This is a genomic window from Isoalcanivorax indicus, from assembly GCF_003259185.1.
In the GTDB taxonomy this organism is placed as follows: domain Bacteria; phylum Pseudomonadota; class Gammaproteobacteria; order Pseudomonadales; family Alcanivoracaceae; genus Isoalcanivorax; species Isoalcanivorax indicus.
The window spans coordinates 1-109,216 of sequence record NZ_QGMP01000004.1 but is presented as its reverse complement, the minus strand read 5'-3'; the positions used below and the strand labels follow the sequence as shown (position 1 = coordinate 109,216).

Genomic DNA, 109,216 nt, shown 5'->3' with positions numbered 1-109,216 from the left:
GCAAGATCGTTCGCCGTAAGGGGCGGGTGATGGTGATTTGCAGCGCCGAGCCGCGGCACAAGCAGCGTCAGGGCTGATTCGGCGGCCCCGAGGGGTCCCGGAATCAAGGTTAAGTTGAAAATATGTCGGTCTGCCGCTACCATGCGGCGCTTTTCCGGGCCTCTGGCCTGCACCGGCATTGAACAGTTGCGTTAAGCGGAGAAATTTGGATGGCCCGTATAGCAGGCGTAAACATCCCGGACAACAAGCATGCGGTAATCTCGCTGACCTACGTCTTCGGGGTTGGCCGTACCACTGCACAGAAGATCTGTGCTGCCAGCGGCATTGCGCCGACCGCCAAGATCCGTGAGCTGTCTGAAGAGCAGCTGGACGTGATCCGTGGCGAAGTGGCCAAACTGTCGGTGGAAGGTGACCTGCGCCGGGAAGTGAGCATGAACATCAAGCGTCTGATGGACATGGGTTGCTACCGGGGCATTCGCCACCGTCGTGGTCTGCCACTGCGTGGCCAGCGTACCAAGACCAACGCCCGGACCCGTAAGGGCCCGCGTAAACCGATCCGCAAGTAAACTGAATTCGGGTAGGCATCATGGCAAAGTCAAAGAAAGACAGCGGCGCTCGTCGCAAGAAGGTTACCCGGACGGTGGCGGACGGGATTGCGCACGTACACGCGTCCTTCAACAACACCATCATCACCATCTCTGATCGTCAGGGCAATGTGCTGTCCTGGGCGACCTCGGGTGGTGCCGGTTTCCGTGGTTCGCGCAAAAGCACCCCGTTCGCAGCCCAGGTGGCCGCAGAGAACGCGGGTAATGCCGCCAAGGACTACGGTCTGAAGAATCTGGAAGTGCGGGTCAAGGGCCCGGGTCCGGGTCGTGAATCCTCGGTGCGTGCGCTGAATGCCTGTGGTTACAAGATCACCAGCATTTCTGACGTCACACCGATTCCGCATAACGGCTGCCGGCCGCCGAAAAAACGCCGCGTGTAACGGGAGTTAGAGCAAGATGGCAAGATACATCGGTCCCAAGTGCAAGCTTTCCCGTCGTGAAGGCACTGATCTGTTTCTGAAGAGCGGTATTCGCCCTCTGGATTCCAAGTGCAAGGCGGAACAGGCGCCCGGCCAGGCTGCTGCCAGCCGCCGCATGGGTCGTCTGTCCGATTACGGCGTGCAGCTGCGCGAAAAACAGAAAGTGCGCCGTATGTACGGTGTGCTGGAGAAACAGTTCCGCGGCTATTACAAGAAAGCCGCTCGTTCACGCGGTGCCACCGGCGAAGTGCTGCTTCAGCTGCTGGAAGGCCGTCTGGACAATGTTGTATACCGTATGGGCTTCGGTGCCACCCGCTCCGAGGCGCGCCAGCTGGTGAGCCACCGTGCGATCCTGGTCAATGGCCAGATCGTTAATGTGGCATCCTACCAGGTGCGTCCGGGTGACGTGGTTTCCGTGCGTGAGAAGGCCAGAAACCAGTTGCGCGTGAAGAACGCCATGGACCTGGCCCAGCAGCGTGGTTTCGCCAGCTGGATTGAAGTGGACGAGAAAAAACTCGAGGGGACTTTCAAGGCCCTGCCCGAGCGCATCGACCTGCCGGCCGAGATCAACGAGAACCTGATCGTCGAGCTGTATTCCAAGTAAGGACAGCCTGAGGGAGCCCTATGACCGCCGTGAACGACTTTCTCACGCCTCGCTCGATCGCGATCAACGCGATCAGCCCAACACATGCCAAGGTCGTGCTCGAGCCTCTGGAGCGTGGTTTCGGCCATACCCTGGGCACGGCGCTGCGCCGCATCCTGCTGTCCAGCATGCATGGGGCTGCGATCACCGAGGTGGAAATCGACGGGGTCCAGCACGAGTACTCCTCCGTCGAGGGCGTTCAGGAAGATGTGATCAACATCCTCCTGAACCTCAAAGGTGTGGCACTGCGCCTGAACGACCGTGGTGAAGCCAACCTGGAACTGGCCAAAAAAGGGCCGGGTGTTGTCACTGCTGCCGATATTCAGCGCGATCACAGCGTCGAGATCGTCAACCCTGACCACGTGATCTGCAACATCACTGGTGACACCGAGCTGAAAATGAAGCTCAAGGTGACCTCCGGTCGTGGCTATGTGCCGGCAGATGCGCGCGTTAGCGAGGACGACGAGACCCGTGGTATTGGCCGTCTGCAGATTGATGCGAGCTACAGCCCTGTCATGCGTGTGGCCTATGTGGTGGAAGCTGCCCGGGTTGAACAGCGCACTGACCTGGACAAGCTGGTCATCGACCTCGAAACCAACGGGACGATTGACCCGGAAGACGCGATTCGCAGTGCTGCCACCATTCTGCAGCAGCAGATCGCGGTATTTGTGGACCTCGAGCAGGACCGCAAACCGGAGCCGAAACAGGAGCGTGAGGAAGTTGATCCGATCCTGCTGCGTCCGGTTGACGATCTCGAGTTGACCGTGCGTTCGGCCAACTGCCTGAAGGCTGAGAACATCTACTACATCGGTGATCTGGTTCAGCGCACTGAAGTAGAGCTGCTGAAGACCCCGAACCTGGGCAAGAAGTCCCTGACCGAGATCAAGGACGTTCTGGCCTCCAAGGGTCTGTCGCTGGGTATGCGTCTGGAAAGCTGGCCGCCGGCCAGCCTGCGTGACGACGACCGCCTGACCAGCAAACTGCGCTGAGAGGCGCTGGCACATTATCGATAGTCAAGCGGGCGTCGTGAGACGCCCCGAATGAAGGAATTGGAACCATGCGTCATCGCAAAAGTGGCAGAAAATTCAACCGGACCAGCGCACATCGCGCCGCGATGTTCCGCAACATGGCGGTGTCGCTGTTCGAACACGGTGCTATCAAGACGACCTTGCCGAGAGCCAAGGAACTGCGTCGTGTAGCCGAGCCCCTGATCACGCTGGCCAAGGAAGACTCCGTGGCCAACCGTCGTCTGGCGTTCTCCCGCACTCGCTCGAAAGAAGCCGTGGGCATCCTGTTCAACGAACTGGGCCCGCGCTACAAGAGCCGTCCGGGTGGTTACATGCGCGTCCTGAAGATGGGCTTCCGTGCCGGCGACAACGCGCCTATGGCGTACGTCGAGCTGGTGGATCGTCCGCAGGCTGGCGCTGCTGCCGAGACTGCTGAGGCCGAATAAGTCTCAGTAAAGGGCGCTGTGCAGGCGCCCATCGGCGTGAAATAGCGTCAAGACTGCGCTTCAAGACAGCACTTCAAGAAAAAGGCCGGGCACTCGCCCGGCCTTTTTCGTTTTTGTGATCTCCCGTCGTGCCTCTCCTGTCTGAGCTCCCTGTCTGACCTCCCCGAATGTTTCCCGGTATGCAACGCCGCTCGCGGCCGATGCGCCCGGCCTCACGGTCTGATGCCTGTGGCATCCCGTCGATCAACGCTGGCCGGAGTATGGCCTTGTTCGTGGCCGCCCTGTTCGCCCTAATCAGGACTAATGAAGGTCAGGACTCAGGAAGACGCGAGCGGACTACTGGAGACATCATCGTGATAACCGCAGCCGTAATGGATAACCGGCACCCCCTGGGCTATTTGCGCCACATGCTTCTGCTAAGCGTCGCTGTCACGATCCTGACGGGCTGCGGTGGCGGTGCTTCCGGTGGTGGGGGTGACGCACCGCCAGACCCCGCGGGCCCCTGTGAAAGCCAATGGGGCGATTTCGACTGGGACGGCAATAGCTGGTGCTGAGCTCAGCCTTGGTACAGGCCACAACACAAGGGAGTCAAGGCTCATGAATGGACAGCCAATTTGGTCAGCAGCGGTGCTTGCCCTGCTGTTGATGCCCGCGCTGAATGCCGGAGCGGCGGGCATGCCGCATATTTTCTCTCCCGGTGATCCGGCGCTGGCCGATGAGGTCAATGAGAATTTCGAGTACGCGGCCCCGCGCAACATCATCAACGTCAATCGGGTACCTGGTGCCAGCGATACGGTCAGTGGGAGCCTTCTGCTGGATGCGCTGGATCCGGCGTCTCTCTCAGCCATCAATGGCGCGCCGAGCGCCAGCAATCAGTATCTGGTCCGTCTGGCGCCCGGCGTTTTCAACATCGGTGGCAGCGCCGCGACGCTGTCGCCGCATGTCTATATTCAGGGGGCTGGCCCCGGTGCGACGCGCATCACTGGTAACGGGTCTAACACCGTGATATTGGCGAACAACTCCGGGGTCAGTGATGTGACGCTGGCCGCCACCGGTAGCGCCACGGGTGCGGCGCCACTGCGTGCCACGAGCATCGCCAATGCGAGCGTGACCAACGTCGAGATACTGGTAGGCGGCACGGGCACCTCGGTGCAGCCCGGAATAGCCGTAAGCGGCGCGTCGCTGCTGGTACGCAACTCGCGTATCCTGCACAACCTCAGTGGCAACACCCAGGCGTCGCTATCCATAGCGGGCAGTAATTCGGTGGTCAATATTGATGGTTTGCGCATCGATATGGCTGGCAGCAGTGCCACCACCGCCTATGCACTGGAAATGATCACGGGCAGCAATAACGCCATCAATGCCAGGAACCTGCGTGTTGTCGCGCACAATAATGGCGGCACACTGATGGGCGTGCGGCTGGGCGGTAGCAACCCGATCGTCAACCTGGATCAGACGCGCATTACCCTGACGGGGTCAGCCACGCGAGACCCCTTGTTTGTGGGGTCGTCCACGGCGCGCATCAATGTTAACCACTCAGTGCTGATCAGCGGCAATGGTGGCGCCAGCGATCATTTCTTGCGCCTGTCCGATGCCGGGGGCATTGTCCGGGTAGGCGCAAGTCAGCTGGGTTCTACCCATTACACGCACAGCGCAGGGGCGAGCGGCGTCAACGTCCAGTGCGTATACGTTTATGGCGCCAACTATACGACAGGCAGCTGCCAGGGCCCGCTTTTCTAGAGCATAACCATCGGTTGTCGCCCCGCCTCTTTCTGCCGATGTCGCTCAACGAGCGGCGCGGCGCTGAGCGAGGGCGGCGTTATTAACCGGGTTGTAGTAGCGGGCGATGATGCTGCGCCATCTGGCTGGATCGTCCGGACCGATCAGGCGCGCAGACCAGAGAATTGCCCCGCTTTCCACATCGATCACTGCGGCGTCGATCACCGCATCGGCGGTAGCATTGAAACCTCTGGCGCCGGTACCAAAAGAATGGGAAATGGCGTCAGCGATCTGGCTGCTGGTGGCACTGCCGCGGGTCAGCCTCCAGCCCCGATGGCGTGTGATCATCAAACAGCAGTGTTGATCAGGCAATATGGCTCGCAGGTCATCGTCAAGGGATACCTGCTCCACTTGGGTAGGTGCCCCGAGGTCCTTGCTGGCAAAGGGGTTCGCGCTTTGCCCCCTGCGTAGCTGTTCTACCTGGACTTCGTCTGCCCAAATGGCGGCGTGCAGTGCCGCAACAGGTGCTGCATGGTCTTCGGAGTAGGGCAGGTAGCTTTGCGTGAAGCCGTAGGCGTTCCCGTGTCGCTCCACAGTTTCCCAAAAATCCAGGCCGGCGTGCTCCATGCGTGTAATACGCTCCAGAACCTCGCCGTTACCCGCACGGACTTCCGTGACAAAATCGGGTTCCAGTACGACCAGAGTATTCAGTTCGGCCAGCACGGCCTGGTCTTCCGGAAATGAGGGATGGTCCTGAACACAGATTTCGTTGCAACTCATGTTCTCGGACAGGTTGCCGAGCCCCTGGCAGCCGCCCAGGAGTACGAGGCCGCCAATTACGGGCAGCACAGTTCGGATATGAAATGACATGATGATCCCCATAGCGTGTATCTGACAGCAGCCCCCGGTTCTCCCCGCCGGGGGCTGTTCAGTGTAGCGTCGAGTGGCGCTGATGGGTATAGAGGCGATAGCGTGTTGCGCCGCTCAGGCCTGCTTCTTGCGTCTGGAAGGAGATGCCGCCGGCAGCATACCTTTCAGAAAGCGCCCTGTATGACTGCCCTTGGCCTTTGCCACGTCCTCCGGCGTACCTTCGGCGATGATCTGCCCGCCACCGTCGCCCCCTTCGGGGCCCAGGTCCACGACCCAGTCCGCTGTCTTGATCACGTCCAGGTTGTGTTCGATCACGACGATGGTGTTGCCGTGGTCGCGCAGACGGAACAGCACGGTCAGTAGCTGCTGGATGTCATGAAAGTGCAGCCCGGTGGTGGGCTCGTCGAGGATGTAAAGCGTCCGTCCGGTGTCCCGCTTGGACAGCTCCCGCGCCAGCTTGACCCGTTGTGCTTCACCGCCGGAAAGCGTGGTAGCGGCCTGTCCCAGAGTGATATAGCTCAGGCCCACATCCATCAGTGTCTGCAACTTGCGCGCCAGCGCCGGGACTGCGTCAAAGAATTCCCGAGCGTCCTCGACCGTCATTGCCAGCACCTCATAGATGCTGCGGCCCTTGTAGAGAATCTCCAGCGTTTCCCGGTTGTAGCGCTTGCCGTGGCAGACCTCGCAGGGCACGTAGATATCTGGCAGGAAATGCATCTCGACCTTGATGACGCCGTCGCCCTGGCAGGCTTCGCAGCGGCCGCCGCGTACGTTGAAGCTGAAGCGGCCCGCCTTGTAACCCCGTGCACGGGCTTCCTGGGTGCCGGCGAACAGGTCCCTGATTGGCGTGAACAGGCCGGTGTAGGTAGCCGGGTTAGAGCGCGGTGTGCGGCCGATGGGGCTCTGGTCGATATCGATGACCTTGTCGAACTGATCCATGCCGTCAATGTGCGAATGGGCCGCCGCTCGCAGGGTGGTGGCGCCATTGAGTTCCGTGGCGGCGACGGGATAGAGCGTGTTATTGATCAGTGTGGATTTGCCAGACCCGGAGACGCCGGTCACACAGGTAAACAGCCCGAGAGGCAGCTTCAGGGTGACATCCTTGAGATTGTTGCCGGTGGCGCCTTCCAGGGTCAGCCAGCGACCGTCCGGTTTGACCCGGTTGGCCGGGATGGCGATCCCCTTGCGGCCGGACAAATAATCGCCGGTGAGTGATTTGCGATTCGCGGCAATCTGTTTGGCCGTACCCTGGGCAATCACTTCGCCACCGTGCACACCGGCCCCGGGGCCGATGTCGATGACATGGTCGGCGCCGCGGATGGCATCTTCGTCGTGTTCCACCACCAGTACGGTGTTGCCGAGGTCGCGCAGGCGCGTCAGGGTTTGCAGCAGGCGCTCATTGTCGCGCTGGTGCAGCCCGATGGAGGGTTCGTCCAGCACATACATGACGCCGACCAGGCCGGCCCCGATCTGTGAGGCCAGGCGGATACGCTGGGCTTCGCCGCCCGACAGAGTGTCGGCATTGCGTGCCAGGGACAGGTAGTCCAGGCCCACGTTGACCAGGAACTGCAGGCGCTCGCGAATTTCCTTGAGAATCTTGTCGGCGATCTCGCCCCGGTGGCCTGGCAGTTTCAGCTTGCCGAAATAGTCGCTGGCCTTGCCCACCGGCAGGCGCACGACATCCGGCAGGTTGCGGCCGTTGATAAACACATGGCGAGCAGATTCCCGCAAACGCGAGCCGCCGCAGTCCGGGCAGTCCGAGGTGCTCAGGAAGCTGGCCAGGTCCTCACGGACGGCGTCGGATTCGGTATCGCGGTAGCGCCGTTCCATGTTCGGGATGATGCCTTCGAACGGATGCTTGCGCTTGACGATATCGCCGCGATCATTGAGATAGCGGAACTCCACGGTCTCGTTGCCAGTGCCATGGAGTATCTTGCGGCGTACGGTTTTCGGCAGCTTGTTGAACGGTGTATCGATGGCAAAGCCCAGGTGGCTGGCCAGCGATGTCAGCATCTGGAAATAGTAGACGTTGCGACGATCCCAGCCACGAATAGCGCCTTCGGCCAGGGAGGCGGAGGGCTGGATGACCACCTTGTCTTCATCAAAGAACTGCTTGACGCCCAGGCCGTCGCAGGTCGGGCAGGCGCCCGCTGGATTGTTGAAGGAAAACAGCCGTGGCTCCAGTTCCGGGATGCTGTAGCCGCAGTGTGGGCAGGCGAAGCGTGCAGAAAAGACGACCTCGGCATCATGGCCTTCCATCGGTGCGATCACGGCGATGCCGTCGGCCAGCTCCAGTGCCGTCTCGAAGGATTCGGCCAGACGATTCTGCAGGTCGGCGCGTACCTTGAAGCGATCTACAACGACTTCGATGGTGTGCTTCTTCTGCTTGTCGAGTTCCGGCACATCGTCCAGATCGGTGACGCGGCCATTAACGCGCGCACGTACGAAACCCTGCGCACGCAGTTGATCGAACAGATGCAGGTGTTCGCCTTTCTTGTCGCGCACGACAGGCGCGAGCAACATCAACTTGCTGCCCTCGGGCATGGCCAGCACCTGGTCCACCATCTGGCTGACGGTCTGGGCGGCCAGCGGTGCGTCGTGTTCGGGGCAGCGTGGCTCACCGACACGGGCGTAGAGCAAGCGCAGATAGTCGTAGATTTCGGTAATGGTACCGACCGTGGAGCGCGGGTTATGGCTGGTCGATTTCTGCTCGATGGAAATCGCGGGCGACAGGCCTTCGATATGATCGACATCGGGCTTTTCCATCATCGACAGGAACTGCCGTGCGTAGGTGGACAGCGACTCCACATAGCGGCGCTGTCCCTCGGCGTACAGTGTGTCGAAGGCCAGTGATGACTTGCCCGAGCCGGACAGCCCGGTGATCACCACCAGCTTGTCGCGAGGGATATCGAGGTCGACGTTCTTCAGATTGTGCGTGCGCGCGCCACGCACCAGGATCTTGTCCATGGGCATCCGGTACTGGTCAAAATGACAGGGTAGTATAAGGAATCGTTCAGCCTAGTGACAGGCATGTGAGGATCAGGAGAGTGCCGGGTTGTGGTGACAGAATATGGCAGCAGTGTCGGACGTTACCCCGGTGCGGGCGAGGGCACCGGGGAGGCAGGAGGTCAGAGGTTTTCCTGGGCCCAGTTCACCGCCTGCAGGCGGTTGGAGGCGTTGATTTTCTTGAAGATGTTGTAAATGTGCGTCTTGATGGTATGCGGGCTCAGGTTGAGTGAGCGGGCAATGTCTGAATTCTTGGCCCCGGTGGCCATGACCTTGAGCACTTCGACCTCGCGGTCCGTCAGGTTGACCTCGCTGCGCGAGAAGGTCTTGTTGAAGGCCCGGCTCTTCATCAGATACTGCTGCAGCACCTTGCGCGGCAGCCACAGTTCGCCCTCGAACATGGCCCGGATGCCCTTGAGCAACAGATCCTGCGGGCAGTCATGCAGGAAGCCGCCGTTGACCATTGGCAGGCCAGCGAGGCGTGACAGGGAGTCTTCCTCGTCCACGTTGAATACCGCAATGAACAGGTCGGTATCGATTTGCGGATCGATCTCCAGCAGATGCGCGATGGTGTCGTTAATGTCGATGGTGCTGAAGTCCACCAGGAACAGGGCCTGGCCCACCTGATCGAGTTCCTCGGCGGTCACATCCTGGATGCGCTTGAGGCTGCGGGCGCTGACGTCCTGTTTGCCCAGGAACTCCGCCAACAGCGAGTTCTGCAGCTGTTGGCCGCCGGCCACGTATACCTGATGTTCACTGACGAAGGGGGGCATCTGTCTTCTTTCCCTGTTTCTCTAATTATCGGGCCCGCTATCCTTGGACAGCGGGTGGGTCGTCCGGGAGGGCTCTACGAATAAACACTTATTCACGGCTAATTTATCACCAGTTGGTGGGTGGTTCAATTTAACCCTGCATCGAAGTACTCCCTTTACTCCTCAGCCGAGCGCTTTCTGCTACACTCGCGACCTTTCTGTATGCCGCCTGGAAGACCATGAACAGTAGTTCTCCGCGATCCGCGCTGGTGCGGGCCGAGGTGCGCGTCACCGGGGCCCTGGCCTCGATCTTTGCCCTGCGCATGTTCGGTTTGTTCATGCTGCTGCCAGTGTTTGCGGTCTATGGCGCGGCATTGCCCGGCGCCACGCCCTTTCTGATCGGTATGGCCGTGGGCGCCTACGGGCTCATGCAGGCGCTGCTGCAATTGCCGTTTGGCATGCTCTCTGATCGGGTGGGGCGGCGCCCGGTGATCCTGGCGGGGCTGCTGCTGTTCGCGCTGGGTGGGGTGGTCGCGGCACTGGCAGAGTCGATTCACGGCGTTATCCTGGGGCGCGCCCTGCAGGGGGCCGGGGCGATTGCTGCCGTGGTGATGGCGCTGGTTGCCGATGTGGTGTCCGAAGATCATCGTACGCGGGCGATGGCCGGTATTGGCATGTCCGTGGGGGCCGCATTCCTGCTGGCCCTGATCCTGGGGCCTGCGCTTGCGGCGTGGCTCGGGCTGTCCGGGCTGTTCTGGCTGTCTACACTGCTGGCTCTGGGGGGAATGCTGGTGGTGCTCATCTGGGTGCCGAACCCGCGTCTGCGGGTGCGTGAGCCGGCGTTGCCCCTGGGGCCGCGTTTGCGGCGTATTCTGCGTGACCCGATGCTGTGGCGCCTGAATACCGGTATCTTCATCCTGCATGCGGTGCTGACAGCCGTGTTTGTGGTGGTGCCCGGGCTGCTGGCCGACCGGGTGGGTCTGCCACTGGTGCGCCACAGCTTGTTGTACCTGGTGGTGCTGGTGGCCAGCGTGGGGGTAATGATACCGCTGATCATTGCTTCGGAACGGCGTGGCGTTCGTCCTGTCAAAATGCTGGCGGTGGGGTTGCTGGGTGTGGCCATGGTCCTGTTGGCGCTGGCGCAACAGCAGCTGTGGCACTTCGCGCTGGCGCTGTTTGTGTTCTTCTCGGCCTTCAATCTGCTGGAGGCCTTGCTGCCGTCCATGGTGGGTCGTGCGGCGCCGGCGGGTACCCGTGGCACGGCACTGGGCATCTATTCGAGCAGCCAGTTTCTCGGCGTGTTTGCCGGCGGCGCACTGGGTGGCCTTCTGTGGCAAAGTGCGGGCGCTGCCGCCGTCTTCTGGGCGGCGGCGGTTATGGTATCGGCGTGGTTATTGCTGATGCGGGGTATGCCCGTGCCGGTGAAATCGGACAGCCGCGTGCTGGTGCTGGGGGATGCCCCGGCGCACCCCGATGTTCTGGCGGAGCATCTGCTGGCGGTCGAGGGGGTTCTGGAAGCGGTGGTGCTGCCGGACGCGGGCCTGGCTGTGCTCAAGGTCGACAAGACGTGCCTGGATCTGGCTGCTCTGGAGCGGATTTGTCCGGGGGCGGCACCCGCCGCAGGATAATGCGCAGCGGCGCGTCACGGGGGTATCCCAACTGGCCCGCAAAGCTGCCAGAATGGAGCACTTTTCAGGGAACGAATGACATAAACGGAGAAGCAAGATGGCTCGTGGTGTAAACAAGGTAATCCTGATCGGCAATCTGGGAGCAGACCCGGAAACCCGTTTCATGCCCAGCGGCGGTGCCGTGACCAATATCAATCTGGCGACGTCCGAGAGCTGGAAAGATCGCAACACCGGGCAGATGCAGGAACGCACGGAATGGCATCGCGTGGTGTTCTTCAACAAGCTGGCCGAGATTGCCGGTGAGTATCTGAAGAAAGGCGGCAAGGTTTATATCGAGGGCAGCCTGCGTACCCGCAAGTGGCAGGGGCAGGATGGTCAGGACCGCTATACCACCGAGGTGGTGGCCAGCGAGATGCAGATGCTCGACAGCCGTGGTGGTAGCGGTGGTGGTGGCGGTTACGCCAATCAGGACAGCGGTTACGGCGGCTATGAGAATCAGGCGCCGCAGGAGCATGCCGGTGCGTCCGGTGACGCCCAGGGCGGCGGCAAGAGCGGTGGCAAAAGCGGCGGATTTTCCTCCCCGGCGGATGATTTCGACGACGATATCCCGTTCTGATCATGCCGCGTCCCCTGACGCTGATTGGCGTTTTCGTCGTCAGCTTGCTGCTGTTCGGGCTCTGGCAACTGCCAGCGCAACCCTTTGTCAGACACCTTGATGGTCTGGTGATCGGTGACGCGCCGCTCCAGGTGAGCGGAATACGCGGCCGTGTCTGGCAAGGTGAGGCCCGTTGGCGCTGGCAGGGATACCGGGGCGATTTGCGCTGGCACACCCGCTGGCGCGGCGTGCTGCCGGGCGTCCAGCTTGATCTGGCGGGTGGCGGTGTGGAGCTGGATGGCTGGGTGGGCGGAACGCCACGCGCGGCCTCGCTGCGCGACCTGAGCCTGCGTGTGCCGCTGGCCGAGATCAGCCGTGACATGCCGGAGGGCAGCGCGGATGGTGTGGTGACCGGTCAGATCGCCCATCTGCGCTGGGCGCGCAGCGGTGAGGTGTCGGTACAGGGCAACCTGCGCTATGGTGGCGGGCAGGTGACCTGGCCGCCGGATGGTAGTGCCAGAGTGCCACCACTGGAAGGACGGCTGTTCACCGAGCAGAATGTGGCCAGGTTTGAAATCACCGACCCGGAGGGCACCCGGCTGGTGGATGGTGATGTGGCGGCTGGCGAAGCGTCGCTGCGTGTGTATCGTGCCTGGCCTCGTCTTCTGGGGGTCAGTCAGGGGGGCAGCGACGACGACGTCGTGTTCCAGGTCAGTCAGGCACTCTAGTCGCCTGATTGCCGATAAAAAAAGAGGCAGTTGGACAGAATAATGGCCGTTTCGTTTGACCAGACCAGGATACAGCGCCTCATCGGCATCGCCCGATGGGTGGCTGCAATAGTGGTCGTGATCTGGTTGGCCAAGGTGATCGCCGACAGTCTGCTGCTGTGGTACGCCGGACCGCAAGAGGTGGCGCCTCCCGATCCCTCGTTGCAGCGTCTGACGGTGGTCGAGCGGCAGAGCAATGGCAGCCTGTCGCGCCAGCAGGTAGAAGGCTGGAACCTGTTTGGTGTGCCGCCGGAAGAGGCGCCCGAAGAACGAGTCGTCGACGCCCCGGATACCCGCCTGAGACTTGAACTGCTAGGCCTGTTCCAGCATCGTGACCAGTCGCAGGCGCGAGCCATCATTGCCGAGCAGGGGCGTGATGCTGCCTTGCTGAAGCCCGGAGACCGGGTCCCCGGGAATGCTGAACTGGTCGAGGTGCTTGCAGATCGTGTGATTCTGCGCCGTCAGGGCCAGCTCGAAGCGCTGCGCCTGCGGGAGCCGGAGTTGTCTGGCGGTGGTGTCTCGGCTACTCCGCCTGTTCGTCAGCAGCCGGCCAATCGCCGGCCCGGCGGGGCGCCATCCGCGCCATCGCCGCAGGCTGATACGGAACTGAATCTGTTTGAAGGCGATGCCGCGCAGCAGCGCCGCATGATTATTGAACAACTGGGTCTGGCGCCGGTCACTGAAGGCAGTGCCGAAGGGTACCGCATTACCGAGGCTGCGCCGGCTGATGTGATCAGCAGCGTGGGGCTGCGCCCCGGGGATCAGATCATGTCAGTCAATGGCCACCCGCTGGGTGACGAAGCCGGTGATGTCCGGGCCATTGAGGAAGCACTGGCGTCGGGGTCCGCGTCCATTGAGGTTCAGCGGGGATCACGCCGTTTTACGGTTAACTATCCGCCATAACGCAATTCGAAAGGCGAAGAAGGATGAAAACAATACTGCGGCTGGTCGCGGTGATGTGGGTCGGGGGGATGCTGAGCATGTCTCCGGCCATGGCCGACGACGACAAGACCTGGACGGTCAATATACGTAATGCGGACATACAGGCCTTTATAGGTCAGGTGGCCGACATGACCGGAAAGAACTTTGTTGTGGACCCACGGGTGCGCGCGCGGGATGTGACCGTGATTTCGCGTCAGCCGCTGACCGAAGGTGAAGTGTACGAGCTGTTCCTGTCTGTGCTGCAGGTGCATGGTTATGCCGCCGTGGAGTCTGGCGAAATCATCAAGATCGTACCCAACACGACCGCCAAGCAGAGTAATTTACCGCTGGTACAGGACAGCGCCACCGGTGAAGCACTGATTACCCGCGTCATTACCGTCGACAACTCGCCCGTCGAAGAGCTTGTGCCGGTGCTGCGTCCGCTGGTGCCGCAGTATGGTCATCTCGCGGCGGTGGGCTCGGCCAACGCGCTCATCATCAGCGACCATGCGGATAATATTCGCCGTATGGAAGCCATCATTGCCCATCTGGATGGCTCGGAAGCCGAAGAGGTGGAAATCATCCCGTTGCAGCACGCCTGGGTCGGAGATGTGATCAAGCTGCTGGAGACCCTCACACCGCAACAGAGTGGCCAGCAGCAAGGCCGTCGGCAGCAGGTCCGGGAGGGGCGTCTCACCCTGGTGGCTGACGAGCGCACCAATCGCCTGATCGTCAAGGGCGACAGTATCGCCCGGCGCCGGGCGGTCGAACTGATCCGTGAGCTCGATGTGCGGCCGTCCCAGAGTGGCAGCGTGCAGGTGGTGCGGTTGAGCCATGCTGACGCAGAAAAGATGGCGGAACTGTTGAAGAACTTCTCTGACGCTGCCACGGACAATGGCAGCGAAGGGGCGCCGGGCACCAAGGTGTCCATTCAGGCAGACCCGTCGATGAATGCGCTGGTGATCCGCGCCGAGCCGGCGCTGATGCAGGAACTGCAGTCCATCGTGCGGCAGCTGGATGTGCGGCGTGCCCAGATCCTGATTGAGGCCGCCATCGTGGAAGTCGGTGGTGATCTGGGGCTGCAGCTGGGTGTCCAGTTTGCCGGTGGCGACGAGCGCAGTGGCGTGGGGGGCACCAACTTCAGCAATGTCGGCCTCAGCGTCAACGATATTGTCGGTAGCATTCTGTCCGGTCAGCCGACCGCAACGCTCAACGATGGCATCACCATCGGTGGCGGCGAGCGCCGCAGTGATGGCAGCTTCCGCTGGGGCGGGTTCCTGCAAGCGCTGGCTTCCAGCTCCAACGTCAACCTGCTGTCCACCCCGAGCGTGCTGACCCTGGACAACCAGGAAGCGTCCATCGTGGTGGGCCAGAACGTGCCGTTCGTGACCGGGCAGAGCACCAGCACCGGCGCTGGCCTGGATAACCCGTTCCAGACCATCCAGCGTCAGGACGTGGGTATCACGCTGACGGTGACGCCGAGCCTGGCGGGCGACAGCACGGTGCGTCTCGTTCTGGAACAGGAAGCCTCAGCGGTCCAGGCGGCATCGGAAGGTATCAACGCCGTGGATCTGATCACCAGCACGCGTTCTATCAAGACCACCGTGCTGGCGGATGACGGCGAGACCATTGTGCTGGGCGGCCTGATCCAGGATGACGTCCGGCGGGTGGTGCGCAAGGTGCCCATTCTGGGGGATATCCCGGGCCTCGGCATCCTGTTCCGGTCTACCGACGACCGGCGCGAGAAACGCAACCTCATCGTGTTTTTGCGCCCGACCATCCTGGCAGACAATCAGCGTCTGCTGGAGCTGACCCAGCAGCGCTATCTCGGGATCACGGCGTTGCAATTCCGGGTGAATCGCCGTGGTGATCTGGAGCGGGTCGTGCCGCAGCCGCTGCCGACCAACGTCGATGACCTGTTTGATGGCCGTCGCCCGCCGCCGGAGGAGTTGCGCCGTTACATGGAGCAGAACCGGCTGCCGGACAATGAGCGCAGCATGGAAGATGCGGCCCTGGACTGACCCTGGCGACACGACCCTGATGCGCCAGAGTCCATGAGGTGTCAGACAGCAGGGTTGTCGCTGCCGGGAAGCCTGTAGCACAATGGTTCCACTTCGGCGGCGCGGATTGGGCGCCCCGGGGCGTGTCCCGGCATACCGACAATAATGGTATTCCAAGAATAAAAGGATGCCCGCTACGCCCTCTTCCGGGCCAGGACGGGCCCGACGAGGGAAGCGCTGCAATGTTACGACTCCGATTCAATGACCGGCATCGGTCCGGTATCTGGTTGTCCGAACCCCGCTATGTCATCGGCCGCCATCCCTCCAACACCATTGTGATTGATGAAGAGGGTATCAGTGACTTCCACGCCGAGCTGATTGTCGAGGCGGACAACCGTGTCTACCTGACCGATCTGTGCAGCGAGGAAGGTACACGCCTGAACGGCGACCGTGTGGAACTGCCCACGCGCATTGTGCCGACGGACATCATTCGTATCGGGGATGTGGAACTGGAGCTTACCGATCCCGCCCATCAGATGATGCGCATGCCCGATGATGCCGTCAGTGTCATGATGCCGGCGTTCCGCGAAGTCTCGGTGACCACCTCGCCCTATGATGCCTGGACCCTGTATGCCACCTCCGGCGATCTGCTCGGTCGGCGTTATCCGGTGCCGCCGTCCGGGAATCTGTTGCTGGGCCGTTCGCATGGCAGTGATATCGTGTTGCCGGGGGTGCATATCTCCCGTCGCCACGCTCAGGTCTGGGCCACGGAAGGGCGACTGTATGTCTGTGATCTCGATTCGGCCAGTGGTACCTGGGTGAACCGTGCCAAGGTGTCTGAAGTGGAGCTGCATGGGGGGGACGATCTGCGTATCGACCATGTGGTCTTCCGCATTGAAGCGCCCTGCAGCACACTCAAGGGCCGTCCCGGACGGGACGCTGCACTGGCGGCGGGTGACGCCCATCAGGCGGGCTCCGCGGCGCGTCTGGCGGATGGTGCCCTGTCACGCTTTGCCGGGCGCCAGCACTGACTCTACTGGTTGCGCAACTGCTCCAGTGAACCCAGCACCCGACGGGTCCGTTCCAGCTTCTTGTCCAGTTCCTGATCGCCCGGCCTCAGCGGGGCGATACGGCTCCACTGTCGGTAGGCCGCCTGATAATCGCCGCTGGCGTAGAGGGCATCGCCCGTTGCCAGATCTTCCCGGAAACGTTGCCCGACCAGGGTCTCCACCTCGGTGGCTTCGCGTTGCAGATTGCCACGATGGCGGTGCTGTTCGATGTAGTCGCGGGCGGCCAGCAGGTCTTCAATGGTGCCGCTGCGCTGATAGCGCTCCAGCCGGTTGCGCGCTTCGCGTTGCAGGGTTGAGGTGCGGCGCGCCTGGGCCGCGCGGTTGGCGTTGGCCACTTCCTGTTCGGCGCGCGCCCGCTGCGGGTGGTCGGCGCGTGCCGGTTCCAGTCGGGCGGCGCTGCGCAGTGCATCCCGGGCCAGACTCCAGTGTTCCTGGCTGGCATGCCATTCGCCCAGGGTGGTGAGTTCCTCGGCCAGGCTGGCGGATTGCTGGCGATAGCGTTGTTGCAGGCTGGTAGCAGAGGGGTCGGCAAAGCGTGTGAGCCCCTCCACAGCAGATTCGGTGCTCTGCAGCCACTCCGCCTCACGGACCAGCAGTTGCGTGCGTTCGCGCAGCAGATCAACCATCTGCCGCTGGTCCAGCTCCGAGCGCGCCTCGGCGATGGCGTAGCCATGGGCCCAGTGACGCCGGGCATCGTCCAGGTGGGTCAACGCCTCAGCCCAGCGCCCCTGGTTGGCAAACTGGCGGGCCTGGGTGATCCGGGTGCGCTCAAAGCGGATGATGTCCTGATTGAGGGTCTCCAGTCGCTGCGTCAGGGCGTCCGATGCCTCTTCCGGATCGACCCGGTTGGCGATGGCCCAGGCGGTGTTGTAGTCCTGGGCCGCCAGGGCGTCATCCAGCGCGGTCACCGGGTCAGTATCGGGCTGCAGCAGGCTGCAACCCGCCAGCAGCAGGGCGCCGGTCAGCAGGGCGGTGCGCAACTCAGGCATGGTTCACCTGTGCGCGGGCGCTTCTGGCGATGGCATATTCGCTGAGAAAGCGGGCGATGCGTTGTTCCATCAGGGTTTCGGACTGGGCGTGCACGCCTTCCACGCGGTAAGTCAGTACCGGTTCCGATTTGCCGCGCACGCGCATGGTGCCGGCAATACGCGTGCGCAGCCGCGGGGCAATATTCGCATCGCGGACAAGATGGTCTGGAATGATGACTTCCCCGGGGGCTGCCATATTGGACAGTCGCGAGGCGAGGTTCACGGCATCGCCCACGACGGTGTACTGCATGCGATCCTGGGAGCCCAGGTTGCCAGCCAGCATCTGCCCGGCATTGATGCCGACGCGGAAATCCACGGTCACCAGCCCGTGTGCCGCGCGGGTCTCATTCAGGCGTGTGACCAGTCGCTGGATCATGACCGCACAGCACAGCCCGTGATACAGGTGCTCGCTGTCTTCTTCCGGCACCCCGAAGACCAGCATGGCGCAGTCGCCCATGAACTTGTCGATGTTGCCACGGTAGAAATCGGCGGCGGTGGAAATGGCATTGAAATAGTCGTTCAGCAACTCCGCGACCGCATCCGGGGCCATGCCTTCTGACAACTGCGTAAAGCCGACGATGTCGGCGAACAGCACCGTGGCGTGTACTTCGCGCCCGCCGAGTTGCACTTCGCCCAGGTCGGCCATCATCCGTTCTGCTACCCGCGGGCTGACGAAGCGGGACAGGACGCGCTCGACCTGTGTCTTCTCCAGCAGGCCATGGGCCATGTTGTTGTAGGCCTCCAGCAACTGGCCGATCTCATCGTTGCTGTGCCCCTCAAGGCGCACATTGAGGTCGCCAGCGCGCAGCGCTGTGGTGGCCGCCACCAGGTCAGTCAGTGGCTGCGCCAGGCGGCGGCTGATGACAAAGGCGGCGATCACGGCAATCAGGCTCATCAGCAGGGTGGCGGTGATCATGGTGGAGCGGGCCGCCGCCTGGGCGCTGGTGATCGCTGTGCCGGACAGGGTAATGGCGGCGTACCCGGCCGTGGCGTCAGCAACGCGGATGACCGCAAAGTAGGTGGTCAGCGGATCTTCCTGGTCGCGCCAGTGGCGCACCGGACCGCTGAGGGTGGGGACCGCATCAACGGGCAGCTTGCCAGCCCGGTGCAGCAGACGCAGGTTGCGGTCGAACAGGGCCGCGCCGTCCAGTTGTTCGCTGCCAGCCAGTTCGTTCACCAGCACGTTGAGGGCGAGCGGATCTTCAGCGAGCAAGGGTTCGCGTGCGGCGTCCGCCAGTTGCGAGGCAATGGTGCTGCCGAAGCGGTCGGCTTGCGTCTGCATGGCGCTGAGCTGGCTGTTGAGGATCAGTGAGCCGAGCACGCTCATGCCCACCAGCACCAGCGCAGAAAAGGTCAGGCCGAGCTTCCAGGCCACGGGCAGATAGTCGGGCAGCAGCGCACGCAAATCGTCCGCCAGGCGGCGGCCGGTGGTCAGGGTGCGGTGTCGCCAGCGTGTCATCACGGCGGTTGGCCTCGGTAGTAGGCTGCCCGGGCGGCGGTGGAGGATAGGAGAGACGTGGCCGCCAAGGGTTCCAACCGGCAACCATAACATTTTGTAGCGTTTGCGTAACAGAGGGCCGGACGGGCGGGGGTGCCCGTCCGGCAAGGGGGTGTTTCAGACGGCCACGGGCACGCCGTGGTCGTCGCGGTCGGTGAGTATCTCGAAGGCGGCCCGGTGGCTGGTATGCAGACGGCGTGGCGCCTGACCGTGGCTGGCCAGTGACAGATCGCAGCGCGCGATCTTGCTGTTCAGGCAGGTCTTGCTCCCGCCTGGCGGGTTGTAATAGGTCAGGGCGGTGAAACAGGTCGCCGGCGCCTGAATGTGCACATCCAGCTGATGCCCCTGGTGGCGACTGCGGAACTGCCAGTCAAAAAAGTGGTAGTGCGCCTTGGCGCGCAGCGCTGTGCCGATGCGATTGAAAGCATAGGTCTCGCCGTCCAGGCGCAGGCAGGCGATGGTCAGCCAGGGCGAGAACACCGGGCCGAGTTTCACCCTTGCGGTGATGCATTCCAGGAAGGCATCGGGGGCGTCGTCGAAGCCGGCCACCTGGCCCCAGGCGTACTGATCCGTGTGCTTGCTGCCCCAGTTGTGGTTTTCGCTGCCTTGCCAGTGGTCGATGGTATAGCGCTCGCCGTCCACCAGCAGATGACCGTGGAAGCGCACCTGTGGCCGGCTGACCAGCGCCTTGGCCTTGGGCAGCGGTGCCGTGTACAACTTTTCCGGCAGAAAGATCAGGCTGTCCTGGCCGTCGTCGTACGTCAGGTCCCAGGCGATGGAATGACCGCCGCTGGTGGCGTCGCCGCTGAGGCGATGGCTGGTCAGCTGGGCGCCGGGGAGACTGACCCCCATCTGTTCCCGGTTGAAGTCGCACACGGACAGTGGCGATTCATTCTTCACGGCCACAACGCGCACATCATCACCGCGTTCGGCATCAAACCACATGGCCCAGATCTCGCCCAGGGGGGCGCGATCGTCCGCCGGGATGAACAGGGTATAGCGGATCCAGAAGGCACGCGCTTCGCTGGGGTGATTGGCGCGCAGGAACCAGGACTCGTAGTGGCCCCCTTTGCCGGGGTACTGACTGCCATGCCAGGGAATCATTGTGCGGCTCCATATTCCGTGTAGGCGTTTTCCTCGCGCACCAGGCGCAAGGCACGAAAGACAAACAGCAGGATCGAATCGCGGTAGGCCACTTCTGCCTCGCCCACCGGTTGATCCGCCTGGAATACGGTCAGCGGGCAGGTAATCAGCGACCGCAACAACCCGTTTCGGCCGTAATGCTTCTGGCCGGACAGATAAAGCGCCCCGTGTACCGGATGAGTGAAGCGCAGCCAGTAATGCGGCCCCCCCGGGCGAAGGGTCAGTTCACCTTCGCAGGGGAACTGCTCGTTGCCCAGCGTGACCCGACCGCGGAAGTAGCGCGGCGTGCCCAGGCTGAAGATGCGGGTGGTGAAGGCGGCGATGGAAAAGGCGAAGGGCAGCCGTTGCACCTCGTCATTGCCGTCCAGCGTCAACCAGCCGCTCATGGTCTCGCGTAACAATAGTCCAATGGCCATGTCGATGCTCCGTCAGGGGGTCAGGTGGTCTGCCAGCCGCGCTGCGGCATGACTGGCGAGGGTCATGATGGTGACTTGCGGGTTGGCGCCCAGGCTGGAGGGCACGCAGCTGCCGTCCATCACATACAGGTCTTGCCAGCCGTGCACGCTGTGATCAGGGGCGCAGACGCCGGCATGCGGGTCGGCGGCGAGTCGCGCCGTGCCCAGGGGGTGGTAGGCGCTCATGAGAAAATCGCCAGGACGATGTCGGCGCGCCATGAAGGCGGCCAACTCGGCCTCGTTGCGTACCGTTACCAGGCGCGTCAGCCCGGGGATCATGACCTCCCGGGCGCCAGCGGCCAGATAGATACGCGCCAGGGTCTCGATACCGCGCAGGAACAGCGCGAAATCCGACTCGTTCATGTGGTAGCTGATCCACGGCAGGTCGCGGTGTGGACCGCGTCGCACGCGGCCTTCGCTGGTATCGCGGATCATGAAGCCGAAATAAGCAGTCTGCTGATAGCGCTCGGTGAAGCGCACCCAGGCATCGCCATAGAGGTTGTTCATCAGGCCGTGCCCGGCGAACGGGATGGTGCCGCCTTCAAACATCAGCCCCTCCTCTGCCAGGTCCGCCATGCCGAACCCCTGGGGAATGCTGCGGGCGTTGCGCAGCATGTCATCGGGGAACAGGGCGTTGACCACACCGCAGGGGTGCAGGGTCAGATGGCGGCCGAGGTGCCGGTTGCGCACACCGTTGTCGCGCAGGAAGCCCGGTGTCAGGAAGGTGCCCATGGCCACCACGGTGCTGCGGGCATGCACCGTCAGCTGAACGGGCTGGCCGGCGGCGTTGCGGCCCTTGGCGATCACGCCCAGAGCCTGTTGGCCGCGACGCAGCAACCGTGTGGCGCGGAACCCGGTGAACAGGAAGGCGCCGCGTTCCAGGGCGCGTGGCATGTAGCTCACATTGGTGGATTGCTTGGCATCTGTGGGGCAGCCGAACTGGCACAGTCCCTGACCATCGCAGCCTTCGGCATTGCGACGCAGCGGGTGCAGCTGGCTGAAGCCCAGCGCCCGCGCGCCGCGCTCGATGATATCGCCTATCGGGCCGACATGGCGGCTCTCGGCAGGCTGCACCTTGAGCATGGCCTCCACCGCGTCGAACCAGGGGGCCAGTTCATCCGGTGCCGCTTGCGCCAGACCCAGTTCATCGCGCCAGCGCCTCAGCACGGCGTCGGGCGTGCGCATGCAGGTGCCGGAATTGATGGTCGTGGTGCCACCGACACAGCGGCCGATGGGCACGGGAATGAAGACGTTACCCAACGCCACGGTGGCGCCGTAACCGCGATACAGCTTGCTGATCACTTCGGGCAGCTTGCCGTTGAAATCACGACGGTCATGCCACTGGCCTTCTTCGATGACCACGACCGCCAGGCCGCGACTGGCCAGTTCGTAAGCCGCAGCGGCCCCGCCCGCTCCTGAGCCGATGACCACGACATCGGCTTCCAGTGTCTGGTCTTCCTCCAGCTGCGAGGCTGTCGTGATCTGCTGTTGCCAGCGGAACTGCTCCAGCTGTGCCGGCACCTGGACGCGGGGCACGGCCATCTGTCCGGCATGCGCTTCATCCAGGACATAGGCCGCCTTGAACGGCGCGCAGACGGCGCGCAACAGGTGGCGGCTCAGGGCGCTTTCTGCCAGCCCGTCGAGCAGCGCCCGGCGTCGAGCCACGGGCGCATGACTGAAGCGTTGGCCATGACGCAGCAGACAGCGCAGTGTCAGCCAGCCCAGCCCGGTATCCAGCGCCCGGCGCAGCCACGGGTGGCCAGCCACATAGCCGGTCACGGTGCGGGTAATGGCCTCCGGATCGGGTGCAGGCAATTGCGCGCCAGCCGGGAACAGGGCCTCGGCGAGGGCGCGGGCGACGTCGGCGCGACGCAGGGCCGGTGCCCCGGCGAGGTGTGAGGTGTCATCCATCTGTCCAGCCTGACACAGGGCCAGGCTGTCGGCTTGTCCCTGCCCGCAGGTCGCCATGCAGGCTGGGACAAACGCCCGGCTGTGGCTAGGCAGCGGCGCCTCGCGCCCCCTATGATGCGGCGCAACCTGATCGTCACATGGAGTTCACTATGCGCAGAGGAATGCTGTTCGGTTTGCCGGTTCTGGTCCTGCTGCTCGCGGGCATAACGGCCTGCAGCGGCAATCTGCTGGACCGTTGGCTGGCGGGTTCGATGGACCCCGTGGAGGGGGAACTCGTGGTGCCCGGGCTGGCGCAGTCGGTGCAGATACGGCGTGACGAACTGGGCATTCCTCATATCAGCGCGGAGAGTCGGGAAGATCTGGCCTTCGCCATTGGCTGGGTCATGGCCAATGACCGGCTGTCGCAGATGGTCGGTTTTACCCTGGCGGCGCAGGGCCGCCTGGCCGAGATGGCCGGAGAGGTTGCCCTGCCCATGGACCTGTATGCCCGCAGCCTGGATCTGCGCGCCATCTCGGTCCGGCAACTGGAGGCCAGCAGCGATGAGCTGCGCGCCCTGCTGGAGCACTTCAGTAACGGGGTCAACGCCTGGATGGCCGCCTATGCCGAGGATATGCCGCTGGACTTCCGCCTGGGTGATTTCAGCCCGGAGCCGTGGACGCCGCTGAATTCTGCCGATGTCTTCACCATGGTCAATCTGGGCCTGGGCATGAACCTGCATGAAGAAATCATGGCGCTGAATCTGGCGGAGCGGGTCGGCACCGAGCGCCTGCCGTGGTTGATGCCCATCTATCCGGATCAGGCGCTGCCGTTTGATGAGGCCGCCAAGCTGGCGGATCTGGACATGGCGGCGCTGCGCGGTGAGGTGGCGGCGGTGGATGCCGCTCGGGCGGGGTTCGAGCGTCTGCTGATGCCCCAGGGGCTGGCGGCCAGCAACAACTGGGCCGTGGCGCCTTCTCATACCCGCGACGGGCGCAGCCTGCTGGCCAATGACACCCATCTGCTGATCAGCCAGCCGCCCATGTGGATGCTGATGCATGTGCGGACCCCGGATATGGAGGCCGCGGGCGTGGCGCTGGCGGGTATCCCGGTACCGGTGCTGGGGTTCAACGGTGATTTTGCCTGGGGGGCCACCATGGTCATGGCGGATGCCCAGGACCTGTTCATCGAGCAGCTCCGTGAGATCGACGGCGTGCTGCATTACCGGGTGCAGGATGACTGGCAGCCAGCGGAGGCGCGCGAGGAAACCTTTCATGTGCTCGGGGGTGAATCGGTGACCCACACGCTGCACCGGACCCGCAACGGCCCCTTGATCGGCGCCGCACTGGATGCCCCGCCAGTGTCGCCGGTGGTGCCGCCACGGCTGGCGCTGGCGGCAGAACAGGACGAGCGACCCACCTATGGCCTGGCCTTCGCCTGGACCGCCTATGAGGCGGACGACACCATGGATGCGATGTTCCGGCTTGGCCAGTCCCGCTCACTGGAGGAAGCACGTACCCATGTGCGCGATGTGCGCTTCATTCACCTGAACATGGTCATGGCGGATGCTGACAACATCGGCTGGCAGGTCACCGGCCGTTATCCCTTGCGGGGGGCGGGTACAGGGCAGCTCCCCTCACCGGGTTGGGTGGATACATGGCGGTGGCAGGGTTTTGCCGACGTGGACGCGCACCCGTCCGATTACAGCCCGTCTGCCGGGCATGTCGGCACGGCCAACCATCGCACGGTGGCCCCGGATTACCCGTTGCACATGAGCCACTCCTGGTTTGCCCCGCAGCGCGGGGAACGGGTCGATGCCCTGCTGGCGGCGCGCGATGACCATGATGCGGCGAGCATGGTGGCCATGCAGGCTGATCGTCATGACGCGCTGGTGCCGGCCATGCAATCCATGTTGCGCCGTCACGCCGGGGTGATTGATGAAGCGATGGCGACGCTGCCCTCACGGCGCGCCGCGCAGGCCCGCGACGCGCTGGACCTGCTGATGAACTTCGATGGGGACATGGCTCCGGAGAGTGCAGCGGCGGCGGTCTACGGCGTGTTTTTCCACACCCTGGCCCGCAACACCTTTCTGGACGAACTGGGCCCGGAGGACTCGCCTGCCTGGGATGCCTTTACCCGCATGACGCTGTTGAGCTACTCCGCGATCCAGGACCATTTGCTGCAACGCGAGGACAGCCCGTTCTGGAACAACGTCAATACCGACCGCAGCGAGAGCAAGTGGGATATCGTCGCCCTGAGCCTGGCAGATGCCTGGCAGTACTGCCGTGAGCGGATGGGCCGTGACCCGGCGAACTGGGCGTGGGGCGATCTGCATACGTATACCTGGCAGACAGCCGCCACGCAGATGAAACCCTGGTTGTCGCGTACGCAACGCTGGGGCCTGTCATGGCTGGACGGCTATCTGAACCGTGGGCCTTATCCGGCGGGCGGCAATCACAATACGCTCAACGTGGCCGGCTATCCGCTGGGCCGGGATTTTGCCGTGCACTCGATTCCGGCGATGCGGATGGTGGTGGATTTTGCGGCCGAGGAGCCGCTGCAACTGGTCAACAGTGGTGGCCAGAGCGGCAATCCGGCCAGCCCGCATTATGACGATGGCATTGAGGTCTGGCTGGGTTGGCAGAACCGCACCCTGCCGTTCGGGCGGGATGCGGTGCAGGCCCATTACAACCGCTTGCTGGTGCTGCGGCCGGCAGACTGACTCAGCGCTGCAGGCGCGAGCGTCGCCGGCGCAGCGGCTGAACATTGTCGCGGTAATCCGGCACGCCGGGCTGATGCGGCGGCATGCCGCGCGCTGCGCGTGATTCCGGCGTCATCTGGAACAGGGTGTTGACGATGCTCTCGCTGAGCTTCGGCAACGCCATGTACAGCCCCGTGGCGATGTAGGCGGGCAGACCGGCTACCCGTTTCTGCCGGGTGATGATGGCCTGGCAGATCCAGTCTACCGCCTGCGCCGGGGTCAGTGCCGGGGTGTAGCGATAGATTTCGGTGGGCGCGATCATCGGCGTGCGCACCAGCGGATAGTTCACCAGCGAGAAATGAATGCCCTCGTGGCTGAGCTCGTTGCCCGCCACCTGGGTCCACATCTCCAGAGCCCCCTTTGAGGCCAGGTAGGCCGAGAAGCGGGCGGGCAGGGTCTGTACGCCGAGGGTGGAAATATTGATCACCTGGGCGCCGCCCTGCTCACGCATGCGGGGCAGCAGCGCCATGGTCAGCCGAATGGCGCCGAAATAGTTGAGCTGCATGGTGCGCTCGAAATCGTGGAAACGGTCCAGTGAATGCGCCACCGGGCGGCGGATCGAGCGCCCGGCATTGTTCACCAGAATGTCCACACGTGGATGTTCCGCCAGCACTTCGGCGGCCATACGGTCGCAGTCTTCCAGGTTGGCAATATCGCAGGGATAGATGTCCACCTGACCACCGTTCTCGCGAATGCGCGTGGCGACCTGCTCCAGGGTTTCGGTGCTGCGTGCCGACAACAGCACATGGGCGCCTGCTTCGGCCAGCCGATAGGCCAGGGTTTCGCCGATGCCCATACTGGCGCCGGTAATCAGTACCGTCTTGCCCGCGACGCGGCGGCGCAGGTTGAAGCCGGGAAACAGTGTGGCGTCCAGCCGCCGTACCAGAGTGCCCGCCAGCTCGCGGGCGTTGGGACGCAGGTTCGGCATGCGCAGCGGGAAGGTTCTCGGCATGGCAGTTTCCTCAGCAATGATGCACTGACGTTACGCCGGTCCCGCCGTCATGCAAATGACCGAACGGGACCGGTGTGGGCATTGCGGCCAATAAACAGCCCATTTACCGTTTACCAGTGGATGCCCTTGAACAGACGCGAGAAGGCCCGCTGTTCGCGACTGATGCGCTTGGGCGTGTCCTCCTTCTGGCCCAGTGCCGCCGCAGAGTCGGAGAACAGCTTGTAGCCCGTGTTCATGATCGTCTCGGTCACCTTGGGCGTCAGGAAGTGCATGACGGAACCGAGGATGCCGAGCTGTGTGGCGATGCGTTTCGGCTGACGGATGATGGCGTCACAGATCATGTCCGCCGCCTGGCTCGGGCTGATGGTCGGCACATGGTTGTAGATCTTGGTGGGCGCGATCATCGGCGTGCGTACCAGGGGCATGTTGATGGTGGTGAAACGTACGCCTTCATGCGCCAGCTCTGAGGCGGCACAGCGACTGAAGGCATCCAGCGCTGCTTTGGAGGCCACATAGGCCGAGAAGCGCGGTGCGTTGGTCAGCACGCCGATGGACGAGATATTGATGATGTGACCGTTGCGCTGCTCGGTCATGCTCGGCAACAGCCGCATGATCAGACGCAGGGCGCCGAAGTAGTTGAGCTGCATGGTGCGCTCGAAATCATGGAAGCGCTCATAGCTGTGGGTCACAGAGCGGCGGATCGAGCGCCCGGCATTGTTGACCAGGATATCCACCCGGCCATGGTCTTTCAGTACCTGCTCCACCAGCCGGTCGCAATCGTCCAGCTCGGAGACGTCGGCGCTGTAGGCTTCCGCGCGTCCGCCGAGTTTCTCGATTTCTTCCAGAGTTTCATCGAGCTTTTCCTTCGTCCGGGCGACCAGCAGCACATGGGCCCCGGCACGGGCCAGCTTCAATGCCGCCGCCTTGCCAATCCCGGAGGTGGCGCCCGTGACCAGCACGACGCGGCCATCCACGCGCTCTTCCAGCGTCGGCAGCGGCATCATGTCGTCCTTGCGGTGATCGCGGTCCGGGTCCAGATGGTTGGCCCAGTAGTCCCACAGCACCTGGGCATAGGATTCCAGCTCGGGCGCTTCGATATCGCTGCCTTCCAGCGCTGCCTTGGTCGTGCTGTTGCCGTAGGTGGTCGGGTAGGTCAGGAACTTCAGGGTGGCCTCGGGAATATCGAGGCTTTCCAGCGCCTGATTCAGCAGGTATTTCGACGGCGTCAGGTTGCCCACGCCTTTGCCGAAGGCGCTCAGGCCGGGAATCGAGCGGAACAGGCTGTTGTCCAGGCGCACCGCCATCTTCGGTGCGTCGGCCACACTGGCGAACAGATTGACCACCTGGCCCAGGCTGTAATGCTTGTCCGCAGTCAGATGGAAGCATTCGCCGTCGCGCTCGGGCAGGTGGGCAAGGTGATCCATGGCATCGGCCACGAAGTCCACCGGCACGATATTGAAACGGCCACCCTCGATGCCGAGCAGCGGAATCCAGGGCGGCAACAGATCGTGCAGACGCTGGATCAGCTTGAACAGGTAATAGGGGCCATCGACCTTGTCGATTTCGCCGGTGCGGGAGTGCCCCACAACCATGGACGGGCGATAGATGCGCCACGGCACCGGGCTGGTTTCGCGTACCAGTCGCTCGGATTCATGTTTGGTGAACAGGTAGGGGTCATCCAGCGGCCCTGCTTCTTCGAACATGTCCTCGGTAAAGGTGCCTTCATACAGGCCACCGGCGGCAACGGAGCTGACATGATGGAAGCAACCGGCGCCGAGCTCGCCTGCCAGCGCCAGGGCCTGGCGCGTGCCTTCGATATTGGTGATCTGCTGGGCTTCGGCATCGCGGCTGAGATCATAGATGGCGGCCAGGTGCATGAACTGCTGCACCTGCCCCTTGAGGTCGTCGCGATCGCGCTTGGCCAGGCCGAGCAGTTTTTTTGTCATGTCGCCCTTGATGGCGACCAGCTGTTCCGGTCTGGCGTTGAGGCGCTTGCGCAGCGCATCCAGCTTGTACTCTGAGCCCGGCCGGACCAGCGCAAAGATGCGGGCATCCTCGCGGCGCAGCAGACGGGCGACAAGATAACGGCCGATAAAGCCGGTGGCTCCGGTTACGAAGTAGTTCATCAACTGACCCCTTTGCTTCCCTGTTATATACCCGCTGTAGCGTCAGCGGCGTGGCGACGGTTCCTGTGTCCGGTTCGGCTGCGCGGCGATAACCTGGATCGCGCCTGCTCCAGCCGGGGCCGGACAGTTATCCAACGATGATGCATTGATAGTGCGGCGAGGGGCCGGGTAGCGTCCAGCCCTCCATGGTTGCTCGTTTATTAACTTACAACTGTGAGTTGAATTGTCAGTTTGAAAGGGTAATATGTCAACTATGCGTACAAAAAAAGAACATTAAAGCGATAAATGGTCTTTTTTCCACCAAAAACAGCTTACAAGTGTTCTTTGATAGTGGCAGTATGACAGCCATCACCCACGGAAAAGTAGCAAGGTCCATGCCTGAAGCGCGCACGGCGCCCCGGTTGTCCAGGGCAGAAAAGAAACAGCATACCCGGGATCGGATTCTGGCGGCGACGCTTGCGCTGCTGGCGGACGGGCGCAGCCTGGATGGGCTGGGTCTGCGGGAGGTAGCGCGCGCGGCGGATCTGGCGCCCACCTCGCTGTACAACCATTTCCCTGACATGAATGCCCTGGGTCTGGCGCTGATCGAGCAGACCTGTGATCAGTTGCGCCATGCCATGCGCGACGGACGGGTTGCGCTGATCGCTGGCAGTGCCACCGATGCCATCCGACACATGATCGAGCGGTTCATCAGCTATCTGGATGCCCATGAGGCCGAGTTCAGGCTGCTGGTGCGCCAGCGACTCGGCGCATCGCAGGCCTACCGGCGACGTATTCACCGGGCCTTGCAACTGCTGGTGGAGGAACTGGCGGAAGATGTCCGCCAGGTGGTCATGCGTCGTGTGGCGGTGCCGGTGGATGTGGTGCGCGAGGCAGAGGCGGCCGTGGCGATCATGTTCGGGTTTGGCATCCTGGCCCAGGACATGACGCCCGATACCCGTCGATTGCAGTTGCCACGGCTGGAGGTGCAACTGCAGATGGTGTTTCTGGGGGGGCGGGCCCTGGCAGCGGGGATGCGTCTGGATGGTGCAGCCTGACCAGGAGTGCGATCTACTTTAACTTTGCCGCGTAACTTTCTGACCTGATTCACAAAACGCCGACGAATGGCCTTGCCTGCACATAAAAGTTACTTTAAAAAGTGATTGTAACTTATTGATGTGTGGAGCCAGGTATGGCCTTTGATCCCCGTGACCCCTACGACGCCGCGGCCCTGTACGACATGTGGTTGAACTGTCAGGGCTGTACCGCCACCTTTGACTTCGAGCCCGAGCGTCCGCTGGGGCTGGACTACTATCACGACATCGGTCAGCGGGCGAAAGCCGAGGGCTGGGTGGTGCATGAGCAGCCGGAAGCCGAGGCGGGCGAGGATGTCAGCTACCTGGTGTGCTGCCCGGAGTGTGCCGCACGCTTCGGTCTTGCTGCACCACAAGGCGGTGACCGCCGGGCCCCCGCTGCGATCATGGATATCTGCGCCGCCGTGCGCGCCGCCGAGAGCGAGCTGGCCGCCTGACCGTGCCGCTCGCCTGATCGTTCCTGCCATGGCGGAGCGCGGGCCCGCCTTCTTATACTCCCCGTCCTGTTGATCCATCATCCTGAATCGAAAGGGGAATGCCATGACCGCTGAGGACATGAGCCTGGCCGAGGCCTTGCGTAACCGCCGCTCCGTGCGCGGCTTTCTGGACAAGCCGGTGCCGCAACCGGTGCTCGAAGAGGTGTTTTCGCTGGCCCAGCTGGCCCCCAGTAACTGCAATATCCAGCCGTGGCGGGTGCTGGTGGCCTCAGCCGAGGCGCGTGACACCCTGCGTGAGCGGATGGTGGCCAACGCCAGCCAGGGCAAGGCGATCAGTCCCGACTTCGAGCATCTGCCGTCGTTCGAGGGGGTTTACCGCCAGCGTCAGGTGGATTGCGCTGTCGAGCTGTACAACAACATGGGCATTGCCCGTGACGACAAGGTGGGCCGGTTGCGTGCCACGCTGCGTAACTTCGAACTGTTCGATGCGCCGCATGTGGCCTTTATCGGCATGGATCGCCGCTTTGGTGTGACGGTGGCGCTGGATGTGGGCATGTATATCCAGAGCCTGATGCTGGTGATGACGGCCTTTGGTATCGGTTCCTGCGCCCAGGGCAGCATGCGCTATTACCCGGATGATGTGCGTGAGGTGTTCGGTGAGCCGGAGGATACCGCCATCCTCTGTGGTATCAGTTTTGGCTATGAGGACGCCGCCGTGGATGCCAATCGCACTCGCGTCGGGCGGGCGCCGCTGGGTGAGTCGGTCACCTTCCTGGGCTGATCAGCGCAGGAAGGGAGGTGTGCGGGCGCTCACATACGTGGCGCGCCCGCACAAGCAATCAATGCCCGTTTGTGCTACACTGGCGCGCTTTCCTGCAACCACTTCAAGGTGTTATGTCCGGCTCGATGATCATCGTCAAAGGCACCATTCCGGTACGCGAAGACTGTCGCGAAGATGCCGTGGCGCTCGTATACGCGCTGGCGGAAGCGTCACGCACGGAAGAAGGTTGTGTGGCCTACGAGGTTTATGTGCAGGCGGACCAGCCCGAGATCATCATGATCTGGCAGCAGTGGCGCTCCCTGGACGCGCTGGAAATCCATTTCGCCTCCGCCCATGTCGATGCCTTTCTGGACGCCATTCCGGACATGATCGACGGTCAGGTCACCTCATCGCGGTTCGAAGTCCAGTCGGAAGACAGCGATATGGGAGACGATGACGCTCTGGAGCTGGAAATGCCCCGCGTCCTGCTGGGCGAAGAGATCGTTCTGCACTGACGCTTGCGGGCGACCTCAGTCGCCGTTGTTCCGGTAAATGCCCACCAGATCGCGATCGATCAGTTGCCCCAGCATCGCCAGCGCCGGTTCGATATCCCCTACCTTGATGGTCTGCATGCCCAGCACTCTGGCGGGCTTCAGATTGATGCCCAGATCATCCAGAAAGACGACGTCCGAAGGCGCTACCTCGGCCATATCGCAGGCCTTCAGATAGAAAGCCGGCTCCGGTTTGCGTACACCGGCGCGGCTTGATTCAAGCACGAAGCGAAACCGCGACATGGCGTGATGCACGCTGGCAGCATGGGTGTCATCGTGGCTCATGCCCGCGCCGTGGCCTACAGGCAGGTTGTTGGTCAGGCAGGCAAGCAGGAAATCATCACGCAGCGCATCCAGCACCCGGATCATGCCCGGTCGCACCGGTGTGGCCAGCAGCGGTACCAGGTCACGCCCGGGCACGGCGTGCCCGCGGGCCCGGGTTTCCGCCAGAAAGGCGTCATCGAACGCGTCCAGATCGATGTCGCCACGCTCGAACCGGGCCCAGGCGTTGCTGTCCGGGTTCACCGCATTGGTTTGCCGCAAGAAATCCTGCGGCAAGCCGCGAGCCGTCTCGTAGCCGCGCAGGGCAACGAAAGGGCTGTCGGCGATCACGCCACCGAAATCGAAAAAAATGGCCTTGGGTATCGTGGTCATGGTGGTGCTCGCCGTCCTGTTCTACTCTTGGGATCCTGACGTACCGGAGGGGCTGAATGAAAACCCGCATCGCGTCCATCGAGGAAGTGCGTGAAAGCTTCCACGGGCAAGGCTATATCTGTAACGATGAAATCGCTACCGCTGTATTTCTGGCAGCCCAGTTGCGCAAGCCGATTCTGGTGGAGGGACCGCCGGGTGTGGGCAAGACCGAGCTGGCCAAGGCGTCGGCGGCTTTTCTTGAGGCGCCGCTGATTCGCCTGCAGTGTTACGAGGGGCTGGACGAAGCCAAGGCGCTGTACGAGTGGAAGTACGGCAAGCAGTTGCTGTACACACAACTGCTCAAGGACAAGCTGGGCGATCTGCTCGGCAATGCCGATACGCTCGAAGCCTGTATGGAACGGCTTGCGGATTTTGGCGATGCCTTCTACTCGGACATGTTTCTGGAGCCACGGCCATTGTTGCAGGCGCTGCGTGCCGACGAGGCCCCGGTGTTGCTGATTGACGAGATTGACAAGGCAGACCAGGAGTTCGAGGCCTTTCTGCTCGAGTTGCTGTCCGATTATCAGATATCCATTCCGGAACTGGGCACAGTGACCGCGCGCAATGAGCCGCTGGTGTTCCTGACCAGCAACAATACCCGCGAATTGTCCGATGCACTCAAGCGGCGCTGTCTGCATTTGTATATTCCGTATCCCGATCTGCGTCTGGAACAACAGATCATTGCCGCCCGGGTACCCGAGGTGAGCGCATCCCTGCGACGTCAGTTGACTACATTTGTATCGCGGTTGCGTGAGATGGACCTGAAGAAGCAGCCCGCAGTGTCCGAGACCATCGATTGGGCCCGTGCGCTGGTGCTGATGCACGCGGATACGCTGACACCGGCTCAGGTGGAGTCGACCCTGCGTCTGCTGCTGAAGTACGAAGAAGACCTGGTGACCGCTCGCGCTGACCTGCACCGGTTGCTGAAAGACTGATGGCCGAGCGGGTGCTGACCGAGTTCATCAAGGCGCTGCGCGGTGCCGGAGTGTCCGTGTCTACCGCCGAGAGTCTGGATGCACTGCGGGTGGCGGACCTGACTGGCTACGACGATCGCGCCCGTTTGCGTCAGGCGCTGGGCATGGCGCTGGCGAAAAGCGAAGCGGACAAGTGGCGTTACTATCAATGTTTCGATGATTTTTTCCGTTTCGTTGCGCCACGGCCGCCAGCATCGAGTGAGCCGCCGGGTGCGCCGCCGGCGAGCGACCCGCCACCCCCTCAGCCGGGCAATGCCGGAGCGTCTGCGGGCGGTGGCGGTGGCGGCGAAGGGCAGTCAGACAGTGAGGTGTCCGACCTGGCGCGGCTGCTTGAACAGGATGATCCGGCTCGGCTCAGCCAACGCATGGCCGCTGCGGTGCGGACGGTCGACCTGACGCGCTTGCGCGTCATCACCCAGAAAGGCCTGTTCGCCCGGCGCGTCATGCTGGCCATGGGGGGCGAGGCGCTGGATCAGGACATCTTCCGTTTGGAAGCGCAGCACGATCCGCGTGGGCTGGCCTTGCGTCGGGCACGCGATGCCCTGCGCCAGACGGTCATCGAAGAGGTCAACAGGCAGTTCCTGCTGCAGGCGCGAGAAACAGGAGCGCAACTGCGCGAGCAGACCATGCGAGAGGTGAACCTGCGGGATCTGGCGGAGTTCCGCGATGTGCAGGCCCTGGTGCAACGCATGGCCCAACGTCTGGTCACCCTGCACGGCCGCCGCCAACGGTCGTCGCGAAAGGGGCTGCTGGATGCACGCCGTACCCTGGTGTCCAGCATTCGCCACGATGCGGTGCCCGCGAGACTGCACTGGAAGAGCCGACGGCTGCGCAAGCCTAAACTGTTCGTGATCTGTGATGTGTCCAGCTCCGTTGCCTCCGCCTCCCGTTTTCTGCTGATGTTCCTGCACGCGGTGAACAGCCTGTTGCCACGGGTGCGGAGTTTTGCGTTTGCATCCCGCTGCGGTGAGGTCTCGGCACTGTTTGCCGCCAGCGGCGATGCCGACACGGCTATTGCCCGGATACTGTCCGAGTATGCGGGCAGCGGCACGGATTATGGTGACATGCTGCGCTTTTTCTGGCGGACCTGTGAGGCGGATCTGGACCGGCAGAGCACAGTGATTGTGCTGGGTGACGCGCGTAATAATGATCTGCCTGCGGAGCAGACAGTGTTGCGCCAGATAGCCGAGCGTAGCCGACAGGTTTTGTGGCTTAACCCCGAAGGGCGCAATCGCTGGGGTAGCGGTGACTCGGTAATGCCTCAGTATCTGCCCTATTGTCGGCGTGCCATGCCCTGCCGGAATCTCAATCAGATGGAACGGTTTGTGGATTCGCTGCTGCGCGACCTGCGCTGACCGTTTCTGATCGCGTCAGCGCAAGACACTGCGCAGGGCCTGGGCCAGTTTCTCCAGTGTGATCGGTTTGGCGATATGGCTGATCATGCCCGCTTCATGGCAGGCACGAATCTTGTCCGGCACGGCATGGGCCGTCAGCGCGACAATCGGCGTATTGGGCAGACGGCCATCCTGCTGCAACTGCAGGATCTGCCGTGCGGTGGTGAAGCCGTCCATGTCCGGCATCTCGCAATCCATCAGGATCAGATCGAACGGCGGTTGCCTGGCAAGCAACACGGCGATGGCTTCCATGCCGCTTTCCGCGATATCCACCTCGTGCCCCAGCTTGCGCAGCAGGCCCTCGGCGACCATCAGATTGATGTGGTTGTCATCGACCACCAGAAGCCGGGCGGGCGAGACAGGCTGGTCTGTTACCGGTGCGGGCGCCATGTCGGTGTGGTGCGTCGCAATGGGCAATGGCAAACGGAACCAGAAGCATGAGCCTTTTTCCGGCGTGCTGCGCACACCGATTTCGCCGCCCATCATTTCCACCAGTTGCCGACTGATGGCCAGGCCCAGGCCCGTGCCCCCATAACGGCGACTGGTGGAGGCGTCCAGTTGGTGAAAATGTTCGAACAGTTGCGGCAACTTGTCTTCTTCGATACCGATGCCGGTATCCTCGATATGAAAGTAGACGTAATCAGTCTGCCCGGGCTCACGGCGTGCGTGAACGGTGACCTGCCCGTTCTCCGTGAACTTCACGGCGTTGCTGATCAGGTTGACCAGTACCTGCCGCAGACGCATGGCATCACCCCGGCATTCGGTGACATCGCCCAGTTCCAGTCGATGGACAAGCTCGTTGCCCGCCATGCTGGCCCGATGACGAAACAGGTCAACGCATTCCTCGATCAGCGAGCGCAACTCAAAGTTGGCTTGCTCCATCGGCATTTTTCCTGCCTCGATGCGCGCGTAATCCAGAATGTCATTGATGAGATCAAGCAGGCTGTTGCCGGATTGCTCTATGACATGCAGATGATGCAGTTGATGTGCATTCAACCCGGAGTCGCGCAGCAGATCCAGGGTGCCGATGATGCCGTTCAGGGGCGTACGGATTTCATGGCTCATGACCGCAAGGAATTCACTGCGAGCGCTCAGGGCTTCGTTCAACTCGCGGGTGCGTTCGCGCACACGCTGTTCCAGAGCCTCATTGGCTTCGCGCTGGATACGTTCGTTCTCATCCTTGAGGCTGGTCATGCGGCTGGCCAGTGCGAATGACAGCAACAAGGCTTCGATGGCGGTGCCGAATTGCATGGCATGTTCGAGGTACCAGTGCCCCGGCAGCACATCAAAGGCCTTGAGGACATACAGCCCGGCGGCTACCGCCAACGTCAGGAAGGCGGCCAGGAAGTAACGGGCGGCGCGAAAGCCTCGCCAGGCCTCGTAGGCGGCCAGCGCGGAGATGATCAGTACCCAGGGAAGCACCAGCGCCGTGGAAGCCTGAATCCAGAAGGTGAAATCGAGCAGCAGCGTCAGCGGGGCCAGCAGCAGCACGAGAAGGCCGCAGGGCATCAGGATACGGCAGACCATCGGCCGACGGGTCGAGAGTTGCAGGAAGCTGCAGGCGAACAGTATCGAAAAACCCACCGAGAGCAGGTTGAACACCGGCAGGCTGTGATGGTTCCACCAGGGCGCGTCCGGCCATAACCACTGATAGGCCAGCCCCTCACGGGTAAACAGGTTCAGTCCCAGCGTGCCCAGATACAACACATACAGCAGGAAGCTGTTGTCCCGCAGTGACAGGAAGATCAGCAGATTGAACAGGCACATGATGGTGATGGCGCCGTAATAGAGCCCGTGGCCAAACAGGCGCTGACTGTCCTGCTGCTGGAAGGCTTCGCGGGTAGCCAGGGATATCGGCATTTCGATGGCGTTGTCGCCCTCGGCGCGCAACAGCAACCAGGAGGGGCCGGGCGGCAGCGTCAAGGGGATGACCAGGTGCGGGTGGGGCAGCGGGCGGCTATGGAAAGGAACCCGGTCACCGACCTGTGTGTGAGCCAGGGGGGCCTGCCGGGCGTCCAGCAGGAAGACATCAAGATAGTCGAGATGCGGGCGTCCGGCTTGCAGTATCCAGGTCTGCTCTCCGGAGAGGTTGTCCAGTGGCAGCAGAAACCACTGAGGGCCACTGCGGAAGCCCAGTGAGGGATAAGCCCCCTGCAGCGGTGTGCCGCGGCCCTCGGAGAAGGCGCGCAGAGCGGTCTCCGGCGTCAGCCGTGAGGTCGAGTCGTCGATCCAGAGCAGCCCGGTGGGTGTGTCGTGGCGTGCGATGCCTGCCTCGAGCGCGAAAGCGTCCGGACTCGCCACGGCCGGGTAGCCGACCAGCAGGCTCGTTATCAGCAGAACGCCGCGCCAAAGGTAGTGGCTGATCTGGTGCATTCCCTGTCCCCGATGTTTCCCGGCGCCCCGATGCTTCTTGTCGATAGTAGCGCGTCCTGCGAGGGGGACCAACCTTCGCGGGAGTGTCTACCTCTCATTACCATGTTTTACAGCCGTTTTATAAAGGAAGGTTAAAGTCCGCAGCGAGTCACAACCGGGCACATCCGTGCCGACCGGCAGTGAACAAAGCGGTGTCAGTGGCCTCGAATCTGGTGTCACTACATGAGCAGGAGTACACAGCATGAAAGGATATTCTCTGAAAGTACTGGTCGCGGCCGTGGCATTGGGTGGTAGCAGCACCGCACTGGCTGCCGGGCCGTATATTGGTCTCAACTACACCCAGTTCCAGCTGGAAAGTGATGACACCGATAACAAGCTCAAGCCGGAAGGGATCACGCTGCGTGGTGGCATAGAGTTCAACGACTTCATCGGCCTGGAAGCACGTGGTGCAATGGGTGTGCGCTCGGATGAGCGTAGCAACATCAAGTATGACCTGGATCACTTGTACGGTGGTTACCTGAAGCTGTCCGTGCCGCTGGCCGAGCATGTTCGTCCGTATGTGGTCGGCGGTTACACCGAGGCCCGTGGCAAGGTCACGCTGGATACCAGCATCGGCAGTGCCTCGCGCGAGACCGATACGGTCAGTGATGAGTCCTACGGTGCCGGCATCGATTTCCAGTTGACCGATACCTTCGGCATGAACGTGGAGTACATGCGCTATCTGGACAAGAGCGATTATGAACTCAACGGTATCAGTGTCGGCTTTCGTTCCGCATTCTGATGGCGGACCGCGCAGTACCCGAACGCCCCGGCCACCAGGTCGGGGCGTTTTTCATGGAGGGCGGTCTATTGCTCCTATTGCTCTGAACGCGCCATGATGGCTTCCAGGTGCGGGCGAAAACTGGCGACAACGCCAAGGTTGACCAGTGTCCAGTAGTGGCCGCCCAGCACGCGATCCACCAGCAATGTGCGTGCAGACGGCTGGAAGGATTCCAGATGCTTCCATGACGTTTCGCGCGTCTTGCGCGCCAGTTTGAGATGGAGGCGCGAGGCGGCAAAGTCGAACGGCTCATGATTGAACGGCGGTAACAGCAGGTCGGCCCAGCCAACGTAAAAGTCTTCGCTGACCTCAGGACCGCTGGCCTTGCGTATGCCCAGATCGCGCAACACCTGTTCCAGCGCGCGATAGTCCTCTTCGTAAGCGGCCCGGGTCAGGCGCCGCAGGGCATCAAGATCTTCTTCCGGAATGCGTTTGATGGCGCCGAAATCGTACATCACGATGGTGCCGTCCGGCCGATAGGCGAAATTGCCGGGGTGTGGATCACAATGCACCGTGCGCAGCATGAAGATCTGCCGTGCCAGGGCGTCGAACAGTCGCTCGCCCAGCCGGTTGCGCAAGGGCTGATCGTAAATCGGATTGTCGCGCACGGCGTTCAGATCATCGCCCGGTTCATAGGTCAGGGTCAGCACCTTGTCGCTACTGAGGGTGTCGATGACATCCGGGATGACGAGCCAGGGGTCGTCGGCATGGAAGGCGCGGAACTGGCGCAGGTGCTCGGCTTCCTGGCGGTAGTCCAGTTCCTCCTCGAGTTGCGTGCGTATCTCCCGGAAGATGGCATCCAGAGTGGCTTCTTCCACTTTCAGCAGGCCACCCAGGCGCAGGATGCGGCGCAGGTGGCGCATGTCCGAATCGATCGACTCCTTGACCGCCGGGTACTGGACCTTGACCACCACATCCTGGCCTTCCAGCGTGGTTGCCCGATGCACCTGCCCGATGGAGGCGGCGGCGAACGGTTTTTCTTCGAAGTGGGCAAACAGCACATCGGGCTCGTCGCCCAGCTCGCGGCGCACCTGTCGGCGGATGACAGAAAAAGGCATGGGTGCGGATGCTTTCTGAAGAACAGACAGGGCGTCGGCGATTTCCGGGGGCAGCAAATCCTGCATCTGCGAGGCGATCTGGCCGACCTTCATCACGGCGCCTTTCATTTCGCCCAGAGTCGAGGCGACTTCCTTGCCGATATGCCGCAGCAGTTTTTCCCGGTCGCGATCGCGGGCTTCTTCGGACTGGAATAATCGCTTCACTGAGTGCGACGCCACGCGCGAGGCGATGGACGTGGTCATGCCGGTGAGACGCAGCAGGCGCCCGGTTTGTGTCGTCGTGCGGAAAGAGGATTTGTCGCGGGCCACAGTAGATGCCGGTTGCTGGCTTAAGGAACCACCAATCTGTGCGCTGGCCTGGCGGGTGTCAATGCCCTGGCGGGTCAAAAGGAGGGCAGATGAAAAAGGGGCCGCAAAGCGGCCCCTTTTTCAGTGCGGTTTCAGTGCGGTGCGTGCGGCAATCAGGCGCGCTCTTCACCGGCAGCGACCAGCTCATTGAAGAACTTCTCGCTCTCCTCGCGGGCGGTCAGGACAGCACCCAGACCCGCCAGCACGAACTCGTTGGTGCCTTCGGCCTTCTCGCCACGCTCTTTCTTGCCAGCGTCAACGAAGCGCTCGTACAGCGCCTTGCGCTTCTCCGGCGCGGCGTCGACCAGCTCACGGGCTGCCTGCAGCAGGCCACGGCCAGCCAGCAGGGCCTTCGGCTTGCCTTCGGCGCTCTCGCCCAGGGTCTCGGCGCCCGTGGCGGCATACTTTTCATACAGCTCGCCAGAGGTGCTTTCGGCCTTGGTGTAGGCGCCCAGGCTAGCCAGGTAGATCTTGCGGTTCAGATCCTTGGCACGTGCGACCAGGGATTCCTGTTGTTCACGGAGTTGTTTCAGCTCGCCCATCACATGATTCCTTCTCAGTGGCTGCGGTTAAAAGGTTGTCGCCGGCGGGCTGGCAGAAGTGAGGAGCCCGGGCGATGGGTGCAGGATAGCGATGGCGGGCCGGGTCTGTGTCTGTGTTGTCCGACAATCGCACAGGTGTCAGCGGGAACTGATCGGTCTTCTGCCGGTCAAGCCTGTGACGTAGGTCAATAGCAGTAAGTTAATGGGTACACGCATACTTCACAGGGTAGTGATAGACTGCGAATAAAGACTGACCGTCCTGATTACGCTGGAGCTTGCATGATCGAAAAATTCGTCGCCAAAGTCCCCGCCCGTATCTGGGAAGAGGGACGGCCACCGCGTCTGCGTGTCTGGGAGGGGGATTACAATGTGGCCGCCTGGGTGCGTGTCACAGGTGCCACCGGCCCCATCGAACTGCGCATCACCTACACCGATGAGGCGGGTGATCACCATGCTCGCGTTGACGCGGCCGAGATCACCAGTGATGGCAGTGCCTTGCTGTCGGGCATGGTCAAGTTGCGCTTTACCGGGCAGGTGGAGCAGGTGCAGGCCGTTTTGCGTCTGGGTGATGCCGGTATGCATTTCGTGGTCGAGGAACTCTACGTGCAGCGCCGTGGCAGCGCCCTGAGCCGCACAGACAAGCTCATCTCCAATTTCTGAGGCCTGACCGAGGCCCTGACCTGATCCGTGTCAGCGGTTGCCCCGCGGCAGGGTGCCGGTTGCGGGCAGCGGTGCCTGCGTCTCTGGTTGCGCCTCTGGCTGTACCGGGGCGCCTCCCTCCACCGGTCCATGCTCCAGTATCGAGGCGGGCCAGCTGTGAAAATCAAGGCCGGTCAGCCGCTGCAGCCTTTCGAGCGCGGCGTCCGGTGCTTTTTCGTGCAGCGTGATCACCTTACCCATGTGACAGATCCCCCCAAGGCGTTTGTATAAGGCAATGCCAGAAGCGTGCCAGATGCTGTTTGGTGGTTTTCTGTTTTTAAATCAGTTGGTTATGATGATTCTGCTCGATCGGGAGGCCGGGGGGCTGTGGCCGATCAGCCTCGCACGGGCAGGATGTGACGTTTTCTGTCCGTGCGGGCCTGTGCGGCGTATCAGTCGAGGAAAAAGTCCGGCAGCAGTTGCTCCGGTTTCAGTGACGGGTCTACCTGATACTGGCTCAGATCGGTGATCCCGGCCTGCTGCACCACTTCATCATCGATAAAGAAGTTGCCGCTGCACTGGCGCGCGTCCTGGCACAGGATGTGGTAGGCCGCGTCAGCCATGATGTCCGGGGTGCGGGCGGCCTGGATGCTCTGCGCGCCACCGAGGTGGTTCTGCACCGCTGCGGTATCAATGGCTGTGCGCGGCCACAGGGCGTTGAACGCTACCTTGCCGCGATACTCCTCGGCCATGCCATACACGCACAGGCTCATACCGTACTTGGCCATGGTGTAGGCGCAATGCCGGGCAAACCAGTGCGCGCCGAAATGCAGCGGCGGCGCCAGATTCAGCACATGCGGGTTGGCCGCTTTCTTCAGGTGCGGCAGGCAGCGCTGGCTGGCGAGGAAGGTGCCGCGGGTGTTGATCTGATGCATCAGATCAAAGCGCTTCATGTCGGTGGTCTCGGTGGACGTCAGGCTGATGGCGCTGGCGTTGTTGACCAGAATGTCGATGCCGCCAAAGGTGTCCACGGCCTTGTCCACGGCCGCCTGGACCTGGTCTTCTTCACGAATATCGCCGACACAGATCAGTGTCTTGCCGCCCGCCGCCTGCATGGCTTCGGCGGCGGTATAAAGAGTGCCCGGCAGCTTGGGGTGCGGGGTGGTCGTTTTGGCAAACAGAACGATATTGGCGCCATCCCGGGCAGCGCGGACGCCGATGGCCTTGCCGATACCGCGGCTGGCGCCGGTGATGAACAGGGTCTTGCCGGACAACGTACTCATGGGAACCTCCTGTAGGGCATGAATGGCTAACCTAGCAAGCGCTTGGTTTTGGGTCTATGACGAAAAAGATGGCCGCGCAGAACGATCAGGAGACTCCTCTTGCGAACAGATGTCTACCGGGGTTATCGTGTCCCCTCGGTCATTTTGGGCCAAGGGTCGAATAATCATGACAATCCTCAAGATGAATCCGGAGGAATACTCCGCATCTGCCGAATACGTGCCGGTTCTGGTGTCGCTGCTTGAGCGCCGTGGTATTGCCCAGGACACCCTGCTCCAGGGTACGGATATCGCGCCGCAGTGCTGGCGTGAGCCCGGGGCTCGTGTGCCGGTACAGCACTTCGAGACACTGATTCGCCGGGCGGTGGAACTGACGGGTGATCCCTGGCTGGGTTGGGAGTTCGGGGCGGCGCTGACCATGTCGACGCACGGCTTTCTGGGCTATGCCGCCCTGTCCAGTGAAACGCTCGGGGATGCCATTGAGCTGGCCACCAAGTTCTTCCGCACCCGTATCACCTTCATGGATCTGCAACTGGTGATCGAAGGGGATGTGGCGGCATTGCAGCTGGAAGAGTTGATTGCGCTCAATGATCTGGCGCCCTTCTTCGTCGAGACGCTGTTCAGCAGCTTCCACTTCATGGCCCTGAAAGTGGTGCCGGATCTGGAGATGGATGGCGAACTGCGCTTCGGCTACCCGGAGCCGGCCTATTTCCGTACGCTGAAACCGATGATCCCGGTGCCATGCCTGTTTGACTGCGCCTATCACCAGATGCGCTTTCCGGCGCAGCGGCTGGAGAAGCGCCTGCGGTTTGCCGATCCGCGCCTGGCGGATATGGCGGCGGCCCAGTGTGAGCAGGAGCTGGCCAGCATCAAGGCGCCACCGCGACTGCTCGGGCAGGTGCGGCGTATCGTGCTCAGCCACGCCGGGCGCTTTCCCGGTGTGGACGAAGTCGCCACCGAGTTGCACATGTCCTCGCGTACCCTGAAACGCAAGCTGCAGCAACTGGGCACCAGTTACCAGAAGGTGCTGGATGACCTGCGCAAGGGGCTGGCGGTGGAGCATCTGACCCAGACGGATACCACGGTGGACGACATTGCCCTGCTGCTGGGCTATTCGGACGCTTCCAATTTTGCCCGCGCCTTCCGTCGCTGGACCGGGCGCAGCCCGACCGATTACCGGGAATGAAGTGAGGGGAGAATCTGATGCTGCACCCGCGTCTTGAGGCCGACACCCGCGCGCTGGGAGAAACGCCGCAGTTCTGGCTGCGCTGGATGAACGATCAGCGCTTCCCGTGGGTGATCATCGTGCCGCGTCAGCCGGGCGTGCGCGAATGGCATGAGTTGGACGAGAGTGCGCAGCAGGAGCTGCTCAGCATGGTTAACCGCTGCAGCCTGCATCTGCAGCGCCTGACATCAGCGGACAAGATGAATATCGGTGCCCTGGGTAATGTGGTGCCGCAGCTGCATGTGCATGTGATCGCCCGTCACGAGGGCGATCCCTGCTGGCCTGGCCCCGTATGGGGGCAGGGGGCGCCGGAGCCGTGGCAGGGGGCGGCGCAGCCCGCCTGGTTGCCGGCGCTGCGTGATGCGTTGGCCTGGCGGTGCGCGTGATGTTCCAGCAGACGCCGGTCGACGTGACCTGTCCCTACTGCTGGGAAACCATCGAGATTCTGGTGGACCCTTCAGAGCCGATGCAGGAATACGTTGAGGATTGTGCCGTGTGTTGTCACCCGATCCACTTCAGCGTGCAGGTGGATGAGGCGGGAGAAATCAGCGTCGACGCGCGCAGCGACGACGACTGACCTGTATCGTGGCGGGCGCTTCAGGGGGTGGTGCGGTCGATATGACCCAGTTCGCGCTCCGGAGCGATCTGGTCGCGCACGCGCCGCTTGAGCTCTGCGATTTCCGGAAAGCCGCCATCGCGCTTGCGCTCCCAGATCAACACCTCGTTCGCCTTGATCTCGAAAATGCCCCCGGTCCCGGGGCGCAGCGCGACTTCCTCCAGTTCATCGGCGAAGGTGTTCAGCAGCTCCTGGGCCATCCAGGCGGCACGCAGCAGCCAGTTGCACTGGCTGCAATAATGGATCGCAACGCGTCCGGCCATGGGGCGCCCTTCAGGGGTTATCTTCGCCAGCCAGGAAGGCCAGCATTTTCGGGTCGGTCAGCAGCCGCGTCAGGGTACGTTCCAGCACATCATTGAGCATGGCTTCGTTGCGGCGCGCACTGGGTGTGATCGGCATGTCATGGGTCACGCTGCTCTGATAGCGGCCGGTGTGCTCCACGTTCGGACGACTGGCAATGGCTTCGATACGCGCGCTGACTTCGATGCGGTTGACCACCGAGGTGTCGGCAGGGACGTAGGTCAATTCGACCAGGCGCACGTCCAGTTGCGTGGCATTGCCATCCGGGTTGTAGGCGTTGAAGCCCTGAACATGCAGGCCCTTGGTGACGGCCTCATACAAGGCCTTGGGCACATCATTGCCCGGGCGAATCAGGCTGGTTTCCGGGTAGACGCCGCCGCGTGATCCGAAGGCGTCCTGCTCGCGCGCGTCGCGGGCGGTCACATTGACGGAATGGTTGCGGCCGATATTGGCGCTGGCGATCTCCGGTTCGGGCTGCAGGTTCACCACCTGGGGGCTCAGGCCGCAGGCGCTGAGCAGGGCGGCGCAGAGCACCAGAGCGGAACGGGACAGCATCACAGGGGCGGGCATGGCCGGTAGTCCTCCATCAGAGAATGAGTGCGTTACATCCGGCCATGGGACAACAGGATCAGAAGCGACGTTCCGCTGCCTCACTGGCCAGACGTTCCAGCGCTTCCTTGTACCGGGAGTCCGGCACCGCCGCAAGCGACGCCAGCGCAGATTGTGTATGTTGCCGTGCCAGATCGCGCGTGTATTCCAGCCCGCCTGCCACCTGCACGGTCTCGATGATCTCGTCGAGCTGCCCCAGACCGCCGGTGCGGATGGCCTGGCGGATCAGAGCCGCCTGCTCGGGCGTGCCCTCGCGCATGGTGTAGATCAGGGGCAGCGTGGGTTTGCCCTCGGCCAGGTCATCGCCGACATTCTTGCCCAGTTCGGCGGCATTGCCGGTGTAATCGAGCACGTCGTCGATCAACTGGAAGGCGATACCCATGTGGCGGCCATAGGCGCCGAAAATCTCCTGGGCGCGCTGCGCATCGGCGGCATTGTCGGTGGCCAGCACCGCGCCGGTTTGCGCCGCTGACTCGAACATCTTCGCGGTCTTGTGGTGAATCACGCGCATATAGCGCTCTTCGGTGGTGTCCGGGTCGCGGCAGTTGATCAGTTGCAGCACCTCGCCCTCGGAAATGACGTTGGTGCTGGCCGACAGGATCTCCAGCAGGGTCTGGTTGCCGATCTGGACCAGCAGCTCGAAGGCCCGGGAGATCAGGAAGTCGCCCACCAGCACGCTGGCTGCATTGCCCCAGACGGCATTCACGGTGGGCCGTCCGCGACGCATGTTCGACTCGTCCACGACATCGTCGTGGAGCAGGGTGGCGGTGTGCAGGAACTCGATCACGGCGGCAATGTCGATATGCCGCTCGCCGGTATAGCCACTGGCGCGGGCGCTGAGGATGGCCACCAGCGGACGCAGCCGCTTGCCGCCATTGCCGACGATGTACTCACCCACTTCCCGGATCATCGGCACGTTGGAGTCGAGATGGTGGGTGATGAAGCGGTTGACCGCATCGAAATCGTCCGCCACAACGGCAGAAATGGCCTTGAAGTCCATCTGGACCCTCATCGGTTCAGGGGCTTGTCGCCCGGAGCTGGTCTGCATGGAGTATGCAGCCGCCGGTGCGAGGATGGCGGCAATGCTAACAGCAGGGGGCGTCGAGTCAAGGAAACCCGCGCCCTGCGGCCCTGGCGGGCCTTGCCGTGCCGCCCGCCATGGCGTAGAATCCGCGTCCCTTGGCCGGACGTCCCGGCATGATTTGACAATCCGTCGCAGTGGCTTATCAAGCGGTGCTTGCACCCGCCACCCGTGACCCGCTCGGAGTAACAGCAGCATGTACGCAGTCATCAAGACCGGTGGCAAGCAGTATCGCGTGGAAGAAGGCGATCTCCTGCGCATCGAGAAACTGGAAGTCGGCACCGGTGAAGCCGTGGAGTTCGATCAGGTCCTCCTGGTTGCCGACGGCGACAAGATCACCGTAGGCCAGCCTCTGGTTGACGGCGCCAAAGTGACCGCAGAAGTGGTTGAACAGGGCCGCCACAAGAAGATTCGTATCGTCAAGTTCCGTCGCCGCAAGCACTATCGCAAGCAGCAGGGCCACCGTCAGTGGTTTACGGAAGTGAAGATCACCGGCATCAGCGGCTGATCCGGGCATAGCGAGAGGTATTCAGACATGGCACACAAAAAAGCAGGCGGTAGTACACGTAACGGCCGCGATTCAGAAAGCAAACGCCTTGGCGTCAAGCGCTTCGGCGGCCAGGTGGTGCAAGCCGGTGAAATCATCGTGCGTCAGCGTGGCACCCGTTTCCACTCCGGTGCCAACACCGGCCTGGGCCGTGACCACACGATCTTCGCCACGTCCGCCGGGCGCGTGAAGTTCGAGACCAAGGGTTCGGAAAGCCGCAAGTTCGTTACCATCGAACCGGTAGCCTGATCCTGCTGACCGGCTTTTGCCGTGACAGCAAAGAAGCCCCGCCGGGTAACGCCGGTGGGGCTTTTTGATTTATTATTTCCGTCGTTACCGACGACAGTCATTGCCGAGGCGCGCGGGTCTGCGCGAACACCATGAAGTTTGTTGATGAAGCCGTGATCGATGTGCATGCCGGAAAGGGGGGTGATGGTTGCCTCAGCTTCCGGCGTGAGAAATACATCGAGTACGGTGGCCCGGATGGCGGCGACGGCGGTGCGGGCGGTAATGTCTGGATCGAGGCGGACAGCAACCTCAATACCCTGGTGGATTACCGCTATGAGCGCCTGTTCCGGGCGAAGAATGGCGCCCAGGGTCAGGGCCGCCAGTGCACCGGCAAATCCGCCGACGATATCGTGCTGAAGGTGCCGGTGGGCACCACGGTGGTGGATACCGCCATTGATGCCGTGCTGGCGGACCTGACCCACGACGGCGAACGCATTCTGGTGGCCAGGGGGGGGCGCGGTGGTCTCGGCAACACGCATTTCAAGAGCAGCACCAACCGCGCGCCACGGCGCACGATCCCCGGCTCCGAAGGGGAATCGCGGCAACTGCGTCTGGAGCTGAAAGTGCTGGCCGACGTAGGCCTGCTTGGCTTGCCCAATGCGGGCAAGAGCACCCTGATTCGTGCGGTCTCGGCGGCCAAGCCGAAAGTCGCGGATTATCCGTTTACCACGCTGGTGCCCAACCTGGGCGTGGTCAAGGCCGACCGCTATCGCAGCTTCGTCATGGCCGATATTCCCGGTCTGATCGAGGGGGCGGCGGAAGGTGCGGGTCTCGGTATTCGCTTCCTCAAGCATCTGGCGCGCACGCGCCTGTTGCTGCACGTGCTGGATGTCGCCCCGCCGGACGGCGCTGACCCGGTGCTGCATGCGCAGGCCATTGCCGAAGAGCTGGACAAGTTTTCCCCGGCGCTGGCAGCCCAGGAGCGCTGGCTGGTGCTGAACAAGGTGGATCTGGTGCCGGCGGACATGCAGGACGAGTACTGCAATGATCTGGTGAGTCGGCTGGGCTGGGAGGGCGAAGTGCATCGCATTTCTGCCGCCACCGGTGAGGGCACCGAGGCGCTGGTGTTTGCCCTGATGAACGCCATCGAGGAGCGCCGCCTGCGCGAGCAGGAGGACCCGGATTATGCCGAGCAGCAACAGGCCTTGCGCGAGCAGCTGGAAGAAGAGGCCCGCGAGCGCGTGCAGCTGCTCAAGGCCCAGGCCCGCCTGGCGCGTCTGGCGGCAGGGGATGACAGCGATGATGACGACGACGATGATGACCATGACGTGGAAATCATCTATTCCCCCTAACCGGGCCAGGTGCGCATGAGTCAGCAGCAGGATCAGGCACAGTCAATGGAGCAGCAGGACAGTCGCCGCCGGGCGCGCTGGGTCATCAAGATAGGCAGCGCGCTGCTGACCAATAACGGCGCCGGGCTGGATACCCACCTGATGCAGCGCTGGGTCGACCAGATGGTGGCTCTGCGTGCACAGGGCATCGAAGTGGTCGTGGTGTCCTCTGGCGCGGTGGCCGAAGGGATGCGCCGCCTCGGCTGGTCGCAGCGCCCTGACTCCATACATGCCCTGCAGGCTGCTGCGGCCGTGGGCCAGATGGGGCTGGTGCAGGCCTGGGAATCCCGTTTCCAGGTGCACGGGTTGCACACCGCCCAGGTGTTGCTGACCCACGATGACCTGTCTGACCGCACCCGTTATCTGAATGGCCGTGCCACCCTGCTGACGCTGCTGCGCCTGCAGGTGGTTCCCGTGGTCAACGAGAACGACACCGTGGTCACCGATGAAATCCGGTTCGGTGATAACGATACCCTGGCGGCGCTGGTGGCCAATCTGGTCGAGGCCGATCGCCTGGTGATCCTCACGGACCAGAATGGTCTGTATGAACGCGACCCGCGCAAGGACCCGGAGGCCCCGCTGATCCGTGAGGCCCAGGCTTCCGATCCGCGCCTGATGGAGGTGGCGGGCGGTTCCGGTGGCCCGCTGGGGCGTGGCGGCATGATTACCAAGGTGCGTGCGGCCACGCTGGCCGCCCGCAGCGGCGCCCGCACCACCATCGCCAGCGGCCGCAGCCCTGAAGTGCTGGCAGCGCTCGCTGCGGGCGAAGCGCCGGGCACTACCCTGTTGCCCGATACCAGCCCCTACAATGCCCGCAAACAATGGCTGGCCGGGCACCTGCAGATGCGCGGCCGCCTGACTCTGGATGCGGGCGCCGTCAAGCGCCTGCGCGAAGCCGGTTCGAGCCTGTTGCCTGTGGGCGTCACCGCCGTGCAGGGCCAGTTCTCACGCGGTGAGATGGTGGCCTGTGAGGATGAGCAGGGCCAGCGTGTGGCCTGTGGTCTGGTGAACTACGATGCTGATGAGGCCGCAAGGCTGGTTCGCCGCAAGAGCAGCGAGATCCAGGCTATTCTGGGCTACAGGAACGAAGAAGAGCTGATCCACCGCGACAACATGGTGGTGTTCTGACAGGCAATAAAAAAACCGGCCATTGGCCGGTTTTTTTATTGCTGCGAGAGGTTAACCTCAGGCAGCGGCACCCAGCGCCTTGACTTTGGCGTTCAGGCGGCTCTTGTGGCGAGCTGCCTTGTTGGGGTGAAACTTGCCCTTGCGGGTGGCCTTGTCCAGGACCGAAACAGCTTTCGTATACGCTGCCTGAGCAGACTGCTGGTCACCGGACGCAATGGCCGCGTTTACCTTCTTGAGGTAGGTCCGCACCATGGAGCGCATTGCTGCATTGTGCTGACGACGCTTCTCCGCCTGACGAGCACGCTTTCGCGCTTGCGGTGAGTTAGCCAAGGTCCTGCTCCTGTCGAAATTAGGTTGTCATCGCGGGCAGAATACGGGCACACGTGCCCCACCTGCCTGAAAGACGCGCAACTATGCCGATGGCGGGGTGGATTGTCAAGGGAGGCAGGGCAGGGGAAACGGGTTTTTTCGGGGGCTGGCCGGGCGCGGCGGGGTAGCGTGACATGCCGGTTCCGGCTACGCTTGCCCGGTTTTCACGGAGAGTCCATGAGCGAGCCCGCAGAGATGCCGCCGCGCCCCCCGAGCGGCCCACAGGATGTGCCTCCCGGCCCGGCGGAGACGCCCCCGCCGGGCCGTCCCGGGCGCCTGATGGCCTCGACCCTGGTGGTCAGCAGCATGACCCTGCTGTCGCGCGTGCTCGGCCTGGCCCGGGACGTGATCCTGGCGCGCGTGTTCGGCGTTTCTGCGGGTACCGACGCCTTCTTCGTCGCCTTCCGCATTCCCAACTTCCTGCGCCGCCTGTTCGCCGAGGGTGCCTTCAATCAGGCCTTTGTGCCGGTGCTCAGCGAATACAAGAGCAAGGGCGCCCCCGAGGCCGTGCGCCTGCTGGTCAATCGGGTGGCGGGCACCCTGGGTTCGGTGCTCATACTGGTCACGGTCATCGGGGTGGTCGGCGCCCCGGTGCTGATCACCGTGTTTGCTCCGGGGTTCGGGGATGACCCCTACAAGCGCGCCCTGGCCGTGGAAATGCTGAGGCTGACCTTCCCGTACCTGTTCTTTATCGCCCTGACCGCCTTTGCGGGCAGCATCCTCAACACCTGGGGCCGCTTTGCCGTACCCGCCTTTACCCCGGTGCTGCTGAATATCAGCCTCATTGGCGCCGCCTTGTTCGCCACCCCCCTGTTTGTGGAAGAGCGCATGGCCGTGGCCCTCGCCTGGGGTGTGCTGGCCGCCGGCATGGCGCAGCTGTTGTTCCAGTTGCCGTTCCTGGCGCGCATCGGCCTGATGCCGCGCCCCCAGGTGCGCTTCGGCGACCCCGGCGTGAAAAAGATCATGGCCCTGATGGCGCCCGCCCTGTTCGGCGTCTCCGTCAGCCAGATCAACCTGCTGCTCGACACCGTGCTCGCCTCCCTGCTGGAAACCGGCAGCGTCACCTGGCTCTACTATTCCGATCGCCTTGTCGAGCTGCCCCTGGGTATCTTCGCCATCGCCATCGGCACCGTGATCCTGCCAAGCCTGTCGAAGACCCATGTCACGGCGTCCCCGGCGGAATTTTCCCGTACCCTCGACTGGGGCGTGCGCCTGGTGATCCTCGTCGGTCTGCCCGCCGCCCTGGCCCTGTCCGTGATCAGCGAGCCTCTTCTGGCCGCCCTGTTCCTGTATGGCGACTTCACCCTGTTCGATGTGGAGCAGTCCGCCGCATCCCTGCGCGCCTACGCCTTCGGCGTGGTCGCCTTCATGCTGATCAAGATCCTGGCCCCCGGCTTCTTCGCCCGCCAGGACACCCGCACTCCGGTCAAGATCGGCATCATCGCCATGGTCGCCAACATGGTCTTCAACCTGATCCTCGTCTGGCACCTGCGCCACGTCGGCCTGGCCCTGGCCACGGCCCTGTCTGCCTGGCTCAACGCCCTGCTGCTCTGGCGCGGCCTCAGCCTGGCAGGTTTCTATACCCCGACCCCGGGCTGGGGGCGCCAACTCACCCGCATCGGTCTGGCTGGCCTGGCCATGGCCCTGGGCGTCCATTATCTTGCCGCCAGCACCAGCCTCTGGTTCGAGGCCACGGCCTGGACCCGCGCCGCCGCCTTGCTGGGTGTGGTGGTGGCCGGCATGCTGATTTATACCCTCGCGCTGCTGCTTCTGGGCATGAGGCCTCGTCACCTGCGCCGCTGACCCCTATAATCCGGCCTTTCGCATGAACCTTGACGCGAAGGATGAGGCGGCCCGACAGGGCATCCCGGAACTGTGTGAGGCATGGATGCCGAACGCAAGCCCCCATGGACGGGTTCACGGCGGGTTCCGGGATGCCCTGTCGGGCCGCCTCGTCCGCCACCCGACCAGGACCAAGCCACCGGCATGCATCTGATTCGCGGCACACATAACCTCCACCGGGCCCAGTACGGCTGCGTGGCCACCATCGGCAACTTCGATGGCGTGCACCTTGGCCACCGCAAGATACTGGACCGCGTGCGTGAGCAGGCTCGCGCCCTGGGCGTGGCCAGCACCGTGATGCTGTTCGAGCCGCAGCCGCAGGAGTTCTTTGCACCCGAGCAGGCCCCTGCGCGCCTCATGTCCCTGCGCGACAAGCTGCGCACCCTGGCCCACCTCGGCGTCGATCAGGTCTTCTGCGCCCGTTTCGACAACGCCTTCCGCTGCCAGAGTGCTGAAGACTTTGTGCGTAACCTGCTGGTGGATGGCCTCGGCGTGCGCCATCTGGTGATTGGTGATGATTTCCGCTTCGGCAGCGGACGCGAAGGTGATTTTGCTTATTTGCAGCAGGCCGGCCGCCGCCACGGTTTTAGCGTGGAAGACACGCCCACCTGCGAAGCCGCCGGAGCGCGTGTGTCCAGCACCCGGGTGCGTGACGCCCTGGCGCGTGGCGACCTGGCGGAAACCGAAGCCCTGCTGGGGCGACCCTATGGCATCAGCGGCCGCGTGCACCACGGTGACCATATTGGCCGTACCCTGGGTGTGCCCACCGCCAACTTGCCGCTGCGCCGCCTGCGCGTGCCGATCACCGGCGTGTTTGCCGTCACGGTGAACGGCGCCGGGCTGACAGATCATGCCGCAGTCGCCAATATGGGCAGTCGACCCAGCGTCAACGGCCGCGACTGGCGCCTGGAAGTGCACCTGCTGGATTATCAGGGCGACCTGTATGGCCGCCACCTGGAGGTCGCCCTGCGGCATCATCTGCGGCCGGAAAAGAAGTTCGACGGGCTGGATGCCCTGCGTGACGCCATCCACAACGATATCGACAACGCCAGACACTGGTTTGCGAGAGAAGGCACTACCCTATGACCGACTACAAGTCGACGCTGAACCTGCCAGACACCCCCTTCCCGATGAAAGCCGGGCTGGCCCAGCGTGAACCGGAACAACTGGCCCGCTGGGCGCAGGATGACCTTTATGCGGCCATCCGCGCGCGCTTTGCCGGCAAGCCGAAATACATCCTGCACGATGGCCCTCCGTACGCCAACGGCAGCATTCATATCGGTCATTCGGTCAACAAGATTCTCAAGGACATCATTATCAAGTCGCGCACGCTGAGCGGCTTTGATGCCCCCTATGTGCCGGGTTGGGACTGCCATGGCCTGCCCATCGAGCACAAGGTGGAGCAGAAAGTCGGCAAGCCCGGGCACAAGGTGGATGCCGCGACGTTCCGCGCAGAGTGCCGCAAATATGCCGCCAGTCAGGTGGACGGCCAGCGCGAGGATTTCAAACGCCTGGGCGTGTTCGGTGACTGGGATCGTCCCTACCTGACCATGGATTACGCCTTCGAGGCGAACATTATCCGTGCGTTGGGGCGTATCGTGGATAACGGCCATTTGCAAAAAGGCTTCAAGCCGGTGCACTGGTGTCTGGATTGCGGTTCCGCGCTGGCGGAAGCGGAAGTGGAATATCAGGACAAGCAGTCCTTCTCCATTGATGTTGCCTTTCCTGTTGTCGACGCCGCCGATTTTGCCGCACGTACCGGCGTCACGGCTGACCAGGTGGCGGTGGCGATCTGGACCACCACGCCCTGGACCCTGCCGGCCAACAAGGCGGTGGCCGTGCATCCGGAGCTGGATTACGTCGTACTGAGCGGCGCCGGTCGGGCATTGGTCGTGGCGTCTGAACTGGCCGACACCGTGGCGGCGCGCGCCGGCATGGAGGCGCCTGCGCGTTCAGCCATCTTCAAAGGGGCGGCGCTCGAAAGCCTGCTGTTGCAGCACCCGTTCCTGGGCACGCAGGTGCCGGTGATTCTGGGTGATCACGTCACCACCGATGCCGGTACCGGTTGCGTGCACACCGCGCCCGGCCACGGTCAGGATGACTTTATTGTCGGCCAGCGCTATGGCCTGGACACCGACAGCCCCTTGCTGGACAACGGAGTGTTTGCACAAGGCGCGCCCGTGGTAGGCGGCCTGCATGTGACCAAGGCGAACGAGCCGGTGCTGGATGCCCTGCGCGAAGCCGGTCATCTGGTGGCGGATGAAAAAATCACCCACAGCTATCCGCATTGCTGGCGCCACAAGACGCCGCTGATCTTCCGTGCCACGGCGCAGTGGTTTGTGAGCATGGATCAGGCGGGCCTGCATGCGCGCGCCAACGAGGCGGTCAACCAGGTGACCTGGCTGCCGGATTGGGGCAAGGCACGTATCGAAGGCATGCTGCGTGATCGCCCGGACTGGTGCATCTCGCGCCAGCGCACCTGGGGCGTGCCCATTGCCCTGTTCGTGGACCGCGAAACCAGCACGCCGCACCCGGAAACATTGCGGCTGATTGAAGCCGTGGCGAAGAAAGTCGAAGTGGCCGGTATCGACGCCTGGTTCGAACTGGATGCCGAGGCTTTCCTGGCGGAACAGGGGTTGGGCGCCGACGCCAGTCGCTACCAGAAAGTCACCGACACGCTGGATGTGTGGTTCGATTCCGGCGTGACACATTTCTGTGTGCTGGATCAGAACCCGGCCCTGTCGCAGCCCGCTGATCTGTATCTGGAAGGCTCCGATCAGCACCGCGGCTGGTTCCAGTCCTCGCTGCTGACCAGCCTGGCGATCCGCAACACGCCGCCCTACAAGACCGTGCTGACCCACGGTTTTACCGTGGACGAAGACGGCCGCAAGATGTCCAAGTCGCTGGGCAATGTGATCGCGCCGCAGGAAGTGACGTCGACCCTCGGCGCCGACATCCTGCGTCTGTGGGTAGCGGCCACCGACTATCGCGGCGAGATGAGTGTGTCGCACAATATTCTCAAGCAGATGGGCGATGCCTACCGCCGCATCCGTAATACGGCGCGTTTCCTGCTGGCCAACCTGAACGGCTTTGATCCGGCCACCAATGCGCTGGCACCGGACGACATGCTGGCGCTGGACCGCTGGGTCGTGCACCGTGCGGCGGCCTTGCAGGACGAGATTCGCGGCCTGTACGACAGCTTCCAGTTCCATCAGGTGTATCAGCGCATCCATCATTTCTGTGCTGTGGATCTGGGCGGTTTTTATCTGGATATCATCAAGGACCGCCAGTACACCACGCAGACCGATTCGCGCGCCCGACGTTCCTGCCAGACGGCGCTGTATCACATCGCCGAAGCGCTGGCGCGCTGGATGGCGCCGATTCTCAGCTTTACCGCCGAGGAAATCTGGCAGCACCTGCCCGGTGAGCGGGACGCATCCGTATTCCTGGTGGAGTGGTACGACGGCCTGTTCCGTCTGCCCGCCGAGGCGAGCATGGACGCGACCTTCTGGCAGCAGGTGCAACTGGCCAAGCAGGCGGTGAACAAGGCCATCGAAGACGCCCGGAACCAGAAGGTGGTGCGCGCCAATCTGGCCGCTGACGCTGTGCTGTATGCCGATGAGAAGGTGCAGGCGCTGCTGGCGTGTCTGGGTGATGAGCTGCGCTTCGTGACGATTACCTCCACCGCCACGCTGAAACCGCTGTCCGAAGCGCCTGCCGATCTGGCGGACTCGCTGATGCCCGGGTTGAAGGTGGCCATTACGGCTTCACCGCACACCAAGTGTGCGCGCTGCTGGCACCACCGCGAGGACGTGGGCAGCCATCCGGAGCACCCCGAGATCTGCGGCCGCTGTGTGGACAATATCGAAGGGCAGGGCGAGGTGCGTCACTATGCCTGAGGCAAACAACTGGCTGGGCCCGGTGTCCTGGCGTCGCCTTCACTGGTTGTGGATCACGCTGGTGGTGCTGGTGCTGGACCTGTGGACGAAAGGCTGGGCCGATGCCGCGCTGACCCTGTATCAGCCGGTGGAGATCTTGCCGTTCTTCAATCTGACGCTGGCCTACAACGAAGGCGCGGCCTTCAGTTTTCTGGCCGGTGCGGGCGGCTGGCAGCGCTGGTTCTTCAGCATCATTGCGGTGATCGCCAGTGTGGTGATTCTGGTCTGGCTGCTGCGCGGCCGTGACGGCCCCGTGGTGGCCCTGGCCCTGGCCCTGATCCTGGGGGGCGCGCTGGGCAACCTGTGGGATCGCATCGTGCACGGCCATGTGGTGGACTTTCTCGATTTCCACTGGGCAGGCTGGCATTTTCCGGCGTTCAACGTGGCCGACATGGGGATTTCCGTGGGCGCCGCGCTGATCATTCTGGACATGTTTATGGCAGGCAGACGTTCCCATGACTGATCATCTCAAGGCCGGCCCGCAAAAGCGCATCACCCTGCATTTTGCGGTGCGCCTGATGGACGGCACCGAGCTGGACACGACCTTTGGCGGTGAGCCCGCCAGCTTCGTCTGGGGTGACGAGTCGCTACTGCCTGGCTTCGAGCGCGCGTTGCTCGGGCTCAAGGCGGGCGACCGTCGCAGCGTTTTTCTGGCCGCCGAGGACGGGTTTGGTGACTACAACCCGGACAATGTGCAGCATTTTCGGGTCGACAGCTTTCCGGAGGGCAGCGACCTGTCCCCGGGCGTGGTCATGAACTTTGCCGACGCCGCCCGCGCCGAACTGCCCGGCGTCATCACCACCGTGGACGATGACTGGGTCACCGTGGACTTCAATCACCCGCTGGCGGGGCGTGAACTGACCTTCGAAGTGGAGATCATCGACGTCGCCCATCACGCGCCCGAGCAGCCCGTGACCCTGCGCTGATGGCCGCCGTGCCCTCCGGCGCGGTACACTATCGGCTCGTCTCACTTTCGACTCGTCACACCTCGGGCATAGCGAACAGGACCCCGGCATGCACATCCGACTCGCCAACCCTCGCGGCTTCTGCGCTGGCGTAGATCGCGCGATTGATATCGTCAACCGTGCCCTTGAGGTCTACGGTCCACCGGTCTATGTGCGCCATGAAGTGGTCCACAATCGCTTTGTGGTGGATGACCTGCGCAACCGGGGCGCTGTGTTTGTCGAGGAGCTCGACGAGGTGCCCGAAGACGCTATCGTGATCTTCTCCGCCCATGGCGTTGCCCGCGCCGTGCAGGATGAGGCCGGGCGCCGCGAGCTGCGGGTATTTGATGCCACCTGCCCGCTGGTCACCAAGGTGCACAAAGAGGTCATCCAGTACGCCCGCGAGGGCCGCGAGAGCATCCTCATCGGCCACGCCGGGCACCCCGAGGTGGAAGGCACCATGGGGCAATACGACACCTCCCACGGCGGCGCCATCTACCTGGTCGAAGACGAAGCCGATGTGGCGGCCCTCCAGGTGCGCCACCCGGACAAGCTGGCGTTCGTGACCCAGACCACCTTGTCTGTGGACGATACCGCCCGCATCATCGAGGCGCTGCGTGCCCGCTTCCCCGATATCCATGGCCCGCGCCGCGAGGATATCTGCTACGCCACCACCAACCGCCAGGACGCTGTGCGCCAGCTGGCGCTGGAAACCCAGCTGGTGCTGGTGGTCGGCAGCCCCAACAGCTCCAACTCCAACCGCCTGCGCGAGCTTGCCGAGCGCTGCGGCACCCCGGCCCACCTGATCGACGGCCCCGAGCAGATCGACCCCGCCTGGCTGGCCGGCAAGGCCTCCGTCGGCGTCACCGCCGGCGCCAGCGCCCCGGAAACCCTGGTGCGGCAGGTGGTGGCTCGCCTGAACGAACTGGGGGGTAACACCCCGGAAGAGGTGCCCGGGCGTGAAGAGACCATCCGCTTTGCGATGCCGAAAGGGCTGCGCTGAGGACTGCCCGGGGTGGTCCACATTCCCTTGTTCTGAGAACCGCATCAAGGCGCGGGCCCCGCTTGTCGGCGATTGTCCCCGCTTGATCTGCTGACGCTTACGCTTGCTGATTCCAGGGGGTACAAAGGCATCATGAGAAAAATAGCTGGTTTTACCCTGATTGAGCTCATGATTACGCTGGTTTTGCTGTCCATCGTGATGGCCATCGGCATACCGAGCCTTGGGCAGATGATAAGAAACAACCAGATGACCACCCAGAGCAACAATGTGCTGGGGGCGCTGCAGCTTGCCCGTAGTGAGGCATTGCGCCGTGGCCAGCCTGTGGTTGCCTGTGGCTCCAGCGATGGCCTGGCCTGCGATGGCCAATGGGGGCAAGGCTGGATCGTCTACGCCAATCCCGGTGCGACCAATACGGGGCCTGGCGGTGCCAACGAAGTGATCCGGGTCGAATATGGCAGCGCGGATATCAACGCCGCTGGCGGGCTGGTGCGCTTCACGGGCCAGGGCGAGCGTCATAACAATAGCGCCGAGCAGATTACACTTTCGCGAGCAGCCTGTGGTCCCGAGCAGCGTCGGATGATCTTTGTGCGCGCCGGTGGGCGAGTTTATGTGGAGAGTCGGCCATGCTGAGAACCCGCGCGAAGCAACGTGGCTTCAGTCTTATGGAAGTGCTGGTGGCGCTGCTGATCCTGTCGATCGGTCTGCTCGGGCTGGCGGGACTGCAGACGCGTGGCATTCAGATGAACCACAGTGCGCATCTGGCCAGTCAGGCCAACTATCTGGGGTATGACATTCTCGACCGCATGCGGGCCAATCGGGAGGCCGCCCTGGCGGGTAACTACAATCGTCGGCTTAATGACGGTCCTCCGGCCGGTGACTCCATCGCAGCGCAAGACGTACGCGAGTGGTTGCTGGTGATTCTTGGCGATGAAGAACGCGCAGGACTGCTGCCCCAGGAGGGTAATGGAACAGGCGCTGCAATCAACGTCGATAATGACGGCCGTACCACGGTGACGATCTCGTGGCTTGATGCTCGCTGGACTGAGGACGAAGACGAGCGTATTCGAACCATAATAATCCAGAGTCAGCTATGAAGATGCGAAGCGTGAAAAGCCGTAAGGCGCAGGGCGGCGTCGGGATAGTGGAAATCATGGTGGCGCTGGTGGTGGGCGCCCTGCTGATCGCCGGACTATCCCAGGTCTATACCAGTGGACGCATGGCCTATGTTCTGCAGGATGACATGTCTCGCCTGCAGGAGAATGGCCGCTTCGCGTTTCAGGTGCTCAGTCGTGAAGCGAGAGTCGCTGGCTATTTCGGTTGTCGCCGGAATATAGATATCACTAACGTATTGCGATCCAGTAATCAGGTCGAGAACTTCCTGTTCAACTTCAATGAGCCTGTGCAGGGGTTTGAAGCGGCTGGGGCAGGCTGGACGCCAGCCTTGCCGAATGGTGTGGCCGGGCTTAATCCCTCGCCCGGCAGCGATATCCTTGTATTGCGCAGTGCCGCATCCAGCCAGATCAGTGTAGTCGCACCCTTCCGTATCGGTCCGTCGCAAAATTCCGCCAATACCCAGGTCAGCGCGCCGCATGATCTGCGGCCGGATGACATCGTTCTCATATCAGATTGCAACACGGCAACGGTTTTCCAGATCACCAATACGCAGGGCAACAATGTGGTGGTGCACAACAGCGGCGGTAGTGCTTCGCCGGGTAACAGTACCACCAATCTCGGGGCCTTCGATGACGGTTCGAATGTGTCCCGGGTGACCTCCACGATCTTCTATATCGCTCCTGGTACGGGGGGGCGGCCAGCGCTGTTCAGGCGCTCCAACATCAGGCCAGCAGAAGAACTGGCCGATGGCGTAGAGCGTATGACAGTAAGGTACGGCGTGGATCGCAATGGCGACGGCATAGTAGACGAATACGCGCGTGCCAGCAGAGTCCAGAATCAGGGCTGGTGGGGTAATGTGGCCAGTGTGCGTATTTCGCTGCTGCTGAGTGGCGCACGGGACAATCTCATTGACGAACCGCAGGTTCTGCGCTTTGACGAAGATCTGATAGAGCCTGGCGACCGGCGCTTGCGGCATGTGATGACGACAACGGTTTCCCTGAGGAACAGGACGCGATGATCATGAGACATGAGCCCCTGAAACAGTCATCTGGCAGACGCGAAAATCAGTCGGGTGCGGCGCTGGTCATGAGTCTGGTGCTGCTGCTTATCCTGACGCTCATTGGTATCGCGGCTCTTCGTAATACGGCAATGCAGGAGCGCATGGCTGGGTCGTTGCAAGACCAGAATCTTGCATTTCAGTCGGCTGAAGCTGCGTTGCGTGAAGGCGAGGCCGCTCTGGATGTGGCGGTTCTGCCGGAATTCAACGGCGCAAATGGCTGGCACGCCTGGACCAGCACCAGCAAGCCGCGGTGGGAGCAGTCGCCCTCGGAAACGGGGCGAGGCGGCGCGATCAACTACAGCGGTGAATATGAAGGCGTGGTGGCGCCACAATTCTTTATAGAGCAGCTGCCCGCGGTGGTGGTTGAGGAAACGCCGGGCGGTTCGCGAGCCCTGGGCGGAGGCGAAGCGCTTGAAGAGATCGATATCTATCGGGTTACGGCCCGTGGTTTCGGCAGAAACCCGGGGACCGTTGTCATCCTGCAGAGCGTCTATCGACGCTGAATGCCGGACAGGAGAAAGATAATGAAACGCTTGACGTTGTTTGGATGGGTGCTGTTGGCATGCGTGATGTCTGCGCGTCCCGTATATGCGGTTTCTCTTTCCCAGGTGCCGCTCTTTGTGTCATCGGGGGTTGAGCCCAATGTGATGTTTATTCTCGACGATTCGGGGTCAATGCGCTGGGCGTATATGCCCGATGAGCTTGCGAGTGCTCCGAATTTCGGCTCCACTGGTGGTTGTGGGTGGGGGTGCAGCAGCGGAACTTACGCTGGTTTTTCCTCTATGTCCTACCGGCATCTGACCAATCAAAATTATCTTGCATCCAGTCATGTCAATCAGCAGTACTATAATCCTGATATTACTTATGCCCCCCCTCCCAGAGGGGATGGGACCTACTTCCCGAACTCGAATTTCAATGATGCATGGGTGGATGGCTACGCGCAGAGCGGCTCAAAAATTAATTTGGCGACAAATTATCGAGCTATTATTAATGACGCAGCAGGTACAGGTATTGCTCGATTTACCATTAGTCACAATGCGGCTGCGGGCCAGGCTTTCTATTTCAGGTTTGTTGATTCAGCACAATGCAGGACCAATCCGTATCCGGACTCTTGTCACCAGAGGGTTAATGTCACGGAAGCCGAAAGGCAAAATTTCGCCAACTGGTTTTCTTTCTATAGAACACGTCTGATGTCGTCGAAAGCGGGTATCGCTTTTGCGTTTGATCAGCAGCCGGATGCCATGCGTCTCGGGTATGGGGCGATCAATGCCAGCTCGTCCACTGTGGACGGTACTGCTACGCAGACGATTATTCGTGGGGTTCGCCCTTTCAGAGACGATCCTGGGGCGGGATTGAACTACAGATCCCAGTTCTTCGACTGGCTTCATGGCGCGACCGCGAGTGGTGGGACTCCATTGCGCAGGGCGCTGGATGATGCGGGTAAATATTATCAGCGCACAGGTGACAGGGGGCCGTGGAGCACAACCCCTGGCTTTGCTGGCGGGGATAGCTTTGAATGCCGCCAGAGTTACACGGTATTGATGACTGATGGATACTGGAATGGCGATGCTGCTGGGCAAGCGACCGGTAATGTCGACGGGAATGAGGGTCCTGTGCATCGGGCCCCTGATGGCAGGAGCTATCAGTATCGGCCGGGGCCGCCGTTCCAGGATGCTCATGCTGATACTCTGGCTGACGTCGCCATGTATTACTGGAAGAATGATCTGCAGCCGGATATGGCTAACCGTGTTCCATACACCAGCTTCAACCCTGCCTTTTGGCAGCATATGGTGACATATGGCGTCGGGTTGGGCGTGTCTGGAACCATCGACCCGGCGACTGCATGGGAGGCTTTCGAAAATCGAACAGCGATTGCTTGGCCGAACCCCCATTCCACAACAGATCCTCGCTTCAAGCTGGATGACTTGTTGCATGCGGCCATTAATAGCCGGGGCGGTTTTTTCAGTGCGCAGGACCCTGATACCTTCTCCAGGGAGTTGTCAGGGGTGTTGCGGAGTATTATTGATCGTGGCAACTCATCCTCCGCAGCCATCGCCACCAACTCGACGCGCCTTGATGGCGAAAGCTATGTCTACCAGGCCCGTTTCAATAGCGGCGACTGGAGCGGTGATCTGGTGGCTTTCCGCATAAACCGTGATGGCTCTGTGTCAAACAATCCAAGATGGAGCGCGGCGCAGAATCTGGATCAACGTACGGTTGAGCAGCGCAGAGTATGGACGCTTAACTCGGAGACCGGTGAGCAAGTGCGCTTCGACTGGAATCAGATATCAGCAGCCCAGCGTACGGCCCTCGGTGGCGATGGCCAGGGTCAGAAAGTGCTCTCTTACGTGTTGGGTTACCACGGTGATGAGCTTCGGAATGGCGGCACTTTCCGGAATCGGGAATCCCGGCTGGCGGATATCGTGAACTCCGATCCCGCTTACACCGGCCGTGAGACTTTTGGTTATCAGGCGATATCTGGAGCGGAGGGTACGTCATACCCTGAGTTTGTTTTCAACAAGCGGCAGCGAGACCCCATGATCTATGTCGGCTCGAATGGCGGCATGTTGCATGGCCTGGATGCCAATACCGGCGTTGAGCGGTTTGCTTATGTTCCCTCCTTCCTTATCTCCGAGCTGCCGCGGTTGACGGACCCTGAGTATACCCATCGTTATTTCGTGGATGGCTCTCCCACAGTAACGGACGCCTATATAGATGGTGAATGGCGTACGGTGCTGGTTGGTACGCCGGGTGTGGGTGGTCGTGGCATGTTCGCGCTGGATGTTTCTGATCCGGATAATCCCAGTGTGCTTTGGGAGGTCGGGCCAGGGCATCCTGCCTACCAGCATATGGGTGAAGGTATGGATGAAGTCTCGCTGGTGCGCACGGTGGTGGGCACCGGTGGCAACCGCGAGAGCCGTTGGGTGGTAGTCGCTGGTAACGGTTACAACAGCCCCACGCATCAGTCTGCCTTGATTATTCTTGATGCGGAGACCGGCGCGCTGGAGGCATCGCTGCCGACAGGCGAAGGAAGCATTACGGCGCGTAATGGTATGGCCCCTGTGGTGGCGGTGTCCTCGACCGATGATATCCGCACCGCTGACACCATCTATGGTGGTGATCTGTACGGTAATCTCTGGAAGTTTACGCAGAATAACCAGGGGAATTGGCGAATAGACAGTAACCGGCCGGTGTTTCGTGCAGTGCGTAACGGCACGCGCCAGCCCATTACGGCAAAACCTGAAGTGGGCATGAATGAAAACGGCGACATGATGATCTTCATCGGAACCGGCAAATATCTGGAGTCGGTGGACACTGAAACGTCAGGTGGTATCCAATCGCTGTATGGCATTATTGATAACGCGAACAACACCATTACGCGCGCAGATCTCCGTCAGCAGACCATCCAGCTCGAGACAGAAGTGGATGGGCAGGGCGTACGTATCGTGAGTGACCACGAGATGGTCAATCACCGGGGCTGGTATGTTGATCTCAGCACGGTCTCTCATGAGCGATCTGTTGTCCGGCCGTTGCTGCGCGGTGACCTCATTTTGTTCGTTACATTGATACCCTCCTCTGATCCCTGCTCTACAGGTGGGACAAGCTGGCTGATGGTGCTGGATGTGGAGAACGGCGGTCGTGTGGACGGCGGCGCGATTGATCTGGATGGTGATGGCGTCATTGATCTCCAGGACTATGTTCAGGGCCTTCCGATCAGTGGTATGCGAGAGGACAACATCATGACCCGGTTGACCCCGCAGACGGGCCAGGGCGGGACGGATACGATTATCGGGAGTGACTCCTCAGGCGGCATGCCGCAATATAATATCCGCGGCATTGATGATGATCTCGGCAGGCAGTCCTGGCGTCAGGTGAGGTAGATATGGGTATGTCCGAAGTGGGCCTGAATTGGGAGAGAGCCATGCCGCAGAAGGGGTTTACACTGCTGGAACTTATGGTGGTCGTGGCGATTGTCGGTGTTCTTGCGGCCATCGCCTATCCCGCTTATCAGGCCCAGACGGAGCGCGGCCGCGTATCCGAAGGCCGGGCGGCGATGGTCGAGGCGGCGGCGTCCATGGAACGGTGTTATACCGCCACCGGGACCTATGTCGGATGTAATCCCCGGCCCGACAGTTCAGCCACCGGCTTCTACAACATCGTTGCGGCCAACCGGACAGCGTCCAACTATCAGTTGCAAGCGGTGCGACAGCGTGCCACGGGTGCAAACAAGTGCGGTACCTTGCTCTTGAACGCGGCCGGGCAGCGAGACGCGCAAGGCAATAGTCAGTCCGTTGACGAGTGCTGGCGATGATAGCGGGTCACTGACAAACCCTGTCTGGCGAGGCTGACATAACCTGTTCGTTCTCGCCGCTGACGTTTTTGGCACCACTCTGTTCTGATCCGGTATTCACCGGTCGTTACGGAGTGGGGCATGGATATCCCTTCCTGTTCAGGCAAGACCTTTCTTGAACTGCTCATTGTATTGGCGCTTGTTTCCGTGCTGTGGGGTGTCGCATCGGCTCCAATGGGCAGGCTCATGAGTGCCCAGCAGGTGCAGACACATCAGCATCTGCTGCATGCCCATCTGAATCTGGCGCGTCATGGGGCGGTAACCAGCGGTTACGCCGTGGTGGTTTGCCCACGAACCGGGAATGCTTGTGCGGCGGGTTCAGGTGACTGGTCAGAGGGCTGGCTGGTCTTTGAGGACTTCGCGAACGAAAACCAGTGCGACGTCGACCCCGAACGTGGCGTGTGTACCGCGCATGGCGGGCGAGTGCTGGCGGTCGCTGAGCCAGTCCGGCAGGTCCAGGTTGTCAGTAACCGGAATGTCGCTCGCCGCGTGCGTTTCAATACGATGGGCATGAGCTATGGCTATACCGGTCGCTTCAGTATCTGTGACCGGCGTGCTCTGGCATCGCCACGGGGGTTGGTGGTTGCGCAAAGCGGTCGTGTCAGGCGTGCCTCGGCATCTGAACTACTGCCTTGTACACGCTGACGTGCCTCTCGTTACGGGGGGCGGTATCATGCTCTCCCTCGTGCAAGATTGCAGGTCTGGAAGATGGCTGATGTGGCTGTGGTAGGCGCCGGCATAATCGGGCAATTGACCGCTCTGGCGCTTTCGGACCGTGGGCTGACGGTGATCCAGATCGACGCTGGCCCTGCTTGCCCGCCGGCGTCCTGGGCGGGGGGCGGCATACTGTCTGCTCTGTTTCCCTGGCGTTACCCTGATGCGTTGAGTGCGCTGACAGGCGATGCGTTTGAGCGTTACCGAGCTTTGTCGGAACGCATTATCGCGATGGGCGGGCCTGATCCCGAGGTATTTCGCAGTGGCATGCATGTTCATGCAGGCGCAGAACGTGTCCGGGCGCTGGAATGGGCCGAGCGGCGCGGCGTCTCTGCCAGAGAGGTCGCGGCCGTCGAGACGCCGCTGCAACGTGGCGGGGTAGTGGCGTTTCCCGACGTGGGCAGTGTCCGCAATCCTCGATTACTCAAGGGGCTTGCGAGACTGCTTTCCCGTGAAGGGATTGAGCCTTGCCGGGCTGTGGTCCGCCAGTTGGCAAAAGAGGGAAACGGTTGGCGCATCGAGACGGATGGCGGATTACGACACGCGGAGCGAGTGGTGATTGCAGCGGGGGCATGGAGCGCCCCGCTGGTGGCTCATTTGGGAGTCTCCCTGCCGCTCATGCCTGTTCAGGGAGAAATGCTGCTTTTCCCCCCGGTGGTGCCGGCGCCTCGGCAGATTTTGCTGGCGGCTGAGGGGTACGTAATCCCCAGAGCAGATGGGCATATGCTGGTAGGCTCAACGTTGCGTCCCGGCAGTGACGACCAGCGTCCGACGGCGGTGGCGTGTAAACAGCTGCATGTCGCTGCGGCGTCTTTGTGGCCTCCTCTTCAAGGCATCGAACCCGTAGCGCAGTGGGCAGGTGTGCGGCCGGGCAGTCATCGCACATGGCCCTGGCTTGGTGAGTTGCCGGGGGCGCCTGGGGTGTTTCTGGCTGCAGGTCACTACCGCAACGGTCTGGTCAGCGCCCCGGCCAGTGCAGAATTGCTGGCGAATCTCATATGCGGGGAAAAACCCTTTATCGACCCCACCCCTTATTCTGTTTCGTCGTCATCACTGTCGCCGCCCTGATCCAGCCCCAGCTTCTTCAGTCGGTAGCGTAGCGAACGGAACGTCATGCCCAGCTTTTTCGCCGCTGCGGTCCGGTTCCACAGCGTCGCATCCAGCGCGCGCAGTATTTCGCGTTTCTCGATTTCCTGCAGGTAGTCTTCCAGGGGCTGGTTTGCGGGGCGGGCCCGTTCTGTGCTGGAGGAAGGGGTTGCGATGCTCCCGTCGTCACCGCTTTCCAGGATATCCCGCAGTTGCAGATGCCGTGCTTCGATCACTGCGCCGTCGGCCAGCGTCAGCGCGCGCTCCAGAATGTTTTCCAGTTCCCGTACGTTCCCCGGGAAGGGGTACTGGGACAGTGCCTCGCGCGCCTCGCGTGCCAATGTCGGCATATCGATCTGCCACTGCTGGCACAGACGTTGAAGGATATGCTCCACGAGCACGGAAATATCTTCACGGCGCTCTCGCAGTGGCGGTACGTGGGCTTCGATGACGTTCAGGCGATAATAAAGATCCTGTCGGAACCGCCCTTGCACGACCTGTTCTGCCAGATCCTTGTGCGTGGCACACAGAATGCGCAGGTTTACCTGAAACTCGCGCGGTTCCCCCACGGGGCGCACGCTTTTCTCCTGAATGGCGCGCAGCAGCTTGACCTGCATGTGCAGCGGCAGGTCGGCCACTTCATCCAGAAACAGGGTGCCGCCATCAGCCTCCCGGAATAGCCCCTTGCGGTCTTCGAAGGCACCGGTAAAGCTGCCCTTGCGGTGACCGAAGAACTCGCTTTCCATCAATTCCGAGGGAATGGCGCCGCAGTTCACGGCAATAAAGGGCTTCTCCCGGCGCGGGCCGAGAATATGAATCAGGCGCGCGACACGTTCCTTGCCGGAGCCGGATTCGCCGCTGATGTAGATGGGCGCCTGGCTGCGAGCCAGTTTGGTGATCTGCTGGCGCAACTGCTCCATGGCGGGGGCATGGCCCACCAGTTGATCGGACACCGGGGTTTCCGGAGCTCGGTCACGAATGCCGAGGCCGTCATCCACCAGTTGCCGCAAGCGGTCCAGCGACACGGGTTTGGCAATGAAGTCGAACGCGCCTTCCTTCATCGCCAGGGTGGCGGTTTCCATATTGCCGTAGGCGGTAATCATGGCCACGGGCAGGTCGGGATACTGCTGGTTGATCAGTCTGACCAGCTCGATACCGTCGCCGTCCGGCAGGTTCATGTCGGTCAGACACAGATCAAAGGTGCTCTTCTCCAGCGCGGCACGTGCCTCGCCGACGGAGCCCACGGCCAGTGCGTCGAGTTTCATGCGCCCAAGGGTGATGACCAGCAGTTCGCGCAGATCTGCTTCGTCGTCAATCACCAGAATACGTCGTTTTTCTGTCATTTACTGGAATACCCGATCCGGATGCGCAAAGGTTATCACGAAGCTGGCGCCCGGCTGCGCTGGCTCGTGGTCAAGGCGTGCCTGATTGTTTTCGCACAGTTCACGGCACAGAAACAAGCCGAGTCCTGTTCCATCACGTGAAGTCGTGAAGAACGGCTCAAAAAGATTGTTCCGGGCCTCGTCCGAGACCCCGGGGCCATGGTCGCGTATCCGCAGCCAGGGCAGCCCGCTCTGGGGGTGGCGACCGGCGCTGACATCAATGGGGCCACTGCCGCCGTGGCGCAGCGCGTTGGTCAGCAGATTATCCACCACCTGATCGAGTTGCCGGGCATCGAAGCGAACCCGGGGCAGGTCGCTGGGAATATCGATGCGCAGTTGTGCGGGATCATTGCCGCTCTCTCGCCATCGATTGGCGCAGCCCTCCACGACGTCATCCAGGGCGAGGCGCTCCACCTGGCCGCTTTGCCGGCGAGACAGCCCCAGGATGTCGGTGATGATGTTGTTTACCCGGGTGACATGCTTCTGGATGATGCCCAGCAACTTGCGATCCTCGTCCTGCTGGATACCTTCTTCCAGTAGCTGGGCGGCATGGTTGATGGCGCTGAGCGGGTTGCGGATTTCATGGGCAATGGTGGCGGACATGCGGCCCAGCGACGCCAGCTTCAGTTGTTGCACTTCCTGCATCAGGCGGGCGCGGTCTTCCAGAAAGACAATGTTGTAGTCAGGGCCTTCCGCGTTACCGCCGTCCAGCGGGGCAAAGCGGGCGTCCAGGTCCGGGCGCTCATGACTGCCCGGCAAGGGTGGCAGTGTCTGGTGCGGCGCCGTCTGCCAGTCGCGAAAATGTGAGGCCAGAGCGTCCGGCAGGGGGGCGCCGTGGCGTGCAGCAGGAAAGAACTCCTGCGCGGAGCGATTGCACAACTCCACCGTCAGGGTGTCACTGAATACCAGGATGCCCGTGCGCATCCGCTCCACCACCTGATGGTTCAGGGACTGCAGGCGACGGATGGCCTCGTGCTGGGTGCGTGCCAGCTGTTCACTGCGCGCCAGCCGCTGGGCCACCTGGTGGGTGATCAGCGCCACGGCGAAGAACGCCAGCCCCAGCGTCCCCGCCTCAGTCACCTGAAACGGATTGCTGGCACCGGCGTCCAGTGCGAAGTAGACCTGCTCGAACATCACCGCAAAAGTGGCCAGCGCGGCCGTCAGCAGGCCCAGTCGCCCGGGCAGGATGATGCTGGCGGCGGCGACGGTGACCAGCAGCAGCACGGTCAGGCTGCTTTCGATGCCGCCGCTGGCATGAATCATCAGTGTCAGGATGACGATATCGCTGATGACCGGAATCACAGGGGTCAGCCGGCGCCCCCGGTACAGCGGCGCCTTCATCACCAGCGACATGATGGTCAGCGCCACATAGGCCGCAGCGGTGTACAGGAACAGCGTGGGGCTGTGCTGGCCCACCAGCGGTGGTTCTGCCGCCATGTACAGCGTCAGCAGCAGCAGCGCCAGCAGCACCCGGTAGCCGGTGTACACGCGGATCGGGGTCCATAGCTGGGTGTCCTCGACCGAGCGTGTGCCTTCAATCACCGTGCTGCTCCAGCCAGGCTTCGCGATGCGCCTGGCAGCAGAAATGGACATCCTTGTGCGGCAGGGCCAGATGCTCCGGCACATGCACGCCGCAGTGGGCGCAGCGCAGCATGCGCTGGGTGTCCGGAGGCGCAGCGGTGCGGCCGCGCGCGGTGATGCTCTTGATCAGGCGCCAGACCACGTAAATCAGCAGCGCCAGTACCAGTACTCGTATCAATCCCATCTCGGCTTCCTGTGCCAGGGTTGTTATGCGGGGCCAGTTCGACAGGCCCTAGATTCCACGGAACGGGCGCGCATCGCAAGTGCGACATGGCTGCCAGTGCCGCCGACGGCACTTGGCGGTACAATCCCGGGCACACACAGCAATGGCCATGCACAGAGGACGATGTCATGCGCGTAGTAATTGCCCAGCGGAACATGCTGGTGGGGGACATAGAAGGCAATGCCGAGCGCATCCTGGCCGCCGCGGACGAAGCGCGCCGCCTGCTGGGTGCCGAACTGGTGGTGTTCCCTGAACTTGCCCTGACCGGCTACCCGCCGGAGGACCTGTTGCTGCGGCCAAGCCTGAATACGCGCATCAATGATGCGCTGGCACAGATCGGTGCGGCCACGCAGGTACCGCTGGTGCTCGGCTATCCGGGGGTGCGCAATGGCGTGCGCTACAACGTGGCCGGGTTGGTCCTGCCCGGTGAGTCGAAGCCCGCCACGGAATACTTCAAGCAGTGCCTGCCCAACTATCGTGTGTTTGATGAGAAGCGGTATTTCCAGAGCGGCGAGCAGGCTGGCGTTTTCGAGCTGGGCGGTATCCGTTATGCGCTCTCCGTGTGCGAGGACATCTGGCACCCCCGGCCAGCTGCTGCGGCCCGTGAGGCGGGCGCCGAGATCGTGCTCAATATCAATGCTTCGCCCTTCCGCGCAGACAAGCATGTGGAGCGTCTTTTTCAGGTCAGTGAGCGCGCCCGGGATACGGGCATGCCGGTGCTTTACTGCAACCTGGTGGGCGGGCAGGACGAACTGGTGTTCGACGGTGGCTCCTTTGCGGTGGCGGCCGACGGGCAGCGGGTGGTGCAGGGCGGTTTTTTTGCTGAGGCGCTGGTGCCCGTGGACGTGCGTCGTGAAGACGAGGGCCTGGTGCTGGAGGGCGAACAGCTGCCGGAGCCGGATGAAGAAGAGCGCATCTATCGTGCCCTGGTGCTGGCGGTGCGTGATTACGTGGACAAGAACGGTTTTCGCGGCGCGCTGCTGGGGCTTTCCGGCGGCATTGATTCCGCCCTGACGCTGGCCCTCGCCGTGGACGCGCTGGGTGCTGATCGGGTGGAGGCGGTGATGATGCCGTTTCACTACACCTCTGACATGAGCCGCGAAGACGCTGCCGAACAGGCCCGCACTCTGGGCGTGGGCTACCGGGTGCTGCCCATCGAAGGCATGTACGACCAGTTCATGACGGTGCTGGCGGACAGCTTTGCCGGCCGTGACGCCGACACCACCGAGGAGAACCTGCAGGCACGCATTCGCGGCGTGCTGCTGATGGCACTGTCCAACAAGCTTGGCTACGTGGTGCTGCCGACCGGCAACAAGAGCGAAATGGCCGTGGGCTACTGCACCCTGTACGGCGATATGGTGGGCGGCTTCAGCGTGCTCAAGGATGTGTCCAAGACCTGGGTTTACCGGCTGGCAGAGTACCGCAACCGCAAGGCCGGGCAGGACATCATTCCGCGCCGGGTCATCGAGCGGCCACCTTCGGCCGAACTGGCGCCGGGGCAGGTGGACCAGGACAGCCTGCCGGACTACGACGTGCTCGATCAGATTCTGGAGCTGTATGTGGAGCAGGATCGCAGCGCAGAGGCGACCATCCGCGCCGGTTACAACCGTGAGGATGTCTATCGCGTGGTGCGCATGGTGGACAGGAATGAATACAAGCGCCGTCAGGCGGCGGTGGGCCCGCGCGTCACGCGGCGGGCCTTCGGCAAGGATCGCCGCTACCCGATCACCAATGGCTGGCGACCGGGCGACTGATCAGAGCAGGTCGAAAGTAATCAGGCTGAGCCAGGTGCGCTCGTCACGGGGCCACCAGCTCAGCTCCACTCGGCCACGGCTGTTGACGAACTCGTTGTCCGGCCAGTTGTGGTTCAGCACCGCCAGGCTGCGCTCGGACAGCTCCTGCTCGCCCAGCGACCGATAGGCGCGGCTCATGATCGCCAGCGCTTCCGGCACCGAGGGGGTTTCCTGGAAGTGGATGACCACCTGCTGGGCCCGGTTCACCGCCGCCACATGGGCGCCACGGCGGGCATAGTAGCGCGCCACATGGAGCTCGTAGGCGGCCAGCTGATTGCGGATATAGACCATGCGCGCCCGCGCATCCGGCGCGTACTCGCTGTCCGGGTAACGGTTCACCAGCTCATGGAAATCGCGGAAGGCGTCGCGCCAGGAGCTCAGATCCCGGGCAGCGCGGTCGGTGCGCATCAGCCGGTCGAACAGGCCGCGCTCCATGTTGTAGTTGGCCAGCCCCTTCATGTAGATCACATAGTCCAGGTGCTCATTGGCCGGGAAGTTACGCATGAAACGCGTGGCCGTGGCCACGGCCGCCGGGTAGTCCAGCGCCCGGTACTGGCTGTAGATCAGGTCCAGCTGCGCCTGCTCGGCAAAGTCACCGTAGGGGAAACGGGCTTCCAGTTCGCGCAGCTCATCGATAGCGCTGAGGAAGTTGTTGCGGTCCAGTTGGGTGCGCACGGTCTGGTACAGTTCGGCTTCGGTGCGCTCGGGGCGCTCCCGGGGCTTGTTCGAGCAGCCGGTAACAAACAGGGCAGCGATAAGCAGAAAAACGGTATAGATGCGCATGACAACCTGACTTTGACGTTACAATGGCGAAAACCCCGGAACGTGTTCCGGTAGCGGCGTCATTTAAGCACGCACAGCCAGACACGGCCAGCCGACGCCCACGTGAAACCCGATCAAGAGATCCAGCCTTATGGGACAGCAGGTCAACGATAAGATTCAGCTCAGCGCCCAGGCCACGCCCGAGCACGCCGGGCAGCGCCTGGACCAGGTGGCCGCCGACCTGTTTGACCGCTTCTCACGCTCGCGTCTGCAGCAGTGGATCAAGGGCGGCGCCTTGACGGTGAACGGCCATACTGCCCGGCCCAAGGACAAGTTGATCGGTAGCGAAACCCTCACCATCGACGCTGAACTGGAAGCCGAGGTGGAAGACGCGGCGCAGCCCATCGAACTGCCGGTGGTGTATCAGGACGACGACCTGCTGGTGATCAACAAGCCCGCCGGACTGGTGGTGCACCCTGCTGCCGGGCATCAGGACGGCACCCTGCTGAACGGGCTGCTGCACCACGATCCGGGCCTGAACAGCCTGCCGCGCGCCGGTATCGTGCACCGCCTGGACCGTGACACCACCGGCCTCATGGTGGTCGCCCGCACCCTTGAGGCGCACACCTCGCTGGTGGCCCAGCTGCAGGACAAGTCGCTCTATCGCGAATACGAAGCCGTGACCGTGGGCGTGATGACCAGCGGTGGCGTGGTGGATGCCCCCATCGGCCGGCATCCGCAGGACCGCAAGCGCCAGGCAGTGATCGACACGGGCAAGCATGCCGTAACCCATTACCGCGTCATCCAGCGCTTTCGCGGCAATACCCATGTGCGAGTGCAACTGGAAACCGGGCGTACCCACCAGATCCGGGTGCATATGGCGCATATTCGCTACCCGCTGGTGGGCGACAGCGCCTATGGCGGGCGCTTGAAACTGCCGGCCGGCGCCAGCCCGGCGCTGCGTGAGGCCCTGCAGGGCTTCCGGCGTCAGGCCCTGCATGCCCGCAAACTGGGCCTGGTGCATCCCACGTCCGGGGAATACATGGAATTCGAATCGCCCCTGCCGGACGACTTCACGGCGCTGCTGGCGCACCTGCACGCGGATCTGGCGGACAGCACGGCATGATGCCGCCCAGGGACGTGCCGCAACTGCCGACCCTGGCAGACTGGATGACCCCGGACTGGCAGCCGCATCCGCGCGTACGTGCCTGCGTGACCACCCGTTTCGGCACCCTTTCGCCGCCGCCCTGGCACGGCTTCAATCTGGGCCTGAACTGCGGCGACGACGCTGAGCGGGTGCAGCAGGCCCGTCGCCATGTGCAGCGCCTGCTCGACACCCCGCACCCGCCCACCTGGCTGCGCCAGGTGCACGGCACCCGGATGGTCCGTGCTGGTGACCAGGAGGCCGAAGCCGACGGCGTCTGGACGGACCAGAGCGGCTTTCCCTGCGCGGTGCTCACGGCGGATTGCCTGCCGGTGTTGCTGGCGCGCACCGACGGCAGCGCGGTGGCGGCCGTGCATGCGGGCTGGCGGGGTCTGCAACAGGGCATAATCGAAGACGCCGTGCGGCGCCTGGCCCCCGGCGGCGAGCCGGTCTCCGGCTGGCTTGGCCCGGCCATTTCCCAGCCCTGCTATCAGGTGGGGCAGGATGTCTACGACACCTTTACCCGCCACGATCCCGAGGCGGCTGCCGGGTTTCGCGCCGATGCCCAACCGGACCACTGGCGCCTGAGTCTGGTGCAACTGGCCTGGCAACGCCTCGATCGTGTGGGCGTGACTGATGTGCAGGGCGGTGAGTATTGCACCGCCTCAGACCCGGCCCGCTTCTATTCCTTCCGCTACGAGGGCCAGACTGGCCGCTTCGCCTCCCTGATCTGGCTGGCTTGATCTGGCGCAAGGTCTGCCATGTTGCGCCGGCCTATGCTTGAAAAATCACCACCGCGACCGCATTACCGCGTCAACTGTGTGGACTTTTTCAAGCGAGGATAGCCAATGCGTCCCGACCGTTTTACCACCCGACTGCAAGAAGCACTCGGCGAAGCCCAATCCCTGGCGGCCGGTGCCAGCCAGCCCACGCTGGACCCGGTTCATCTGGTGTTGGCCCTGCTGCGCGCGCGTGGCGGTAGCACCCGCCCGTTGCTGCAGAAAGCCGGCATCAACGTCAACGACCTGGACACCGCCCTGCAACTGGCGATGGAGAAGCTGCCCACCGCCGAGCCGTTTACCGGCGAGGTGCAGATCGGCCGTGCCCTGGGCAGCCTGCTGAACCTGGCCGACCGAGAAGCCCAGCAACGTGGCGATCAGTATATTTCCAGCGAAGCCGCGCTGCTGGCGGCGTGTGATGACAGCGGTGAAGTGGGCAAGATCTTCAAGCGTGCCGGTGTCGTGAAGGCGACGCTGGCGAAAAAGATTGATGAGGTACGTGGAGGCGAAGCCGTGACGGACCCGAATGCTGAAGACAAGCGTGAAGCGCTGGACAAATATACCGTAGACCTGACCACGCGCGCCGAAGACGGCAAGCTGGACCCGGTGATTGGCCGTGATGATGAAATCCGCCGCACCATCCAGGTGCTGCAGCGCCGCACCAAGAACAACCCGGTGCTGATCGGCGAGCCCGGTGTGGGCAAGACCGCCATTGTGGAAGGCCTGGCCCAGCGCATCGTCAACGGCGAAGTGCCGGAAGGCCTGAAAGACAAGCGCGTGCTGTCGCTGGACATGGCGGCCCTGATTGCTGGCGCCAAGTATCGCGGCGAATTCGAAGAGCGCCTGAAAGCCGTGCTCAACGAACTGGCAAAACAGGAAGGCCGCGTGATTCTGTTTATCGACGAACTGCATACCATGGTCGGCGCGGGCAAGGCCGACGGTGCCATGGATGCGGGCAATATGCTCAAGCCCGCCCTGGCGCGCGGCGAGCTGCACTGCGTGGGCGCCACCACGCTGGACGAATACCGCCAGTACATCGAGAAAGACGCTGCCCTGGAACGCCGCTTCCAGAAAGTGCTGGTGGATCAGCCGTCGGTGGAAGATACCATTGCTATCCTGCGTGGCCTGAAGGAGCGCTACGAAGTGCATCATGGTGTGGACATCACCGACGGTGCGATTATTGCTGCCGCCAAACTGTCGCAGCGCTATATCACCGACCGGCAACTGCCGGACAAGGCCATCGACCTGATCGACGAGGCGGCCAGTCGTATCCGCATGGAAATCGATTCCATGCCGGAAGAAATGGACCGCCTGGACCGCAAGCTGATCCAGTTGAAAATGGAGCGTGAAGCGCTGCGCAAGGAAGACGACGAGGCCAGCAAGAAGCGCCTGGAAAAACTGGAAGACGACATCAGCCGGCTGGAGAAGGAATACGCTGACCTGCGCGAGATCTGGGAGGCTGAAAAAGCCAGCCTGATGGGTGCCCAGGAATACAAGGCCGAGTTGGAAAAGGCACGTGTGGAAATGGACCAGGCGCGCCGCGCGGGCGATCTCAGCCGCATGTCGGAACTGCAATACGGTGTGATTCCCGAGCTGGAGAAAAAGGTCAACGACGCCCAGGACCGCGAGCAGGTGGACATGCAGCTGCTGCGCAACAAGGTCACCGACGAGGAAATTGCCGAAGTGGTGTCCAAGTGGACCGGCATTCCGGTGTCGAAGATGCTGGAAGGCGAGCGCGAAAAACTGCTGCGTATGGAAGAGGCTCTGCACCAGCGTGTGGTGGGGCAGGGCGAAGCCGTGGAAGCCGTGGCCAACGCCGTGCGTCGCTCGCGCGCCGGTCTGTCGGACCCGAACCGCCCGAACGGCTCCTTCCTGTTCCTCGGCCCCACCGGCGTGGGCAAGACCGAACTGTGCAAGGCGCTGGCGTCGTTCCTGTTCGACACGGAAGAGGCGATGGTGCGCATCGACATGTCCGAGTTCATGGAAAAGCATTCCGTGGCGCGGCTGATCGGCGCCCCCCCGGGCTATGTGGGCTATGAAGAAGGCGGCTACCTGACCGAAGCCGTGCGCCGCAAGCCCTATTCCGTGCTGCTGCTGGACGAGGTGGAGAAAGCCCACCCGGATGTCTTCAATATCCTGCTGCAAGTGCTGGAAGACGGTCGCCTGACCGATGGTCAGGGCCGCACGGTGGATTTCCGTAACACGGTGGTGGTGATGACCTCGAACCTGGGGTCTGACCTGATCCAGCGGCTGGCGGGAGAAGAGCAGTACGATGCCATGAAGTCAGCGGTGATGGAGGTGGTCGGCGGCCACTTCCGCCCGGAGTTCATCAACCGTGTGGATGAAGTGGTGGTGTTCCATCCGCTGGCCAAAGACCAGATTCGCGGTATTGCCGAGATCCAGCTGGAAGGCCTGCGCAAACGGCTGGCCGAGCGCGATTTGCGCCTGGTGCTGACCGATGAAGCCCTGGATCAACTGGTGGAGGCCGGTTTCGACCCGGTCTATGGCGCCCGACCGCTGAAGCGCGCCATCCAGCAGAAGATCGAGAACCCGCTGGCGTCGGCCATCCTGCGTGGCGACTTCAGTGCCGGGGAGGTAATCCAGTGCGACGCCCGCGACGGCGCCCTGCACTTCGGCAAACCCCACTGACCCCAGCCGGCGGGAGGGGGGTTAGTCGCAGGCCTGCAGGGCGTCGCGGGTTTCGGCCAGCATCTGTTCGCGGCGTTCGGCGTCCAGCGTGATGACTTCGCCGGTGTCCGGGTCTTCCATACGCACCACCGGCCGGTTGACCAGGGTGTCCAGATTGCGCTGCAGTTGTTCGCAGTAGGCAGGATCAGGCCGGGGCACCTGGTTTTCCTCCGCTTCACGCATCTGCTGGCGGGTGGCCTCGCGTTCGGCCTCGGCCTGCTCGTGGCGCTGATCGCGCTCTTCCAGCGCCCGTTGCTGGCCAGAGGGCGTCCGGCCCCAGGTCCGCACTTCGGCCGCATCACGGCCCTCTGGCGGGTTTTCCGTGTAGTGGGTCACCCCTTTTTCATCCGTCCAGCGGTAAAAGGTCTGGGCGCTGGCGGCCTGGGCCATCAGCAGGGTGGCAAGCAGCGACAGTAGCAATGACTTCATTATTATCATCTCCGGTGTTCTCCCCCGAAGTCTGCCGCCCCGGCGAGCAGGCTGCAACCGCAAGTGTTTGACACTACGCACAAATCTGCGACAATCGGGGCTTCCGGAAATCGGGACCCCTGCATCTTACCCAGGTGACAGTGTGGCCGGGACCGGGGGCGTCATTACCGTGGCGTCCATATGCAGTGACACTGCCGCATCGTCCCAGCTTCCGCCTGTCCGCGTTCTTGATGGCCACCTCCACAAGAGCCTCGGGAAACCAAAGTAGGGTTTTCTATCTGCGGACACTCCAGACAGAGATTTGTTGTTAACTGCCGTGCAGGTATCAGCCCCGCCGGGCTGCGGCGTGCTGTGCGGCGCGAACTGAGGTGACAGTTGTGGAAAAGCTATCCGGTGCGGAGATGGTCGTCCGCTCGCTCCAGGAAGAAGGGGTTGAATACCTGTTCGGCTATCCTGGTGGCGCGGTACTGCACATTTACGATGCCATTTTCCAGCAAGACAAGGTCAAGCATATTCTGGTGCGCCACGAACAGGCCGCCACCCATGCTGCAGACGGTTACGCCCGCGCCACCGGCAAGGCCGGTGTGGTGCTGGTAACCTCCGGCCCGGGCGCCACCAATGCCGTGACCGGCATTGCCACCGCCTACATGGACTCCATTCCCATGGTCGTGATTTCCGGCCAGGTGCGCTCGGACTGGATCGGCGATGACGCCTTTCAGGAAACCGACATGGTGGGCATCTGCCGCCCCATCGTGAAGCACAGCTTCATGGTGCGTGACCCGGCGCAGATCCCGGAAATGATGCGCAAGGCCTTCTACCTGGCGACCACCGGCCGCCCCGGCCCGGTATTGATCGACATTCCGAAGGACAAGACCGCACCGCACGTGAAGGTGCCGTTCGAGTACCCGAAGAAGGTCAAGATGCGCTCCTACACCCCGGTGACCCGCGGCCACGCCGGTCAGATCCGCAAGGCGGTAGAAGAGCTGCTGAAAGCCAAGCGCCCGGTCATCTATGCCGGCGGCGGCGTGATTAACGGCGAAGCCAGCGAGCTGCTGACCAACCTGGTGCGCAAGCTCGGCTTCCCCGTGACCAACACCCTGATGGGTCTGGGTTGCTACCCCGCTACCGACAAGCAGTTTATCGGGATGCTTGGCATGCACGGCACCTATGAAGCCAACATGGCCATGCATAATGCCGACCTGATCATGGCCGTGGGCGCCCGCTTTGACGACCGCGCCACCAACGATGCAGGCAAATACTGCCCCGGTGCCACCATCGTGCATATTGATGTCGACCCGGCCACGATCTCCAAGAACGTGCGCGCCGACGTGCCCATCGTTGGCCCGGTACAACAGGTACTGGACGACATGCTCAACATGCTCGACGAACACGGCGGCCAGCCCGACCAGAAAGCCCTGGCCCGCTGGTGGGAAGAGATTGACGGTTGGCGCCAGGTCCACGGCCTGCGCTACGAGACCAATGACGATGGCCCGATGAAGCCCCAGCAAGTCGTGCAGGCGCTGTACAAGGCCACTAACGGTGAGGCCTATGTCACCAGCGACGTCGGTCAGCACCAGATGTTCGCGGCCCAGTTCTATCACTTCGACAAGCCGCGCCGCTGGATCAACTCCGGGGGCCTGGGCACCATGGGCTTCGGCCTGCCCGCTGCCATGGGCGTGCAGTTCGCCTTCCCGGAGGCCACTGTGGCCTGTGTGACCGGTGAAGGCAGCATCCAGATGAACATTCAGGAGCTGTCCACCTGCCTGCAATACGGCCTGCCGGTGAAGATCATCAACATCAACAACCAGGCCCTGGGCATGGTGCGCCAATGGCAAGACATGCAGTACGGCGGCCGCCATAGCCAGTCATACATGGATTCCCTGCCGGACTTCGTCAAGCTGGCGGAATCCTACGGCCATGTCGGCATCCGCGTGGACAAGTTCGAAGACCTGGCGCCCGCGATGGAAAAGGCGTTCAGCCTGAAAGATCGCCTGGTGTTCATGGACATCTACGTAGACCCCTCGGAGCATGTGTACCCGATGCAGATTGCAGACGGCGCCATGCGTGACATGTGGCTGAGCAAGACGGAGCGGACCTGATGCGACGCATTATCTCGATCCTGATGGAAAACGAGCCGGGTGCCCTGTCACGCGTAGTCGGCCTGTTCTCGCAACGGGGATACAACATTGAAACCCTGACCGTGGCGCCGACCGAAGACAGTACCCTGTCGCGCCTGACCCTGACCACCATTGGTGACGACCGCACCATTGAGCGCATCACCAAGCACCTGAACAAGCTGATCGAAGTGGTGAAACTGGTCGACCTGACCGAAGGTGCCCACATCGAGCGCGAACTCATGCTGATCAAGGTGAAAGCCACTGGCGCCCAGCGCGCCGAAGTGAAGCGCACCGTCGACATCTTCCGCGGCCAGATCGTGGACGTGACCAGCTCGGTGTACACCGTGCAGCTTGCTGGTGCCAGCGACAAGCTGGATGCCTTTATCGGCGCCATCGGCGAAACCCAGGTGCTGGAAGTGGTGCGCTCGGGTGTTAGCGGTATTGCCCGTGGAGAGAAAGTGCTGAGTATCTGACGGTGCTTTGATTCACGGTTAATTTGATATCGCGATTAACCAGCAGACCCCGCCTTGAGCGGGGTTTGTTGGTTATGAGGTGGCCTTCATCCCTCCCTCAATCATATACCCCACCATATCTGCCAGCCCCTCGGCCAGCTGGTCGAAGCTGACCGGCGGATTATCTTCACTGAGCTGACTGACCATGCAGGCGATACCGCCCTGGATGATGATGTAGGCCATGACCGGGATATTGGGCAGCCGGGCGTACTGCGGGTTGTGGCTCAGGTACTGCATGGCCAGATCCGACAGGACCCGCTTTACCGGCTCCACATGGGCGGAAGGAAACTGTCGGCCGAGCCAGCGTGCGCAGTTCAGATAGCGGCCGTTGTCACGTTGTAGCAGGTCCCTGAATGCGAACTGCAGTGTGCGCACGGCGTCGCGCGGGGGCATGCGGGTCAGTTCCGGGATCAGGGGCTGAACCATGGCCACCACGTCGCTGGCGAACTGCTGGTTCATGGCGTCCAGGATTTCTTCCTTGTTGGCAAAGTACTCGTACAGGGTGCCGACGCTGACCCCCGCGATATCCGCTACCTTGCGGGTCCCCAGTCCGTCCGAACCGTCCCGCGCCACGGCAATGAACCCGGCCTCGACGATGGACGTAACCGTCTGTTTTGAGCGGGATTGTTGAGGCTTCCTGATTTTGGCCATACCCGAATTGAATCCGATCATCTGTTCGGCTTACTTTGGCAGTACGGCCGTGCGAGGTCAAACCGCAGTCGGCGAACAAGGAGACCCTTCATGGCGATGATCGATCTGGAAAAGATGCTGGACAAGGTCAGGGGCTCACAGTGGGCCCTGGTGGATATCGACTGGGACGCGCCCGGTGCGGAGCTGATTACGGCGGAGCAATGGCCGAAACTGCGCGACTTCATGATTGATCTGGTCTGGATCGAACATGTCGGTGCCCGAGGTTTCGCGGCCATGGCAAAGGGGGCGCCGAACGAGACGCTGCGCCAGCTGTACACCTTCTTCTATGCAGAAGAACAGCGCCACGCGAATGCCGAGATGGCGCTGATGAAGCGCTGGGGCATGCTCGAAGGCGATACGCTACCCGAGCCCAGCAACAATATTCGTCTGGCCGTGGCCTGGATGCAGAATTACGCGGATGACATGCCCTACCATGTCATGGGTACGGTGATCCCGGCGCTGGAAGTGGCCCTCGATGGCGCCTTGTGCCAGTTCCTGCTGGACACCGTCGACGACCCGGTGTGCCATGCCGCGTTCGACAAGATCAACGACGACGAATCCCGCCACCTGGGTGTGGGCTTTACGGTGATGGAGATGCACGGCCATAGTCCGCAAAGTATTGAGGCGGTGCGCATGATGGGGCGTCTTCTGAAGCCGCAAGTGCTGCTGGGCCTGGCGGTGCATTTTCCGTTGCTGAACAAGATGCGCGACAACGTCGTCAAGGCGGGGCTGCCGGAAGAGAAGTTGTACGCCGCCATGGCCAAGTTCGAAAAAATCGGTGGCCGAACAGGAAACAGCCGCAAGAACCTGCTGTTTCGTGCGATCAGCGGCCATAACAAGATCATGGCTGACCGCACGCAGAAGCTTTATCACATCCCTGTGGATCTGATGGTCAAGGTGACGGACCTGATTCCCCAGTGGGCATTGCCGGCCAAGCCGGGCTGGGTGGGTGATGTCACCTGGAAACCCACGGATTGAATGGTCTATCCTTGCAGCGCTTGTGCCTGCTGCCGGTACCATCGCGTACTGGCAGTAATCACCTCCTCAATGGCGGGCTGCGCTATCCCCGTTTTCTGCATGAAAGCCTCTGTTACAGACGTATCGAACCGATTGGGCTGAATAAAATGCAGCGCCTCAGGCCAGGTGTTCATCAGCCGGGGCATGCCCGGTATCCGCAGCAGTGCTGCCAGGATGGGCATCGGCAGATGCTGCCGGGGCGCACGTCTCCCCAGCGCATCAGCAGCAATCGCCAGTAGCCCCTGCAGGTTGGGTGTGGCGGGGTCCAGCGCCAGCAGCCGAGGCGGTGGGCTGTCAGTAGTAGCGGCCAGAGCGATCAGCGTGGCCAGGTGGTCCACGGCCACCAGGGGCAACCAGTGCGCCCGGGAACCGGGCACCATGGCCAAGCGTCCACGCGCCAGATTATCCAGCAGGGCAAACAGGGGCTGCGCGGTATCCAGGGCGCCCGTCACGCTATGCCCGCCCACGGTGGCGGGCTGCACTTCAATCATGTCCAGGCCCCGCTCGGTCGCCAGGGCGCGTACGCGGATGGCGGCTTCCAGTTTGCTGGCTTCGTACCCGCCCGCATGGCGGTAGACACGCTGCCAGTCCACCTGTTCGGGATCGTCGCTGTGGATGCCCAGCCGCTGCAAATGCGCCCGATTCTCCAGCATGAAGCCGCTGACAAACACCAGGCGGCTGCCGTGGTGGCGCGCCAGCTCTGCCGCCGCCAGGCTGCCCGCCACATTGGTGCGATAAGCGGTCTGGCGATCCAGCTGCCAGGCAAAGCGCGCGCCGAGGTGGATGACCACGTCGGGCGCGGCGAGATCGTCGGGCAGGCCCAGCCCCGGGAGGTCGAGGTCGCCCTGCACCCCGTGGATGAAGTCGCCCGCGCCGCCCAGAGCGTCCACGTGCTCACGCAGAACAGGAAGCTGCGTGTGCGGCTGGCGTAATACCGCGCAAAGCCGATGCGCGTCGCGGGTCAGTTGCGCGCAAACATGGCGACCGATAAAGCCGGTGGCGCCGGTGATCAACAGGGTCATGGCAGGTCTCCGATACAGGGTCTGCCGTCACCCTAAAGGGTAGAGTATGCTCTAAGGTCAATACCCCGGAGGCCTCATGCAGATCGCAGAGCTGGAGCAACGCACAGGTGTGAGCAGGTATACCCTGCGCTATTACGAAAAGGCCGGTCTGCTGCAAGAGGTGGAACGGCGCGGTAACAACTACCGCGACTATGCCGACAAGGCGGTAGAGCGCGTGATCATGGTGCGTCAGCTCAAGGCGCTGGGATTTTCCCTGCGTGAAATCCGCGAGGTGCTGGATGCGCTGCGCAGCGACAGCATCGACTGCGAACAGGGCGCCCGGCTGATGGCCGAAAAACGCTCAGCGGTGAACCGGCGCATCGCCGAACTGAAAGAAGTCAGCCTCATGTTGGGTCAGGAACAGAAGCGTCTGGAGGCCAGTGCAGCGGCCTGTCGTGAAGCGCCATGAGCAACGGGGGGAGCAGTTCAGAGCCCGTATTGCAGATGCGCGAGCGAGTGCGCGAGATCATCAACCGCGAGCTTGAGGATGGGAAGGCGAAGACCGAGAAGTCCTGGTACTGGGGCAACGTCGGACCCACGGTGCGATCCGCCGCTGAAGGCGCCTGGGCACTGGCTGAGTCGGTGCCGCTGACGGGCAATCCGCTCGATTACCTTGGCGTGCTGATCCCGAAGCTGCAAGCGCGCCGAACGGCCGTGCGCGCGAGTTTGTTCGACGAAGAGGGCTACGCCCTGGCCACCTACCATATGATTATCCGCGACGTTCTGGCCTTGTACCGCGCCGCCGGCGGTACACAGCTGACGGACGAGACGGATGAGTAGTCGATAACCTGACCGCATAATAGTGCAGAGGTGATGACGCAAGTAAGCTGATCAAGTAGATTCTGCTTTTCTTATACTTATAAAAAGGAAACAGGTATGTCCGAGGGGAATGAAGGGATCAATGTGCGTGCTCGGGCGGCGGCTGTAGCCTCGCTGATTGTCGTTGTCACCCTGTATATGCTTTACAAGCTGGTATCGCCGGGCTTCCCGTTCAGTTTGCTGCTGGCGCCGGTTATTTTCGGTCAGGCCATCCTGTATCTGATTCTTGAAAAGATCGGTTTGGCCAGCGCCGTCGGCGAGAATGCGCTGCTGGTGCTCACCTGGATCGCCGGGGGGCTGGGCCTCTGGTATGTGTACTACAAAATCGTGTACTTCGTGCTCTGGTTGCTGGGCCTGTACAAGCCGGTCCAGGCGGTCACGGAAGAAGGAGAAGGTGCGCAGTCGGTTACTACAGAAGATGGCTGGCTGTATCGTGTGGGCCTGGTGCTCAGTGTGCCCCTGTTCGCTGTCGTGGTGTTCTGGTGGCATGCAACAGGCTATGACTCACAGCATTCCCGCCAGCACAGAGTCGTACTCACCGCTGCTGAAGCATCATGCTCTGGAAGGTCATTTTGTGTTGAGCGTATTGAGCAGCACTTCGAGTCCTGTTTCAGTACTCACTTTACTCGCCAGGGCACTCAGTGGTTGAGAGCGCGCTATGCCATAGAGCGAGAGGCTTTTCGCGATTGCCTGTTTCCACAGAAGAAGTCGTAGGTGCGCAGCGAATCGTTTCCCCAACCAGTGACCGGTAAAGGTTGAAGCCCCGGGAGAGAATGAATGCGTACAACCATCCTGGCGTTAGGCGCCATGCTGGCTTTCCAGGCTCATGCCGAAGAGCTGTTTGCGCTTAACGCCGGCGCCGAGTGGTTCTATGAGATGGAGGGTGGCGAGGCGTCGGAGGCGGTAGTGCGCATCGACGAGGCGCGTTCTGTCCATGGCGTGGTCTGGTATCGCCTGGATGAGTTCGGCGATGTCTTCTGGGTCCGCAATGGCGATGGCGGCCAGATCGAGGCTGTTGAGGCGGGTGACGAGGGTCCTGATGAGAAGCGCTTTTTTGAGGAGGTGCTGGTATTCCGCTATCCGGCGGAGCCGGGGGAGCGTTGGGAGCTGTTCGACACTGAGTTTACGTATCAGGGTTTGCGGCCTGTTGATGTCCCGGCCGGGCGCTTCGATTGTCATGCATACCATCTGGATATGGGCGATGGTCGTTACGCCCTGTCATGCTTTGTGCCGGAAATCGGGTTGGTCTATAACGAGTCGGTGCTCGATGACGGGGAGAAAACGGTAGCCCGCCTGGCGCGATTCGAACCATCTCCTGACCAATGACCCGACGACCATCAGAAAATCCCCGCACTGACAGGCCGTTTTGCCGAACCGGCCTGAGCCGGTCGGGCAGGGCGGCGGTGCACGCTGCCCATTTGACCAGAGCCTCAACCGGAGACTCAACCGGAGACCCAACGTGATGCTGAACGTGCTGTATATCGGCCTCGGGGTGCTGTTGCTCACTTGTGGTGGCGAGGCATTGATAAGAGGCGCGCTGGCGGCTGCCCGGAGATTGGGCGTATCGCCCCTGCTCAGCGGCCTGCTGATCGTTGGCTTCGGCACGTCAGCACCAGAGCTGGTGGTGTCTGTTGACGCGGCGCTCAATGCGCGACCGGACATTGCTGTGGGCAATGTCGTTGGCAGTAATATCGGGAATATTCTGCTGATTCTGGGGCTGTGTGCGCTGATAACACCGCTTGCCGTGAAACCGCTGGCGCTGCGCCGGGATGCCGTGACGGTTGTGGCTGCCAGCATCCTGTTTCTGGTGCTGGTAGGTGGGAGTGCGCTGGCGAGATTCGATGCAGCGATACTGCTGCTTGCGTTGTTAGGGTATCTGGTCTGGGCATATCGAACAGAGCGCTTCGGCGGAGCGCCTTCGGGCGCACTGCACGAGGCGGAGGCGCAGGAGCTGACGGCGATACCTGGCAGTGCGTTCGGGATCGTTGCGGCGTCTGTGCTGGGGCTGGTGCTTCTGGTCCTGGGTTCCCGGGTCTTGCTGACAGGGGCGGTGGGGATCGCGGAAGCATTCGGCGTATCAGAGGCGGTGATCGGCCTGACGCTTGTAGCGGTGGGCACATCGTTGCCAGAGCTTTCGATTTCCGTGATCGCCGCATTTCGGCGGCATGCAGATGTCGCGATCGGGAATATTCTGGGCAGCAATATCTTCAACCTGTTGGGTATTCTGGGGATTTCCGCATTACTTCAGCCGCTGCCGGTCCATGCGCGAATTTTACAGTTTGATCAGTGGGTGATGCTGGCTGTATCGCTGCTGCTGTTGGTCTTCCTGTACACAGGCAGGCGGTTAAGCCGGATTGAAGGCGGATTACTTGTGTTGGGCTACGGTGTTTATCTGGGGCTGAGTTTTACGGTGTTTGGCGCATAGCGTATGGAGGTACGAAGTACCGGCCCTATACGATGAGATAATGCTCGGCTGAATGATGAGGCAAGCCTGTTTGATGCGTGGGGAAATTGGCATTCGTAAGTTGGGCATCGCACAGACCGAATTCTGATCTTCAAATATCTTGGGCAATGCATCCTTGGCCTGTGTGAGTGCACGGTCAGGATGTGACCCGACATGAATGGCTATATGGAGATCAGATTATGAACAAGGATCAGGTCGAAAGTAACCCGAGCGAACAGGACAAGAAGGCCAGAGAGGCAGCGAGAAAGGCAGCCGAGGGCGGAAACCAGAAGCAAAAAGATGAAACGGGCAAGCATGGCGATAACAACGGCGCGGTGCTGGGCGACATCAATGACGACGCCGGCAAGGAGGCCAAATGAACGACTCCATGGTTAAACCCCAGGGTATGGCTGGCGCCAAGGGCGTTACAGGGGCTGGTCCTGTGCTGCTGAGTGCCAGCACCTGATGTATGGGCTGCTTGAACCGCCCCGGGTACCGCGGAGGCTGGCGGGATATAACCCGTCGGTTCGATCAGTTCAATGTGCGAGTGACAGCCATCTGCCCCGTTACCGCCAGATAAGCCGGTAGTCAGTATCGCACCTTCGCAGACACCAGCGGCAGCACTCTCTTCTCGTCTTGTTCCTTGATATTGCGATGCAGATCACGCTGCACTTCACAGGGGCTGAGACGGTTTATCTCTTATGTCTCATCCTGTGAGCGAACCTGTGCGCGAACCTGTGAGGGTGACACGTGACAGAACACATGGCGTTGTGGCGGTGCAATTGAACGCATTTCGTCTCTTCGTGCCATAAGTGGCGTCTTCTCTCCCCTTTGTGCCACAACGTGGTCAGACTTTTCATCGTGTTTGCCACGGAGAGAGATCATGTATTTCGGACTGATGCGACATGCCGCCTGCACCGTTTCTGCCTTGTTGGTGTCACTGCTGCTGTTTGGTTGCAGTACGACAGGGGGGTATCAATCGCTCATACCGCCCCGCCCGGTGACGCCATCGGCAACCACCGCAACGGACATCGCCCCCGGGGACGAGAAGGTGGTGCACGTGGAGAGGTTTGCTGAAGCCTCGGGACGATTCCCCGCCCAGATTGCGGTGGCGCGTGTGGTGCCACGCAGTGAGCATCGCGGTAGCCACATGTGCCATGCACAGAGCCGGTATTGCCTGGTCGCCTCTCGGGATATCGAGTCCCAGGAGCAGTATTCCCGGCTGGTGTCGCTGCCCGGCATCGCCGGTATGCGTATGCTGACACCACTGATCGTGGCCGGGCAGATCGCCGATATGGATGATTTGCGTGTGGCTGCCGGGGGGCTGCAGGCGGATATGTTGCTGGTGTATACGCTGCATCGGCAGGAGGACGTCTCCATCGGTCGGAGCTGGCCACTGGACCTGGCATCGCTGGGTTTGCTGCCGAGCCAGCAGAACAATCTGGTGATCACAGCGGCCGCCACGCTTTATGACACCCGCACGGGCTATGTTTACGGCACGCTGGAGTCTGCTGCCCGGGCCGACCTGCGCACGTCTGTGTGGAACGCCGGGCAGGTCGATGTGTCCCGTCTCGCCGCTCTGGAGCGGGAGGCGTTTGCCACCCTGGTGGAGCGCTTTGAAATGCTGTGGGGGAATGTGGTGCACACCTACGCCGCAAAGTGATGGCATCTCCGGCGGGGGCCGCTTCGCGTATACTCTGTGGCAAACGCCACCCGCCAGGGTGCCCGCACCGGTCAGAGGGATTATCTGCGCTTCATGAAAACCCCCAAGTCATTGATCCCGTTACAGGAAGAAGGCGTTATCAGCGAAGTCTTGTACCAGTTGCAGAGTGGCAAGGAGGCCACGGTGTACCGGGTGCGTGCTGGCAGCGAGGAGCTGTGCGCGAAGGTATACAAGGATGCTACCCGGCGCAGCTTCCGGCAGGCAGCGACCTACCGGGAGGGCCGTGGTACGCGCAACACCCGTGATGCCCGTGCCATGGCCCGGGGTTCGAAGTTCGGCAAGCAGGTGACCGAGGGCAGTTGGCGTAATGCGGAGGTCGATGCCCTGTATCGCCTGGCCGAGGCCGGGGTGCGGGTGCCCAAACCCTATGGGGTGTTCGACGGCATTCTGCTGATGGAGTTGATTACCGACGATGAAGGTCAGGCGGCGTCGCGGTTGTGCGAGCTGGTGTTCAGCGAAGACGAAGCCCTGGAAATACATGAGGAGCTGATCCGTGAGGTGGTGCGCATGCTGTGTGCCGGCGTCGTGCATGGTGACCTGTCGCAGTACAACATCCTGATGGATGCATGGGGGCCGGTGATTATCGACCTGCCGCAGGCGGTGGATGCCGCAGGTAATCCGCATGCCCGGGGCATGCTGGAGCGGGACGTGAACAATCTGCGTGATTTTTTTGCCGAGTTCGCGCCCGCCTTGCGCGACACACGGTATGCCGCCGAAATCTGGGGTCTCTACGAAGACGGCGCCCTGACGCCGGAGACGCCGCTCACCGGGCACGCGGAAGAAGACCTGCACGAGGCGGACCTGATCAGCGTGCTGCGCGAGATCGAAGATGCACGCCTTGAGGAAGAGGCACGCCAGCGCCGCATGCAGGAATCTGAGGACGATTGAGACCGGGAAAAACAATCTGTAGCTGGCCCGATTGGGCTGCGATAAAGTCATCAAGCCTGATGATGGATCTGGTGAGCGAGTGGTGGGGCAAGCATGATTGAGCGAATCTTCAGGGGCAGTCGGCTTCTGGTACTGGTGGCGGTAGTCGTTTGCGCCATATCGTCGGTGTTGCTCTATGGGGCTTCAGTCAACATTATCCTGAACGTGGCGCTGGACGTAGTCCGTGATATTCCTGCCTCTGCGGATGGCGGCAAGAGTCTGGCGGTACGATTGCTCAAGTTGCTGGACCTTCTGTTGATCGCAATTACCTTCCAGATCATCGCCGTGAGTCTGTATCGTCTGTTCATCCGGCAAGTGTCGGTAGAAGAGAGCAAGTTTCTGAGCGCTCTGGATATCCGCAGCTTTCATGATCTGAAGATCACCCTGAGCCAAGTGGCGGTGGTCATCCTGGTGATTCTGTTTCTTGAGCAGGCTGTGCAGGTCGGCGCCACACTCGAAACCCTGTATCTGGGCGCAGCGATTGGCATCGTCATCGCGGCGTCGGTGTATGCCTGGAAGCATATGAAGCATTGAGCGCTCTTGCCGAGGGTGTGTGCCGGCCTTCAAGGGAAGCGAGCTGAAGGCCAGTACAGGTATGGCAGAGAGTACGGCGTGTATCATCATTCCTCAGAAGAAGAACAGATACCCCAGTTCGATCTGATTCGCTTCAGCGTCAAAGAAGCGCGTCAGGGTCACGGTAAAGCGGTCATAGGACAGTCCGGCACGCAGGCTGGCTTGATCCACCAGATCATTGGTGTCGTACCGCAGCACGCCTTCGAGCAGCAGACGCGGATCCGGTGCGGTGCGGAAACCCGCTTCCACACCGAAGCCGACATCATCGAGGTTATCCGAAGCGCCCTCGATGCTCACCAGCTGGAAGTTCAGATCCGCCGCCGCATAAGCGATGGTCGGGTTGGCCATGTCCAGGCGCGTCTGGTAACCCGCGCCCAGGTAAGTGCCGAAGGTGGAGACATCGCTGGTGGCAAAGCCGCCAAAGCGCACATCCATATGCACCACGATCCCATTCCCGTCGTTGTTGTCGCTGAAGCCAGAGGCGTCATACCAGCGCCAGAAAAGCCCATCCAGGTCATTGTCGTCATTGGTGTACACACCAATGGTGTTCAGGCGCAGCATCCACTCGGGAGTGTCGCCGGTTTCAGCCAGCGCTGTGGTAGAGAGTCCCCCGGTGAGCAAGCACGCGGCCAGCAGGCCATTTACGATCTTCTTTTTCATCGTTGTCGTTCCTCGGTGTGTAGAAAGCAGCCAGACGCTGCCCTGTATGTGAAGCGGGGGTTGGGAGGGACCGGGGAGGCCGTTTGAACCGCGGCGGCAAGGCAGTGATGCAAATGAGACCCCCTAAGCATATAAGTCGGCCCATTGCGTGTAAGTTTGGACGCTTGTTTCGGTTTCTGAACGCTTGGGGGAATAATGCTGAATAAAATGTCTACCGCCTCGGCGCTGCTCGGGGCGGTATTGCTGTTGTCTGCCTGCGGCGGCGGCTCGGGTTCATCAGGCCAGGGGCCGGGGCAGAACGTCGGCCCGCCCTGGATGGACAGCCTGCATCACGGGGCGTTATCGGTGCAGCATCTGGGCCCCACTGAGGTGGTGATCGACTGGCCGATGGTCGACGGCATCACCTACGACCTCTATATCACCGCTGAACAGAATACTGACCCCACCAACCACGGCGCCTATGGCGCCACGCTGATCCCGGATGCCCAGCCGCCGGTCCAGCATGCTGGCCTGGTGCCCGGCGAGCCGGTGTATGCGGCCCTGGGGATCGACGGCGAACTAGTGGCCTGGACCAGCTTTGTGCCCAATGTCGCGGGTTTGAATGGCGCGCCGCGGGCGCAGGCCGTGGCCGACGACGGGGTGCGTTTCGTCGGTGGCAACTTCACGGTGGTGTCGCCGGTGGTGGGGTTCGGGGCCGCGTTTGCCAGAACGGCCGATGCACCGCATGCACTGGCGTTTCCCGAGGTCAACGGCCCGGTGGACGCGGTGCTGTCGGATGGCGAAGGGGGCTGGTTCATCGGCGGACGCTTTACCACGGTTGGAGGGCAGTCCCGCGCGCGGGTCGCGCATATGGATCATCTCGGCCGGGTCACCGACTGGAACCCGGGTGTGACAGGGAGCGCCGTGGAGGCGTTGCTGCTGCATGACGATGTGCTGTACCTCGGTGGTCAGTTCAGCGCGGTGGGAGGCGTGCCACGCCAACAGCTTGCGGCGATCACTCGCACTGGCGAGGTGACGGCGTGGGGCGCGAGCGTTACAGGCAATGCCAGCGTGGCGGTGAGGGCGCTCGCCCTGCGTGACGGGCTGATCTATGTCGGCGGGAATTTCAACGCGGCGGCGGGTATGCCGCGACAGCGCCTGGCAGCGTTCGATCTGGAGGGCGCCCTGGTGGACTGGGCGCCCGTGCTGAACGCTCAGGTGTTCGCGCTGCTCGTGCACGACGGGGTGCTATACGTGGGGGGCCAGTTCTCGCAGGTAGACGGAGCGTCGCGGGGCATGTTGGCCGCGTTTAACGCAGACGGCGCGCTGACCTCCTGGGGCACTGCAGCCACCATCGGGAATCCCGTCAAGGCCCTGGCGGCCTATCAAGGTGTGATCTATATCGGTGGCGAGTTCGGCACGCTGACAACGGGCTCGGGCCCCGGCCTGGGCGCCATGAATACGGCCGGGGAAATATTGAGCTGGGCGCCTGCACCGTACGGAAATACGCTGGGTATTGAGGCGCTGGCGGTGCGCGATGGCGTTATTTACGCAGGCGGCCGTCAGGCCACAGGTACTCAACCCGCTGAGCCGTGGCCGTGGATGTGGGCCTTCGATACGTCGGGGGCGAGCGTGCCCTGGGCCGCCGGGGTCAACGGCCCGGTCAATGCGCTGGCGGTGGATGACACCACGGTCTACGCCGGCGGGAACTTCACCGGCCTGCGTGGCGTCTGGCGGCACCGTGTGGCCGCATTCGGGCCAGCGGGCAACCTGCTGCCCTGGGCACCGGTTCTGACGGGCGGTGGCACGGCGGCCGGTCATGTCAATGCGCTGGCTACCCAGGGTGAGCGCATTGTTATCGGTGGCGGGTTTACCCATGTAAACGGGGCGCTTCAGCCACGTCTGACCGCGATGGAACGAAATGGTGATCTCGTCAGCGCGCCCGCCTTCAGCGATGCCATTCGCAGCCTTGCCATGGTGGGGGATCAGCTCTACGCAGGAGGTGAGTTCACCGTGGCGAATAACAGCCATGACCAGCCTGATGTGGTACGAGAGCGACTGGCGCGTCTGAATATCGGCGCATCCGCGCTGACGCTGGCGGATGCGCTGCCAGCGGTCAAGGAGGGTGCCGTGACGATGATGGCGGCGGCGGGTAGCACCCTGTACTTCGGCGGCAGCTTTACGCAGGTGGGCGTGAGCACGGTGCCCGGGCTGGCGGCCATGGAGGGAGGGGCCTTGCTGGACTGGACGTCGGGCTTGCCGGGCTCGCTGCGTGCGCTGGCAACGGGTAACGGGCGGCTGGCGGTGGGTTATGCAGCCCACGGCTCGGCGGGCATGCCGTCTTTTCTGGCGCTCTACGATGGCGACGGCGAGCTTGTGAATACGGGGCTGTCACTCAACCAGGCGGTGCTGGCGCTGGCGGCCGATGACACCACGCTGTATCTCTCTGGCGATTTCAGCCAGATCCGTGGCGATACGCCGCGTGCGGGACTGGCAGCGGTGTCACTCCATGACGGGACGCCGCGGCCGTGGCAGCCGGTGCTGGACAGGCGGCCGGACGGGCTCGCGGTCCACGACGGCACCGTGTACGCCATCGGCGAGTTCAAGCATGCAGAGGGCCGGGTGCGCGCGGGCATGGCCGCCTTTGATCAGGCGGGTAATCTGCTGTTGCGCTGAGCCTGCCAGTGGCCGCGCCAGTTCCCGGTGGCCTGCCGATGGCGAGTATAGATGTGCAGGGCGTACTGGCCTGTCGGGCGCTCGCGCAGCGCCTGTTGCACGGCCAGCAAATCGGGGCTGATGTGCGCGGCGCTGTCCCGTGCTGCTGGCGCATCAAGCGAGTCGGGGACCGACCAGGGTGTGCCAGGGGGCAACAGGATGGGCCCCAGCATGCTGCACAGGGCGATGTCCGCCAGGCTCAACGTGTCGCCGACCATAAAATCACTGCTGCGCGACTGTGCCAGCGCGTCAGCCTGATCAAGCAGTACGGCCAGGGCCTGACGTGTGGCGGGGATATGGCGGGGGTGCGCCTTGTACAGATATTTTACGGCGGCGCGAAATGTGGCTTCTGCCATGCGACGTTTGAGCGCAGAGACCGGCGCATCCTGAAAATACATGGCCACCGGAATGGGGGTGTCGATCAGGTGCGACATGACCAGTTGGCGCACCTTCTCGCCGATGCGTTCCGCCAGGATATTGATCGCCAGTTGAGCGCCGCGCCGATGTGGGTTGGTGTCGAGAAGGGGCGGCCTGTCGGGGTAGTGGTTGTCCAGATGCAGGGCAATGGCCGTGCTGTCGCCCACCCATTGGCCATTGTCATTCAGCGCGGGGATGGTAGACACGCGGGTGTGCGGCCATAAATAAAAACGATGCAGCCCCGGATAAAGATTGCGAAGCTGATAATCAAGACCTTTGGCGTCCAGCAGCCAACGGCCTTTTTCCGCGAAATGTGACAACGGGAACTGATACAGGATACGAGTCATAAAGGCCTCACCAGAGATGGCTGTTGCTGTGGAGTGTCAGGATCACGATATCGCCATCGCGTTGCCCGAGGGTTAGCGTGACCGCGTTGCGCTGGCCAGTGTCCTGGCCAAACAGCTTGTGCCGTTCGGTTTCGGTAAAGCGCAGTTCCAGCGTGCCCCCGGCTTGCGGCGAGTAGCGGGGTGTATCGAATTGCTGACGCACGTCATTGGCGAAATGCCACAGTGTGCGACGGTGTTGCACAAAACGATGGCGGGGCAGAGTGAACTGCTGTGGCACCTCGTCGCCGGGCTGCTCCAGTGCGATACGCAGCACGGCATCTTCGGCAATCAGCGCTTCCAAGCGTTGTGCGGACCGCTCGGTCAAGGCGGCCTGATAGCGCTGGAAAAATTGCTCGCCGTCGCGGCGTGACAGTGCTTCGTCCGGGTCAGCGCCGCTGGCATGCAGCGGTGCAGCGTCTCCGAGGCAAAGCAGGTACAGCAGGCCTATGCTGAGCCGTCTCTTATTCCCGATCATCAGTGCACTCCGCCCGGTCAGGTTGCCGGGTGCAGCGCACCCGTTTCATCAGTCGCATCATCAGTGGGTCATAGTGGCCCGCCTTCGTCAGGGCAAGGCGGGCCTCATCCAGTAACTGGTCGTAAGCGCCCCGGTCGGCGTCTGGCGGCGGGAAGAAGAACAGTATTTCGCTTTCGGCGTTCTCCACCAGCCGCATGGCGCGGGAAAACTGATCGAGAAAATATTCCCGCGCCTGCTGGGCATAGACTGGTGGAAAGCGTTCATGGCGCAGCACCAGTTGTAGAGAAAGCTGCGCCACGGGCAGATCGACCACGGCCCCGTGTGCACCGACACCGCGATAGATTTCCAGTGGCATATAGGCGGCCGCAGGCGCCGCGATGACATCCACGGCGCCATTATTGAAGCGGTTGGCAAAGTTGCTGATGTCCGCCGATACCGGTTGAGCGCCGATGCGCAACGCCATCATCTGCTGGGCCGGGTCATGCTCGAGCACGGCCAGGCGTTTGCCGGCCATCTTGCCGACGTTGTTGATGCTGCGGTCGTTGAGAAAGATGTAGGCTGCGCCCAGCGGTAACAGCCCGGCGATTTCATAGGGGCCATGGCGCATATGAGGCGCCAGGGCGGGGCGCGCGAGAGCGGTGAACAGCATTTCCAGGCTGTCGTAGTCCTGCAGACCGCCGATAGCATCCACGCTGCCGGTAAAGGGATTGAACTGCCGTGCTCGCATGCCGGTGAGGAGCGCGGCGTCGCATTGCCCGGCCTGAAACTCTTCGGCGGCGACACGTTCGTTGGTCACGGGCCGTAAATTCAGGGGGACCCCGAGCTGCTGCGAGGCCAGGGCGAAATCACGCAATGTGTCAAACGGCTCACCGTGCACGCCGGTCAGGCTGAACACACACACCGTACGGGCGGAGTCCGCGGTGGCGTGTGTCATATTCAGCAGCAGTAACAGCGCGACGGTGAGAGTCCGTGTCATGGGGGGGGTCCTGTGTGTACAATGTCCACATTGATCCTGCCGGGAAAAGTATACAGTGTCAACATCAGGCAAAGGCAGCACCTATCACCACGGCAACCTGCGTCAGGCGCTGGTCGAAGCCGCACTCGGGCTGATGGTGGAAACGGGCGGCACCGACTTCAGCCTGCGCGAGGCGGCGCGACGGGTCGGGGTGACGGTCAACGCCAGCTATCGCCATTTCCGCAACAAGGAAGCGTTGATGGTGGCGATTGCCGCGGAGGGCTTCCGCCGTTTCAGTCAGGCGTTGCTGGAGGGCGCGTCGGCGGGCACGTCTGCGCGTGATCGCCTGCTGTGCAGTGGGCGCGCTTATGTGCGTTTTGCGCAGGCCAATCCGTCCCTGTTCCGGCTGATGTTCGGCAATTTCAGCGCCGGGCGTCAGGATGAAGAACTGGTGATGGCAGGGGGGCAGGCGCTGAGCGTGCTCAAATCCGCGCTGGCGGCCTTCATGGGCAAACCACCGGAGAGCGAGGAGGTCGCCGTGGCCGCATTGCGTGCGTGGGCCCTGGCACACGGGATGAGCTATTTGCTTATGGATGGACAGTTGGCGCATCTGCCGTGGGACGCCGATGCGCTGATCGACCGTGTGATCAGCGCCGACAGCTGAACCCGAACGGCTCTGGCGGCCTTGGTGGTGTAACGCACAGAGTCACGCCCTGCGCAGGCTCATACTGGTCATTCTCATGCTCGGGATGACCTGATGACTTACTGCGTTGGCGTAATGCTGGAGAGCGGCCTGATCTTTGCCTCGGATTCCCGCACCCACGCCGGGGTCGACAATTTCGCCAGCTTCAGCAAACTGAGTCTTTTCGAACGGGCGGGTGACCGGGTGATCGTGCTGCTGAGTTCGGGCAATCTCGCGGGTACCCAGGCCGTCATCAGCACGCTCAGGCAAAATGAGGCGCGGTCGGGTTGTCCCAGTCTGGAGAATGCCGAGTCCATGTTTGATGTCGCCTTGCTGGTCTCGGAAGCCATGCGGCAGGTGGACAAACGCGATGGCCAGCACCTGACCAGAAACGCCGTCGGCTTCAATGCGTCATTTATCCTGGGCGGTCAGATCAAGGGCGAGGCGCCTCGCCTCTTTCGTCTTTATACCGAAGGCAATTTTATCGAGGCGGGTGATCAGACGTCCTACTTCCAGACCGGCGAAACCAAGTACGGCAAGCCGGTCATCGACTGGGTGATCAGGCGTTCCACCAGCCTGAACGATGCGGCAAAGTGCATTCTGGTGTCGTTCGACTCGACCATGCGCAGCAACCTGTCCGTTGGCATGCCCATTGACCTGATCTGCTACAAGCTGGATAGCCTGGACGTGACCATGCGGCGTCGCTTTGCTCCAGGCGATCCCTACTTTGCGGCACTGAGCAAGGAATGGAACGCAGGTGTGCGTGACGTCTTCACTCGGTTGACTGACCTGCAATGGTAGCGCCGCCCACCAGCGCGGGTGTACCGGCGTTGGTCGTGACCTGTGAACACGGCGGCAATCGGGTGCCTGAGCCCTATCGGTATCTGTTTGAGGGCGAGCAGGATCTGCTGGCCAGTCACCGTGGTTTCGACCCGGGGGCGCTGACGATGGCGCAGGCCATGGCGACACACTTCCGCGCGCCATTGCTTGCGTCCACGGTCAGTCGCCTGGTCGTGGATCTGAATCGGTCCATCGGCCATCGCCACTTGCATCGGCAGGCCATTTTCGCGCTGGCGGCCGAGGTTCGGCAGGAGATCGTGGCACGCTTTTATCACCCCTATCGTCTGGAAGCCCGACGACTGGTGGCGCAGGGTGTGGCCCGTCGAGGCAGGGTGGTCCATGTGTCCTGCCACAGCTTTACCGACAATCTGGATGGCGTGCTGCGCCGTGCGGATATCGGGCTTTTATATGATCCAGCCCGGCCAGGCGAGCGGGCCCTGTGTGCGCGCTGGAAGTCAGTGCTCAGGGTGATCGCGCCGGAGCTTGAGGTGCGTCGCAACTTCCCCTACGAGGGCCGTAACGATGGCATGACGACCTGGCTCCGGACGCTGTTTCCGCCGGATCACTATCTGGGGATCGAACTGGAGCTGAACCAGAGCAATGTTTTGCACCCCGCAAGGACATGGACGCTGCTGAGGCGATCGCTGGTTACCTCTCTGAATACAGTGCTCGGGGCATCCGCTGAGGCATTACCATGAAGATTCGCATTGGTTACGAACTGGCATTCGACTGTCCCCAGCCCACCCCGGTGATTCTCATGCTGAACGTGCATGCTTCCCGGGCCCGGGATCTTGCGGTGCCTGATCGTGTTGTGGCGGTGCCGTCCATCCCGATCAGGCACTATGTCGACGGTTACGGCAATCAATGTACTCGTATCGTCGCGCCCCGGGGCATGTTGCATCTGTCTACGGATGCGGTAATCACCGACAGCGGCTTGCCGGATGTTGTCAATCCGGCGGCAAGACAGACGCCGGTTGATCAGCTGCCTGACGAGGCCTTGCTGTATCTGCTGGGCAGCCGATACTGCGAAACGGAACCCCTGACAGATTTTGCCTGGCAGCAGTTCAGCCATCCTGCCACGGGCTGGTCGCGGGTCCAGGCGATATGCGATTACGTGCATCACCATATCGAGTTCGGCTATCACCATGCGCGCAGTACCAGAACGGCATGGGAGGCTTATCAGGAGAAAAAAGGGGTGTGCCGCGATTACGCGCATCTGGCCATCGCGCTGTGTCGCTGTATGAATATCCCGGCCCGATACTGCGCGGGTTATCTGAGCGATATCGCTATTCCGCCGCCCTACGGAGAAATGGATTTTGCTGCCTGGTTTGAAGCGTTCCTGGACGGCGCCTGGTACATATTTGATCCGCGCAACAATATGCCGCGTATCGGACGTATTCCTATCGCGCGTGGTCGTGATGCCGCTGATGTGGCGATCAGTACCACCTTCGGCCGCAGCACGCTGAGATCATTCAAGGTGCACACAGACGAAATGCGCGAAATTCCCACTCCCTAGCGCGTGATGCGTTCGTACGCCGCCGCACCGACCTCAGGACAGCATGCTGCGATGATCCGGTTCAATCTTGCCGGAATGGAAGGAACGCGATCATGGAACGCTACGGAACGATCATGCGGGCACTGCTCGCCGCCGCCCTCCTGAGCACGCTCGCCGGATGCGAGACTCAGCTGTCTCGCGATGAGGCAACGCAGAATGCGGAGGAGGATGCTCTGGAGAGGGACGACACCCGCAGCAAGCAGCCAGCGGGACGCTACGGCCTGGGACTGACCGGATCGGCCCGGGCCGCGCTGTCGCCGTGAGCGATACCGGCCAGGCGGTGCTCCTGGTCGAGGCAGACATCGATCGGGCACGGCGGATAGAAACGTCAGTGGTGGTGGCCGGCGAAGGCGACTTCCGGGTTGAGCATGTGGCGACACTGGCGTGCGCGCTTGAACGTCTGGCCTGCGCCGCGTTCGAGGTGGTGCTGGCCAGCATGACGCTGCCCGGCGTCGACCGTGCCGAGGTGTTCAGCCAGTTGCGGCTGGCCGCTCCGGACGCGCTGGTGTTGCCGTTGGATGAAAACGACAGCGAACGACCGGAAAGCCCCGTGAGCATGAGCTGGTTGCCCGGCGCGCTCCATTATGTGGCGCACCGCAAGCGTGCCGAGATGGCATGGCGCAAGGCGGATGAAGCGCTTTTTGAAGAGAAGGAGCGTGCCAGGGTGACCCTGGGTTCGATCGGTGACGCGGTGCTGGTGACCGATGTGCAAGGCAATGTGACCTACCTCAATCAGGTGGCCGAGAGTCTGACAGGTTGGTCTTGTGCCAGGGCGCGCGGGCAGAAGTTGCCGGTCGTGTTCAATATTACCGACAGTGGCACCGGCAAGCGGGCCAGGAATCCGGCCCTTCATGCGATGGCCGAGAACCAGACCGTGGGCTTGGCCGCCAACTGTGTTCTGCATCGCCTTGACGGGAGCGAGGTCGGCATCGAGGACTCTGCGGCGCCGGTCTATGATCGGTACGGGCACGTCACCGGCGCGGTGATCGTGTTTCGCGATGTCAACCAGTCCCGCACGGTGACGCGCAAGATGGCCTGGCTCGGCAGCCATGATTCGCTCACCGGGCTGGCGAACCGCATCCTGCTGGAGGAGCGCTTCAAGCAGGTCATCAGCCTGGCGCATCGCCATGCCAGGCAGGCGGCGATGCTGTTTGTGGATATGGACAACTTCAAACAGATCAATGACGTGTTCGGTCACAGAGTGGGTGATCTGGTGTTGCAGGCGGTGGCAGGCAATCTGCTGCATGCCGTGCGTGATACCGACACCGTCTGCCGTCTTGGCGGGGATGAGTTTGTCATTCTGCTGGCGGATGTGGCCAGTCTGGCGGCGGCCGAGCAGGTGGCGGCCAAGCTGCTGGCGCTGGTCGCCGAGCCTGTACAGGTAGACGGGCACCAGGTCAGCGTGGCGATGAGCATTGGTATCAGTATGTACCCGGGGGATGGCGAAGACATGCATGCCCTGATCGAGCATGCAGATGCCGCCATGTATCAGGAGAAGCGCCGTCGTTCCGGGGCGCTGTCCTGACAGACATGATCAGAAGCGGTATTGCAGGTTGATGGATGCCATATCGATGTCGGTGTCATCAATATCGTAACGCTCATATTCGAGCCGCATATCCACGTTGGACGCCAGGGCGAATCGGACACCCAGACCATAAAAGATATCACTGCCGCTGTCACTGTTGCTCAAGGGGCCCAGCGAGCGCTTCCGGTCCCAGGACATGACACCCAGCTTGCCGTAAGGCGCGACGACTTCAAGCAAGGGTATGTTGATCAGCACCGCACCCGACACGCCAGTCAGTTCCATGTTGGCCTGGCCATCACTGGTGTCACCGAAATCCGTATAAGCCGCTTCGATAGCAAATATCCTGCCCGCTTCAAAGCCTGCATAAGCACGCCAGGCCACGCGGTTGTCTTTCAGGCGGTCGTCTTCGTCGAGAAAATCGTCATCATTGATCCGATAGTAGCCGGCGCTGGCGCCTGCGTAGAAACCGGCTTCCCGATCGTTCCTCTCGAAAGCCATACCGGCTGAGGTCAGAGACAGGCCTGCGACTATCAATGGCATGTGCAGAAGCTTGTTCATTGTCGTACTCCAGGTGGTGGTGCTTGTAGCGTTCCGATTCAGGTGTGGCCGCAGAAGCGGGCACCCTGTTTCGCCTGTACAGCCTGTCAGGGGCGGGGATCCTGGTCTGTACGCCATGGAACACAGCGGCCATGGAATGCATGTGTGCTACCGCACAGACGAGATCGCAGGGAGCTGGCAGCATGGAAGGCGTCCTCCGACGTCATCGGGGGATGCGTTACTTTGTTGTGGAGCCTCTCAGTTTATCCCTTCAATACCGCGCTCGGTTGCCCGACAGGACGACTTGTCCGGTTTCGCTTATCGGTATGATCCGGGGTCCATGCAGTACGCGATTTTTGGCTTGCTCAGGTTCAGGGAGGACTGAAGCCATGTCCGATAAACCATCGCCAATGCAGAATATGCTGCTGGCCGCCTTGTCAGAGCCGGTTCGGGACAGACTGCTCAGGCATCTTGAATATGTCCCTTTTCCTCTGGGTCTGGTCGTGCAGGAGTCCGGGGATGATGCGCGCTATGTGTATTTCCCGACGGATTCCATCGTGTCGCTGCTGTGTGTTGCGGATGACGGCGGCTCCGCAGAAATATCGGTTGTGGGCAAGGACGGGGTGGTCGGCATCGCGCTCTTTATGGGCGGCGGCAGTACGCCCAGTCGGGCAATTGTTCAGAGTGCGGGAGGCGCATACCGGCTGGCCGGTAAATATCTGCAGGCCGAGTTCAATCATGTTGACCCCGAGTTTCGCCGGCTCATGCTCCGTTATACCCAGGCACTGATCACGCAGATGGCGCAGACCGCATACTGTAATCGTCACCACAGCATCGTGGAGCAGCTTTGCCGTTGGTTGCTGCTGTCCCTGGACCGGCTGGAATCCAACAAGCTGGTCATGACGCATGAGCTGATTGCCAATATGCTGGGGGTCCGCCGTGAAGGCGTGACGGAGGCGGCCGGGGTCTTGTACCGTGCCGGCGTGATCGAGTATCACCGGGGACGGATCACCGTGGTGAACCGGAAAAAAATGGAAGAGATGTGCTGCGAATGCTATGCGGTGGTCAAGGTTGAAACCGATCGCCTTATGGGAGTGTCCACAGACATACCGGAAAAGAAATAGCGGTCATGCTTCCAGGTCGCGACGCAATGCCTGTTCCAGCTTCTTGGTTTCGGTTATCTCGACAAACGTGATCACGACGCCATCCATGACGTTTTCCTGCCTGTAGTAAGGCATGATGCGCACGGCAAACCAGCGCCCGTCGGTCGTGCTGACCTGTTTTTCCGAGACACTGACGGCATGCAACGTCTGCATGGCGTCCGTATGCAGCGTCGGGTAGTCCAGCATCGTGGTCAGGTCACTGAAAGGTCGTCCGATATCGGTTCCCCGGATATTGATGAGTCTGGCGGCGCGGTCGGTGTAGCGTCTGACATTCAGATCCTGATCCAGGAACAGGATGGCAATATCGATGCTGTTGAGCAGATTCTTCATGTCGCTTTGTGCCAGCGCGAGGTCATCAAGTTTGGTCTGCATCTCTGCATTGATGGTTTGCAGTTCTTCATTCATTGACTGCATCTCTTCCTTGGAAGTGGTCAGCTCCTCATTGGTGGACTGCAGTTCTTCGTTGGCCGATTGCAGTTCTTCCCTGGAGGCGCGTGCTTCCTCGCGAAGATTCTGTATTTCATCGCGGCATTGTTGCAGCGCAGCCTCATGGGCAGATTCGGTCGTGATCTCGTTCTGATGTGCCTGCGGGGCTGGCGGCAGCCGGTCAGTATCGCGGAATACGATCATCGTGGCGCCGCGCAGTGCGGACGGTTCACGCAACGCCTGCACCGTCACATCAATGCTTTGTTCTCCGCCCCCCGGAAGCGCCACGCGCAGCCCGTGCAGGTGCAGGGGTTCGCCGCGGCCCTGTGCGTCCTTGATGGCGACAGCTAACGGTGCGCGCAGCCCCTCGCGCGCCATGGCGTGAATGTTCCAGTTGGCCTTGCCGGCAGCAGGCTCCAGATATTTTCCGGTGCGCCCGCTGATATAGAGTATGTCGCCATCGCCAGTGATCAGCACGGCAGCGGGCGCATAGACCTGCAGTAGTACATGATCGGCCGCTGCTTGCAGTGTGTTGATCGGCGGTGTGGTGCTTGCGGGCACGGCGCTCTCCGGGGCTGTCGTCGACATGGGGGGGAAGGTGTTGATCGGGAAATTTACCGCGCCTTTCGGGGCGTCTTCCTTGCGGCGATAAAGCCTCAGTCTGGGATCGATCGGCGTAAACAGATGATGGAAAGGCTCTGGGGTTTCGGCGCTGCCGAGCAGCAGGATACCGTGCTCGCGCAGGCTGTAGTGGAACAGCGGGATCAGTCGCCGCTGCAGGCTGGCGTCAAAATAGATCAGCAGGTTGCGGCAGGATATCAGGTCAAGTTTGGTGAAGGGCGGGTCCAGTAGCAGATCCTGTTCGGCGAACATGACCATGTCACGGATGCTGCTGTTGATCTGGTAGCCACGTTCACTTGCCGTGAAGAATCGGGCCAGGCGTTCTTTCGATAACGTATCGGCGATGGCGTCGGGGTATCTGCCCCGGCGTGCGGTGGCGATCGCCTCCGGACTCAGGTCCGTGGCGAAAATCTGCAGGGAGAACCCGCGCAGGCTTTCGTCCTGCTCAGTGGCCTCGATGAACACCATCGCGAGGGAGTAGGCCTCTTCTCCGGTGGAGCAGCCTGCCACCCAGGCACGCAGATGGTGGGCGGTGCCGCGTTGGGCCAGCATGGCTGGCAGCGTGATGCTGGCCAGGTGATCCCAGACGCCGGGGTCGCGAAAAAAATGCGTGACGCCGATTAACAGTTCCTTGAACAGCAGGTCGATTTCGTGAGGGTTCTGCTCCAGAAAGTCAGCGTACCTGGCGAGCGTGCGCAGGCTGTGTACCGCCATGCGACGCTCCATGCGGCGATGCAGCGTGCTGGGCTTGTAGGAGGAAAAGTCATGCCGGGTTCGCTGTTGTAGCAAAGTGAAAATACGCTGCAGGGGCGCCTGTTCCGGGGCGGTCGTGTCGAGGGTCTCTTCGCCGTCGGGGGGCGGAGCCTGAGCGAGATAGTCGCTAATGCGGTCGGGCATATCGGCGGCATCGGCAATGATGTCGGCACAGTTCGAAGCCACCGCGCTGGCCGGCATCTCATCAAACTGCGCTGATGACGGCTGCTGTACCAGGGTCAGCCCGCCCACGGCCTTGATGGCCTGCAAACCCAGTGTGCCGTCGGCGCCCATGCCGGAAAGTACCACCCCGATCGCCTGCTCCCCCAAGGCACCGGCCAGCGAGTTGAACAGCACATTGATGGGCAGGCGCAGGCCGCGAGGCGCGCTGGGGGTGCCGAGATGCAGTCGCCCGTCGACCACGCTGAGTTCGGTGTTCGGCGGGATCACGTAAACACAATCCGGTGCGATGAGCATGTTCTGCTGCGCTTCGTGAACCGGCATCGGGGTGATACGTTGCAGCAAGGCCGACAGCAGTGCCTTGTGTGTGGGGTCAAGGTGTTGCACCACCACATAAGCCATGTGGCTGGGCACTGGCACCTTGGCGAGGAACTGCTCCAGGGGCTCCAGGCCGCCCGCCGAGGCGCCAATCCCGACAATGCGTGTGGCGGGCGCGTGTGTCACGGCAGGGGGCGCAGTTGTCTGGGGAGCCATGGATGGACCTTCTGCCGGGCGTCAGGAAACCTCGGAACAGACTAACAGAGCGCAGCGCGTGTCGGGCGAAAGATTGGCGGCCATGTGCAGGCGGCGGGCGCTGCTCGTGAACACCTCGCCGCCCTGCCCGGGCCTCCCCTGGCGCAGTGCGCTCAGGATGGTCGCCAGAACCGGCTGGCTGTCGGCTGCAAGAAAGCGATCGAACGGACCGCTGCACAGGGTGTCGGGTGCGGTATCAAGCAGGGCGGCGCCGGTCGGATTGGCTTGCAGAATGCCGCCCTGCAGATCGACAACAAAGTAGCCGACCGGGGCGCCTTCATAAAGCGCCTTGTAGTGAGCCAGTTCATCGGCAAGCAGATGCCCGCCGCTTTGTATGACCTCGTTCTGCAGGTCGATTTCAACCTGGTGCACCTGCAATTCGTGCAACAGCTTGAGCGCATCGGAAGCGGTATCGGGGTTGCTGGAAAGATCATGCAGCAGTTTCAGCGCATCCAGGCCGAGCGAATAGCTGCCCGCCTGCTGCGCCGTACCCGTCTTCAGCCGGGTTTCGGCCATGTCCCGCAACGTCACACTCATGTCGGTTTCGGCAGGGGGCTCAGACATCGTGGCTCCACAGGTTACAGTCGGCGCCCCTGAAGCAGACGCACAACGATCACGATCACGGCGATCACCAGCAGGATATGGATGAATCCGCCCAGGGTGTATGAACTGACAAAACCCAGCAGCCACAAAGCGATCAGGATGATGGCAATGGTTCCAAGCATTCGGGCTCTCCTCGATATCAGAATGGCATGACGCACAGCCGATAGATAGCAGGTTGGCCCCGTCTGCCCGGTCGGGTCTGTGCGCTGCCCAACATATCGCTGAACCCGCTGAACGGTGCCACCGTGGCATTGTTCAGGGGGTGGAGAGGGCCTGCTGGTGCCAGAACGCATCAATCAGGGGTTCGCTCAGCCGCTTCTCCAGAGTGAACAGGCCGACTTCATAAGGCGCCAGCTGCGGGTTCACATCAAGGATCCGGATGCGCCCGGCAAGCGGGCTGTTGTCCAGCACGATCTGCGGGACCACGCCGACGCCGAAGCCCAGGCTCACCATGCTGACGATCGCCTCGTTACCGCTGACCTGCGCATAGATTTCCGGGCGCAGACTGAGGTCGCGGAACCAGCGGTCGGTGCGCTCCCGGGCCAACCCCTCTTCAGACAGGATCATGGGTACGTGGCGCCAGGCCTCGGCCTCCGCCTCACCGGTCAGGCGCTCGGCCAGCTGCGGCTGGCTGGCCGGGGCGATAAACAGCAAGGCAGAGCGGGTGATCGGGTGGAAGGCGATGCCGGTGGGCAATTGCGCCGGGCGGGCGCCGATGGCGATGTCCTCGGTGCCGGCCAGCACCCGCTCCACCGCCTGAGCCGGGTCGCCGGTGTGCAGCTTGATCTCGATACGCGGGAAGTTCTGCCGGAAGCTGCTGAGCATGTCGTGCAGAAAGCTGTAGCTGGCGGTGACCGAGCAATACAGGCTCAACTCGCCGCGCAACACCTGCTGCTCATCCTGCAGCGCCAGGCGAATCGTGCGCCAGTCGCTCAGGGCCTGGCGGGCGTAATCGCGAAACCGCTCGCCCTCGCGGGTCAGGCTGACCCGGCGGTTGTCGCGGTAGAACAGGGGGGTGCCCAGCTCGGTTTCCAGTTGCCGGATGCTGCGGCTCACGGCCGACGGGCTGACATGGCACAAGCGGCTGGTGCGGCCGAAGTGCAGGGTTTCGGCCAGGGTCAGGAACAGCTCAAGCGGGCGGGTATCCATCGGGTGTCCTGGAGTGTTTCGATATTCGGCATATAACGTTGCAAATATATCATTTTACGCAACGCGGCCGATAGCCTAAGGTGGCCAGCCTGTATCGGCCCCCAGGGCCGTCCCCCATGACCTCCAGCACAGGATCAGCATCATGAGCATGACCGTGTACTACGACAAGGACTGCGACCTGTCCATCATCCAGGGCAAGAAAGTCGCCATTCTGGGCTACGGCTCCCAGGGCCATGCCCACGCCTGCAACCTGAACGATTCCGGCGTCGACGTGACGGTGGGTCTGCGTCCGGGTTCGTCGTCCATTCAGAAGGCTGAAGCCCATGGCCTGAAAGTCGCTGACGTGCCCACCGCCGTCGCGGCCGCCGATGTGGTGATGGTGCTGACCCCGGACGAGTTCCAGGCGCAGCTGTACCGCGACGAGATCGAGCCGAACCTGAAGCAGGGCGCCACCCTGGCCTTTGCCCACGGCTTTGCCATTCACTACAACCAGATCGTGCCGCGCAAGGATCTGGACGTGATCATGATCGCACCGAAAGCGCCCGGTCACACCGTGCGCAGCGAGTTCGTCAAGGGTGGCGGCATCCCTGACCTGATCGCGATTTTCCAGGACGCCTCTGGCAACGCCAAGAAACTGGCTCTGTCTTATGCTGCAGGCGTTGGCGGTGGTCGCACCGGCATTATCGAAACCACCTTCAAGGACGAGACTGAAACCGATCTGTTCGGTGAGCAGGCCGTGCTGTGTGGTGGCGCTGTGGAGCTGGTGAAAGCCGGTTTCGAAACGCTGGTGGAAGCCGGTTACGCGCCGGAAATGGCCTATTTCGAGTGTCTGCACGAGCTGAAGCTGATCGTTGACCTGATGTACGAAGGCGGCATTGCCAACATGAACTACTCCATCTCCAACAACGCGGAGTATGGTGAGTACGTGACCGGCCCGGAAGTGATCAACGAGCAGTCCCGTGAAGCCATGCGCAACGCCCTCAAGCGCATCCAGAGCGGTGAATACGCGAAGATGTTCATTGCCGAAGGCGCCTTCAACTACCCGTCCATGACGGCGGCCCGTCGCAACAATGCGGCGCACCCGATCGAGCAGGTGGGTGAGAAGCTGCGTGCAATGATGCCGTGGATTCAGGCCAACAAGATCATCGACAAGAGCAAGAACTGATCCGGGCCTTGGGTCCGATCCCTGAAACGCGGCCTCCGGGCCGCGTTTTTTGTGCGGCCGGACTCCGGTACACTGGGCGCTTGAGGCCGCTGGCCTGTTTGCCCGATGAGAGCGACGATGACGGAACACGAGAAACCGCCTGCACCGCAGGATGACCCGCACAGCTTTGAAGTGATCGAGCCCGGCCCGGATCGCCACGGTGCCCGTCACCGGGGTGTCTATCTGTTGCCCAACCTGATTACCACGGCGGCCCTGTTCGCCGGCTTCTATGCCATCGTGGCGGCCATGAACGGCATGTTCGTCCATTCCGCTGTGGCGATCATTGTCGCCGGCATTCTGGATGGCATGGACGGCAGCGTGGCGCGCATGACCAATACCCAGAGCCGTTTTGGTGCCGAGTACGATTCGCTGTCTGATTGTGTCGCGTTCGGTGTGGCGCCGGGGCTGGTGGCCTATGCCTGGGGGCTGTCCGAGCTGGGCAACCTCGGCTGGGCGGCCGCGTTCATCTATGTGGCCTGCGCCGCCTTGCGGCTGGCGCGCTTCAATGTGCAGTCCGCAACGTCGGACAAGCGCTTCTTTACCGGCCTGCCGAGCCCGTCGGGGGCCGGTCTGGTGGCCACGCTGGTGTGGCTGGGCGCTTCGCGCGGGATTGATGGCAACGATATCAGCTATCTGGTGGCGTTCTTTACTGCCGCAGCGGGCCTGTTGATGGTGTCGCCGATCCGCTATCACAGCTTCAAGGAATTCAGCATCGGCCGCGTGCCGTTCCGGGTGTTGCTTGGCGTGATCGTGGCCTTCGCTATCGTGTTCCTCGATCCGCCGCTGGTGCTGCTGACGGTGGCGGTGGCCTACGTATCATCCGGACCACTAATGGCGCTCTGGGGGCTGCGCAAGGCGCGCCGTCGCGCATGAACTGAGCGGCTCGCCTCCTTTTGTCTTTGCTGGTACATTGGTGCCAAAAAAAGGAGTCGAGCCCATGTCCCAGTTCGCTGTCACCAACCCCGCCACGGGCGAGGCCCTCTATACGGTGACGGCGGCCTCCGCTGCTCAATGCCAGGTGATCATGGCCTCGGCCCGGGCAGCCGCCGAAGCGCTGCGGGATATTCCCCTGTCCGTGCGCCTGCAGGCCCTGGACGCCCTGCTCGATTACCTGCGCCAGCATCGCGAGCGGCTGCTTGATCAGATTGTTGCCGAGTCCGGGCGCAGCCGGGGCGATGCCATGCTGTCGGACCTGTTCCAGCTTACGGAAGACTGCCTGTGGTTGCGGCATCACGCGGCGCGCCTGCTGGCCGATGACACCGTGCCCACACCGATCAGCCTGCTGGGCAAGCGCAGCCGCATTCTGTACGAACCCCGCGGCGTGGTGCTGGTGATTTCCCCGTGGAATCTGCCGCTGGCCATTGGCATGACAGCGGCCATGTTTGCGCTGGTGGCGGGGAACGCCGTGGTGCTCAAGCCGTCGGAGCATACCCCCATGCGCGAGGTGCTGGATGAGATTCGCGCGTTGCATCCGCTCTTGTCACAGGCCCTGCATGTGGTACATGGCGACGGCCGCGCGGGGGAGGCGCTGATTGAGGCGGGGCCGGATCTGATCGCCTTTACCGGCAGCCTGGCCACCGGCCAGCGCATCATGCGCCGCGCGGCGGATCAGGTGATTCCGGTGCTGATGGAGCTGGGCGCCCGTGACCCGATGCTGGTGTTCGACGACGCCGACCTGCCGCGCGCAGTGGCGGCGGCCTGCTGGGGCAACCTGCATAACAGCGGCCAGAGCTGTACGGCCATCGAGCAACTCTGGGTACAGGATGGCGTCTTCGATATCGTGCTTGAGCAGCTTGTGGCAGCCAGCGCTGCCGTGCGGCTGGGCACGGACGCGAACGCCGATCTGGGCGTGCTGACCACGGATTTCCAGATGCGACACGTCTGCGCGCTGGTGGACGACGCGTTGGCCCAGGGAGCCACGCTGCACTGTGGTGGGCGGCGCAGTGAGTGTGGCCGTTACTATCTGCCTACTGTGCTGACAGGCGTCACGACGGCCATGCGCATCAGCCACGAGGAAATTTTCGGGCCCGTGCTGGTCATGCAGCCGTTTACCTCGGAGGCCGAAATCATTGCTCGCCACAATGCCTGCGCCACCGGCCTGAGCACCAGTGTCTGGACGGCGGACAAGCAGCGTGCCGAGCGACTCACCCGCGCGCTGGCCACGGGCTGTATCAATATCAACAACGTCATGCTCACCGAAGGCAATGCCGGTTTGCCTTTTGGCGGCGTGCGCCGGTCCGGTTTCGGGCGCATGAAAGGGGCCGAGGGGCTGCGCGGCATGACCCGCTCCAAGGCCGTGCTGACTGATCCGACCCGGGGCAAGCCGGAGCCGAACTGGTACCCCTATTCTGCAGAAAAGCTGGCGCTGACGGGCGAGTTGCTGGACCTGCTTGGCCAGCGCGGGCCGATGCGCTGGCTGCGGCTGATCCGGGTCGCCCTGAAGATCGACCGGCTTACCGGGCGCGCCCGCTGAGTTCACGCTTTTGCCCGGCGAGACGTGTAGGCTTGGGTGGGTGATGTATTCGCGCACGCCGAGGTCACCATGTTGATTCGTCATCGCCGCCGCACTGATGTTGTACCGTCTGACATTACACCCGAAGGGATCTACCTGCGCCGCCGTGAGTTCATCGGTGCGGCCGTCGGCGCGCTGGCGCTGGGCGGGACGCGTCCGGCCTGGGCTGCGCTGATTGATAATCCCGCGGCCGAAGACAGCCGCCGCCCACAGTGGTGGCGCGAGGCGGTCGCAGCGCGTCAGGACGGCAAGCCGGATACCGATGAAGCGCTGACGCCCTACAGTGATGTCACCCGCTATAACAATTTCTACGAGTTCGGTACCGGCAAGACAGATCCGATGCGCCACGCGGGCAGCCTGCGCGTGGACCCCTGGTCGGTGACCATCGACGGCCATGTCGACAAGCCTGGCACTTACACCCTTGAGGATGTGCTCAAGGGGCAAGTGCTGGAAGAGCGCATCTATCGGCTGCGCTGTGTCGAGGCCTGGTCGATGGTGGTGCCCTGGATTGGTTTTTCCCTGGCGGACCTGATCAAGCGGGTGGAGCCGACGTCCCGCGCGCGCTATGTCGCCTTTACCACGTTGCACGACCCGGAGCAGATGCCGGGGCAGCGAGCGCGTCTTTCCGGTATCCAATGGCCCTATGTCGAGGGCCTGCGCATGGATGAAGCCATGCACCCCCTGACGATGATGGTGGTCGGGCTGTATGGCCGCACGCTGCCGAATCAGAACGGTGCTCCGCTGCGCCTGATGGTGCCCTGGAAGTACGGCTTCAAGTCGATCAAGTCGGTGGTGCGTATCGAATTCACCGAAACACAGCCCCCGACCACCTGGAACCGGATGCAGCCGAACGAGTACGGTTTCTATGCCAACGTGAACCCGGATGTCGATCATCCGCGCTGGAGCCAGGCCCGTGAACGGCGCCTGCCCACCTCGCTGTTCAACCCCAATTGGCGCGAGACGCTGCCGTTCAATGGTTATGCCGACGACGTGGCGTCACTGTACCGGGGCATGGATCTGCAGCGGTTCTATTGAATTGGCCCTGACGTGAGCGGGTGGTGAGGCGCACATGAAACCGGACGTTGCCGCGATACAGGTGCGGCGCTGGGGCGGCCTGATCTGGCTGCCAGGGCTGCTGCCGCTGGTGGTTGTGCTCGGGCAGGGCCTGGGTGGCGCGCTGGGCCCCGACCCCGTGCTGGCGCTGGTGTCCCGGCTCGGCTGGTGGGGCCTGGTGGCGTTGGTGGCTACCCTGGCGGTGCGGCCGTTGGCGGTGATGACCCGCCAGGGCTGGCTGATGCGCTGGCGGCGAGACCTGGGCCTGCTGGCGTTTACCTATCTCACCCTGCACCTGCTCGCCTGGGCGGGATTGCTGCTGGGTTGGCAGCCGCGCTTTATCGGTGCCGAGGTGGCCGAACGCCCCTATATCCTGGTGGGCATGGCGGCCTGGCTACTGCTGTTGCCCCTGGCGCTGACCAGCACCCGCGCCAGCCGTCGGCGCCTGGGGCGGCGCTGGGGCCAATTGCACCGGCTGATCTTTCCCGCCATTCTGCTGGGACTGGCCCACCAATGGTGGATCCAGAAGTCGGACTACACCGAACCCGTGCTGTTCTCCCTGGTGGTGGCCACATTGCTGGTGTGGCGGCTTCGCCGGGGGCGACGACCCCAGAGATTGCCTAAAAAACCATCGGCAACTCCCTGATTTATGGTCAAAAAGCATACGGAATCGGGGTGAAGGCGGCGAGTTTGGCTAAAAGATGAACGGTTGATGACTTTCTTTGAAAAAACTGTTGACCGGCTGCCAAATCTCTCTAGAATGCGCCTCCACAACGACGGCACACGGCAACAACGGTGACCGAC

108 protein-coding genes (1 of these 108 cut by a window edge) are annotated in these 109,216 nt (G+C 62.3%); 72 read left to right on the top strand and 36 right to left on the bottom strand.

From position 1 onward, the window contains the following. The 7 genes from rpmJ to DKW65_RS14955 all read left to right on the top strand — a co-directional run. Positions 1-77, top strand: the 3' portion of a protein-coding gene (gene rpmJ / locus DKW65_RS14990) for a 50S ribosomal protein L36 (protein ID WP_008740001.1). It extends 40 nt beyond the left edge of the window; the window shows 77 of its 117 coding nt (coding positions 41-117); its start codon lies off the left edge, out of view; its stop codon occupies positions 75-77. Between the two features lie 132 nt (positions 78-209). Then, positions 210-566 carry a 30S ribosomal protein S13 gene (gene rpsM, locus DKW65_RS14985; RefSeq protein ID WP_111658242.1) on the top strand — a complete coding sequence of 119 codons (357 nt, stop codon included), beginning with the start codon at positions 210-212 and terminating at the stop codon, positions 564-566. 20 nt (positions 567-586) lie between these two features. Then, entirely contained in the window at positions 587-985 is a 399-nt protein-coding gene (rpsK, locus tag DKW65_RS14980) for a 30S ribosomal protein S11 (RefSeq protein WP_111658241.1), read from the top strand. A gap of 16 nt (positions 986-1,001) precedes the next feature. After that, positions 1,002-1,628, top strand: a complete 627-nt coding sequence (rpsD, locus tag DKW65_RS14975) for a 30S ribosomal protein S4 (protein ID WP_111658240.1) — start codon at positions 1,002-1,004, stop codon at positions 1,626-1,628. 20 nt (positions 1,629-1,648) lie between these two features. Next, complete coding sequence (locus tag DKW65_RS14970) at positions 1,649-2,656, top strand: DNA-directed RNA polymerase subunit alpha (RefSeq protein WP_111658239.1); 1,008 nt, start codon at positions 1,649-1,651, stop codon at positions 2,654-2,656. A gap of 68 nt (positions 2,657-2,724) precedes the next feature. Further along, positions 2,725-3,120 carry a 50S ribosomal protein L17 gene (gene rplQ / locus DKW65_RS14965; protein WP_111658238.1) on the top strand — a complete coding sequence of 132 codons (396 nt, stop codon included), beginning with the start codon at positions 2,725-2,727 and terminating at the stop codon, positions 3,118-3,120. A 597-nt stretch (positions 3,121-3,717) separates the two neighbouring features. Continuing rightward, complete coding sequence (locus DKW65_RS14955; protein WP_162925905.1) at positions 3,718-4,860, top strand: hypothetical protein; 1,143 nt, start codon at positions 3,718-3,720, stop codon at positions 4,858-4,860. Between the two features lie 45 nt (positions 4,861-4,905). Here DKW65_RS14955 and DKW65_RS14950 read toward each other — a convergent pair whose 3' ends face one another. The 3 genes from DKW65_RS14950 to DKW65_RS14940 form a co-directional block, all read right to left on the bottom strand. Then, positions 4,906-5,709 (bottom strand): hypothetical protein, encoded by an 804-nt coding sequence (locus DKW65_RS14950; RefSeq protein WP_162925904.1) that lies wholly within the window; start codon positions 5,707-5,709, stop codon positions 4,906-4,908. Between the two features lie 114 nt (positions 5,710-5,823). Further along, on the bottom strand, positions 5,824-8,676 hold the full coding sequence (uvrA, locus tag DKW65_RS14945; protein WP_111658234.1) for an excinuclease ABC subunit UvrA: 2,853 nt from the start codon (positions 8,674-8,676) through the stop codon (positions 5,824-5,826). Between the two features lie 161 nt (positions 8,677-8,837). Further along, positions 8,838-9,488 (bottom strand): response regulator transcription factor, encoded by a 651-nt coding sequence (locus tag DKW65_RS14940; RefSeq protein ID WP_111658233.1) that lies wholly within the window; start codon positions 9,486-9,488, stop codon positions 8,838-8,840. Between the two features lie 218 nt (positions 9,489-9,706). Between DKW65_RS14940 and DKW65_RS14935 the strand changes: the two genes are divergently transcribed. The 6 genes from DKW65_RS14935 to DKW65_RS14910 all read left to right on the top strand — a co-directional run bounded on the left by DKW65_RS14935 (position 9,707) and on the right by DKW65_RS14910 (position 16,409). Continuing rightward, positions 9,707-11,095, top strand: a complete 1,389-nt coding sequence (locus DKW65_RS14935; RefSeq protein WP_111658232.1) for an MFS transporter — start codon at positions 9,707-9,709, stop codon at positions 11,093-11,095. A gap of 97 nt (positions 11,096-11,192) precedes the next feature. Beyond that, positions 11,193-11,711, top strand: coding sequence for a single-stranded DNA-binding protein (gene ssb / locus DKW65_RS14930; RefSeq protein ID WP_111658231.1), 519 nt, complete (start codon positions 11,193-11,195; stop codon positions 11,709-11,711). Between the two features lie 2 nt (positions 11,712-11,713). Further along, on the top strand, positions 11,714-12,418 hold the full coding sequence (gene gspN, locus DKW65_RS14925; protein ID WP_111658230.1) for a type II secretion system protein N: 705 nt from the start codon (positions 11,714-11,716) through the stop codon (positions 12,416-12,418). Between the two features lie 42 nt (positions 12,419-12,460). Continuing rightward, positions 12,461-13,360 (top strand): type II secretion system protein N, encoded by a 900-nt coding sequence (locus tag DKW65_RS14920; RefSeq protein WP_111658229.1) that lies wholly within the window; start codon positions 12,461-12,463, stop codon positions 13,358-13,360. A 23-nt stretch (positions 13,361-13,383) separates the two neighbouring features. Further along, positions 13,384-15,399 (top strand): type II secretion system secretin GspD, encoded by a 2,016-nt coding sequence (gspD, locus tag DKW65_RS14915; protein WP_111658228.1) that lies wholly within the window; start codon positions 13,384-13,386, stop codon positions 15,397-15,399. A gap of 221 nt (positions 15,400-15,620) precedes the next feature. Next, positions 15,621-16,409 (top strand): FHA domain-containing protein, encoded by a 789-nt coding sequence (locus tag DKW65_RS14910; RefSeq protein ID WP_111658227.1) that lies wholly within the window; start codon positions 15,621-15,623, stop codon positions 16,407-16,409. 2 nt (positions 16,410-16,411) lie between these two features. Here the strand turns inward: DKW65_RS14910 and DKW65_RS14905 are convergent, their stop codons facing one another. The 5 genes from DKW65_RS14905 to DKW65_RS14885 all read right to left on the bottom strand — a co-directional run bounded on the left by DKW65_RS14905 (position 16,412) and on the right by DKW65_RS14885 (position 22,483). Continuing rightward, on the bottom strand, positions 16,412-17,437 hold the full coding sequence (locus DKW65_RS14905; protein WP_111658226.1) for a hypothetical protein: 1,026 nt from the start codon (positions 17,435-17,437) through the stop codon (positions 16,412-16,414). Further along, positions 17,430-18,935 carry an adenylate/guanylate cyclase domain-containing protein gene (locus DKW65_RS14900; RefSeq protein ID WP_111658225.1) on the bottom strand — a complete coding sequence of 502 codons (1,506 nt, stop codon included), beginning with the start codon at positions 18,933-18,935 and terminating at the stop codon, positions 17,430-17,432. The genes DKW65_RS14905 and DKW65_RS14900 overlap by 8 nt, the downstream gene beginning before the upstream one ends. Before the next feature lie 156 nt (positions 18,936-19,091). After that, a complete protein-coding gene (locus DKW65_RS14895) occupies positions 19,092-20,078 on the bottom strand; it encodes a hypothetical protein (protein ID WP_111658224.1) in 987 nt (328 codons plus the stop codon). After that, positions 20,075-20,533: a hypothetical protein gene (locus DKW65_RS14890; RefSeq protein ID WP_111658223.1), complete on the bottom strand. Its 459-nt coding sequence runs from the start codon at positions 20,531-20,533 to the stop codon at positions 20,075-20,077. Before DKW65_RS14890 ends, DKW65_RS14895 begins: the two co-directional genes overlap by 4 nt. 12 nt (positions 20,534-20,545) lie before the next feature. After that, a complete protein-coding gene (locus DKW65_RS14885; RefSeq protein WP_245932533.1) occupies positions 20,546-22,483 on the bottom strand; it encodes an FAD-dependent oxidoreductase in 1,938 nt (645 codons plus the stop codon). Between the two features lie 149 nt (positions 22,484-22,632). Between DKW65_RS14885 and DKW65_RS14880 the strand changes: the two genes are divergently transcribed. Then, the gene (locus DKW65_RS14880; protein WP_162925903.1) at positions 22,633-25,182 is read left to right on the top strand and encodes a penicillin acylase family protein; all 2,550 of its coding nucleotides are present in this window, start codon (positions 22,633-22,635) and stop codon (positions 25,180-25,182) included. 1 nt (position 25,183) lies between these two features. On the opposite strand, the gene DKW65_RS14875 is transcribed toward DKW65_RS14880, so the two are convergent. Next, on the bottom strand, positions 25,184-26,173 hold the full coding sequence (locus tag DKW65_RS14875) for an SDR family NAD(P)-dependent oxidoreductase (protein WP_111658220.1): 990 nt from the start codon (positions 26,171-26,173) through the stop codon (positions 25,184-25,186). Positions 26,174-26,283: 110 nt separating this feature from the next. Continuing rightward, entirely contained in the window at positions 26,284-28,299 is a 2,016-nt protein-coding gene (locus DKW65_RS14870; RefSeq protein ID WP_111658219.1) for an SDR family oxidoreductase, read from the bottom strand. Between the two features lie 374 nt (positions 28,300-28,673). Here DKW65_RS14870 and DKW65_RS14865 point away from each other — a divergent pair, with 374 nt between their 5' ends. The 4 genes from DKW65_RS14865 to DKW65_RS14850 all read left to right on the top strand — a co-directional run bounded on the left by DKW65_RS14865 (position 28,674) and on the right by DKW65_RS14850 (position 31,084). Then, positions 28,674-29,336 (top strand): TetR family transcriptional regulator, encoded by a 663-nt coding sequence (locus tag DKW65_RS14865; protein ID WP_111658218.1) that lies wholly within the window; start codon positions 28,674-28,676, stop codon positions 29,334-29,336. A gap of 134 nt (positions 29,337-29,470) precedes the next feature. After that, positions 29,471-29,809 (top strand): hypothetical protein, encoded by a 339-nt coding sequence (locus DKW65_RS14860; RefSeq protein WP_111658217.1) that lies wholly within the window; start codon positions 29,471-29,473, stop codon positions 29,807-29,809. Between the two features lie 103 nt (positions 29,810-29,912). Further along, positions 29,913-30,590 (top strand): nitroreductase, encoded by a 678-nt coding sequence (locus DKW65_RS14855; protein ID WP_111658216.1) that lies wholly within the window; start codon positions 29,913-29,915, stop codon positions 30,588-30,590. Positions 30,591-30,703: 113 nt separating this feature from the next. Next, positions 30,704-31,084: a putative quinol monooxygenase gene (locus tag DKW65_RS14850; RefSeq protein ID WP_245932532.1), complete on the top strand. Its 381-nt coding sequence runs from the start codon at positions 30,704-30,706 to the stop codon at positions 31,082-31,084. A 15-nt stretch (positions 31,085-31,099) separates the two neighbouring features. Here the strand turns inward: DKW65_RS14850 and DKW65_RS14845 are convergent, their stop codons facing one another. Beyond that, on the bottom strand, positions 31,100-31,774 hold the full coding sequence (locus DKW65_RS14845; protein WP_111658214.1) for an HAD-IA family hydrolase: 675 nt from the start codon (positions 31,772-31,774) through the stop codon (positions 31,100-31,102). Positions 31,775-31,830: 56 nt separating this feature from the next. On the opposite strand from DKW65_RS14845, the gene DKW65_RS14840 reads away from it, so the two are divergent. Next, positions 31,831-32,748 (top strand): AAA family ATPase, encoded by a 918-nt coding sequence (locus DKW65_RS14840; protein ID WP_111658213.1) that lies wholly within the window; start codon positions 31,831-31,833, stop codon positions 32,746-32,748. Then, on the top strand, positions 32,748-34,142 hold the full coding sequence (locus tag DKW65_RS14835; RefSeq protein ID WP_111658212.1) for a VWA domain-containing protein: 1,395 nt from the start codon (positions 32,748-32,750) through the stop codon (positions 34,140-34,142). The genes DKW65_RS14840 and DKW65_RS14835 overlap by 1 nt, the downstream gene beginning before the upstream one ends. A gap of 15 nt (positions 34,143-34,157) precedes the next feature. Here the strand turns inward: DKW65_RS14835 and DKW65_RS14830 are convergent, their stop codons facing one another. Then, a complete protein-coding gene (locus tag DKW65_RS14830; RefSeq protein ID WP_111658211.1) occupies positions 34,158-36,554 on the bottom strand; it encodes a hybrid sensor histidine kinase/response regulator in 2,397 nt (798 codons plus the stop codon). A 241-nt stretch (positions 36,555-36,795) separates the two neighbouring features. Between DKW65_RS14830 and DKW65_RS14825 the strand changes: the two genes are divergently transcribed. Continuing rightward, positions 36,796-37,335 (top strand): porin family protein, encoded by a 540-nt coding sequence (locus tag DKW65_RS14825; RefSeq protein ID WP_111658210.1) that lies wholly within the window; start codon positions 36,796-36,798, stop codon positions 37,333-37,335. Between the two features lie 74 nt (positions 37,336-37,409). On the opposite strand, the gene DKW65_RS14820 is transcribed toward DKW65_RS14825, so the two are convergent. Both DKW65_RS14820 and DKW65_RS14815 read right to left on the bottom strand, forming a co-directional pair. Further along, positions 37,410-38,741, bottom strand: coding sequence for an ABC1 kinase family protein (locus DKW65_RS14820; RefSeq protein WP_111658297.1), 1,332 nt, complete (start codon positions 38,739-38,741; stop codon positions 37,410-37,412). Between the two features lie 152 nt (positions 38,742-38,893). Continuing rightward, the gene (locus DKW65_RS14815; protein ID WP_111658209.1) at positions 38,894-39,322 is read right to left on the bottom strand and encodes a hypothetical protein; all 429 of its coding nucleotides are present in this window, start codon (positions 39,320-39,322) and stop codon (positions 38,894-38,896) included. A 279-nt stretch (positions 39,323-39,601) separates the two neighbouring features. On the opposite strand from DKW65_RS14815, the gene DKW65_RS14810 reads away from it, so the two are divergent. Continuing rightward, the gene (locus DKW65_RS14810) at positions 39,602-39,982 is read left to right on the top strand and encodes a hypothetical protein (protein ID WP_111658208.1); all 381 of its coding nucleotides are present in this window, start codon (positions 39,602-39,604) and stop codon (positions 39,980-39,982) included. Positions 39,983-40,012: 30 nt separating this feature from the next. Here the strand turns inward: DKW65_RS14810 and DKW65_RS14805 are convergent, their stop codons facing one another. Both DKW65_RS14805 and DKW65_RS14800 read right to left on the bottom strand, forming a co-directional pair. Continuing rightward, positions 40,013-40,222 (bottom strand): hypothetical protein, encoded by a 210-nt coding sequence (locus DKW65_RS14805; RefSeq protein ID WP_111658207.1) that lies wholly within the window; start codon positions 40,220-40,222, stop codon positions 40,013-40,015. Between the two features lie 191 nt (positions 40,223-40,413). Beyond that, positions 40,414-41,244: an SDR family oxidoreductase gene (locus DKW65_RS14800; protein WP_111658206.1), complete on the bottom strand. Its 831-nt coding sequence runs from the start codon at positions 41,242-41,244 to the stop codon at positions 40,414-40,416. A gap of 166 nt (positions 41,245-41,410) precedes the next feature. Here DKW65_RS14800 and DKW65_RS14795 point away from each other — a divergent pair, with 166 nt between their 5' ends. Genes DKW65_RS14795 through DKW65_RS14785 form a run of 3 tightly spaced genes read left to right on the top strand, consistent with a single transcriptional unit; the run spans position 41,411 to position 43,043 of the window. Next, positions 41,411-42,427, top strand: coding sequence for an AraC family transcriptional regulator (locus tag DKW65_RS14795; RefSeq protein ID WP_111658205.1), 1,017 nt, complete (start codon positions 41,411-41,413; stop codon positions 42,425-42,427). A 17-nt stretch (positions 42,428-42,444) separates the two neighbouring features. Continuing rightward, complete coding sequence (locus tag DKW65_RS14790) at positions 42,445-42,852, top strand: HIT domain-containing protein (RefSeq protein ID WP_111658204.1); 408 nt, start codon at positions 42,445-42,447, stop codon at positions 42,850-42,852. Continuing rightward, a complete protein-coding gene (locus DKW65_RS14785) occupies positions 42,852-43,043 on the top strand; it encodes a CPXCG motif-containing cysteine-rich protein (protein WP_111658203.1) in 192 nt (63 codons plus the stop codon). The genes DKW65_RS14790 and DKW65_RS14785 overlap by 1 nt, the downstream gene beginning before the upstream one ends. Positions 43,044-43,063: 20 nt before the next feature. Here DKW65_RS14785 and DKW65_RS14780 read toward each other — a convergent pair whose 3' ends face one another. The 3 genes from DKW65_RS14780 to DKW65_RS14770 are packed head-to-tail and all read right to left on the bottom strand — an operon-like array spanning position 43,064 to position 44,991. Further along, positions 43,064-43,345 carry an Rdx family protein gene (locus DKW65_RS14780; RefSeq protein WP_111658202.1) on the bottom strand — a complete coding sequence of 94 codons (282 nt, stop codon included), beginning with the start codon at positions 43,343-43,345 and terminating at the stop codon, positions 43,064-43,066. 10 nt (positions 43,346-43,355) lie between these two features. After that, complete coding sequence (locus tag DKW65_RS14775; protein ID WP_245932531.1) at positions 43,356-43,952, bottom strand: YajG family lipoprotein; 597 nt, start codon at positions 43,950-43,952, stop codon at positions 43,356-43,358. 58 nt (positions 43,953-44,010) lie between these two features. After that, positions 44,011-44,991 (bottom strand): polyprenyl synthetase family protein, encoded by a 981-nt coding sequence (locus DKW65_RS14770; RefSeq protein ID WP_111658201.1) that lies wholly within the window; start codon positions 44,989-44,991, stop codon positions 44,011-44,013. Between the two features lie 277 nt (positions 44,992-45,268). Between DKW65_RS14770 and rplU the strand changes: the two genes are divergently transcribed. The 4 genes from rplU to proB all read left to right on the top strand — a co-directional run bounded on the left by rplU (position 45,269) and on the right by proB (position 48,366). Further along, entirely contained in the window at positions 45,269-45,580 is a 312-nt protein-coding gene (gene rplU, locus DKW65_RS14765; protein ID WP_111658200.1) for a 50S ribosomal protein L21, read from the top strand. Positions 45,581-45,607: 27 nt separating this feature from the next. Then, positions 45,608-45,868 (top strand): 50S ribosomal protein L27, encoded by a 261-nt coding sequence (rpmA, locus tag DKW65_RS14760; protein ID WP_111658199.1) that lies wholly within the window; start codon positions 45,608-45,610, stop codon positions 45,866-45,868. A gap of 131 nt (positions 45,869-45,999) precedes the next feature. Next, complete coding sequence (gene cgtA, locus DKW65_RS14755; protein WP_111658198.1) at positions 46,000-47,199, top strand: Obg family GTPase CgtA; 1,200 nt, start codon at positions 46,000-46,002, stop codon at positions 47,197-47,199. A 15-nt stretch (positions 47,200-47,214) separates the two neighbouring features. Continuing rightward, entirely contained in the window at positions 47,215-48,366 is a 1,152-nt protein-coding gene (gene proB / locus DKW65_RS14750; RefSeq protein WP_111658197.1) for a glutamate 5-kinase, read from the top strand. A 57-nt stretch (positions 48,367-48,423) separates the two neighbouring features. Here proB and rpsT read toward each other — a convergent pair whose 3' ends face one another. After that, complete coding sequence (gene rpsT / locus DKW65_RS14745) at positions 48,424-48,696, bottom strand: 30S ribosomal protein S20 (protein WP_111658196.1); 273 nt, start codon at positions 48,694-48,696, stop codon at positions 48,424-48,426. A 234-nt stretch (positions 48,697-48,930) separates the two neighbouring features. Here rpsT and murJ point away from each other — a divergent pair, with 234 nt between their 5' ends. The 14 genes from murJ (at position 48,931) to DKW65_RS14675 (ending at position 64,768) form a co-directional block, all read left to right on the top strand. Next, entirely contained in the window at positions 48,931-50,538 is a 1,608-nt protein-coding gene (gene murJ / locus DKW65_RS14740; RefSeq protein WP_111658295.1) for a murein biosynthesis integral membrane protein MurJ, read from the top strand. Between the two features lie 183 nt (positions 50,539-50,721). Continuing rightward, positions 50,722-51,663 carry a bifunctional riboflavin kinase/FAD synthetase gene (ribF, locus tag DKW65_RS14735; RefSeq protein WP_111658195.1) on the top strand — a complete coding sequence of 314 codons (942 nt, stop codon included), beginning with the start codon at positions 50,722-50,724 and terminating at the stop codon, positions 51,661-51,663. Next, complete coding sequence (gene ileS, locus DKW65_RS14730) at positions 51,660-54,476, top strand: isoleucine--tRNA ligase (protein WP_111658194.1); 2,817 nt, start codon at positions 51,660-51,662, stop codon at positions 54,474-54,476. Before ribF ends, ileS begins: the two co-directional genes overlap by 4 nt. Continuing rightward, entirely contained in the window at positions 54,469-54,978 is a 510-nt protein-coding gene (lspA, locus tag DKW65_RS14725; RefSeq protein ID WP_111658193.1) for a signal peptidase II, read from the top strand. Before ileS ends, lspA begins: the two co-directional genes overlap by 8 nt. Then, complete coding sequence (locus DKW65_RS14720; RefSeq protein WP_111658192.1) at positions 54,971-55,441, top strand: FKBP-type peptidyl-prolyl cis-trans isomerase; 471 nt, start codon at positions 54,971-54,973, stop codon at positions 55,439-55,441. The genes lspA and DKW65_RS14720 overlap by 8 nt, the downstream gene beginning before the upstream one ends. Before the next feature lie 88 nt (positions 55,442-55,529). After that, the gene (gene ispH, locus DKW65_RS14715) at positions 55,530-56,462 is read left to right on the top strand and encodes a 4-hydroxy-3-methylbut-2-enyl diphosphate reductase (RefSeq protein WP_111658191.1); all 933 of its coding nucleotides are present in this window, start codon (positions 55,530-55,532) and stop codon (positions 56,460-56,462) included. Positions 56,463-56,594: 132 nt separating this feature from the next. Then, positions 56,595-57,092, top strand: a complete 498-nt coding sequence (locus tag DKW65_RS14710) for a GspH/FimT family pseudopilin (RefSeq protein ID WP_111658190.1) — start codon at positions 56,595-56,597, stop codon at positions 57,090-57,092. After that, positions 57,086-57,556 carry a type IV pilus modification protein PilV gene (gene pilV, locus DKW65_RS14705; protein ID WP_111658189.1) on the top strand — a complete coding sequence of 157 codons (471 nt, stop codon included), beginning with the start codon at positions 57,086-57,088 and terminating at the stop codon, positions 57,554-57,556. The genes DKW65_RS14710 and pilV overlap by 7 nt, the downstream gene beginning before the upstream one ends. Before the next feature lie 11 nt (positions 57,557-57,567). After that, positions 57,568-58,593 (top strand): PilW family protein, encoded by a 1,026-nt coding sequence (locus DKW65_RS14700; RefSeq protein WP_162925902.1) that lies wholly within the window; start codon positions 57,568-57,570, stop codon positions 58,591-58,593. Positions 58,594-58,595: 2 nt separating this feature from the next. Further along, complete coding sequence (locus tag DKW65_RS14695) at positions 58,596-59,138, top strand: pilus assembly PilX family protein (RefSeq protein ID WP_162925901.1); 543 nt, start codon at positions 58,596-58,598, stop codon at positions 59,136-59,138. Between the two features lie 21 nt (positions 59,139-59,159). Next, a complete protein-coding gene (locus DKW65_RS14690) occupies positions 59,160-62,516 on the top strand; it encodes a pilus assembly protein (protein WP_162925900.1) in 3,357 nt (1,118 codons plus the stop codon). A gap of 2 nt (positions 62,517-62,518) precedes the next feature. Beyond that, the gene (locus DKW65_RS16130; protein ID WP_111658185.1) at positions 62,519-62,947 is read left to right on the top strand and encodes a type IV pilin protein; all 429 of its coding nucleotides are present in this window, start codon (positions 62,519-62,521) and stop codon (positions 62,945-62,947) included. Between the two features lie 120 nt (positions 62,948-63,067). Then, a complete protein-coding gene (locus DKW65_RS14680; RefSeq protein WP_111658184.1) occupies positions 63,068-63,631 on the top strand; it encodes a GspH/FimT family pseudopilin in 564 nt (187 codons plus the stop codon). A gap of 63 nt (positions 63,632-63,694) precedes the next feature. Then, positions 63,695-64,768, top strand: coding sequence for an NAD(P)/FAD-dependent oxidoreductase (locus DKW65_RS14675; RefSeq protein ID WP_111658183.1), 1,074 nt, complete (start codon positions 63,695-63,697; stop codon positions 64,766-64,768). Here the strand turns inward: DKW65_RS14675 and DKW65_RS14670 are convergent. From DKW65_RS14670 to DKW65_RS15975, 3 genes are read right to left on the bottom strand one after another with little or no spacing between them, the layout of a single operon-like run. After that, positions 64,732-66,129, bottom strand: a complete 1,398-nt coding sequence (locus DKW65_RS14670; RefSeq protein ID WP_111658182.1) for a sigma-54-dependent transcriptional regulator — start codon at positions 66,127-66,129, stop codon at positions 64,732-64,734. The genes DKW65_RS14675 and DKW65_RS14670 overlap by 37 nt on opposite strands. Then, positions 66,130-67,710, bottom strand: coding sequence for a two-component system sensor histidine kinase NtrB (locus DKW65_RS14665; protein WP_245932530.1), 1,581 nt, complete (start codon positions 67,708-67,710; stop codon positions 66,130-66,132). Next, on the bottom strand, positions 67,703-67,933 hold the full coding sequence (locus tag DKW65_RS15975) for a PP0621 family protein (RefSeq protein WP_162925899.1): 231 nt from the start codon (positions 67,931-67,933) through the stop codon (positions 67,703-67,705). Before DKW65_RS15975 ends, DKW65_RS14665 begins: the two co-directional genes overlap by 8 nt. A gap of 167 nt (positions 67,934-68,100) precedes the next feature. Here DKW65_RS15975 and DKW65_RS14660 point away from each other — a divergent pair, with 167 nt between their 5' ends. Next, on the top strand, positions 68,101-69,726 hold the full coding sequence (locus tag DKW65_RS14660) for an NAD+ synthase (RefSeq protein WP_111658180.1): 1,626 nt from the start codon (positions 68,101-68,103) through the stop codon (positions 69,724-69,726). Here the strand turns inward: DKW65_RS14660 and DKW65_RS14655 are convergent, their stop codons facing one another. Then, complete coding sequence (locus tag DKW65_RS14655) at positions 69,727-70,548, bottom strand: outer membrane protein assembly factor BamD (RefSeq protein WP_111658179.1); 822 nt, start codon at positions 70,546-70,548, stop codon at positions 69,727-69,729. 130 nt (positions 70,549-70,678) lie between these two features. Between DKW65_RS14655 and rluD the strand changes: the two genes are divergently transcribed. The 3 genes from rluD (at position 70,679) to clpB (ending at position 75,099) form a co-directional block, all read left to right on the top strand. Then, positions 70,679-71,653 (top strand): 23S rRNA pseudouridine(1911/1915/1917) synthase RluD, encoded by a 975-nt coding sequence (gene rluD, locus DKW65_RS14650; protein ID WP_111658178.1) that lies wholly within the window; start codon positions 70,679-70,681, stop codon positions 71,651-71,653. Next, complete coding sequence (pgeF, locus tag DKW65_RS14645; RefSeq protein WP_245932529.1) at positions 71,650-72,414, top strand: peptidoglycan editing factor PgeF; 765 nt, start codon at positions 71,650-71,652, stop codon at positions 72,412-72,414. The genes rluD and pgeF overlap by 4 nt, the downstream gene beginning before the upstream one ends. 105 nt (positions 72,415-72,519) lie before the next feature. Next, positions 72,520-75,099: an ATP-dependent chaperone ClpB gene (clpB, locus tag DKW65_RS14640; RefSeq protein ID WP_111658177.1), complete on the top strand. Its 2,580-nt coding sequence runs from the start codon at positions 72,520-72,522 to the stop codon at positions 75,097-75,099. A gap of 21 nt (positions 75,100-75,120) precedes the next feature. Here the strand turns inward: clpB and DKW65_RS14635 are convergent, their stop codons facing one another. Beyond that, positions 75,121-75,567: a DUF4124 domain-containing protein gene (locus DKW65_RS14635; protein ID WP_162925898.1), complete on the bottom strand. Its 447-nt coding sequence runs from the start codon at positions 75,565-75,567 to the stop codon at positions 75,121-75,123. Between the two features lie 377 nt (positions 75,568-75,944). On the opposite strand from DKW65_RS14635, the gene DKW65_RS14630 reads away from it, so the two are divergent. Together DKW65_RS14630 and ilvN are read left to right on the top strand one after the other, a co-directional pair. Next, positions 75,945-77,666: an acetolactate synthase 3 large subunit gene (locus DKW65_RS14630; protein WP_111658175.1), complete on the top strand. Its 1,722-nt coding sequence runs from the start codon at positions 75,945-75,947 to the stop codon at positions 77,664-77,666. Next, positions 77,666-78,157, top strand: coding sequence for an acetolactate synthase small subunit (gene ilvN, locus DKW65_RS14625; RefSeq protein ID WP_111658174.1), 492 nt, complete (start codon positions 77,666-77,668; stop codon positions 78,155-78,157). The genes DKW65_RS14630 and ilvN overlap by 1 nt, the downstream gene beginning before the upstream one ends. Positions 78,158-78,229: 72 nt before the next feature. On the opposite strand, the gene DKW65_RS14620 is transcribed toward ilvN, so the two are convergent. Then, positions 78,230-78,847 (bottom strand): TetR/AcrR family transcriptional regulator, encoded by a 618-nt coding sequence (locus DKW65_RS14620; protein WP_162925897.1) that lies wholly within the window; start codon positions 78,845-78,847, stop codon positions 78,230-78,232. A gap of 90 nt (positions 78,848-78,937) precedes the next feature. Between DKW65_RS14620 and DKW65_RS14615 the strand changes: the two genes are divergently transcribed. Next, the gene (locus DKW65_RS14615) at positions 78,938-79,864 is read left to right on the top strand and encodes a ferritin family protein (protein ID WP_111658172.1); all 927 of its coding nucleotides are present in this window, start codon (positions 78,938-78,940) and stop codon (positions 79,862-79,864) included. A 5-nt stretch (positions 79,865-79,869) separates the two neighbouring features. Here DKW65_RS14615 and DKW65_RS14610 read toward each other — a convergent pair whose 3' ends face one another. Further along, positions 79,870-80,925, bottom strand: a complete 1,056-nt coding sequence (locus DKW65_RS14610; protein ID WP_111658171.1) for an SDR family oxidoreductase — start codon at positions 80,923-80,925, stop codon at positions 79,870-79,872. A 76-nt stretch (positions 80,926-81,001) separates the two neighbouring features. Between DKW65_RS14610 and DKW65_RS14605 the strand changes: the two genes are divergently transcribed. The 9 genes from DKW65_RS14605 (at position 81,002) to DKW65_RS14565 (ending at position 87,410) form a co-directional block, all read left to right on the top strand. Next, entirely contained in the window at positions 81,002-81,373 is a 372-nt protein-coding gene (locus tag DKW65_RS14605) for a MerR family transcriptional regulator (protein ID WP_111658170.1), read from the top strand. A gap of 35 nt (positions 81,374-81,408) precedes the next feature. Continuing rightward, positions 81,409-81,744, top strand: coding sequence for a hypothetical protein (locus DKW65_RS14600; protein WP_111658169.1), 336 nt, complete (start codon positions 81,409-81,411; stop codon positions 81,742-81,744). A 96-nt stretch (positions 81,745-81,840) separates the two neighbouring features. After that, positions 81,841-82,497 (top strand): hypothetical protein, encoded by a 657-nt coding sequence (locus DKW65_RS14595; protein ID WP_111658168.1) that lies wholly within the window; start codon positions 81,841-81,843, stop codon positions 82,495-82,497. A 63-nt stretch (positions 82,498-82,560) separates the two neighbouring features. After that, positions 82,561-83,109 carry a hypothetical protein gene (locus DKW65_RS14590; RefSeq protein ID WP_111658167.1) on the top strand — a complete coding sequence of 183 codons (549 nt, stop codon included), beginning with the start codon at positions 82,561-82,563 and terminating at the stop codon, positions 83,107-83,109. 136 nt (positions 83,110-83,245) lie between these two features. Continuing rightward, entirely contained in the window at positions 83,246-84,208 is a 963-nt protein-coding gene (locus DKW65_RS14585) for a calcium/sodium antiporter (RefSeq protein ID WP_111658166.1), read from the top strand. A 218-nt stretch (positions 84,209-84,426) separates the two neighbouring features. Continuing rightward, a complete protein-coding gene (locus DKW65_RS14580) occupies positions 84,427-84,606 on the top strand; it encodes a hypothetical protein (RefSeq protein ID WP_111658165.1) in 180 nt (59 codons plus the stop codon). A 503-nt stretch (positions 84,607-85,109) separates the two neighbouring features. Further along, entirely contained in the window at positions 85,110-85,889 is a 780-nt protein-coding gene (locus DKW65_RS14575) for a hypothetical protein (RefSeq protein WP_111658164.1), read from the top strand. 93 nt (positions 85,890-85,982) lie between these two features. Beyond that, the gene (locus DKW65_RS14570) at positions 85,983-86,837 is read left to right on the top strand and encodes a PA4780 family RIO1-like protein kinase (RefSeq protein ID WP_111658293.1); all 855 of its coding nucleotides are present in this window, start codon (positions 85,983-85,985) and stop codon (positions 86,835-86,837) included. Positions 86,838-86,930: 93 nt separating this feature from the next. Continuing rightward, positions 86,931-87,410: a YqhA family protein gene (locus tag DKW65_RS14565; RefSeq protein WP_111658163.1), complete on the top strand. Its 480-nt coding sequence runs from the start codon at positions 86,931-86,933 to the stop codon at positions 87,408-87,410. A 93-nt stretch (positions 87,411-87,503) separates the two neighbouring features. On the opposite strand, the gene DKW65_RS14560 is transcribed toward DKW65_RS14565, so the two are convergent. Then, positions 87,504-88,109, bottom strand: a complete 606-nt coding sequence (locus DKW65_RS14560; protein WP_111658162.1) for a hypothetical protein — start codon at positions 88,107-88,109, stop codon at positions 87,504-87,506. Between the two features lie 195 nt (positions 88,110-88,304). Here DKW65_RS14560 and DKW65_RS14555 point away from each other — a divergent pair, with 195 nt between their 5' ends. Further along, positions 88,305-90,764 carry a hypothetical protein gene (locus DKW65_RS14555; RefSeq protein ID WP_111658161.1) on the top strand — a complete coding sequence of 820 codons (2,460 nt, stop codon included), beginning with the start codon at positions 88,305-88,307 and terminating at the stop codon, positions 90,762-90,764. On the opposite strand, the gene DKW65_RS14550 is transcribed toward DKW65_RS14555, so the two are convergent. From DKW65_RS14550 to DKW65_RS14540, 3 genes are read right to left on the bottom strand one after another with little or no spacing between them, the layout of a single operon-like run. After that, the gene (locus DKW65_RS14550; protein ID WP_111658160.1) at positions 90,737-91,567 is read right to left on the bottom strand and encodes a glutathione S-transferase family protein; all 831 of its coding nucleotides are present in this window, start codon (positions 91,565-91,567) and stop codon (positions 90,737-90,739) included. The two genes, DKW65_RS14555 and DKW65_RS14550, sit on opposite strands and share 28 nt — an antisense overlap. 7 nt (positions 91,568-91,574) lie before the next feature. Further along, complete coding sequence (locus DKW65_RS14545; RefSeq protein ID WP_111658159.1) at positions 91,575-92,081, bottom strand: hypothetical protein; 507 nt, start codon at positions 92,079-92,081, stop codon at positions 91,575-91,577. Next, positions 92,068-93,057, bottom strand: coding sequence for a putative solute-binding protein (locus DKW65_RS14540; protein ID WP_111658158.1), 990 nt, complete (start codon positions 93,055-93,057; stop codon positions 92,068-92,070). The genes DKW65_RS14545 and DKW65_RS14540 overlap by 14 nt, the downstream gene beginning before the upstream one ends. 55 nt (positions 93,058-93,112) lie before the next feature. On the opposite strand from DKW65_RS14540, the gene DKW65_RS14535 reads away from it, so the two are divergent. From DKW65_RS14535 to DKW65_RS14510, 6 genes are all read left to right on the top strand, one after another. Beyond that, on the top strand, positions 93,113-93,700 hold the full coding sequence (locus DKW65_RS14535) for a TetR/AcrR family transcriptional regulator (RefSeq protein ID WP_211315818.1): 588 nt from the start codon (positions 93,113-93,115) through the stop codon (positions 93,698-93,700). A 93-nt stretch (positions 93,701-93,793) separates the two neighbouring features. After that, entirely contained in the window at positions 93,794-94,519 is a 726-nt protein-coding gene (locus DKW65_RS14530) for a proteasome-type protease (RefSeq protein ID WP_111658157.1), read from the top strand. A 35-nt stretch (positions 94,520-94,554) separates the two neighbouring features. After that, positions 94,555-95,256 (top strand): N-formylglutamate amidohydrolase, encoded by a 702-nt coding sequence (locus DKW65_RS14525; protein WP_211315817.1) that lies wholly within the window; start codon positions 94,555-94,557, stop codon positions 95,254-95,256. Then, positions 95,253-96,074: a transglutaminase-like domain-containing protein gene (locus tag DKW65_RS14520; protein ID WP_111658155.1), complete on the top strand. Its 822-nt coding sequence runs from the start codon at positions 95,253-95,255 to the stop codon at positions 96,072-96,074. Before DKW65_RS14525 ends, DKW65_RS14520 begins: the two co-directional genes overlap by 4 nt. A gap of 92 nt (positions 96,075-96,166) precedes the next feature. Next, positions 96,167-96,376, top strand: coding sequence for a hypothetical protein (locus DKW65_RS14515; RefSeq protein ID WP_111658154.1), 210 nt, complete (start codon positions 96,167-96,169; stop codon positions 96,374-96,376). Next, complete coding sequence (locus tag DKW65_RS14510; protein ID WP_111658153.1) at positions 96,373-97,638, top strand: diguanylate cyclase domain-containing protein; 1,266 nt, start codon at positions 96,373-96,375, stop codon at positions 97,636-97,638. The genes DKW65_RS14515 and DKW65_RS14510 overlap by 4 nt, the downstream gene beginning before the upstream one ends. Before the next feature lie 9 nt (positions 97,639-97,647). Here DKW65_RS14510 and DKW65_RS14505 read toward each other — a convergent pair whose 3' ends face one another. After that, positions 97,648-98,196 carry a porin family protein gene (locus DKW65_RS14505; protein WP_162925896.1) on the bottom strand — a complete coding sequence of 183 codons (549 nt, stop codon included), beginning with the start codon at positions 98,194-98,196 and terminating at the stop codon, positions 97,648-97,650. A gap of 368 nt (positions 98,197-98,564) precedes the next feature. Here DKW65_RS14505 and DKW65_RS14500 point away from each other — a divergent pair, with 368 nt between their 5' ends. Then, entirely contained in the window at positions 98,565-99,299 is a 735-nt protein-coding gene (locus tag DKW65_RS14500; RefSeq protein ID WP_111658151.1) for a Crp/Fnr family transcriptional regulator, read from the top strand. Between the two features lie 3 nt (positions 99,300-99,302). Here the strand turns inward: DKW65_RS14500 and DKW65_RS14495 are convergent, their stop codons facing one another. The 4 genes from DKW65_RS14495 to ilvY form a co-directional block, all read right to left on the bottom strand. Beyond that, positions 99,303-101,852 carry a chemotaxis protein CheB gene (locus DKW65_RS14495; RefSeq protein WP_111658150.1) on the bottom strand — a complete coding sequence of 850 codons (2,550 nt, stop codon included), beginning with the start codon at positions 101,850-101,852 and terminating at the stop codon, positions 99,303-99,305. A 21-nt stretch (positions 101,853-101,873) separates the two neighbouring features. Further along, the gene (locus DKW65_RS14490; RefSeq protein ID WP_162925895.1) at positions 101,874-102,407 is read right to left on the bottom strand and encodes a PAS domain-containing protein; all 534 of its coding nucleotides are present in this window, start codon (positions 102,405-102,407) and stop codon (positions 101,874-101,876) included. A gap of 62 nt (positions 102,408-102,469) precedes the next feature. Beyond that, positions 102,470-102,616, bottom strand: coding sequence for a lmo0937 family membrane protein (locus DKW65_RS14485; protein ID WP_111658148.1), 147 nt, complete (start codon positions 102,614-102,616; stop codon positions 102,470-102,472). A 133-nt stretch (positions 102,617-102,749) separates the two neighbouring features. Continuing rightward, on the bottom strand, positions 102,750-103,643 hold the full coding sequence (gene ilvY / locus DKW65_RS14480; RefSeq protein WP_111658147.1) for an HTH-type transcriptional activator IlvY: 894 nt from the start codon (positions 103,641-103,643) through the stop codon (positions 102,750-102,752). Positions 103,644-103,791: 148 nt separating this feature from the next. Between ilvY and ilvC the strand changes: the two genes are divergently transcribed. From ilvC to DKW65_RS14455, 5 genes are all read left to right on the top strand, one after another. Continuing rightward, the gene (gene ilvC, locus DKW65_RS14475; RefSeq protein WP_111658291.1) at positions 103,792-104,808 is read left to right on the top strand and encodes a ketol-acid reductoisomerase; all 1,017 of its coding nucleotides are present in this window, start codon (positions 103,792-103,794) and stop codon (positions 104,806-104,808) included. A 117-nt stretch (positions 104,809-104,925) separates the two neighbouring features. Then, a complete protein-coding gene (pssA, locus tag DKW65_RS14470; protein ID WP_111658146.1) occupies positions 104,926-105,720 on the top strand; it encodes a CDP-diacylglycerol--serine O-phosphatidyltransferase in 795 nt (264 codons plus the stop codon). 64 nt (positions 105,721-105,784) lie between these two features. Next, complete coding sequence (locus tag DKW65_RS14465; protein WP_111658145.1) at positions 105,785-107,320, top strand: aldehyde dehydrogenase family protein; 1,536 nt, start codon at positions 105,785-105,787, stop codon at positions 107,318-107,320. Between the two features lie 69 nt (positions 107,321-107,389). Beyond that, positions 107,390-108,394: a protein-methionine-sulfoxide reductase catalytic subunit MsrP gene (gene msrP / locus DKW65_RS14460; RefSeq protein WP_111658290.1), complete on the top strand. Its 1,005-nt coding sequence runs from the start codon at positions 107,390-107,392 to the stop codon at positions 108,392-108,394. A 34-nt stretch (positions 108,395-108,428) separates the two neighbouring features. Further along, positions 108,429-109,058 carry a protein-methionine-sulfoxide reductase heme-binding subunit MsrQ gene (locus DKW65_RS14455; RefSeq protein ID WP_111658144.1) on the top strand — a complete coding sequence of 210 codons (630 nt, stop codon included), beginning with the start codon at positions 108,429-108,431 and terminating at the stop codon, positions 109,056-109,058. The last annotated feature ends 158 nt before the right edge of the window (positions 109,059-109,216 follow it).

What these genes read in the sequence shown, in the direction of transcription:
- rpsM (WP_111658242.1), top strand. Translation starts at nt 210, where the DNA reads ATGGCCCGTATAGCAGGCGTAAACATCCCGGACAACAAGCATGCGGTA.
- rpsK (WP_111658241.1), top strand. Translation starts at nt 587, where the DNA reads ATGGCAAAGTCAAAGAAAGACAGCGGCGCTCGTCGCAAGAAGGTTACC.
- rpsD (WP_111658240.1), top strand. Translation starts at nt 1,002, where the DNA reads ATGGCAAGATACATCGGTCCCAAGTGCAAGCTTTCCCGTCGTGAAGGC.
- DKW65_RS14970 (WP_111658239.1), top strand. Translation starts at nt 1,649, where the DNA reads ATGACCGCCGTGAACGACTTTCTCACGCCTCGCTCGATCGCGATCAAC.
- rplQ (WP_111658238.1), top strand. Translation starts at nt 2,725, where the DNA reads ATGCGTCATCGCAAAAGTGGCAGAAAATTCAACCGGACCAGCGCACAT.
- DKW65_RS14955 (WP_162925905.1), top strand. Translation starts at nt 3,718, where the DNA reads ATGAATGGACAGCCAATTTGGTCAGCAGCGGTGCTTGCCCTGCTGTTG.
- DKW65_RS14950 (WP_162925904.1), bottom strand. Translation starts at nt 5,709, where the DNA reads ATGTCATTTCATATCCGAACTGTGCTGCCCGTAATTGGCGGCCTCGTA.
- uvrA (WP_111658234.1), bottom strand. Translation starts at nt 8,676, where the DNA reads ATGGACAAGATCCTGGTGCGTGGCGCGCGCACGCACAATCTGAAGAAC.
- DKW65_RS14940 (WP_111658233.1), bottom strand. Translation starts at nt 9,488, where the DNA reads ATGCCCCCCTTCGTCAGTGAACATCAGGTATACGTGGCCGGCGGCCAA.
- DKW65_RS14935 (WP_111658232.1), top strand. Translation starts at nt 9,707, where the DNA reads ATGAACAGTAGTTCTCCGCGATCCGCGCTGGTGCGGGCCGAGGTGCGC.
- ssb (WP_111658231.1), top strand. Translation starts at nt 11,193, where the DNA reads ATGGCTCGTGGTGTAAACAAGGTAATCCTGATCGGCAATCTGGGAGCA.
- gspN (WP_111658230.1), top strand. Translation starts at nt 11,714, where the DNA reads ATGCCGCGTCCCCTGACGCTGATTGGCGTTTTCGTCGTCAGCTTGCTG.
- DKW65_RS14920 (WP_111658229.1), top strand. Translation starts at nt 12,461, where the DNA reads ATGGCCGTTTCGTTTGACCAGACCAGGATACAGCGCCTCATCGGCATC.
- gspD (WP_111658228.1), top strand. Translation starts at nt 13,384, where the DNA reads ATGAAAACAATACTGCGGCTGGTCGCGGTGATGTGGGTCGGGGGGATG.
- DKW65_RS14910 (WP_111658227.1), top strand. Translation starts at nt 15,621, where the DNA reads ATGTTACGACTCCGATTCAATGACCGGCATCGGTCCGGTATCTGGTTG.
- DKW65_RS14905 (WP_111658226.1), bottom strand. Translation starts at nt 17,437, where the DNA reads ATGCCTGAGTTGCGCACCGCCCTGCTGACCGGCGCCCTGCTGCTGGCG.
- DKW65_RS14900 (WP_111658225.1), bottom strand. Translation starts at nt 18,935, where the DNA reads ATGACACGCTGGCGACACCGCACCCTGACCACCGGCCGCCGCCTGGCG.
- DKW65_RS14895 (WP_111658224.1), bottom strand. Translation starts at nt 20,078, where the DNA reads ATGATTCCCTGGCATGGCAGTCAGTACCCCGGCAAAGGGGGCCACTAC.
- DKW65_RS14890 (WP_111658223.1), bottom strand. Translation starts at nt 20,533, where the DNA reads ATGGCCATTGGACTATTGTTACGCGAGACCATGAGCGGCTGGTTGACG.
- DKW65_RS14885 (WP_245932533.1), bottom strand. Translation starts at nt 22,483, where the DNA reads ATGGATGACACCTCACACCTCGCCGGGGCACCGGCCCTGCGTCGCGCC.
- DKW65_RS14880 (WP_162925903.1), top strand. Translation starts at nt 22,633, where the DNA reads ATGCGCAGAGGAATGCTGTTCGGTTTGCCGGTTCTGGTCCTGCTGCTC.
- DKW65_RS14875 (WP_111658220.1), bottom strand. Translation starts at nt 26,173, where the DNA reads ATGCCGAGAACCTTCCCGCTGCGCATGCCGAACCTGCGTCCCAACGCC.
- DKW65_RS14870 (WP_111658219.1), bottom strand. Translation starts at nt 28,299, where the DNA reads ATGAACTACTTCGTAACCGGAGCCACCGGCTTTATCGGCCGTTATCTT.
- DKW65_RS14865 (WP_111658218.1), top strand. Translation starts at nt 28,674, where the DNA reads ATGCCTGAAGCGCGCACGGCGCCCCGGTTGTCCAGGGCAGAAAAGAAA.
- DKW65_RS14860 (WP_111658217.1), top strand. Translation starts at nt 29,471, where the DNA reads ATGGCCTTTGATCCCCGTGACCCCTACGACGCCGCGGCCCTGTACGAC.
- DKW65_RS14855 (WP_111658216.1), top strand. Translation starts at nt 29,913, where the DNA reads ATGACCGCTGAGGACATGAGCCTGGCCGAGGCCTTGCGTAACCGCCGC.
- DKW65_RS14850 (WP_245932532.1), top strand. Translation starts at nt 30,704, where the DNA reads ATGTCCGGCTCGATGATCATCGTCAAAGGCACCATTCCGGTACGCGAA.
- DKW65_RS14845 (WP_111658214.1), bottom strand. Translation starts at nt 31,774, where the DNA reads ATGACCACGATACCCAAGGCCATTTTTTTCGATTTCGGTGGCGTGATC.
- DKW65_RS14840 (WP_111658213.1), top strand. Translation starts at nt 31,831, where the DNA reads ATGAAAACCCGCATCGCGTCCATCGAGGAAGTGCGTGAAAGCTTCCAC.
- DKW65_RS14835 (WP_111658212.1), top strand. Translation starts at nt 32,748, where the DNA reads ATGGCCGAGCGGGTGCTGACCGAGTTCATCAAGGCGCTGCGCGGTGCC.
- DKW65_RS14830 (WP_111658211.1), bottom strand. Translation starts at nt 36,554, where the DNA reads ATGCACCAGATCAGCCACTACCTTTGGCGCGGCGTTCTGCTGATAACG.
- DKW65_RS14825 (WP_111658210.1), top strand. Translation starts at nt 36,796, where the DNA reads ATGAAAGGATATTCTCTGAAAGTACTGGTCGCGGCCGTGGCATTGGGT.
- DKW65_RS14815 (WP_111658209.1), bottom strand. Translation starts at nt 39,322, where the DNA reads ATGGGCGAGCTGAAACAACTCCGTGAACAACAGGAATCCCTGGTCGCA.
- DKW65_RS14810 (WP_111658208.1), top strand. Translation starts at nt 39,602, where the DNA reads ATGATCGAAAAATTCGTCGCCAAAGTCCCCGCCCGTATCTGGGAAGAG.
- DKW65_RS14805 (WP_111658207.1), bottom strand. Translation starts at nt 40,222, where the DNA reads ATGGGTAAGGTGATCACGCTGCACGAAAAAGCACCGGACGCCGCGCTC.
- DKW65_RS14800 (WP_111658206.1), bottom strand. Translation starts at nt 41,244, where the DNA reads ATGAGTACGTTGTCCGGCAAGACCCTGTTCATCACCGGCGCCAGCCGC.
- DKW65_RS14795 (WP_111658205.1), top strand. Translation starts at nt 41,411, where the DNA reads ATGACAATCCTCAAGATGAATCCGGAGGAATACTCCGCATCTGCCGAA.
- DKW65_RS14790 (WP_111658204.1), top strand. Translation starts at nt 42,445, where the DNA reads ATGCTGCACCCGCGTCTTGAGGCCGACACCCGCGCGCTGGGAGAAACG.
- DKW65_RS14785 (WP_111658203.1), top strand. Translation starts at nt 42,852, where the DNA reads ATGTTCCAGCAGACGCCGGTCGACGTGACCTGTCCCTACTGCTGGGAA.
- DKW65_RS14780 (WP_111658202.1), bottom strand. Translation starts at nt 43,345, where the DNA reads ATGGCCGGACGCGTTGCGATCCATTATTGCAGCCAGTGCAACTGGCTG.
- DKW65_RS14775 (WP_245932531.1), bottom strand. Translation starts at nt 43,952, where the DNA reads ATGCCCGCCCCTGTGATGCTGTCCCGTTCCGCTCTGGTGCTCTGCGCC.
- DKW65_RS14770 (WP_111658201.1), bottom strand. Translation starts at nt 44,991, where the DNA reads ATGGACTTCAAGGCCATTTCTGCCGTTGTGGCGGACGATTTCGATGCG.
- rplU (WP_111658200.1), top strand. Translation starts at nt 45,269, where the DNA reads ATGTACGCAGTCATCAAGACCGGTGGCAAGCAGTATCGCGTGGAAGAA.
- rpmA (WP_111658199.1), top strand. Translation starts at nt 45,608, where the DNA reads ATGGCACACAAAAAAGCAGGCGGTAGTACACGTAACGGCCGCGATTCA.
- cgtA (WP_111658198.1), top strand. Translation starts at nt 46,000, where the DNA reads ATGAAGTTTGTTGATGAAGCCGTGATCGATGTGCATGCCGGAAAGGGG.
- proB (WP_111658197.1), top strand. Translation starts at nt 47,215, where the DNA reads ATGAGTCAGCAGCAGGATCAGGCACAGTCAATGGAGCAGCAGGACAGT.
- murJ (WP_111658295.1), top strand. Translation starts at nt 48,931, where the DNA reads ATGCCGCCGCGCCCCCCGAGCGGCCCACAGGATGTGCCTCCCGGCCCG.
- ribF (WP_111658195.1), top strand. Translation starts at nt 50,722, where the DNA reads ATGCATCTGATTCGCGGCACACATAACCTCCACCGGGCCCAGTACGGC.
- ileS (WP_111658194.1), top strand. Translation starts at nt 51,660, where the DNA reads ATGACCGACTACAAGTCGACGCTGAACCTGCCAGACACCCCCTTCCCG.
- lspA (WP_111658193.1), top strand. Translation starts at nt 54,469, where the DNA reads ATGCCTGAGGCAAACAACTGGCTGGGCCCGGTGTCCTGGCGTCGCCTT.
- DKW65_RS14720 (WP_111658192.1), top strand. Translation starts at nt 54,971, where the DNA reads ATGACTGATCATCTCAAGGCCGGCCCGCAAAAGCGCATCACCCTGCAT.
- ispH (WP_111658191.1), top strand. Translation starts at nt 55,530, where the DNA reads ATGCACATCCGACTCGCCAACCCTCGCGGCTTCTGCGCTGGCGTAGAT.
- DKW65_RS14710 (WP_111658190.1), top strand. Translation starts at nt 56,595, where the DNA reads ATGAGAAAAATAGCTGGTTTTACCCTGATTGAGCTCATGATTACGCTG.
- pilV (WP_111658189.1), top strand. Translation starts at nt 57,086, where the DNA reads ATGCTGAGAACCCGCGCGAAGCAACGTGGCTTCAGTCTTATGGAAGTG.
- DKW65_RS14695 (WP_162925901.1), top strand. Translation starts at nt 58,596, where the DNA reads ATGAGACATGAGCCCCTGAAACAGTCATCTGGCAGACGCGAAAATCAG.
- DKW65_RS14690 (WP_162925900.1), top strand. Translation starts at nt 59,160, where the DNA reads ATGAAACGCTTGACGTTGTTTGGATGGGTGCTGTTGGCATGCGTGATG.
- DKW65_RS16130 (WP_111658185.1), top strand. Translation starts at nt 62,519, where the DNA reads ATGGGTATGTCCGAAGTGGGCCTGAATTGGGAGAGAGCCATGCCGCAG.
- DKW65_RS14680 (WP_111658184.1), top strand. Translation starts at nt 63,068, where the DNA reads ATGGATATCCCTTCCTGTTCAGGCAAGACCTTTCTTGAACTGCTCATT.
- DKW65_RS14675 (WP_111658183.1), top strand. Translation starts at nt 63,695, where the DNA reads ATGGCTGATGTGGCTGTGGTAGGCGCCGGCATAATCGGGCAATTGACC.
- DKW65_RS14670 (WP_111658182.1), bottom strand. Translation starts at nt 66,129, where the DNA reads ATGACAGAAAAACGACGTATTCTGGTGATTGACGACGAAGCAGATCTG.
- DKW65_RS15975 (WP_162925899.1), bottom strand. Translation starts at nt 67,933, where the DNA reads ATGGGATTGATACGAGTACTGGTACTGGCGCTGCTGATTTACGTGGTC.
- DKW65_RS14660 (WP_111658180.1), top strand. Translation starts at nt 68,101, where the DNA reads ATGCGCGTAGTAATTGCCCAGCGGAACATGCTGGTGGGGGACATAGAA.
- DKW65_RS14655 (WP_111658179.1), bottom strand. Translation starts at nt 70,548, where the DNA reads ATGCGCATCTATACCGTTTTTCTGCTTATCGCTGCCCTGTTTGTTACC.
- rluD (WP_111658178.1), top strand. Translation starts at nt 70,679, where the DNA reads ATGGGACAGCAGGTCAACGATAAGATTCAGCTCAGCGCCCAGGCCACG.
- pgeF (WP_245932529.1), top strand. Translation starts at nt 71,650, where the DNA reads ATGATGCCGCCCAGGGACGTGCCGCAACTGCCGACCCTGGCAGACTGG.
- clpB (WP_111658177.1), top strand. Translation starts at nt 72,520, where the DNA reads ATGCGTCCCGACCGTTTTACCACCCGACTGCAAGAAGCACTCGGCGAA.
- DKW65_RS14635 (WP_162925898.1), bottom strand. Translation starts at nt 75,567, where the DNA reads ATGAAGTCATTGCTACTGTCGCTGCTTGCCACCCTGCTGATGGCCCAG.
- ilvN (WP_111658174.1), top strand. Translation starts at nt 77,666, where the DNA reads ATGCGACGCATTATCTCGATCCTGATGGAAAACGAGCCGGGTGCCCTG.
- DKW65_RS14620 (WP_162925897.1), bottom strand. Translation starts at nt 78,847, where the DNA reads ATGGCCAAAATCAGGAAGCCTCAACAATCCCGCTCAAAACAGACGGTT.
- DKW65_RS14615 (WP_111658172.1), top strand. Translation starts at nt 78,938, where the DNA reads ATGGCGATGATCGATCTGGAAAAGATGCTGGACAAGGTCAGGGGCTCA.
- DKW65_RS14610 (WP_111658171.1), bottom strand. Translation starts at nt 80,925, where the DNA reads ATGACCCTGTTGATCACCGGCGCCACCGGCTTTATCGGTCGCCATGTT.
- DKW65_RS14605 (WP_111658170.1), top strand. Translation starts at nt 81,002, where the DNA reads ATGCAGATCGCAGAGCTGGAGCAACGCACAGGTGTGAGCAGGTATACC.
- DKW65_RS14600 (WP_111658169.1), top strand. Translation starts at nt 81,409, where the DNA reads ATGCGCGAGCGAGTGCGCGAGATCATCAACCGCGAGCTTGAGGATGGG.
- DKW65_RS14595 (WP_111658168.1), top strand. Translation starts at nt 81,841, where the DNA reads ATGTCCGAGGGGAATGAAGGGATCAATGTGCGTGCTCGGGCGGCGGCT.
- DKW65_RS14590 (WP_111658167.1), top strand. Translation starts at nt 82,561, where the DNA reads ATGCGTACAACCATCCTGGCGTTAGGCGCCATGCTGGCTTTCCAGGCT.
- DKW65_RS14585 (WP_111658166.1), top strand. Translation starts at nt 83,246, where the DNA reads ATGCTGAACGTGCTGTATATCGGCCTCGGGGTGCTGTTGCTCACTTGT.
- DKW65_RS14580 (WP_111658165.1), top strand. Translation starts at nt 84,427, where the DNA reads ATGAACAAGGATCAGGTCGAAAGTAACCCGAGCGAACAGGACAAGAAG.
- DKW65_RS14575 (WP_111658164.1), top strand. Translation starts at nt 85,110, where the DNA reads ATGTATTTCGGACTGATGCGACATGCCGCCTGCACCGTTTCTGCCTTG.
- DKW65_RS14570 (WP_111658293.1), top strand. Translation starts at nt 85,983, where the DNA reads ATGAAAACCCCCAAGTCATTGATCCCGTTACAGGAAGAAGGCGTTATC.
- DKW65_RS14565 (WP_111658163.1), top strand. Translation starts at nt 86,931, where the DNA reads ATGATTGAGCGAATCTTCAGGGGCAGTCGGCTTCTGGTACTGGTGGCG.
- DKW65_RS14560 (WP_111658162.1), bottom strand. Translation starts at nt 88,109, where the DNA reads ATGAAAAAGAAGATCGTAAATGGCCTGCTGGCCGCGTGCTTGCTCACC.
- DKW65_RS14555 (WP_111658161.1), top strand. Translation starts at nt 88,305, where the DNA reads ATGCTGAATAAAATGTCTACCGCCTCGGCGCTGCTCGGGGCGGTATTG.
- DKW65_RS14550 (WP_111658160.1), bottom strand. Translation starts at nt 91,567, where the DNA reads ATGACTCGTATCCTGTATCAGTTCCCGTTGTCACATTTCGCGGAAAAA.
- DKW65_RS14545 (WP_111658159.1), bottom strand. Translation starts at nt 92,081, where the DNA reads ATGATCGGGAATAAGAGACGGCTCAGCATAGGCCTGCTGTACCTGCTT.
- DKW65_RS14540 (WP_111658158.1), bottom strand. Translation starts at nt 93,057, where the DNA reads ATGACACGGACTCTCACCGTCGCGCTGTTACTGCTGCTGAATATGACA.
- DKW65_RS14530 (WP_111658157.1), top strand. Translation starts at nt 93,794, where the DNA reads ATGACTTACTGCGTTGGCGTAATGCTGGAGAGCGGCCTGATCTTTGCC.
- DKW65_RS14520 (WP_111658155.1), top strand. Translation starts at nt 95,253, where the DNA reads ATGAAGATTCGCATTGGTTACGAACTGGCATTCGACTGTCCCCAGCCC.
- DKW65_RS14515 (WP_111658154.1), top strand. Translation starts at nt 96,167, where the DNA reads ATGGAACGCTACGGAACGATCATGCGGGCACTGCTCGCCGCCGCCCTC.
- DKW65_RS14505 (WP_162925896.1), bottom strand. Translation starts at nt 98,196, where the DNA reads ATGAACAAGCTTCTGCACATGCCATTGATAGTCGCAGGCCTGTCTCTG.
- DKW65_RS14500 (WP_111658151.1), top strand. Translation starts at nt 98,565, where the DNA reads ATGTCCGATAAACCATCGCCAATGCAGAATATGCTGCTGGCCGCCTTG.
- DKW65_RS14495 (WP_111658150.1), bottom strand. Translation starts at nt 101,852, where the DNA reads ATGGCTCCCCAGACAACTGCGCCCCCTGCCGTGACACACGCGCCCGCC.
- DKW65_RS14490 (WP_162925895.1), bottom strand. Translation starts at nt 102,407, where the DNA reads ATGGCCGAAACCCGGCTGAAGACGGGTACGGCGCAGCAGGCGGGCAGC.
- DKW65_RS14485 (WP_111658148.1), bottom strand. Translation starts at nt 102,616, where the DNA reads ATGCTTGGAACCATTGCCATCATCCTGATCGCTTTGTGGCTGCTGGGT.
- ilvY (WP_111658147.1), bottom strand. Translation starts at nt 103,643, where the DNA reads ATGGATACCCGCCCGCTTGAGCTGTTCCTGACCCTGGCCGAAACCCTG.
- ilvC (WP_111658291.1), top strand. Translation starts at nt 103,792, where the DNA reads ATGACCGTGTACTACGACAAGGACTGCGACCTGTCCATCATCCAGGGC.
- pssA (WP_111658146.1), top strand. Translation starts at nt 104,926, where the DNA reads ATGACGGAACACGAGAAACCGCCTGCACCGCAGGATGACCCGCACAGC.
- DKW65_RS14465 (WP_111658145.1), top strand. Translation starts at nt 105,785, where the DNA reads ATGTCCCAGTTCGCTGTCACCAACCCCGCCACGGGCGAGGCCCTCTAT.
- msrP (WP_111658290.1), top strand. Translation starts at nt 107,390, where the DNA reads ATGTTGATTCGTCATCGCCGCCGCACTGATGTTGTACCGTCTGACATT.
- DKW65_RS14455 (WP_111658144.1), top strand. Translation starts at nt 108,429, where the DNA reads ATGAAACCGGACGTTGCCGCGATACAGGTGCGGCGCTGGGGCGGCCTG.